The sequence below is a fragment of the Streptomyces sp. NPDC001381 genome (assembly GCF_042895685.1).
In the GTDB taxonomy this organism is placed as follows: Bacteria; Actinomycetota; Actinomycetes; order Streptomycetales; family Streptomycetaceae; genus Streptomyces.
On record NZ_JBIAWO010000004.1, the window covers coordinates 167980 to 283322 of the forward strand.

Annotated in this window: 96 protein-coding genes, 2 tRNA genes, 2 pseudogenes and 1 riboswitch; of the genes and pseudogenes, 52 read left to right on the plus strand and 48 right to left on the minus strand. The window is 70.4% G+C overall.

From position 1 onward, the window contains the following. From ACFY2L_RS19390 to ACFY2L_RS19400, 3 genes are all read right to left on the minus strand, one after another. On the minus strand, positions 1-840 hold the full coding sequence (locus ACFY2L_RS19390; protein ID WP_390659864.1) for a triphosphoribosyl-dephospho-CoA synthase: 840 nt from the start codon (positions 838-840) through the stop codon (positions 1-3). A gap of 8 nt (positions 841-848) precedes the next feature. Continuing rightward, on the minus strand, positions 849-1778 hold the full coding sequence (locus tag ACFY2L_RS19395) for an intradiol ring-cleavage dioxygenase (RefSeq protein WP_390822904.1): 930 nt from the start codon (positions 1776-1778) through the stop codon (positions 849-851). Between the two features lie 111 nt (positions 1779-1889). Continuing rightward, positions 1890-2345, minus strand: a complete 456-nt coding sequence (locus ACFY2L_RS19400) for an ATP-binding protein (protein ID WP_390659862.1) — start codon at positions 2343-2345, stop codon at positions 1890-1892. A 253-nt stretch (positions 2346-2598) separates the two neighbouring features. Between ACFY2L_RS19400 and ACFY2L_RS19405 the strand changes: the two genes are divergently transcribed. From ACFY2L_RS19405 to ACFY2L_RS19445, 9 genes are all read left to right on the plus strand, one after another. After that, complete coding sequence (locus tag ACFY2L_RS19405) at positions 2599-3471, plus strand: hypothetical protein (RefSeq protein ID WP_390822905.1); 873 nt, start codon at positions 2599-2601, stop codon at positions 3469-3471. A 163-nt stretch (positions 3472-3634) separates the two neighbouring features. Beyond that, entirely contained in the window at positions 3635-4378 is a 744-nt protein-coding gene (locus ACFY2L_RS19410; protein WP_390659860.1) for a YcnI family protein, read from the plus strand. A gap of 101 nt (positions 4379-4479) precedes the next feature. Next, positions 4480-5133 (plus strand): SCO family protein, encoded by a 654-nt coding sequence (locus ACFY2L_RS19415; protein WP_390659859.1) that lies wholly within the window; start codon positions 4480-4482, stop codon positions 5131-5133. 23 nt (positions 5134-5156) lie between these two features. Then, positions 5157-5633 (plus strand): copper chaperone PCu(A)C, encoded by a 477-nt coding sequence (locus tag ACFY2L_RS19420; protein ID WP_390822906.1) that lies wholly within the window; start codon positions 5157-5159, stop codon positions 5631-5633. 13 nt (positions 5634-5646) lie between these two features. After that, positions 5647-7548, plus strand: coding sequence for a copper resistance CopC/CopD family protein (locus ACFY2L_RS19425; protein ID WP_390822907.1), 1902 nt, complete (start codon positions 5647-5649; stop codon positions 7546-7548). A gap of 8 nt (positions 7549-7556) precedes the next feature. Further along, positions 7557-8849 carry an iron uptake transporter deferrochelatase/peroxidase subunit gene (gene efeB, locus ACFY2L_RS19430; protein ID WP_390659856.1) on the plus strand — a complete coding sequence of 431 codons (1293 nt, stop codon included), beginning with the start codon at positions 7557-7559 and terminating at the stop codon, positions 8847-8849. A gap of 213 nt (positions 8850-9062) precedes the next feature. Continuing rightward, on the plus strand, positions 9063-9995 hold the full coding sequence (pheA, locus tag ACFY2L_RS19435; protein WP_390659855.1) for a prephenate dehydratase: 933 nt from the start codon (positions 9063-9065) through the stop codon (positions 9993-9995). Between the two features lie 563 nt (positions 9996-10558). Then, on the plus strand, positions 10559-11836 hold the full coding sequence (serS, locus tag ACFY2L_RS19440; protein WP_390659854.1) for a serine--tRNA ligase: 1278 nt from the start codon (positions 10559-10561) through the stop codon (positions 11834-11836). Beyond that, complete coding sequence (locus ACFY2L_RS19445; protein ID WP_390659853.1) at positions 11833-12636, plus strand: HAD family hydrolase; 804 nt, start codon at positions 11833-11835, stop codon at positions 12634-12636. Before serS ends, ACFY2L_RS19445 begins: the two co-directional genes overlap by 4 nt. Positions 12637-12748: 112 nt before the next feature. Here ACFY2L_RS19445 and ACFY2L_RS19450 read toward each other — a convergent pair. The 6 genes from ACFY2L_RS19450 to ACFY2L_RS19475 all read right to left on the minus strand — a co-directional run bounded on the left by ACFY2L_RS19450 (position 12749) and on the right by ACFY2L_RS19475 (position 16912). Further along, positions 12749-12835: transfer RNA gene (locus tag ACFY2L_RS19450), tRNA-Ser, on the minus strand. A gap of 239 nt (positions 12836-13074) precedes the next feature. Beyond that, the gene (locus ACFY2L_RS19455; protein ID WP_390659852.1) at positions 13075-13317 is read right to left on the minus strand and encodes a hypothetical protein; all 243 of its coding nucleotides are present in this window, start codon (positions 13315-13317) and stop codon (positions 13075-13077) included. Positions 13318-13410: 93 nt separating this feature from the next. Further along, positions 13411-14130 carry an ABC transporter permease subunit gene (locus ACFY2L_RS19460; RefSeq protein WP_390822908.1) on the minus strand — a complete coding sequence of 240 codons (720 nt, stop codon included), beginning with the start codon at positions 14128-14130 and terminating at the stop codon, positions 13411-13413. A gap of 10 nt (positions 14131-14140) precedes the next feature. Beyond that, entirely contained in the window at positions 14141-15052 is a 912-nt protein-coding gene (locus ACFY2L_RS19465) for an ABC transporter ATP-binding protein (RefSeq protein ID WP_390659851.1), read from the minus strand. After that, complete coding sequence (locus tag ACFY2L_RS19470; RefSeq protein ID WP_390822909.1) at positions 15049-15957, minus strand: ABC transporter permease; 909 nt, start codon at positions 15955-15957, stop codon at positions 15049-15051. The genes ACFY2L_RS19465 and ACFY2L_RS19470 overlap by 4 nt, the downstream gene beginning before the upstream one ends. After that, positions 15947-16912 carry an ABC transporter ATP-binding protein gene (locus tag ACFY2L_RS19475; protein WP_390823195.1) on the minus strand — a complete coding sequence of 322 codons (966 nt, stop codon included), beginning with the start codon at positions 16910-16912 and terminating at the stop codon, positions 15947-15949. The genes ACFY2L_RS19470 and ACFY2L_RS19475 overlap by 11 nt, the downstream gene beginning before the upstream one ends. Before the next feature lie 262 nt (positions 16913-17174). Here ACFY2L_RS19475 and ACFY2L_RS19480 point away from each other — a divergent pair, with 262 nt between their 5' ends. The 5 genes from ACFY2L_RS19480 (at position 17175) to ACFY2L_RS19500 (ending at position 22085) form a co-directional block, all read left to right on the plus strand. Further along, on the plus strand, positions 17175-18935 hold the full coding sequence (locus ACFY2L_RS19480) for an SDR family oxidoreductase (RefSeq protein ID WP_390659849.1): 1761 nt from the start codon (positions 17175-17177) through the stop codon (positions 18933-18935). Between the two features lie 215 nt (positions 18936-19150). After that, a complete protein-coding gene (locus ACFY2L_RS19485; protein WP_390823196.1) occupies positions 19151-19699 on the plus strand; it encodes an RNA 2'-phosphotransferase in 549 nt (182 codons plus the stop codon). An 18-nt stretch (positions 19700-19717) separates the two neighbouring features. Next, complete coding sequence (locus ACFY2L_RS19490; RefSeq protein WP_390659848.1) at positions 19718-20161, plus strand: hypothetical protein; 444 nt, start codon at positions 19718-19720, stop codon at positions 20159-20161. A gap of 42 nt (positions 20162-20203) precedes the next feature. After that, entirely contained in the window at positions 20204-21106 is a 903-nt protein-coding gene (locus ACFY2L_RS19495) for an LLM class flavin-dependent oxidoreductase (RefSeq protein WP_390822910.1), read from the plus strand. Positions 21107-21197: 91 nt separating this feature from the next. Next, a complete protein-coding gene (locus tag ACFY2L_RS19500; RefSeq protein WP_390822911.1) occupies positions 21198-22085 on the plus strand; it encodes a Cof-type HAD-IIB family hydrolase in 888 nt (295 codons plus the stop codon). An 82-nt stretch (positions 22086-22167) separates the two neighbouring features. Here the strand turns inward: ACFY2L_RS19500 and ACFY2L_RS19505 are convergent, their stop codons facing one another. The 5 genes from ACFY2L_RS19505 to hisC form a co-directional block, all read right to left on the minus strand. Beyond that, positions 22168-23223, minus strand: a complete 1056-nt coding sequence (locus ACFY2L_RS19505) for a peptidoglycan DD-metalloendopeptidase family protein (RefSeq protein WP_390659845.1) — start codon at positions 23221-23223, stop codon at positions 22168-22170. A gap of 129 nt (positions 23224-23352) precedes the next feature. Then, positions 23353-26877 carry a thiol reductant ABC exporter subunit CydD gene (gene cydD / locus ACFY2L_RS19510; RefSeq protein WP_390822912.1) on the minus strand — a complete coding sequence of 1175 codons (3525 nt, stop codon included), beginning with the start codon at positions 26875-26877 and terminating at the stop codon, positions 23353-23355. A 12-nt stretch (positions 26878-26889) separates the two neighbouring features. After that, positions 26890-27897, minus strand: a complete 1008-nt coding sequence (cydB, locus tag ACFY2L_RS19515) for a cytochrome d ubiquinol oxidase subunit II (protein ID WP_390659843.1) — start codon at positions 27895-27897, stop codon at positions 26890-26892. Positions 27898-27917: 20 nt separating this feature from the next. Beyond that, positions 27918-29426 carry a cytochrome ubiquinol oxidase subunit I gene (locus tag ACFY2L_RS19520; protein ID WP_390659842.1) on the minus strand — a complete coding sequence of 503 codons (1509 nt, stop codon included), beginning with the start codon at positions 29424-29426 and terminating at the stop codon, positions 27918-27920. Between the two features lie 286 nt (positions 29427-29712). Continuing rightward, positions 29713-30792 carry a histidinol-phosphate transaminase gene (gene hisC, locus ACFY2L_RS19525; protein ID WP_390659841.1) on the minus strand — a complete coding sequence of 360 codons (1080 nt, stop codon included), beginning with the start codon at positions 30790-30792 and terminating at the stop codon, positions 29713-29715. A 420-nt stretch (positions 30793-31212) separates the two neighbouring features. Between hisC and ACFY2L_RS19530 the strand changes: the two genes are divergently transcribed. The 3 genes from ACFY2L_RS19530 to ACFY2L_RS19540 all read left to right on the plus strand — a co-directional run bounded on the left by ACFY2L_RS19530 (position 31213) and on the right by ACFY2L_RS19540 (position 35406). Continuing rightward, on the plus strand, positions 31213-32325 hold the full coding sequence (locus ACFY2L_RS19530; protein ID WP_390659840.1) for a LacI family DNA-binding transcriptional regulator: 1113 nt from the start codon (positions 31213-31215) through the stop codon (positions 32323-32325). A gap of 902 nt (positions 32326-33227) precedes the next feature. After that, a complete protein-coding gene (locus ACFY2L_RS19535) occupies positions 33228-34310 on the plus strand; it encodes a metallophosphoesterase (RefSeq protein WP_390659839.1) in 1083 nt (360 codons plus the stop codon). Positions 34311-34524: 214 nt separating this feature from the next. Continuing rightward, a complete protein-coding gene (locus ACFY2L_RS19540; RefSeq protein WP_390822913.1) occupies positions 34525-35406 on the plus strand; it encodes a hypothetical protein in 882 nt (293 codons plus the stop codon). Between the two features lie 181 nt (positions 35407-35587). On the opposite strand, the gene ACFY2L_RS19545 is transcribed toward ACFY2L_RS19540, so the two are convergent. Both ACFY2L_RS19545 and ACFY2L_RS19550 read right to left on the minus strand, forming a co-directional pair. After that, entirely contained in the window at positions 35588-37087 is a 1500-nt protein-coding gene (locus ACFY2L_RS19545; RefSeq protein WP_390822914.1) for a VWA domain-containing protein, read from the minus strand. A gap of 46 nt (positions 37088-37133) precedes the next feature. Next, positions 37134-38030: a LysR family transcriptional regulator gene (locus tag ACFY2L_RS19550; RefSeq protein WP_390822915.1), complete on the minus strand. Its 897-nt coding sequence runs from the start codon at positions 38028-38030 to the stop codon at positions 37134-37136. A 128-nt stretch (positions 38031-38158) separates the two neighbouring features. On the opposite strand from ACFY2L_RS19550, the gene ACFY2L_RS19555 reads away from it, so the two are divergent. Beyond that, on the plus strand, positions 38159-38563 hold the full coding sequence (locus ACFY2L_RS19555; RefSeq protein ID WP_390659835.1) for a VOC family protein: 405 nt from the start codon (positions 38159-38161) through the stop codon (positions 38561-38563). Positions 38564-38642: 79 nt separating this feature from the next. Here the strand turns inward: ACFY2L_RS19555 and thiC are convergent, their stop codons facing one another. Further along, positions 38643-40451 (minus strand): phosphomethylpyrimidine synthase ThiC, encoded by a 1809-nt coding sequence (thiC, locus tag ACFY2L_RS19560; RefSeq protein WP_390659834.1) that lies wholly within the window; start codon positions 40449-40451, stop codon positions 38643-38645. Continuing rightward, positions 40444-40632, minus strand: a riboswitch (TPP riboswitch). (Overlaps the previous gene by 8 nt.) 596 nt (positions 40633-41228) lie before the next feature. Between thiC and ACFY2L_RS19565 the strand changes: the two are divergent. Beyond that, positions 41229-42698 (plus strand): annotated as a pseudogene (locus tag ACFY2L_RS19565) (YibE/F family protein); the annotation flags it as partial. 147 nt (positions 42699-42845) lie between these two features. Here ACFY2L_RS19565 and ACFY2L_RS19570 read toward each other — a convergent pair. From ACFY2L_RS19570 to ACFY2L_RS19585, 4 genes are all read right to left on the minus strand, one after another. Next, on the minus strand, positions 42846-43292 hold the full coding sequence (locus tag ACFY2L_RS19570; RefSeq protein WP_390822916.1) for an SsgA family sporulation/cell division regulator: 447 nt from the start codon (positions 43290-43292) through the stop codon (positions 42846-42848). 100 nt (positions 43293-43392) lie between these two features. Next, complete coding sequence (locus tag ACFY2L_RS19575) at positions 43393-44268, minus strand: IclR family transcriptional regulator (RefSeq protein WP_390659831.1); 876 nt, start codon at positions 44266-44268, stop codon at positions 43393-43395. Between the two features lie 206 nt (positions 44269-44474). Further along, the gene (locus ACFY2L_RS19580; protein WP_390659830.1) at positions 44475-44687 is read right to left on the minus strand and encodes a DUF5326 family protein; all 213 of its coding nucleotides are present in this window, start codon (positions 44685-44687) and stop codon (positions 44475-44477) included. Positions 44688-44843: 156 nt separating this feature from the next. Beyond that, complete coding sequence (locus ACFY2L_RS19585) at positions 44844-45161, minus strand: cupin domain-containing protein (protein WP_390659829.1); 318 nt, start codon at positions 45159-45161, stop codon at positions 44844-44846. Between the two features lie 58 nt (positions 45162-45219). Here ACFY2L_RS19585 and ACFY2L_RS19590 point away from each other — a divergent pair, with 58 nt between their 5' ends. The 5 genes from ACFY2L_RS19590 to ACFY2L_RS19610 all read left to right on the plus strand — a co-directional run bounded on the left by ACFY2L_RS19590 (position 45220) and on the right by ACFY2L_RS19610 (position 48971). Further along, entirely contained in the window at positions 45220-45597 is a 378-nt protein-coding gene (locus ACFY2L_RS19590) for a phage holin family protein (protein WP_390659828.1), read from the plus strand. Between the two features lie 7 nt (positions 45598-45604). Continuing rightward, a complete protein-coding gene (locus tag ACFY2L_RS19595; protein WP_390659827.1) occupies positions 45605-46096 on the plus strand; it encodes a low molecular weight protein-tyrosine-phosphatase in 492 nt (163 codons plus the stop codon). Continuing rightward, positions 46093-47250 carry a cystathionine gamma-lyase gene (locus ACFY2L_RS19600; RefSeq protein WP_390822917.1) on the plus strand — a complete coding sequence of 386 codons (1158 nt, stop codon included), beginning with the start codon at positions 46093-46095 and terminating at the stop codon, positions 47248-47250. Before ACFY2L_RS19595 ends, ACFY2L_RS19600 begins: the two co-directional genes overlap by 4 nt. Positions 47251-47482: 232 nt before the next feature. After that, the gene (locus ACFY2L_RS19605) at positions 47483-48388 is read left to right on the plus strand and encodes a LysR family transcriptional regulator (RefSeq protein WP_390659825.1); all 906 of its coding nucleotides are present in this window, start codon (positions 47483-47485) and stop codon (positions 48386-48388) included. Between the two features lie 100 nt (positions 48389-48488). Further along, positions 48489-48971, plus strand: coding sequence for an NUDIX domain-containing protein (locus ACFY2L_RS19610; RefSeq protein ID WP_390659824.1), 483 nt, complete (start codon positions 48489-48491; stop codon positions 48969-48971). Positions 48972-48996: 25 nt separating this feature from the next. On the opposite strand, the gene ACFY2L_RS19615 is transcribed toward ACFY2L_RS19610, so the two are convergent. Continuing rightward, on the minus strand, positions 48997-50646 hold the full coding sequence (locus ACFY2L_RS19615) for a globin domain-containing protein (RefSeq protein ID WP_390822918.1): 1650 nt from the start codon (positions 50644-50646) through the stop codon (positions 48997-48999). Positions 50647-51049: 403 nt separating this feature from the next. Continuing rightward, positions 51050-51682, minus strand: coding sequence for an HAD family hydrolase (locus tag ACFY2L_RS19620; protein ID WP_390659822.1), 633 nt, complete (start codon positions 51680-51682; stop codon positions 51050-51052). 180 nt (positions 51683-51862) lie between these two features. Between ACFY2L_RS19620 and ACFY2L_RS19625 the strand changes: the two genes are divergently transcribed. After that, complete coding sequence (locus ACFY2L_RS19625; protein WP_390659821.1) at positions 51863-52729, plus strand: GNAT family N-acetyltransferase; 867 nt, start codon at positions 51863-51865, stop codon at positions 52727-52729. Between the two features lie 87 nt (positions 52730-52816). On the opposite strand, the gene ACFY2L_RS19630 is transcribed toward ACFY2L_RS19625, so the two are convergent. After that, positions 52817-53236 carry a heme-binding protein gene (locus ACFY2L_RS19630; RefSeq protein WP_390659820.1) on the minus strand — a complete coding sequence of 140 codons (420 nt, stop codon included), beginning with the start codon at positions 53234-53236 and terminating at the stop codon, positions 52817-52819. A 96-nt stretch (positions 53237-53332) separates the two neighbouring features. Continuing rightward, positions 53333-54541 (minus strand): MFS transporter, encoded by a 1209-nt coding sequence (locus ACFY2L_RS19635; RefSeq protein ID WP_390659819.1) that lies wholly within the window; start codon positions 54539-54541, stop codon positions 53333-53335. 142 nt (positions 54542-54683) lie between these two features. Here ACFY2L_RS19635 and ACFY2L_RS19640 point away from each other — a divergent pair, with 142 nt between their 5' ends. Both ACFY2L_RS19640 and ACFY2L_RS19645 read left to right on the plus strand, forming a co-directional pair. Then, positions 54684-55148: a MarR family winged helix-turn-helix transcriptional regulator gene (locus ACFY2L_RS19640; protein WP_390822919.1), complete on the plus strand. Its 465-nt coding sequence runs from the start codon at positions 54684-54686 to the stop codon at positions 55146-55148. Between the two features lie 32 nt (positions 55149-55180). Beyond that, positions 55181-55633 (plus strand): GNAT family N-acetyltransferase, encoded by a 453-nt coding sequence (locus ACFY2L_RS19645; protein ID WP_390659817.1) that lies wholly within the window; start codon positions 55181-55183, stop codon positions 55631-55633. 92 nt (positions 55634-55725) lie between these two features. Here ACFY2L_RS19645 and ACFY2L_RS19650 read toward each other — a convergent pair. Then, positions 55726-57111 (minus strand): annotated as a pseudogene (locus ACFY2L_RS19650) (serine hydrolase domain-containing protein). A 51-nt stretch (positions 57112-57162) separates the two neighbouring features. Continuing rightward, positions 57163-57843, minus strand: coding sequence for a TetR/AcrR family transcriptional regulator (locus ACFY2L_RS19655; protein ID WP_390823197.1), 681 nt, complete (start codon positions 57841-57843; stop codon positions 57163-57165). A 70-nt stretch (positions 57844-57913) separates the two neighbouring features. Here ACFY2L_RS19655 and ACFY2L_RS19660 point away from each other — a divergent pair, with 70 nt between their 5' ends. Further along, positions 57914-59023: an FAD-dependent oxidoreductase gene (locus ACFY2L_RS19660; protein WP_390822920.1), complete on the plus strand. Its 1110-nt coding sequence runs from the start codon at positions 57914-57916 to the stop codon at positions 59021-59023. 50 nt (positions 59024-59073) lie between these two features. On the opposite strand, the gene dnaB is transcribed toward ACFY2L_RS19660, so the two are convergent. Continuing rightward, positions 59074-60546 carry a replicative DNA helicase gene (gene dnaB / locus ACFY2L_RS19665; protein ID WP_390659814.1) on the minus strand — a complete coding sequence of 491 codons (1473 nt, stop codon included), beginning with the start codon at positions 60544-60546 and terminating at the stop codon, positions 59074-59076. 459 nt (positions 60547-61005) lie between these two features. Between dnaB and ACFY2L_RS19670 the strand changes: the two genes are divergently transcribed. Beyond that, positions 61006-62343, plus strand: a complete 1338-nt coding sequence (locus tag ACFY2L_RS19670; protein WP_390822921.1) for an MATE family efflux transporter — start codon at positions 61006-61008, stop codon at positions 62341-62343. Positions 62344-62550: 207 nt separating this feature from the next. On the opposite strand, the gene rplI is transcribed toward ACFY2L_RS19670, so the two are convergent. The 4 genes from rplI to rpsF form a co-directional block, all read right to left on the minus strand. Further along, entirely contained in the window at positions 62551-62997 is a 447-nt protein-coding gene (gene rplI / locus ACFY2L_RS19675; RefSeq protein ID WP_390659812.1) for a 50S ribosomal protein L9, read from the minus strand. A gap of 18 nt (positions 62998-63015) precedes the next feature. After that, the gene (gene rpsR, locus ACFY2L_RS19680; RefSeq protein WP_003949403.1) at positions 63016-63252 is read right to left on the minus strand and encodes a 30S ribosomal protein S18; all 237 of its coding nucleotides are present in this window, start codon (positions 63250-63252) and stop codon (positions 63016-63018) included. An 81-nt stretch (positions 63253-63333) separates the two neighbouring features. Beyond that, positions 63334-63927 (minus strand): single-stranded DNA-binding protein, encoded by a 594-nt coding sequence (locus ACFY2L_RS19685; protein WP_390659811.1) that lies wholly within the window; start codon positions 63925-63927, stop codon positions 63334-63336. Between the two features lie 81 nt (positions 63928-64008). Continuing rightward, a complete protein-coding gene (rpsF, locus tag ACFY2L_RS19690; protein ID WP_004950685.1) occupies positions 64009-64299 on the minus strand; it encodes a 30S ribosomal protein S6 in 291 nt (96 codons plus the stop codon). A 286-nt stretch (positions 64300-64585) separates the two neighbouring features. On the opposite strand from rpsF, the gene ACFY2L_RS19695 reads away from it, so the two are divergent. From ACFY2L_RS19695 to ACFY2L_RS19705, 3 genes are all read left to right on the plus strand, one after another. Continuing rightward, entirely contained in the window at positions 64586-64900 is a 315-nt protein-coding gene (locus ACFY2L_RS19695; protein WP_390659810.1) for a hypothetical protein, read from the plus strand. A 213-nt stretch (positions 64901-65113) separates the two neighbouring features. Continuing rightward, positions 65114-66235, plus strand: coding sequence for a peptidoglycan bridge formation glycyltransferase FemX (gene femX / locus ACFY2L_RS19700; protein WP_390659809.1), 1122 nt, complete (start codon positions 65114-65116; stop codon positions 66233-66235). A gap of 49 nt (positions 66236-66284) precedes the next feature. Further along, positions 66285-67316: an alanine racemase gene (locus ACFY2L_RS19705; RefSeq protein ID WP_390659808.1), complete on the plus strand. Its 1032-nt coding sequence runs from the start codon at positions 66285-66287 to the stop codon at positions 67314-67316. Between the two features lie 163 nt (positions 67317-67479). Here ACFY2L_RS19705 and ACFY2L_RS19710 read toward each other — a convergent pair whose 3' ends face one another. After that, complete coding sequence (locus ACFY2L_RS19710; protein WP_390822922.1) at positions 67480-69009, minus strand: glycosyltransferase family 87 protein; 1530 nt, start codon at positions 69007-69009, stop codon at positions 67480-67482. Between the two features lie 130 nt (positions 69010-69139). Continuing rightward, complete coding sequence (locus ACFY2L_RS19715) at positions 69140-71800, minus strand: transglycosylase domain-containing protein (protein WP_390822923.1); 2661 nt, start codon at positions 71798-71800, stop codon at positions 69140-69142. Between the two features lie 362 nt (positions 71801-72162). On the opposite strand from ACFY2L_RS19715, the gene ACFY2L_RS19720 reads away from it, so the two are divergent. From ACFY2L_RS19720 to ACFY2L_RS19735, 4 genes are all read left to right on the plus strand, one after another. Next, positions 72163-72843 (plus strand): PadR family transcriptional regulator, encoded by a 681-nt coding sequence (locus tag ACFY2L_RS19720; protein WP_390659805.1) that lies wholly within the window; start codon positions 72163-72165, stop codon positions 72841-72843. A gap of 44 nt (positions 72844-72887) precedes the next feature. Beyond that, positions 72888-73970, plus strand: a complete 1083-nt coding sequence (locus tag ACFY2L_RS19725) for an inositol-3-phosphate synthase (protein WP_390659804.1) — start codon at positions 72888-72890, stop codon at positions 73968-73970. Positions 73971-74067: 97 nt separating this feature from the next. Then, positions 74068-75330: an MFS transporter gene (locus ACFY2L_RS19730; RefSeq protein ID WP_390659803.1), complete on the plus strand. Its 1263-nt coding sequence runs from the start codon at positions 74068-74070 to the stop codon at positions 75328-75330. 129 nt (positions 75331-75459) lie between these two features. Beyond that, on the plus strand, positions 75460-75945 hold the full coding sequence (locus tag ACFY2L_RS19735) for a hypothetical protein (RefSeq protein ID WP_390659802.1): 486 nt from the start codon (positions 75460-75462) through the stop codon (positions 75943-75945). 104 nt (positions 75946-76049) lie between these two features. On the opposite strand, the gene ACFY2L_RS19740 is transcribed toward ACFY2L_RS19735, so the two are convergent. Then, on the minus strand, positions 76050-77516 hold the full coding sequence (locus ACFY2L_RS19740) for a CCA tRNA nucleotidyltransferase (protein ID WP_390822924.1): 1467 nt from the start codon (positions 77514-77516) through the stop codon (positions 76050-76052). Between the two features lie 258 nt (positions 77517-77774). On the opposite strand from ACFY2L_RS19740, the gene ACFY2L_RS19745 reads away from it, so the two are divergent. The 7 genes from ACFY2L_RS19745 to trxA all read left to right on the plus strand — a co-directional run bounded on the left by ACFY2L_RS19745 (position 77775) and on the right by trxA (position 87501). Then, positions 77775-80171 carry a DUF6049 family protein gene (locus tag ACFY2L_RS19745; protein ID WP_390822925.1) on the plus strand — a complete coding sequence of 799 codons (2397 nt, stop codon included), beginning with the start codon at positions 77775-77777 and terminating at the stop codon, positions 80169-80171. 44 nt (positions 80172-80215) lie between these two features. Continuing rightward, complete coding sequence (gene murJ, locus ACFY2L_RS19750) at positions 80216-82489, plus strand: murein biosynthesis integral membrane protein MurJ (RefSeq protein WP_390659799.1); 2274 nt, start codon at positions 80216-80218, stop codon at positions 82487-82489. A gap of 137 nt (positions 82490-82626) precedes the next feature. Beyond that, positions 82627-84321 carry a protein kinase family protein gene (locus ACFY2L_RS19755; protein ID WP_390822926.1) on the plus strand — a complete coding sequence of 565 codons (1695 nt, stop codon included), beginning with the start codon at positions 82627-82629 and terminating at the stop codon, positions 84319-84321. 20 nt (positions 84322-84341) lie between these two features. After that, complete coding sequence (sigM, locus tag ACFY2L_RS19760) at positions 84342-85067, plus strand: RNA polymerase sigma factor SigM (RefSeq protein WP_390659797.1); 726 nt, start codon at positions 84342-84344, stop codon at positions 85065-85067. Then, on the plus strand, positions 85064-85990 hold the full coding sequence (locus tag ACFY2L_RS19765) for a hypothetical protein (RefSeq protein ID WP_390822927.1): 927 nt from the start codon (positions 85064-85066) through the stop codon (positions 85988-85990). Before sigM ends, ACFY2L_RS19765 begins: the two co-directional genes overlap by 4 nt. A gap of 165 nt (positions 85991-86155) precedes the next feature. Next, positions 86156-87124, plus strand: a complete 969-nt coding sequence (trxB, locus tag ACFY2L_RS19770) for a thioredoxin-disulfide reductase (RefSeq protein ID WP_390659795.1) — start codon at positions 86156-86158, stop codon at positions 87122-87124. 44 nt (positions 87125-87168) lie between these two features. Then, positions 87169-87501, plus strand: coding sequence for a thioredoxin (gene trxA, locus ACFY2L_RS19775; protein ID WP_390659794.1), 333 nt, complete (start codon positions 87169-87171; stop codon positions 87499-87501). Positions 87502-87591: 90 nt separating this feature from the next. On the opposite strand, the gene ACFY2L_RS19780 is transcribed toward trxA, so the two are convergent. From ACFY2L_RS19780 to rpmH, 9 genes are all read right to left on the minus strand, one after another. Continuing rightward, positions 87592-88209 (minus strand): GNAT family N-acetyltransferase, encoded by a 618-nt coding sequence (locus ACFY2L_RS19780; protein WP_390659793.1) that lies wholly within the window; start codon positions 88207-88209, stop codon positions 87592-87594. A gap of 313 nt (positions 88210-88522) precedes the next feature. Beyond that, on the minus strand, positions 88523-89617 hold the full coding sequence (locus ACFY2L_RS19785) for a ParB/RepB/Spo0J family partition protein (RefSeq protein WP_390659792.1): 1095 nt from the start codon (positions 89615-89617) through the stop codon (positions 88523-88525). Beyond that, positions 89614-90687 (minus strand): AAA family ATPase, encoded by a 1074-nt coding sequence (locus ACFY2L_RS19790; RefSeq protein ID WP_390659914.1) that lies wholly within the window; start codon positions 90685-90687, stop codon positions 89614-89616. Before ACFY2L_RS19790 ends, ACFY2L_RS19785 begins: the two co-directional genes overlap by 4 nt. A 257-nt stretch (positions 90688-90944) precedes the next feature. Next, positions 90945-91661, minus strand: coding sequence for a 16S rRNA (guanine(527)-N(7))-methyltransferase RsmG (gene rsmG / locus ACFY2L_RS19795; RefSeq protein ID WP_390659791.1), 717 nt, complete (start codon positions 91659-91661; stop codon positions 90945-90947). A gap of 118 nt (positions 91662-91779) precedes the next feature. After that, the gene (locus tag ACFY2L_RS19800; protein ID WP_390659790.1) at positions 91780-92292 is read right to left on the minus strand and encodes a protein jag; all 513 of its coding nucleotides are present in this window, start codon (positions 92290-92292) and stop codon (positions 91780-91782) included. 15 nt (positions 92293-92307) lie between these two features. Continuing rightward, on the minus strand, positions 92308-93582 hold the full coding sequence (yidC, locus tag ACFY2L_RS19805; RefSeq protein ID WP_390659789.1) for a membrane protein insertase YidC: 1275 nt from the start codon (positions 93580-93582) through the stop codon (positions 92308-92310). A 3-nt stretch (positions 93583-93585) separates the two neighbouring features. Next, the gene (gene yidD, locus ACFY2L_RS19810; protein WP_390659788.1) at positions 93586-93939 is read right to left on the minus strand and encodes a membrane protein insertion efficiency factor YidD; all 354 of its coding nucleotides are present in this window, start codon (positions 93937-93939) and stop codon (positions 93586-93588) included. After that, positions 93936-94307 (minus strand): ribonuclease P protein component, encoded by a 372-nt coding sequence (gene rnpA, locus ACFY2L_RS19815; RefSeq protein WP_390822928.1) that lies wholly within the window; start codon positions 94305-94307, stop codon positions 93936-93938. Before rnpA ends, yidD begins: the two co-directional genes overlap by 4 nt. 21 nt (positions 94308-94328) lie before the next feature. Next, positions 94329-94466: a 50S ribosomal protein L34 gene (rpmH, locus tag ACFY2L_RS19820; RefSeq protein ID WP_003956500.1), complete on the minus strand. Its 138-nt coding sequence runs from the start codon at positions 94464-94466 to the stop codon at positions 94329-94331. 382 nt (positions 94467-94848) lie between these two features. Between rpmH and dnaA the strand changes: the two genes are divergently transcribed. The 9 genes from dnaA to ACFY2L_RS19865 all read left to right on the plus strand — a co-directional run bounded on the left by dnaA (position 94849) and on the right by ACFY2L_RS19865 (position 107828). Then, the gene (gene dnaA, locus ACFY2L_RS19825; RefSeq protein ID WP_390659786.1) at positions 94849-96807 is read left to right on the plus strand and encodes a chromosomal replication initiator protein DnaA; all 1959 of its coding nucleotides are present in this window, start codon (positions 94849-94851) and stop codon (positions 96805-96807) included. Between the two features lie 988 nt (positions 96808-97795). Continuing rightward, complete coding sequence (gene dnaN, locus ACFY2L_RS19830; RefSeq protein ID WP_390659785.1) at positions 97796-98926, plus strand: DNA polymerase III subunit beta; 1131 nt, start codon at positions 97796-97798, stop codon at positions 98924-98926. 201 nt (positions 98927-99127) lie between these two features. Then, entirely contained in the window at positions 99128-100003 is an 876-nt protein-coding gene (gnd, locus tag ACFY2L_RS19835; RefSeq protein ID WP_390659784.1) for a phosphogluconate dehydrogenase (NAD(+)-dependent, decarboxylating), read from the plus strand. Between the two features lie 76 nt (positions 100004-100079). Beyond that, positions 100080-101201: a DNA replication/repair protein RecF gene (gene recF / locus ACFY2L_RS19840; RefSeq protein ID WP_390822929.1), complete on the plus strand. Its 1122-nt coding sequence runs from the start codon at positions 100080-100082 to the stop codon at positions 101199-101201. After that, positions 101198-101728 (plus strand): DUF721 domain-containing protein, encoded by a 531-nt coding sequence (locus tag ACFY2L_RS19845; RefSeq protein WP_390659782.1) that lies wholly within the window; start codon positions 101198-101200, stop codon positions 101726-101728. The genes recF and ACFY2L_RS19845 overlap by 4 nt, the downstream gene beginning before the upstream one ends. 428 nt (positions 101729-102156) lie before the next feature. Continuing rightward, positions 102157-104220 (plus strand): DNA topoisomerase (ATP-hydrolyzing) subunit B, encoded by a 2064-nt coding sequence (gene gyrB, locus ACFY2L_RS19850; protein WP_390659781.1) that lies wholly within the window; start codon positions 102157-102159, stop codon positions 104218-104220. A 42-nt stretch (positions 104221-104262) separates the two neighbouring features. Further along, positions 104263-106857, plus strand: coding sequence for a DNA gyrase subunit A (gene gyrA / locus ACFY2L_RS19855; RefSeq protein WP_390659780.1), 2595 nt, complete (start codon positions 104263-104265; stop codon positions 106855-106857). 18 nt (positions 106858-106875) lie between these two features. Continuing rightward, positions 106876-107643 carry a DUF3566 domain-containing protein gene (locus tag ACFY2L_RS19860; RefSeq protein WP_390659779.1) on the plus strand — a complete coding sequence of 256 codons (768 nt, stop codon included), beginning with the start codon at positions 106876-106878 and terminating at the stop codon, positions 107641-107643. Positions 107644-107754: 111 nt separating this feature from the next. Further along, positions 107755-107828, plus strand: a tRNA-Ile gene (locus ACFY2L_RS19865). 81 nt (positions 107829-107909) lie between these two features. On the opposite strand, the gene ACFY2L_RS19870 is transcribed toward ACFY2L_RS19865, so the two are convergent. From ACFY2L_RS19870 to ACFY2L_RS19885, 4 genes are all read right to left on the minus strand, one after another. Further along, on the minus strand, positions 107910-108242 hold the full coding sequence (locus ACFY2L_RS19870; RefSeq protein WP_390822930.1) for a hypothetical protein: 333 nt from the start codon (positions 108240-108242) through the stop codon (positions 107910-107912). Then, positions 108239-109453, minus strand: coding sequence for a PP2C family protein-serine/threonine phosphatase (locus ACFY2L_RS19875; RefSeq protein WP_390659777.1), 1215 nt, complete (start codon positions 109451-109453; stop codon positions 108239-108241). Before ACFY2L_RS19875 ends, ACFY2L_RS19870 begins: the two co-directional genes overlap by 4 nt. Before the next feature lie 578 nt (positions 109454-110031). Next, entirely contained in the window at positions 110032-110442 is a 411-nt protein-coding gene (locus ACFY2L_RS19880) for a VOC family protein (protein WP_390822931.1), read from the minus strand. A gap of 480 nt (positions 110443-110922) precedes the next feature. Then, entirely contained in the window at positions 110923-115167 is a 4245-nt protein-coding gene (locus ACFY2L_RS19885) for a hypothetical protein (RefSeq protein ID WP_390822932.1), read from the minus strand. Positions 115168-115343 lie beyond the last annotated feature (176 nt).

Below are 115343 nucleotides of genomic sequence, written 5' to 3' on the forward strand. Positions count from 1 at the left end.
TCACGCCACCCGCGCGGCTCCCGCGCCGACGACCGGCAGGGAGTCCACGAACAGCGCCCCCGCCAGCAACCCCGCACTCCCCCGCGGACTCCACGCCCGCTCGTGCAGATCCGCGTCGAGGGCGGCGAGCGCCTCGCGGCCGGCCGCCGTGGCGGTGCCGCCCGCCTCCAGGACGCCGCGGGCGCCCGCCTGCACGTGCCGCAGGCCCAAGGGCCCGGCCGTGTAGAGGAGTTCGGAGTCCTGGAGGGTGGACATCACGGTGAGCAGGGCGTCCAGCCTCGCCTCCGCCTCGCCCGCCCCGGCCGAGCGCGCCCTGGCCAGGGCGTCCAGGGCCCGCCGTACGTGCGGGAACCCGGCGCGGGCCTCGCCCCGGGCGCCCGCGGCGCCGTACTTGGCGGAGACCGTCGAGCCGCGGGACGGCCGCCGCGGGGCGCCCCGGTCGGGGTGCGCGGCGATCCGCTTGGCGGCCTGGGCGACCTCGGCGCCCCGCGCGCGCGGGTTGAGCGCGGCCGCCGCGACCAGCAGGCCGAGTGTCCACAGCGCGCCCCGGTGTCCGCCGCCGGCCAGGCCCACCGAGTGCTCGGTGCACCGTCCGATCGCGCCGAGTTCGGCGCGCAGCCGGGGCGTGGGTTCGCCGGTGCGGCGGGCGGCGGCGGCCATCGCCGCAAGGCCCGGTGCGAGCGCCTTGGCCGACCAGCGCAGCCCGCAGTGGTCTCTGCGGGTGACGCGGGCGTCCAGGTCACGGGGGTCGGGCAGGCCCGGCTTGGGAGCCAGGGCCAGCTGACCGGTCAGCGCGGTCACGGCGGCCTGCGCGAGCACGTCGTCCTCACGGCGCGTCATGAACGCGCCTACGAGGACGCGGAAGCCGTGGGCGCGTCGCTCGGCGGGGTGCCCGTCGGCGCGTCGCCCGGGGGAGTGCCGCCGTCGCCGCCCCCGCTGCCGCCGCCCGCGCCGGTGTTCTCGGCGTCCGGGTCGATGCCGAGGGTGAGGGAACCCTTGTAGCCCTGGGACGGGTCGGCCTTGTGGACGGCCTTGAGGGTCAGCAGACCGCTGGAGGCGCCGCCGCCGTCGTAGACCATGTCGTTGTCGAGGGTGGTGTAGCTGCCGGAGTGCCGGGAGTAGGGCTCCAGGGCGAAGATCTCCTCGGCGACGGCGTCGTCGAAGAAGAGCTGGCCGGTGTAGTTGACCTTGCCGCCCTCGTAGGTGCCGTCCTCCTTCTCGCCGCCGGTGTGCACCTTGACGTGGATGTGGCAGGTGCGGGGCGTGTACCAGCCGGGGAAGATCGTCTCGAACTTGACGACCCCGTTGGCGTTGGCGATCTGGTAGCCGCGCAGGTAGGTGCTGTCGTCGGCGGTGGAGCCGTCCTCGCTCTCGGCGGGGGCCGAGCCGCCGGGGTTGGCGGTGGTGTAGCCGGAGTAGTAGCCCCAGGCGTCGCAGTGCCAGATCTCGACGGCGGCGCCCTTGACCGGGGTGCAGCCGTCGGTGGCGTCGACGACGGTGAGGCGCAGGGTCAGCGGTACGCCGCTCTTGCCCTCGGTGATGTCCTTGCGCACCAAGGCACCGTCGAGGTAGTAGGGCCCTTCCGTGACACTGCTCATCAGCGTCATGCACGCGCTGGCGGTCGAGGTGGCGTCCGCGGTCGCCCCGGCCTCCGCGCTGGTGTCGGCGAACGCCGACTGGTAGCCCGCCACGGCGAGTCCGCCGGCCGCGACCGTCCCGCCCGTCACCGCGAGGGCGCGGCGCCGGGTGATCCTGGTGTCCTTGTGGTTTCCCGTCATGACCAGGAAGTTAGGAACGCCGCCCATCAACGGGCTGGAAGAACGCTGAGAGGAAGCTGTGAGTGCTGAGGAACCTGAAGTTCCTTGCCGCTCAGTGTTCCTGACTGAGCGTCATACCGCCATCAGCGGGGCGTCCTTGCGCCACTTCAGGATCTTGTCGAAGCTGACCACCGCTCCGGCGCGCCCCGGCTTGTTGCCGATGTGGACGTGGTCGGCGAGCTCCTGGATGAGGAAGAGGCCCCGGCCCTGCTCGGCGTCGGTGCTCGTGCGCACCGGTACGGGGGCGGGTCGTTCGCCGGTGAAGCCGGGCCCCGAGTCGGCGACCTCGATACGGCACTTCTCGCCGTCGAGGTAGGCGGTGACCCGGTACGCCTCCGAGGAGCCGCCGTGCGCGGTGTCCCCGCCGTGCTCGACGGCGTTGGCACAGGCCTCGCTCAGGGCGACGGACAGGTCGTAGCTGACGTCGGGATCGACCCCGGCCGTCTCCATGGTGCCGAGCAGCAGACGGCGGGCGAGCGGAACGCTCGCGGCTTCGCGCCGCAGATGGAGTGACCACCAGATGCTCATGCTCCAGCCTCCTGGCCGCGGCTCGACATACCGATACGTATTGCCGCCCCGGCGGGTATGTAAGCGCGAATTCGACGTGATGCCGCCCATATGGGGGATGCACGGATGACCGGAATCGGTGTATGTGGGGCGCAGGAGGCATCAGCCGCACCAGTCTTACCAGAAGGGGATCTTCCGCATCGTAGGGAGGCGGACCGCATCTTGTGGACCTGCCGTACGGCGGCCGTCGGGCCAGTGCGATGATGAGCCCGCCATGACTGCCCCCCACCAGCGTGCGGCGCGCCCCCGAAGCGAGCGCTGCGGCGCGCGCTCCGGACGCGAGGTCCGACTGCTGCGGGCCGCGGTGTTCACCGCGGTCTGCGTCGTGCTGGCCGCGGCGGGGCACACCCTGGCCTCCTGCGCCACGGTTCCGCTGTGGACGCTCGGAGCCGGCTTCCTGGGCGCTCTGGCGGTCGTGCTGCCGCTCGCCGGGCGCGAGCGTTCGCTGCCGGGCGTCGTGGCGCTGCTCGCCGTCGGACAGACCGTGCTGCACACGCTGTTCGGGCTCGGACAGCACACCGCCGCCGCCTCCACCGCGGCCGCCCCGATGCCCGCGTCCGACGCCGCGCTCGTCGCGCGGGCGGCCCGGCTGGCCTGCGGGGCGACGGCGGCGGCGATCAGTCCCGCCCAGGCCCGGAAGATCCTGACCGACGCGCGGCTCCTCGACGACACCGGCGGTACGGACATGAGCGGGATGGGCGGCATGGGCTCCATGCACCATCCCGCGGACGCGCTGACCACCACCGGCTCGTCGATGTCCCTGCTGCCGTCCCTGCCCATGCTGCTCGGCCATCTCCTCGCGGCCCTCGCCGCGGGCTGGCTGCTGCGGCGCGGCGACTCGGCCCTGCGGCGGCTGATCGAGCTGTCGACGCACGGCGTCGCCGAGGGGGCGCTCGTACGGTCCCTGCGCGGGGCGCTCGGGCTGGTGCGTGCCCTGCTCGCGGGGCTGCCGGCCGCGCCGGAAGCGGGCCCGCACGCCCCGCGCACCGCCCTTCTCCCGCTCCCGTGTCCCCGGACCACCGCACTCCAGCACACGGTGATCAGACGCGGCCCGCCGGCCGTGGCCGTCCTCGTCCTCGCTGCCTGACACGACCCGACCAGCACTCCGCGCTCCGTACTCCGTACGTCACGTGGGAGGCGTGGCCGCCGTCGTGCGGCACGCGCGCGTGCGCCCGGCCCGCCGGTCTCCTCCGGCCCGCCGCGCACGCCTCCCACCGTCAGACCTCACTCGGAGTGGAGTGCTCCCTGCCATGAAGGCCTCTCGTATCGCCGCCGCCGTCGCCGTCGCCGGTTCCGCCGTCCTCGCGCTGTCCTCGCCCGCCCTGGCGCACGTCAGCGTGCAGCCGGACGGCACGGCCGCCAAGGGCGGGTACGCCCTCGTCAACTTCCGCGTCCCCAACGAGCGCGACGACGCCTCGACCACCAAGCTCGAGGTCACCTTCCCGACCGACCACCCGCTGGCCTCGGTGATGCCGGAGAAGATCGACGGCTGGAAGGCCACCGTCACCAAGAGCAAGCTCGACAAGCCGCTCGAGGTGCACGGCCGGAAGATCTCCGAAGCCGTCACCAAGGTCACCTGGACCGCCGACGGCAAGGGCATCGAGCCCGGCTACATCCAGCGGTTCCCGGTCTCCATGGGCGCGCTGCCCGAGGACGCCGACGAACTCGTCTTCAAGGCGGTCCAGACGTACTCCAACAAGGAGGTCGTGCGCTGGATCGAGGTGCAGGAGGACGGCGCGGAGGAGCCGGAGAACCCGGCGCCCGTGCTCGCCCTGGCCGACGCCTCCGAGGACGACCACCACGGCGGCGCGGCCGCCGAGGACGCCTCCGACGACGCCGAGGCCGCCGCCTCGACGACCGAGGCGGCCTCCGACTCCTCCGGCGGCACCGACACCACCGCCCGTGTCCTCGGCGTGGCCGGCATCGTCGTCGGCGCCGCGGGCGTGGCCTACGGCGTGCTCGCCGGCCGCCGCCGGACGACGTCCGACGCCTGACCCACCCCGCTCCGCCACCGCACGCACCGGGGCTCGTGCACCCGCACGGGCGCGCACGACCCCGGTGCGTGCCGGAGTTCACACATCTGGGACATTTCTCTATGCGCAAGAAGACGTTCGCCGCGGCCGCGCTGCTCGCCGCCGCCACCCTCACTCTCTCCGCGTGCGGCAGCGGGGACGGCGGCGACAGCTCCGTCGCCGCCGTCTCCGAGGAGAACGGCAAGAAGCAGGCCGCGACCGTGCTCGACCAGCCCTTCACCAAGCCGGACCTGGTCCTCACCGACACCCGCGGCGCCTCGTACGACCTCCGCAAGGAGACCAAGGGCCACCCCACGCTGGTCTACTTCGGCTACACCAACTGCCCGGACGTCTGCCCGCTGACGATGAACAACATCGCCGTCGCCAAGAAGCAGCTGTCCAAGGCGGACCAGGACGAGCTGCGCGTGGTGTTCGTCACCACCGACCCCGACCGGGACACCCCGGCCGCGCTCGGCAAGTGGCTCAAGGGCATCGACCCCCAGGTCGTCGGCCTCACCGGCGAGTTCGCCACCATCCAGGCCGCCGCCCGCACCCTCGGCATCTCGGTCGAGGCGCCGCACAAGGACAAGAACGGCAAGACCGTCTCGACCCACGGCACCCAGGTCATCGCCTTCTCCCCGAAGACCGACGGCGGCTACCTGCTGTACGGCGAGGGCGCCACGGTCGACGACTACACCAAGGACCTGCCGAAGATCATCAAGGGGCAGACCCCGTGACGTGCCGAGCAACGCACCACCCCGTGAAACCGGCGACCCGCGGCAGGCACCTCGCCGTGCCCGCCGCCGTGGCCACCGGGGCGCTGCTGCTGGCGGGCTGCGGTTCGGGCTCGGGCTCGGACGGCGAGGCGGAGCTGTCCGTCCGGTCCGCCTACATGCCGCAGCCGGTCTCGGACACCATGGCCGCGGGCTTCCTCACCGTCGTCAACAAGGGCGGCGCCAAGGACGAGCTCACCTCCGTCACCAGTGCCGCCGCGGGCAGCGTCACCCTCCACGAGACCGTCGGGTCCTCGATGGAGGAGGTCACCTCCCTCGACGTCCCCGCGCACGGTCAACTCGTGTTCAAGAGCGGTGGGAACCACCTGATGTTCGAGAAGCTGAAGAGCAGGCCGGTGCAGGGCGAGAAGGTGACCGTCGAACTGCACTTCGCCGAGTCCGGCCCAATCACGGTCGAGATCCCGGTGAAGTCCGCCACGTACACCCCGAAGACCGGCCACTGAGGGAGGGACCACCTTGACGCAGACCATCGCCCCCCGCGTCCGGATGCTCGTGCTGCTGATCCTGGCGGTCACCGCGGCGCTGCTCGCCGGTGCCGGACCGGCCTCCGCGCACGCCGCGCTGACCGGCAGCGACCCCGCGCAGGGGGTGGTGGTCGACAAGGCGCCCACCCAGGTGACGCTGACCTTCTCCGAGAGCGTCTCGCTGAACGACGACTCGCTGCGCGTCCTCGACCCCAAGGGCGCCCGCGTCGACAGCGGCAAGGCGTCCCACACGAGCGGCGCCTCGTACGCGGTGCGGCTGCGCTCGGGGCTGCCGGACGGCACGTACACCGTGACCTATCAGGTGGTGTCCGCCGACAGCCACCCCGTCGCCGGCGCCTACACCTTCTCCATCGGCTCCCCCTCCGAAACCAGCGTCTCGGTGTCCGACCAGGAGGCGGGCGGCGGCGTCGTCGGCGGGCTGTACGGCTTCGGCCGTTACGTGTCGTACGCCGGTTTCCTCGTGATGACGGGCGGGGCCGCCTTCGTGCTGGCCTGCTGGCAGCGCGGCACCGGGGTACGGGCGCTGCAGCGGCTGGTGGTCTCCGGCTGGCTCGCGATGACCGCGGCCACCCTGTTCCTGCTGCTCCTGCGCGGCTCCTACACCGGCTCCGGCACGTTCGGCGACGTCTTCGACCTGGGGCTGCTCGGGCAGGTGCTGCAGACCAAGACGGGCGCGGCCCTCGTCTCCCGGCTGCTGCTGCTCGCCGCGGCCGCCCTGTTCATCGCCGTCCTCTTCGGTGCCTACGACAAGCGGGAGGACGAGGAGAAGCGCGACCTGAGGTTCGGCCTCGCGGTCGGCGGAACCGTCGTGGCCGCCGGGCTCGCCGCGAGCTGGGCCATGGCCGAGCACGCCTCGACGGGGTTGCAGCCCGGCATCGCGATGCCTGTCGACGTCCTCCATCTGCTGGCGGTCGCCACCTGGCTGGGCGGCCTCACCGCGCTCCTCGTGGCCCTCTACCGGGCGCCCGCGGAGCGGCCCGTCGAGATCACCGCGGTCCACCGCTTCTCCCAGGTCGCCTTCGGCAGCGTCATCGTCCTGATCGCGACCGGCGTCTACCAGTCCTGGCGCCAGCTCGGCTCCTGGTCCGCCTTCACCGAGACCCGCTACGGGCAGCTGCTCCTCGTGAAGATCGGCCTGGTGGCCCTGCTCGTCGGCATCGCCTGGATCTCCCGGCGGTGGACGGCACGGCTGGCGGACACCGCGGTCGCCACGGAGGAGGCCGGGACGGAGCAGCCCGCCAAGGAGCATGTGGCCGCGGCCACGGGCGCCGGTGACGCGCACCGTGCCGCCCAGCTCGCCCGGCAGCGGGCCGCCGTCGACGCGGCCCGCGAGAAGCGGCTGCGGGACGGCGACCCGAACCGCTTCGGTCTGCGCCGCTCGGTGCTCGCCGAGGCCGGCGTCGCCGTCGTGCTCCTCGCCGTCACCACCTCCCTCACCTCGACCGAGCCCGGCCGTACGGAGCTGGAGGCCGCCAAGGCCGCCTCGGCGTCGTCCGCCTCCTCCCCGTCCTCCTCGTCGGACTCCGCCTCGGGCGCCCTGACCCTGGACATGTCCTTCGACACCGGCGGTGCCGACGGCAAGGGCGTCGTCAGCGTCGACCTCGACCCGGCCCGCACCGGCGCCAACGAGATGCACGTCTATGTGACCCGGCCCAACGGACGCGCCTTCGACGTCCCCGAGGTCAAGGTCGCCTTCACCCTCGACACCAAGGACATCGGGCCGTTGCCCGTCGTCCCCGACCACATCACCACCGGCCACTGGGCGGCGACCGGAGTGCAGATCCCCATGGCCGGCGAATGGAAGATCGCCGTGACCGTGCGGACCTCCGACATCGACCAGGTGACCGTCTCCAAGAACGCGCAGATCGGCTGAACCGCACCATGCCCGACCAGACCCTCCCCGAGGCCCCCACCCCCCGGTCCGCCTCTGCCGAGTCCCCTTCCGCCGAGGGCCCGACGCGTCTCACGCGACGCAAGCTGCTCGGCACCGCAGGTGCCACCGGGCTGGTGCTCGGGGCGGCGGGAGCGGCCGCCGGCTATGCGGCGGCGCCCGCGCAGGCGACCCCGCTGTCCTCGATCGGGGCGGGGCAGGTGCCGTTTCACGTGAAACATCAGCCCGGCATCACCCAGGGTCTCCAGGCCCGCGGGCACCTGGTGGCCTTCGACCTCGCGGCCGGCGCGGGCCGCAAGGAGGCCGCCGCGCTGCTGCGCCGCTGGTCGGAGACGGCCCGTCGGCTGATGGCGGGCGAGGCGGCCCCGAACGACGACACGGACGTCGCCCGGGACGCCGGGCCGTCCTCGCTGACGATCACCTTCGGCTTCGGCAACAGCTTCTTCGCCCGCACCGGCCTGGAGAAGCAGCGCCCGGTCGCCCTGGATCCGCTGCCGGACTTCTCCTCCGACCACCTCGACAGGGCCCGCAGCGACGGCGACCTGTGGGTGCAGATCGGTGCGGACGACGCCCTGGTCGCCTTCCATGCCCTGCGCGCGATCCAGAAGGACGCGGGCAGCGCGGCGAAGGTCCGCTGGCAGATGAACGGCTTCAACCGCACGCCGGGCGCCACCGCCCACCCCATGACGGCCCGCAATCTGATGGGTCAGATGGACGGCACCCGCAACCCCAAGCCGGCGGACTCCGACTTCGACGAGCGCATCTTCGTCCCGGCGAAGAGCACGAAGGACCCCGCCTGGATGGCGAACGGCTCCTACGCCGTCGTCCGCCGGATCCGCATGCTCCTCGACGACTGGGAGAAACTGTCGCTCACCGCGCAGGAGCAGGTGATCGGGCGCCGCAAGTCCAACGGGGCACCGCTGTCCGGAGGCGGTGAGACGACCGAGATGGACCTGGAGAAGACGGACGCGAACGGCGATCTGGTCGTCCCGATCAACGCGCACGCCCGCATCACCCGGCCCGACCAGAACGGCGGCGCGGCCATGCTGCGGCGGCCCTTCTCCTACCACGACGGCATCGACGCGGACGGCACTCCCGACGCGGGCCTGCTCTTCATCTGCTGGCAGGCGGATCCGCTGCGCGGCTTCGTCACCGTGCAGCGCAAGCTGGACCGCGGGGACGCCCTGTCGAAGTACATCCGCCACGAGTCCAGCGGCCTCTTCGCGGTGCCGGGCGGGGCGGCGGAGGGCGAGTACGTGGGGCAGGCGTTGCTGGAGGGATGAGCGGGAGGCCGCAGGGATGCGTGGGGAGAGTGCGGCGGGTGGGGCGCGCGGACGTGGCGCGGCAGGCAGGGTGCGCGGGCAGGAGCGTGTGATCGGGCCCTGCTCCTGCGGTCTGGTCCATCGCTTCCTTCCGGGGTTACGCGGATTCATTCCTGCGAGGGGCGCTCGTGAGACGCGGGGGCCCGGTCGCACAAGGGCCATTAGGGTGAGGTCATGCCAGCGAGCTATGCGTACCTCGGCCCCGAGGGCACCTTCACGGAGGTCGCCCTGCGCACGCTTCCGGAGACCGCCACCCGGCAGCTGATCCCCTATGTGTCCGTGCAGTCCGCGCTCGACGCGGTGCGCGGCGGCGAGGCCGAGGCCGCGTTCGTGCCGATCGAGAACTCCGTCGAGGGCGGCATCACCACCACCCTGGACGAACTGGTCGCCGGCCGGCCGCTGATGATCTACCGCGAGGTGCTGCTGTCGATCACCTTCGCGCTGCTGGTCCGGCCCGGCACGACCCTGTCGGACATCAAGACGGTCTCCGCGCATCCGGCCGCCCAGCCGCAGGTCCGCAACTGGCTGAAGGCCCATCTCCCCGACGCCGTCTGGGAGTCCGCCGCCTCGAACGCGGACGCCGCCCGCCTGGTCCAGGAGGGCCGCTACGACGCCGCCTTCGCGGGCGAGTTCGCCGCGGCCCGGTACGGCCTGGAGGCCCTGGAGACCGGGATCCACGACGCCGAGAACGCCCAGACCCGGTTCGTGCTGGTGGGCCGTCCCGCCCGGCCCGCGGCGCCGACCGGCGCGGACAAGACCTCGGTGGTGCTGTGGCAGCGCGACGACCACCCCGGCGGGCTGCGCGACCTGCTGGGCGAGTTCGCCACCCGGGGCATCAACCTCATGGTGCTGCAGTCCCGGCCGACCGGCGCCGGCATCGGCAACTACTGCTTCTGCATCGACGCCGAGGGCCACATCTCCGACCGAAGGGTGGCGGACGCGCTGATGGGGCTGAAGCGGATCTGCCGCGATGTGCGCTTCCTCGGCTCGTACCCGCGCGCCGACGCGACGGTGGCGGACGTCCCGGCTCCGCTGGCCGGGACCTCGGACGGGGAGTTCGTCGCGGCGGCGGACTGGGTGGCGCGCTGCCAGGACGGCCGGTTCTAGACCGCCTCCGGGTCCGGTCCGGACCTGTCCTACCTGCATATCTTCGTTATCCACAGGAGTTATCCACAGGTAGGCTTCTCGACCTGGGGACAAGTCGACAACAAAGGGTCGTCCGGTCGACAAATCGCCCTGGGGGACCCAGGCGCGCCCACAGCCGCGCTCCTCACCCTTCGTCCACCCGTTTCCTTCGATCAACCCTTTGGGGCGACCCATTTCCACTCGAAAGTGGAGGTGGAGCGGGTTTGAATCAGGAATTCCTCGCTCCGCGACCCGCCCTTGGAATGATCCATTCCGATGTCCACAGATCTTTCGCACACCCTGTGGATAACTCACTCGGGGTGTGGATCCCTGTGGACAACCGAGTTCCCAAGTCCCGCGCGACGCAAGGAAATCGAGTCAATGCGACGCCCGTCACATGCCCCGTCCCAGGGAGTGAGACACTTTTCCTTGACACGCTCGGCAATTCCCTCATAACGGAACGTAAGCCGCGATTCGGAGTGATCGGCGCGCGGTTCGGAATAGTGAGTCGTGAGCCGCAAGCGCGCACCGGTAGCCTTGACCGCGTGATTGACCTTCGCCTGCTCCGTGAGGACCCCGACCGTGTGCGCGCGTCCCAGCGCGCCCGTGGAGAGGACGTCGCGCTCGTCGACGCTCTCCTGTCTGCCGACGAGCGGCGCAGGTCGTCCGGCGTCCGCTTCGACGAGCTGCGCGCCGAGCAGAAGGCGCTCGGCAAGCTGATCCCCAAGGCCTCCGCCGACGAGAAGGCCGAGCTGCTCAAGCGAGCCGAGCAGCTCAAGGCCGACGTCAAGGCGGCCGACGCCGAAAGCAACGCGGCCGACGCCGAGACCCAGGAACTCCTCCTCCAACTCGGCAACCTCGTGCACCCGGACGTGCCCGTGGGCGGCGAGGAGGACTTCGTCACCCGCGAGACGCACGGCACCATCCGCGACTTCGCCGCCGAGGGCTTCGAGCCCAAGGACCACCTGGAGCTCGGCCAACTGCTCGGCGCGATCGACGTCGAGCGCGGGGCCAAGGTCTCCGGCTCCCGCTTCTACTTCCTGACCGGTGTCGGCGCCCTGCTGGAGCTGGCCCTGGTCAACGCGGCGATCGCCCAGGCCACGGCGGCCGGCTTCACCCCGATGCTCACCCCGGCCCTGGTCCGCCCCCAGTCGATGGCGGGCACCGGCTTCCTCGGCCAGGCGGCCCAGGACGTCTACCACCTCGACAAGGACGACCTCTACCTGGTCGGCACCTCCGAGGTCCCCCTCGCCGCGTACCACATGGACGAGATCATCGACGCGGACCGTCTGCCGCTGCGCTACGCCGGTTTCTCCCCGTGCTTCCGCCGCGAGGCCGGCTCGCACGGCAAGGACACCAAGGGCATCTTCCGCGTCCACCAGTTCGACAAGGTCGAGATGTTCTCCTACGTCTCCCCCGAGGACTCGGAGGCCGAGCACCAGCGCCTGCTGGAGTGGGAGAAGCAGTGGCTGACCTCCCTGGAGCTGCCGTTCCGCGTGATCGACGTCGCCACCGGTGACCTCGGCGCCTCGGCCGCCCGCAAGTTCGACTGCGAGGCGTGGATCCCGACGCAGGGCAAGTACCGCGAGCTGACCTCGACCTCGGACTGCACGGAGTTCCAGTCCCGCCGGCTGTCGATCCGCGTCCGCGAGGGCAAGCAGGTCCGCCCGCTGGCCACGCTCAACGGCACGCTCTGCGCCGTCCCGCGCACGATCGTGGCGATCCTCGAGAACCACCAGCAGGCCGACGGTTCCGTGCGCGTGCCCGAGGTGCTGCGCCCGTACCTCGGCGGCCGGGAGGTCCTGGAGCCCGTCGCCAAGTGAGTACCGGCTTTCCGTACAAGCTGATCGCGACCGACCTCGACGGGACGCTGTTGCGTTCCGACGAGTCGGTCTCGCAGCGCACCCGTGACGCGCTCGCCGCCGCCACCGCGGCGGGCGCGGCGCACATCGTCGTCACGGGCCGCGGGGTCCCCTGGACCCGCCACATCCTCGACGACCTCGGCTACGACGGCCTCGCCGTCTGCGGCCAGGGCGCCCAGGTCTACGACGCCGGCGCGCACCGCCTGCTGACGTCGGTGACCCTGGACCGGCAGCTGGCCGGGGTGGCCCTCGCGAAGATCGAGGCGGAGGTCGGCCCGCTGTACCTGGCGGCGAGCCGGGACGGCCTGGACGGCGACGTGCTGGTCGGCCCCGGCTACGCGGTCACCGGCAGACTGCCCTCGACCCCCTTCACGGACGCGTCCGACCTGTGGGCGGCACCGCTGAGCAAGATCTACATACAGCATCCGACGCTGACGGACGACGAGCTCGCGGAAGCCTCCCACCGGACCGCGGGCGGCTTCGTCACCGTCGCGATGGCCGGCGAGGGCATCGTGGAGCTCCTCCCGCTGGGCCTCTCCAAGGCCACGGGACTCTCCCTGGCGGCCCGCCGCCTGGGGGTGAAGGCCGCGGAGACGATCGCCTTCGGCGACATGCCCAACGACATCCCGATGTTCGCCTGGGCGTCCCGGGGCGTGGCCATGGCCAACGCCCACGAGCAGCTGAAGGCGGTCGCGGACGAGGTGACGTCCTCCAACGAGGAGGACGGGATCGCGGTGGTGGTGGAGCGACTGCTGGGCTAGGGATCGCCGCAGGCGATCCCGGGGCGCGGGGAACCGCATGACCGGCCAGGACGTTCCCGCATCCCTGCGGCTGCCTGGTCGGTCACGTCCCAGTCCCAGTGACAACGTCTCGCGGAGGATGCACGGATCGAACGTGCGCGAGGTGTGACCCCCGACCACGGTTTAGCAAACCGGTGCCTTACCACTCGGCCAATCCTCCGGGTGGGCGGCCCACGCGAGAGCGACATCGCGTGCTCGAAGCGGCCGCCCCGGGCAGCTCCCCGTGCGACACAGGCTCCACGGAGGGGTAACTACTCCGAAGCCCGCCGCCGGCTGCCCTGTCGGGAGCTGGACGTACTGCCGTGCATGGACATCGCCCCGCTCCTCTCCCCGTTCGTGGTGGACGACAACCACTCTGCCCGGCGCACGAGTTGGGCGCCACCGAATAAAACAGCCGTGCTAACGGCGGCGCCATCTGCGGCGGCGGGCCTTGCTGAAGAACCATCCGGCGGGCGGCTCGTCGGAGCGCCAGGGCTGGGGCTCGGGCTCCTCCGCCCGCCAGCGTGCGGCGAGCATCCGGGCCCGGGCGGACGGCTCCGACGCCTCGGCGGCCCGGATGAACTCCTCGTCCAGGACGAGGTCTTCCCAGACCTCGTCCCCGGGGCGTCCGGTGCCGTCGCTGACCGGTATGTCGTCCGCCATCCCCGTCCTCCCTGGCCGTATCCGCTTCGCCCAGTGTGCCCGGAGGGGGATGAAGTCCCCGTCAAGAACGGTCCGCCCTCCGGGAAGGCCTGCCTACTCCTCGCCCGCCAGCGTCAGCGACCGCAGCTTCTGTCCCGCGTACCAGGTGGCGAGGACGGTCACCGCGACCAGGAACACCGTCGCCGTCGTCAGTCCGACGTCCGAGGTGACCAGATCCCCGCCGGCCACCTTGTGGGCGACGGCCAGCGACCACTGCTGGACGCTGAGGGTGCGCGCGCCCGGCACCAGGGAACCGAACAGGGCCTCCCAGACGAGGGCGTAGACGAGGCCGAAGACCACCGCGTGCCGCGACACCGTGCCCAGCAGCAGGAACAGCGCCGCGTAGGCGATGGAGGAGACCAGCGCCGCGACCGTGTAGGCCACCGCGATCTGCTGGCCGTTGCCGTTGAGGATGAACCCGGCGATCAGGGTCGGCAGGGCCGAGAACACCATCGTCACCGCTATCGCGACGATCAGCTTGGTGAAGATGATCGTCGGCCGCTTCAACGGCTTGGACAGCAGATAGACCACGGAGCCGTCGTCGATCTCCGGGCCGATCGCGCCGGTGCCGGCGATGACGCCGATGATCGGCACCATCGTGGCCAGGGCGAGCCCGCCCAGCAGGTCGGACGCGGTCTGGTCGTCGGCGCCGGCCAGGGCGCGCACGACCAGGGAGATCACGATCAGCAGCAGGGGCAGGGCGCCCAGAATGAGGGCCCGCCGCCGGCCGAGCAGGGCCCGGTAGGTGAGCCGGGCGACTGTGGGGTCGTACATCATGGGCCTCCTACGCCGCGACCAGGTACGAGAACACGGACTCGAGGGACTCGTCGGACGGCGAGACCGTCAGCAGCCGGATGCCGTGGTCCTTGGCGACCCTCGGCAGCAGCGTCGTGAAGCGGCCGAAGTCGACGGCCTGGATGCGCAACGCGCCCTCGGCCAGGTCGACTTCGATGCCGGCGGTGGACGGGTCGGCGATCAGCGCTGCCGCGAGGGCGCGGTCGTCGCTGGAGCGCACCAGATAGCGGTGCGGACGGTCGGTCATCAGCCGGCGGATCTTGCGGAAGTCACCGCTGGCCGCGTGCCGTCCGGCGACCACGACCTCGATGTGCCAGGCGAGCTGTTCGACCTCTTCGAGGATGTGGGAGGAGAACAGCACGGTGCGGCCCTCGTCGCCCATACGCCGCAGCAGGTCCATGAGCTGCATGCGCTGGCGCGGGTCCATGCCGTTGAAGGGCTCGTCCAGCAGGAGCAGCGACGGCTCGTGCACGAGGGCGCTGGCCATCTTCACGCGCTGGCGCATGCCCTTGGAGTAGGTCGCGATCTTGCGGTCCTGCGCGTACTCCATCTCGACCGTGGCCAGCGCGCGTTGGGCGGCCTTGTCGCCCAGGCCGTGCAACTCGGCGTTGGCGACGACGAACTCGCGGCCGGTGAGGAAGTCGTACATCGCCTCGCGCTCGGGGACGATGCCGATGTGCCGGTAGATCGCCTCGTTGCGCCAGACGGGCTGTCCGTCGAGCGTGACCGTGCCGGTGGAGGGGGCCAGGAAGCCGCCCATCATGTTGATGAGGGTCGACTTCCCGGCGCCGTTGGGGCCGAGCAGGCCGGTGACCCCGGGGCCGATGGTCATGGTGATGTCGTTGACGGCGACCACGTTGCCGAACCAGCGGGAGACGTGGTCGATGCTGAGCGTGGTCACAGGCCCACCTTCCGGTAGCGGCGCGTCAGGAGGCCGTAGCAGGCCGCGATCAGACCGAGGGCGACGAGGACGTAGACGACGCCCTCACTGGTGGACGGGCCTATGGCCCCCGGGAAGGCGGAGCTCGCGCCGAGGAACGCGGACTGCACGCCGTCGATGAGCGTGACCGGTGAGAACAGGCCGATCCAGGGGATCGCGCCGGTGCTGTCCTGCGCCTCGGCGATGGCCTGGAGCGTGGAGACGGCGCCGTAGGAGATGGTCAGGACGGCGATGACGGCCGCGATGCCGAAGCCCCGGCGGGGGGTGACCGAGGCAATGACCAGGCCGATGCCGGCGAAGAGCAGCGAGAGCAGTGCCACGGAGACGAGTCCCTGCGCGAATCCCTTGGTCTGGTCGGCGAAGTCGAGCTTGGCCAGCAGCGCGCCGATGTAGAGCACCAGCAGGGGGGCGGCGGTGAGGATGAACAGCGCCGAGGCCAGCGCCGCGTACTTGGCGCGTACGTAGTCCGCGGTCTCGATGGGCCGCGAGAAGTACAGCGGGACCGTCTTGAAGCGCAGGTCGCGGGAGACGGACTGGGGCGCCTGCGAGGCGACGTAGAGGCTGATGACGGCCTGCATGACGATCGCGTAGCGCGTGTAGTCCAGGGGGAGTTCCTTGGCCTTCGTGGCGACCGCGACGGCGACCATGATGGCCGCGGGCACGCACATCACCACGAACAGCAGCATGGGCAGCACCTTGGACTTCACCGAGCGGCCGAGGCCGTAGGCGCCGCGCAGGGACTGCGAGTACAGGGAGCGGCGGGCGTAGGAGCGGCCCAGGCGGGGGCCGTCGTAGCTGCGGTAGCCGATGTTGTGGATGCGGGTCTGGTCCCCCGAGGGGGTGGTGACGGGGTGCTCAACCGCCATGGCCGACGGCCTCCTTCCTTGTCGTGTCGCTGTCCTTGAAGACCTCGGAGATGTGGTGTCTGCGCTGTTCCATGCGGACCAGGCCGAGGCCGAGGTCGGCGACCACGTCCCGGACGACGTCGTAGGTGTCCTCGCCCTGGGCGGTCAGCAGCAGGATGTGGCCGGCGCCCGGCAGGCCGCCGCCGGAGTCCAGGACCTCCACACCGCGCGCGTGGAGCGCCTCGCGGACCGCGAGGGTGCCGTCCGGGTGGTCGTCGGTGTCGGTGACCTCGATCGCCAGGGTGGTCGTGGTCTGGGTGAAGTCGGTGGTGGAGCTGGAGCGCAGGAGCTTGCCGCCGTCGACCACCACGACGTGGTCGCAGGTGCGCTCCAGTTCGCCCAGGAGATGGGAGGTGACCAGGACCGAGATGCCGAAGTCGGTGTGGATGCGGCGGATCAGGCCGAGCATCTCGTCACGGCCGACCGGGTCGAGGCCGTTGGTCGGCTCGTCGAGGAAGACCAGTTGCGGGTCGTGCACCAGCGCCTGGGCGAGCTTGACGCGCTGCTTCATGCCGGTGGAGTAGCCGCCCATGGGGCGGTAGCGCTCCTCGTACAGCCCGACATGGCGCAGGGTGTCCGCGGTGCGCTCGCGCGCGGCGGTGGGCGGCAGGCCGGACATGCGGGCCATGTGCACGACGAACTCGGTGGCCGAGACGTCGGGCGGCAGGCAGTCGTGTTCCGGCATGTAGCCCACCCGCTCGCGGATGGCGGCGCCCTTGGTGGCCACGTCGAGGCCGAGCACCTCGGCGCGGCCCTCGGTGGCGGGCGAGAGACCCAGCAGGATCTTGATGAGCGTGGACTTGCCGGCGCCGTTGGCACCGACGAGTCCTGTCACACCGGGTCCGATGTCCACGGACAGCCGGTCGAGAGCGGTCACCCGGGGGAACCGCTTGCTCAGGCTTTCGGTCGCGATCACAGTCACAGCGTCGAATGTAGTGACGCACGCCACGGAATGCGTCAGACCTCAGAGCCGTCTTCGCGTCAGACCTCAGATGTACGGGTCCGGAGGGGATCCCCTGCCTGAGAGCTACCTGAGAGCCCCGCCCCGGGGACACCCGCCCTATTGACGCTTCCTCTAACAAGTGCCAGATTCTGCGGGGTCACGTTACGGACACGTACCGGAGTCGGCTCGTGCCGCTTCGGATGGACGCCGGAGTGCGGCGCTGGGCGGAGGGGAAGTGACGGTGCTGAAGGGCGCGCGCGAGCGGCGGGTGCGGACCGGCGGGATCGAGCTGTGCGTGGCCGAGCTGGGGGACCCCGGGCGGCCGACGGTCGTGCTGGTGCACGGCTACCCGGACAGCAAGGAGGTGTGGTCCGAGGTCGCGGCCCGGCTGGCCGACCGGTTCCACGTGGTGTTGTACGACGTCCGCGGCCACGGCTGTTCCACGGCGCCGAAGCCGCTGCGCGGCGGGTTCACCCTGGAGAAGCTCACGGACGACTTCCTGGCGGTCGTGGACGCGGTCAGCCCGGACCGGCCGGTGCACCTGGTGGGGCACGACTGGGGTTCGGTGCAGTCCTGGGAGTTCGTGACCGTCGAGCGGACCAGGGGGCGGATCGCGTCCTTCACGTCGATGTCCGGGCCGTCCCTCGACCACTTCGGCCACTGGATCGACAAGCGTCTGGCCAGGCCCACTCCGCGCGGGGTCGGTCAACTCCTCGGCCAGGGAGCCAAGTCCTGGTACGTGTACTTGCTGCACACACCCGCGCTGCCCGAACTCGCCTGGCGCGGACCGCTCGGCAAGCGCTGGGCCGGACTTCTGCGGCGGGTCGAGAAGGTGCCGGGCGACGACTACCCGACGCCGTCGCTGCCGTCGGACGCGGCCAACGGCGCCTGGCTGTACCGGGACAACGTACGGACCCGGCTGCGCCACCCGCGCCCCGACGCGCACGCGCACGTTCCCGTGCAGCTCGTCACGCCTCTGGGCGACATGTTCCTGTCGGAGCGGCTCTACGACGAACTGGAGCGGTGGGCACCACGGTTGACCCGGCGCACGCTTCGCGCGAAGCACTGGGTCCCGCGTACACGTCCCGACCTGATCGCCACCTGGATCACCGAGTTCGTCACGTCGGTCGAGTCCGGCGGGGAGCCGCACCGGCAGGCCACCGGACGGCACTCCGACCGTTTCGGCGGGCAGTTGGTACTGGTCACGGGTGCGGGCAGCGGCATCGGGCGGGCCACGGCGCTCGCGTTCGCCGAGGCGGGGGCGCGGATCGTCGCCGTCGACCGGGACGCGGAGAGCGCCGCCCGCACGGCCGAGCGGGCCCTGCTGCTCGGCGCCCCGGAGGCCTGGGCGGAGACCGTCGACGTCTCCGTGGAACGGGAGATGGAGGAACTGGCGGCCAAGGTCCATGCCGAGTACGGGGTGTTGGACGTCCTGGTGAACAACGCCGGTATCGGGCTGTCGGGTTCGTTCTTCGACACCACGGCCGACGACTGGCGCAGGGTCCTGGACGTCAACCTGTGGGGAGTCATCCACGGGTGCCGCCTCTTCGGCCGGCGGATGGCCGAGCGAGGGCAGGGCGGCCATATCGTCAACACCGCCTCCGCTGCGGCGTTTCAGCCGTCCCGGGTGCTGCCCGCCTACAGCACGTCCAAGGCAGCCGTGCTGATGCTGAGCGAGTGCCTGCGCGCCGAACTGGCCGGACAGGACATCGGAGTCACGGCGGTCTGCCCCGGACTGGTGAACACGAACATCACCGCCACGGCGTCCTTCGTGGGCGTCGACGCGGCGGAGGAGGAGCGTCGGCAGAAGCGCTCCGCTCGCGCGTACCGGCTGCGCAACTACCCACCGGAGAAGGTCGCGGACGCGATTCTGCGTGCCGTGGTCCGCAACGAGGCGGTGGTCCCGGTGACACCGGAGGCGCGGGGAGCCCATGCTCTGTCTCGTTTCGCGCCCGGGGTGTTGAGGGGTGTCGCACGGTTGAAGCCGCCGTTGTAGAGGAACTTGGACCGCGCCCTCTGAAGTGAGCTGCCATCAGGTGCCGTTGCGGAAAGAGCTCCAGCAGAGGCCCAGTTGTCCACAGAACCTCCAACTCCCCTGTGGATAACTTTGGTTGCTTGTGGATCAAACCTCGGGGGCAAAAGAACATGCGTGATCCACGTCTCTCCCGCCATCCTGAAGGGATGAGCAAGAAGGACACGCATGACATGAGCATGGACGAGAGACGGACCGTGAAGGTGTCGAAGTACCTCTCGAAGCACCTGCGCCATCAGCCCGAGCGCATCGGCCTCACCCTCGACGAGGCCGGCTGGGTCGAGATCGACGAGCTGATGGCTGCGTGCGCCGCGCACGGCTTCCCCTTCACCCGCGACGAGCTCGACCACGTCGTCGCCGCCAACGACAAGAAGCGCTTCGCGATCGAGGGCACCCGGATCCGCGCCAGCCAGGGCCACAGCATCGAGGTCGACCTCGGGCTGCCCCCGGCCACGCCTCCGCCGTACCTCTACCACGGGACCGTGGCCCGCTACCTGGACGCGATCCGCGACGAGGGGCTACGGCCCATGAACCGGCACGACGTGCACCTCTCGCCCGACCGCGAGACCGCGACCCGGGTCGGAGCCCGACGGGGCCGGCCCGTCGTCCTCTCCGTGGACGCCGGCGCCATGCACCGGGACGGCCATGTCTTCCACGTCAGCGCCAACGGGGTGTGGCTGACGAAGGCCGTACCGCCGCAGTACGTGCGGTTCCCCGAGCAGCACTGACCCTGCATGATCAGTGGTATGGACCATTTCCCCACCACCGAGGCCGCCGTCGCCGCCCTCCGCTCGATCGCCGGCACCTACGCCCTCGAGATCGAGGTCACTCACGACATCGGCGCCGACCAGACCTCCCGCCGCACCACCGCGGGCGTCGGCGTCACCACCGACCCGGACGGCTCGCTGCCCCACGAGGCCCATGTCGAGCTGGGCGGTCGTCCCGACGTGAGCGTGCGGCTCTACCCGGACGGCGACGCCCTGATCACCGTCGACGGCGTCGCATGCCCCGACGTGGACCGGGACGACGTCCCCGCCTTCCTCCGCGCCCTCTACGAGGGCCACGCCTGGGTCAAGACGCGCCGCTTCCCGCCGAGCGCCATCCTGCTGGTGCCACTGCCGGGTGACCGGGTGCACAAGGAGTTCATCCCGGTCGGCCTCAGTCCGTGGCTGGCCGGCCGCGTACGGTGACGGTTTCACGTGAAACACGGTCGGCCGCATACGCTCGATGACATGAGTCTGCGCCTGAGCACCGTGATCCTCCCGTACCGACGCTGGAACGAGGGGGGCCGTTCGGCGTGGACGCGAGCCGAGCAGCTCGGGTTCCACACCGGTTACACCTACGACCACCTGTCCTGGCGCACCTTCCGCGACGGGCCCTGGTTCGGCGCGATCCCCACGCTCACCGCCGCCGCGGCCGTCACCGACCGACTGCGCCTGGGCACGCTGGTGACCTCGCCGAACTTCCGGCACCCGGTGACCCTCGCCAAGGACCTGATCTCCCTGGACGACGTGTCCGGCGGCCGGGTGACTCTCGGCATCGGCGCGGGCGGCACCGGCTTCGACGCCACCGCCCTCGGCCAGGAGCCGTGGACCCCGCGCGAGCGGGCCGACCGGTTCGCCGAGTTCGTGCCGCTGCTCGACCGGCTGCTCACGGAGGACTCCGTTTCCTACGAGGGCGACTACTACTCGGCGCACGAGGCGCGCAACATCCCCGGCTGCGTCCAGCGCCCCCGGCTGCCCTTCGCCGTCGCGGCAACCGGACCGCGCGGGCTGCGCCTCGCGGCCCGCCACGGCCAGGCGTGGGTGACCACCGGAGACCCCAAGCTGTACGAGAACGGCACCCCGGAGCAGTCGGTTCAGGCCATTCGCGGTCAGATCGAGAAGCTCGCCGACGCCTGCGCGGCCCAGGACCGGGACGTGAAGGAGCTGGACAAGATCCTGCTCACCGGATTCACCCCGGACCGAGGCCGCCCCCTGGAGTCCCTGGCCGCCTTCGTCGACTTCGCGGGCCGGCACCAGGAGCTCGGCTTCACGGAGCTGGTGCTCCACTGGCCCATCCCCGACTCCGACTTCGCGGCGGACCAGAAGGTCTTCGAGCAGATCGCCATGGAGGCGCCGGCCCAACTCGGCTGAAGCCGACGGCCGTGCGCGGGACTCCGGGACCGGCCGTCCCAGCCGCACCGGTGACTCATGTGTGCGGACACCCGCACGGCCGTGCGGGCATATGCGCGAGAATGGCCGGGTGACCTCAGCGACTAGACAGCCCGAGACCCCGGCCCCCGCTCTCCCGCCGCGGCTGATCGCCACCGACCTCGACGGCACTCTGCTGCGCGACGACAAGTCGGTGTCCCCGCGCACGGTCGCCGCCCTGGCGGCCGCCGAGGAGGCGGGCATCGAGGTCTTCTTCGTCACCGGCCGCCCGGCCCGCTGGATGGACGTGGTGAGCGAACACGTCCACGGGCACGGGCTGGCGATCTGCGGCAACGGCGCCGCCGTCGTGGACCTCCACGGCGGCCCCGGCACCCACCGTTTCGTGAAGGTGCGCGAACTGGAGCGGGACAACGCGCTGGACGCCGTACGGCTGCTGCGCGGCGCGGCGCCCGGCACGATGTACGCGATCGAGCAGACGTACGGCTTCTACCAGGAGCCGGCGTACCCGAAGATGCACATGGAGGTCCCCGACGACCTCGCGCCCGCCGAGGACCTGCTGGCACCGGAGGGCCCCGGTTCCACCGAGCCCGTGCTGAAGATCCTCGCGTTCCACCCGACGCTCGACCCCGACGCCTTCCTCACCCTGGCGCGCCTCGCCATCGGCGACCGCGCCAACGTCACCCGGTCCAGCCCCAGCGCCCTGCTGGAGATCAGCGGCCCGGACGTCTCCAAGGCCAGCACCCTCGCCCTGTGCTGCGCCGAGCGCGGCATCTCGCACGAGGAGGTCGTCGCGTTCGGCGACATGCCCAACGACGTCGAGATGCTGACCTGGGCGGGCCGGTCGTACGCCATGGGCAACGCCCACCCGGACGTGATCGCGGCGGCCTCGGGGCAGACGGTCGCCAACAACGAGGACGGGGTCGCCGTCGTCATCGAGCAACTGATCGCCGAACGGCGGTAGTCGCCCAGGGCGTGTCCCGAGCGGCGGCAGTCACCCGGGGGAGGTCCCGCGGGGCAGGTCCCCCGTTTCCCGCGAGCGGACGCTAGGCAACGGGCACCCCGCGAGCCGCCAGCCAGGGCACCGGATCGACCCCCGAGCCCAGCTGAGGGGTGACCCGCGCCTCGAAGTGCAGGTGGGGGCCGGTGGAGTTGCCGGACGTGCCCGACTGTCCGATCCACTGACCGGCCGTCACGCTCTCGCCCTGGTCGACCATGACGGCGGCGAGATGGGCGTACTGGGTGTAGTAGCCGTCGGCGTGCCGGAGCACGATCTCGATGCCGAACGCGCCCCCGCACGACACCCGCACCACACGCCCCGCCCCGACCGCCCGCACGGGCGTCCCGATCGGCACCGCGAAGTCCTGCCCGGTGTGCCGGTTCGCCCAGCGCTCACCGCCGCTGCCGAAGCCCGCGGACAGGGTGTACGTCTCGACGGGGGCGACCCACTCGCCGGCGCCCTGCGGGGGCGGCTGGTCGAGCCGCACGGCGCCACGGCAGGCGCCCGCCGCCACCGAGGCGTCCGCCCGGCCCTGCAACTGCCACCGCGCCTGTTCGAGCTTGTCCTCGATGCCCTTCTTCAGGGCGGCGAGCTCGGCGGTGCGCCGCTCGACCGCCCGCCAGGCCTCGACAGCCTTCGCCTCGTCGCCGGCCAGCCGTTCCTCGGCCCGGCGGCTCTTGTCCATGGCGTTGTCGACGGCCAGATTCGCCTGGGAGAACATGTGCTGACCGCGCATCAGCCGGTCCGGATCACCCGCCAGCAGCATCTGCGCGGCGACCGGCAGCCCACCCCCGCCGCGGTACTGGGCCCGGGCGATACGCCCGAGTTCCTCGCGCAGCACGGCGATCTCCCGCCGTTCCCGGACCAGCAGTCCCTCCAGCCGCCGGACCTCGCCCTGCTTCGCCTCCGCCTCGCGCCGCCCCGCCTCGTACCGCTGGGTGGCCGCGGCCGCGTCGTCGTAGAGCCGCGCCACCTGCGTGCTGAGCCCGGAGTCGGAGCCGTCGCCGGGGTCTCCGTCGGCGGCCGTGGGGCGGGCCACGAGCACGGCGGCCCCGCACAGCAGAACCGCGACGAGCCTGGGGCGACGCAGAAGTGAGCGCATGTCAGCGATCGTGACCCGTCGAAGCGGTTCCGGTCCTGTTGTGGTCGTACGCCCGGGGGACGCCTCGCCCCTGATGGCTCAACGCACGCGGCCGCCCTTCGGGCGACGAAGCCACTTTCGCAACAGGCCCTAGCGCGCCCCCACCAGCAGCTCCGCCGCCTCCTCCCGTGCGACCATCCTCCGCAACGGCCCCTCCACGGACGCCAGTTCCTGGTACGGCCCGCGCTGTACGACCCGGCCCGCGTCCAGGACGACCACCTCGTCCACCGCCGCGAGCCCGGCCAGCCGATGGGTGATGAGCAGGGTGGTACGGCCCTCGGTGGCGGCCAGCAGGTCCGCGGTGAGCGCGTCGGCGGTCGGCAGGTCGAGGTGCTCGGCGGGCTCGTCGAGCACCAGCACGGGGAAGCCGGCGAGGAGCGCGCGGGCCAGCGCGAGCCGCTGCCGCTGACCGCCGGAGAGCCGGGCCCCGTGCTCGCCGACGAGTGTGTCGAGCCCGTCGGGCAGCCCGTCCGCCCACTCCAGCAGCCGGGCCCGCGCCAGCGCGTCCCGCAGTTCGTCCTCGCTCGCGCCCTTCCGCGCCAGCAGCAGGTTCTCGCGCACCGAACTGTCGAAGAGGTGCGCGTCCTGCGCGCACAGTCCGACGAGCCGCCGTACGTCGTCGCCGTCCAGGGCGCCGGCGTCCACCCCGCCGAGCGTGTACGAGCCCGCGTCCGCGTCCAGGAAGCGCAGCAGTACCTGGGCGAGCGTCGTCTTGCCGGAGCCCGAGGGCCCGACGACGGCGATCCTGCGCCCCTGCGCGAGCGTGAGGTCGACCCCGGCGAGCGCGTCCCGGTCCTGTCCGGCGTGCCGGGCGGACAGCCCCCTGACGACGAGCGGGAACGGCGAGGCGGGCGCCTGCCGGGGCCGCTCCGGCTCACGCACCGGCTCGGGGGAGTCCAGGACCTCGTACACCCGCTCCGCGCTCCTGCGCACCCGCTGGCGGTACTGCACGGCCAGCGGGAGCCCCAGGACGGCCTCGAAGGCGGCCAGCGGGGTGAGGACCACCACCGCCATGGTGACGCCGTCGAGTCGCCCCGCGGCGACCGCCTGGGCGCCCACGAGGGCGGCGGCCGCGACGGTCAGCCCGGAGACGAGCGCGGTCAGCCCGTCGCCGAGCGCGGTGGCCGTGGCGGCCCGGGAGGCGATCCGGGTCAGCACGCCGTCGGCCGCGCGCACCTCGGCGGTACGCGCGGGCAGGGCGCCCGCGACGGTCAGCTCGGCGGTACCGGTCAACAGGTCGGCCGTGCGGGTGGCGAGCACGCCCCGGGCGGGGGCGAGCCGGCGCTCGGCCCGGCGCGCCACCGCGCCGGTGACCAGCGGGACACCCACGCCGGCGGCGAGCAGCCCGGCGGCCAGCACCGCGCCCGCCTCGGGCAGCAGCCACGCGGTGAACGCCACCGATCCGGCCGACACGACGGCGGCGGCACCGGCGGGCAGCAGCCAGCGCAGCCAGTAGTCCTGCAAAGCGTCCACGTCGGCGACCAGCCGCGTCAGCAGATCGCCCCGGCGGGTCGTCCGCAGTCCCGCGGGCGCCAGCCGCTCCAGGCGCCGGAACACCGCGACCCGGGTGTCGGCCAGCATCCGCAGCACGGCGTCGTGCGACACGAGCCGCTCCGCGTACCGGAACACCGCGCGCCCGATGCCGAAGGCACGGGTCGCCGTGACCGCCACCATCAGGTAGAGCACCGGCGGCTGCTGCGAGGCCCGCGAGATGAGCCATCCGGAGGTGGCCATGAGCCCCACGGCACTGCCGAGGGCCAGGCTGCCGAGCAGCAGCGCGAGGGCGAGCCGGCCGCGGCGGGCGCCCGCCATGCCACGGACCCGGGCGAGCACGCTGCCGCCGGTCCCGGTGCCGCCGGTCCCGGAGTCGCTCGCGGCGGAGACGGCCGCCTCCGCCGCGGGAGCGGGTGCGGGAGCAGGCGGGGCCGCGGATACGGCCGCCCCAGGCCGGTCCGCCCCGGCCTGGGCCGCTGCCGCCTCCTGGTCCGCCAGGTCCAGCCGCACCACGCGGTCGGCCACCCCCAGCAGCGCCGGCCGGTGCACCACCAGCAGCACGGTCCGGCCGGCCGCCAGCCGTCGCACGGCGGCCACGACCTCCGCCTCGGTCTCCCCGTCGAGCGCCGCGGTCGGCTCGTCCAGCAGCAGTACGGGACGGTCCGCGAGGAACGCCCGGGCCAGCGCGATCCGCTGCCGCTGCCCTGCCGACAATCCGGCCCCGTCCTCGCCGAGAACCGTGTCCGGTCCGTCGGGCAGCGCGGCCACGAAGTCCAGCGCCCCCGCGTCCGCCAGCGCCTGCCGCACGGCGGCCTCGTCGGCCTCGGGACGCGCCAGCCGTACGTTCTCGGTGATCGTCCCGGCGTACAGATGCGGGCGCTGCGGCACCCACGCGATCCGTGACCGCCACTGCTCCAGGTCGGCGTCGGCGAGGTCGACTCCCCCGGCCCGCACCCGGCCTCCGGTGGGCTTCACGAAGCCCAGCAGAACGTGCAGCAGGGTCGACTTGCCCGCGCCGCTGGGGCCCACCAGCGCGACGGTCTCCCCCGGTTCGACGGTGAAGGACGCGTCGGAGACGGCGTCGGCCGAGCGTCCTGGGTAGCGGACCGTCACGCCCTCGAAGGCCAGACCGCCCGTCGGAACCGCCGTCGTGCCCGCTGCCGGGACCGGCGTCTCCAGCACGGCGAAGATCTCCTCGGCGGCCGCGAGCCCCTCGGCGGCCGCGTGGTACTGCGCCCCGACCTGCCGCAGCGGCAGATACGCCTCGGGTGCGAGCACCAGGATGACCAGTCCGATGTACAGGTCCATCTCACCGTGCACCAGTCGCATGCCGATCGTCACGGCGACCAGGGCCACCGACAGCGTCGACAGCAGCTCCAGCGCGAACGACGAGATGAAGGCGATCCGCAGCGTCCGCATCGTCGCCCGGCGGTACTCACCGGTGATGCGCCGGATCGACTCGGCCTGCGCCTTGGCCCGCCCGAACACCTTCAGCGTGGGCAGCCCGGCGACCACGTCCAGGAAGTGCCCGGAGAGCCGGGACAGCAGGCGCCACTGACGGTCCATCCGCGCCTGGGTGGCCCAGCCGATCAGCATCATGAACACCGGGATCAGGGGCAGGGTGGCGACGATGATGGCCGCCGAGACCCAGTCCTCGGTGACGATCCGCGCCAGCACCGCGACCGGCACCACCACGGCGAGCCCCAGCTGCGGGAGGTAGCGGGAGAAGTAGTCGTCCAATGCGTCCACGCCCCGTGTGGCGAGCGCGACCAGCGAACCGGTGCGCTGCCCGCCGAGCCAGCCGGGCCCCAGCGCGGTGGCCCGCTCCAGGAGCCGCCCCCGGAGCTCGGACTTCACGGCCGCGCTCGCGCGGTGTGCGGCGAGTTCGGTGAGCCAGGAGACCAGAGCCCGGCCGAGGGCCACGGCCGCCAGGAGCACCAGGGGGGTGCGGAGTCCGGCGACCGGGAGACCCTGCTGGAACGCGCCGACCACCACGTCGGCGATGAGCATCGCCTGGGCGATGACCAGGAGAGCCCCGACGGCGCCCAGGCCGACCACGGCCATCAGGAAGAACCGGGTGGCCCGGGCGTATCGGAGCAGGCGTGGATCGATCGGTTTCACGTGAAACACACCTCAGTGGGCGGCGTCGACAGCGAGGTGCTGCGTACCGATCCGCTTGCGGAACACCCAGTAGGTCCATCCCTGGTAGAGCAGCACGATCGGCGTGGCGATCCCCGCGCACCAGGTCATGATCTTCAGGGTGTACGGGCTCGACGAGGCGTTGGTCACCGTGAGGCTCCAGTCCGCGTCGAGCGTGGACGGCATGACGTTCGGGAAGAGCGTCAGGAAGAGCATGGCCACGGCGGCCACGATGGTGACCCCGGACAGGGCGAACGACCAGCCCTCCCGCCCCGCCTGGTTGGCCACGAGCGCCGCGACCAGGGCGGCGACCGCCACGGCCAGCGCGACCAGACTCTTCGCGTCACCGCTGTCGATCTGCGTCCACACCAGGAAGACCAGGGCGAGGACGGCGGTGACCAGGCCGACCTGGAGGGCCAGCTTCCGTGCGCGCTCCCGGATCTCACCGACGGTCTTGAGCGCCGTGAACACCGCGCCGTGGAAGGTGAACAGCGTCAGGGTGACCAGGCCGCCGAGCAGCGCGTACGGGTTGAGCAGGTCCCAGAAGGTGCCCACGTACTCGAAGTTCCGGTCGATCCGCACGCCCCGCACGATGTTGCCGAAGGCCACACCCCACAGGAACGCGGGCAGGAGCGAGGTCCAGAAGATCGCGGTCTCCCAGTTGCTCTGCCACTTCTCCTCGGGCCGCTTCGCCCGGTACTCGAAGGCGACGCCCCGCACGATGAGGCAGATGAGGATGAGCAGCAGGGGGAGGTAGAACCCGGAGAAGAGCGTGGCGTACCACTCCGGGAAGGCGGCGAAGGTCGCGCCGCCCGCCGTGAGCAGCCACACCTCGTTGCCGTCCCAGACGGGTCCGATGGTGTTGATCAGCACCCGCCGCTCGGGCCGGTCGCGGGCGAGCAGCCTGGTGAGGATGCCGACTCCGAAGTCGAAGCCCTCCAGGAAGAAGTAGCCGATCCACAGGACGGCGATCAGGACGAACCAGACGTCGTGCAGTTCCATGACTGTGCAGCTCCCTCGGCCTAGTAGGAGAAGGCCATCGGCTTGTCGGCGTCACGGGAGTCGCCGCCGATCTTCGTGGGCGGGTTGAGGTCGGCCTCGGTCAGCTCGGGCGGGCCGGCCTTGACGTACTTGGCCAGCAGCTTGACCTCGACGACGGCGAGGACGGCGTACAGGGCGGTGAAGACGATCATCGAGGTGAGGACCTCGGCCTGGGAGACACCGGGGGAGACCGCGGCACGGGTCTGCAGGACGCCGTAGACGGCCCAGGGCTGGCGGCCCATCTCGGTGAAGATCCAGCCCCACGAGTTGGCGATCAGGGGGAAGCCCAGGGTCCAGATCGCGGTCAGCCAGTACAGCCGGGAGAGCTTGGGGCTGAGGGCCTTGTTCCTGAAGAGGACCAGGTGCGGCACCTCGTCGTCGCCGACCCGCAGGTGCTGCGGCAGCATGAACTTCTTGCGGGTGAGCCAGAGTCCGGCGAGGCCGATGGCGAAGGACGCCATGCCGAAGCCGATCATCCAGCGGAAGCCCCAGAAGGTGACGGGGATGTTCGGCCGGTAGTCGCCGGCGCCGTACTTCTCCTGCTCGGCCTTGTTGACGTCGTTGATGCCGGGGACGTACGAGGTGAAGTCGTCGTTGGCGAGGAACGACAGCAGGCCGGGGATCTCGATGGCCACGGAGTTGTGGCCCTTCTCCACGTCGCCGTAGGCGAAGATCGAGAACGGTGCGGAGTCCTGGCCGTCCCACAGGGCCTCGGCGGCGGCCATCTTCATCGGCTGCTGCTTGAACATCACCTTGCCGAGGACGTCACCGCTGATCGCGGTGAGCAGGCCGGCGATGACCACCGTGACCAGACCCAGCCGCAGTGAGGTCTTCATCACGCTGACGTGCTTCTTGCGGAACAGGTGGAAGGCGGCGATGCCCACCATGAAGGCGCCACCGGTCAGGAAGGCCGCCGACAGCGTGTGGAAGACCTGGCTGAGCGCGGTGTTCTGGGTCAGCACGGCCCAGAAGTCGGTGAGCTCGGCCCGGCCCTTCTCCTCGTTGATCCGGTAGCCGACCGGGTGCTGCATCCACGAGTTGGCCGCGAGGATGAAGTAGGCCGACAGGATCGTGCCGATGGAGACCATCCATATGCACGCCAGGTGGATCTTCTTCGGCAGCTTGTCCCAGCCGAAGATCCACAGGCCGATGAAGGTGGACTCGAAGAAGAAGGCGATGAGGGCCTCGAAGGCCAGCGGGGCGCCGAAGACGTCCCCGACGAAGCGCGAGTAGTCGGACCAGTTCATGCCGAACTGGAACTCCTGCACGATGCCGGTGACGACACCCATCGCAATGTTGATCAGGAAGAGCTTGCCCCAGAACTTGGTCGCTCTGAGGTACTTCTCGTTCTCCGTGCGCACCCAGGCCGTCTGCAGTCCTGCGGTGAGGGCCGCGAGGGAGATCGTCAGGGGGACGAACAGGAAGTGGTAGACGGTGGTGATGCCGAACTGCCAGCGCGCCAGGGTTTCCGGCGCCAAAGCCAGGTCCACGTCGCCGCTCCTTACCTCACAGGATCGCGGAACACGCTTGTGAAAGCGTTCACATTCACAAGCAATTATGACGCATACCCGTTCGAGGTCGGAGAGGCGGGGGGTCCCTAATCCGGACCACCCGGCCCCAGCGGGGTGGTACCGACCGGCCCCTGGCATGCGTGAGGGCGTCCTGGTTCCACGTGAAACCAGGACGCCCCATGGCACGCGGCGGGCCGGGAGTGGCCTGCCGAGGGCCTACCCGAGGCGGCCTCGTGCCGGCCGATCCCCGCGAAGGAACCGCCGGCTACAGCTCCTTGCGGAAGTCCTCCGCCGCCTTCAGGAAGATGTCGTTCGCCTCGGCCTCGCCGACCGTCACCCGGACCCCCTCGCCCGGGAACGGCCGGATCACCACGCCGTGCTGCTCGCACGCCGCCGCGAACGCCGCCGTCCGCTCCCCCAGCCGCAGCCACACGAAGTTGGCCTGGGTCTCGGGGACCGTCCACCCCTGGGCACGCAGCCCGTCGACCACCCGGGCGCGCTCGCACACCAGGGAGCCGACCCGGCCGAACAGCTCGTCCTCGGCGCGCAGCGAAGCGATCGCCGCCTCCTGTGCGAGCTGGCTCACACCGAACGGCACAGCCGTCTTGCGCAGTGCCTCCGCCACGGGCTCGTGGGCGATCGCGAAGCCGACCCGCAGGCCCGCGAGACCGTACGCCTTCGAGAACGTCCGCAGGACGCAGACGTTCGGCCGGTTCCGGTACAGCTCGACGCCGTCCGGGACCTCGGGGTCGCGGATGAACTCCCGGTAGGCCTCGTCCAGCACGACCAGCACATCGCTCGGCACCCGGTCGAGGAACCGCTCCAGCTCGGCCCGCCGCACGACGGTGCCGGTGGGGTTGTTGGGGTTGCAGACGAAGATCAGCCGGGTCCGGTCGGTGATCGCGTCGGCCATCGCGTCCAGATCGTGCACGTCGCCCGGCGTCAGCGGGACCTGCACCGGGGTGGCGCCACTGATCCGCGTGATGATCGGGTACGCCTCGAAGGAGCGCCAGGCGTAGATCACTTCGTCGCCGGGACCCGCGGTCGACTGGACCAGCTGCTGGGCGACACCGACCGAACCGGTGCCCGTGGCCAGGTGCGAGGCGGGCACGCCGAAGCACTGGGAGAGCTCGTCCACCAGGGCCGTGCACGCCAGGTCCGGGTAGCGGTTGAAGTTGGCGGCGGCGGCCGTCACGGCCTCCATGACCCCGGGGAGCGGCGGGTAGGGGTTCTCGTTGGAGGACAGCTTGTAGGCCACGGGACCGCCGGCGGCCGCGGGCTTGCCCGGCTTGTAGGTGGGAATCCCCTCCAGCTCTGCACGCAGCTTGGGGCTCGTCTCGCTCACCGCAGTCCTCCTCGTGACCACCACCGGCTCCCGGCTTCAATACTGCTCACCTTATGAGGATTCGGTGCGGGAGCGTACAGGTGAGGGACCGTCTCTCTCGGGTGCGGGCGCATTTCCGTGATCTCTGCGGACGAAGACGTACGAAGGCGTACACGTCAGGGGGCGCGCCATACATATATCTACGCGCCGGTGGCTCGCGCCGTGGCGCGCATCCCTCGTGCAGGTGAGTTGAGACCTCTTCGAAACATCGGTGCCTTGGCAGGCTCATGCGCGCCAACACGTCACGTCCTGACATACGAACGCTCAACTACCTTGGTTTCAAAGGGATTTGACACCGTTTACCCTTGCAGAAACGTGCCTGTCAACGCGTGCATATGCGTCCGCCCTACCCCACCGGATGAGCCCTACTATCGGCTCGCCATGACAGCAGCAGGGAAGCACCAGGTGAGCCGCGCGGAAACCTCACGTCGAGGCAACCGGCCGGGCCGGGCGGGCATCAGGGACGTGGCCGCCGCCGCCGGAGTCTCCATCACAACCGTCTCCGACGCCCTCAACGGCAAGGGCAGGCTCCCCGACGCCACCCGACGCCATGTCCGCGAGGTCGCCGACCGACTGGGCTACCGCCCCTCGGCCGCAGCCCGAACACTCCGTACCGGCAAGTCGGGCCTCATCGGTCTGACCGTGACGACATACGGGGATGAACCTTTCACCTTCACCGAGTTCGCGTACTTCGCGGAGATGGCGCGCGCCGCCACCTCCGCCGCGCTCGCCCGCGGCTACGCGCTCGTCATCCTCCCCGCGACCTCGCGCCACGACGTGTGGTCGAACGTCGCCCTGGACGGCACGGTCGTCATCGACCCTTCCGACCAGGATCCGGTGGTGAGCGAGCTCGTCCGGCAGGGGTTACCGGTCGTCTCCGACGGCCGCCCGGCCGGCCCGCTGCCGGTCACCGCATGGGTCGACAACGACCACGAGGCCGCTGTCCTCGACATCCTCGACCACCTGGCCGACGCCGGCGCCCGCCGGATCGGCCTGCTGACGGGGACCACGACGGACACGTACACCCATCTGTCGACCACCGCGTACCTGCGCTGGTGCGAGCGTGTCGGCCAGGACCCGGTCTACGAGGCGTACCCCGCCCACGACCCGTGCGCGGGCGCCGTCGCCGCCGACCGGCTGCTGGCCCGCCCGGACCGGCCCGACGCGGTCTACGGTCTGTTCGACCCCAACGGCACCGATCTGCTCGCCGCCGCCCGCCGCTACGGGCTGCGGGTGCCGGAGGACCTGCTGCTGGTGTGCTGCAGCGAGTCGACGGTGTACGCGAGCACCGAGCCGCCCATCACCACGCTCTCCCTGAAGCCGCGCCGCATCGGCACGGCGGTGGTCCAGCTCCTCATCGACGCGATCGAGGGCGTGGAGTCCGACCGGCCCGTCGAACAGGTGATACCGACCGAGCTGATCGTCCGTACCTCTTCTCAGCGACGTCCACCCCGGACGACGGTCAGCCCGCCCCGGGCGCCGGAGAACGGGTAACGGGTCGGGGGCGGGGCGCTCGCTGGTACGGCGGCGGGTTGGCGCGGCGGGTTGGCGCGGCGGGTTGGTGCGGCTGGTTGGTGCGCCTTGTCGCTCGGGTCTTGGCGCGCGGTGTCGTTCTCGGGGCGGGGGCGGGGACCCCGGTCCCGGCACGCGTTGCCAAGGCCACGGCCCCGCCGCTCGGACGCGCCCCGGGAGCACGCCGCGGAAGCCCGTGCGCACGCGCGGAGCATGCCCAGCAAGCCGGAACGCGGGAGCTTGGAGCGGGCGGGCGGGCGGGCCGCCGGTCGGCTTGGTCTTGGGGTGCGTACGGGCAGAGGGGGCCTGTGCCATAAGGCGCGGGCGGACACGCGGGGGCAGGCCGGACGGCGCGTGCGGGCTCACGGGGCAGGCCGGACGGGGCGTACGGGCTCGCGAGATGTGGGCCGGACGGCGCGCACGGGCTCGCGGGGGCTGTGCCGGACAGCGTGTACGGGCACTGCGGGCATGTGGTCGTAGGGCGTGGGCGGACACGCCGGGCGCGGGGTGGGAGGCGCGTGCGACGCACGGGGTGCGGCGGGGCGCGCGACGCCCTCGCACGGCTTCGGCGCGCATCCGCCGTAGGCGCCCCCTGCCACCGCCCCCGTCCCTTCGCCACCTTCCGCTACCTGGCGAGAAGGCGAACTGCGCCCCGCCGGAAGGTCCGGGCGCGTATGAGTGGGGTGTGCGCCGGGTGCGTGTCGACTGCCGAAGCCCGGCCCAATCGGGGCGAAAGCCGCGAGGAACTGGAGCCTTGCTCCGATTCACCACCCCTGGGTCATCACACGGCCCGATCCGCATTCCTATGATGGGCGCACGGCACCGCGGGCAGCTGCGACCAGGCAGCCCGAAGGGTGCATGCGGCGCGATGGTGGAGGGGTCTGATGACTCAGGGGGCCGGTCAGGGACCCGAGGCGGAGCGGACGGCGACGTTGCGCGACTTCCGGGTACCCGCGTACGTGCACGAGACCGGTCCGTACGACCAGGACGCGCATCCGGGCAATGTCGCCCCGCCCCTCGAGGAGCCCCTGGAGCACCCGGACGGCTACACGCCCACGCAGCGCGACCTGCCGGTCATCAACCGCGGTGACACGCTCCAGGTGGCCGTGGACCCGGCGGCCGCCCCGGCCCCGCTGCCCGCGACCGGTCCCGGACCGCTGTTCGTCGTCGGGGACGTGCACGGCTACCTCGACGAACTGGTGGCCGCGCTGCAGGAGAAGGGCCTGATCGACACGGCCGGCCACTGGTGCGCGGGCACCGCCCGGCTGTGGTTCCTCGGCGACTTCACCGACCGCGGCCCGGACGGCATCGGCGTCATCGACCTGGTCATGCGGCTGTCCGCCGAGGCCGCCGCGGCCGGCGGCTACTGCAAGGCCCTGATGGGCAACCACGAGCTGCTTCTGCTCGGCGCCAAACGGTTCGGCGACACGCCCGTCAACTCCGGTGCGGGCACCGCCACCTTCCAGGCGGCCTGGCTGCTCAACGGCGGCCAGAAGTACGACATGGACCGCCTCCAGGACCACCACCTCCAGTGGATGGCCCGGCTGGACGCCGTCGAGGAGGTCGACGGTCATCTGCTCGTCCACTCCGACACCACCGCCTACCTCGACTACGGCGACTCGATCGAGGCGGTGAACGACACCATCCGCGAGACGATCACGCGCAACGACGCGGACGAGGTGTGGGATCTGTTCCGCAAGTTCACCAAGCGCTTCTCCTTCCGCGACGAGGGTGGCGCCGACGCCGTCCGCTCCCTGCTCGATACGTACGGCGGCGCCCGCATCGTTCACGGACACAGCCCGATCCCGTACCTGCTGGGCGAGGTCGGCTCCGAGGACGGCGAGGACGACGGCGGCCCGCACGTCGAGGGACCGCACGTCTACGCCGACGGGCTGGCCATCGCGATGGACGGCGGAGTGACGATGGCCGGAAAGCTGCTGGTCCAGCAACTGCCGCTGGACGTCTGAGCGTTCACGATCGGTCGGCCGGGCGCTCACGAGGCGGGCGCGGCCCGCGTCGGGGCGGCCCGCGGCGTCGCAGGCCAGAGGCCAATTTCGGCAAACCCCCTGTCACCGTGGGCCGTCGCCGCTCTACCATCGGCTTATCCGTAGCAGGCTCCCCTCCGTTTCTGCCCGACGGCTCGTTGGCATGCGAGCCCCAAGCCCTACGGAGCATCGGGGGATGCACATGAACAGCGTTCCGCAGCACCTGCACAGTGAGGACCGCCAGGAGTACGAGCGGGTCCTCGACGAGGCGCTGCGCTCCGCACCACACCACCCGGAACTGGCCGCGGTCGGACAGCGGCTCAACCCCGAACAACTGCGCACCATGGCGCTCAACGCCACCGCGCTGATCACGGCCGCCGCGGCGGCCGAGTACCACCACTATGTGAAGGTCCGCGAGGAACTGCGCCACCCGGCGCCGTCCACCCCGTCGTCCCCGCGCGAGTCCGGCTCGGGCGAGCCGGGCGCGGCCGCGATGGGGCTCGCCACCACCATGGGGGAGGCGGCGCAGGCCGCCGAGGCCGCCGGGGCGGGCGCCGTCGCCGTCGCCGCCGTCCTCACCCCCGTCCTCGCCGGAACCGCCGCGGTGATCTTCCTGCTCGTGGGCTACCTCCTCAGGGCGGTCGAACCCGATCAGACGGTCGCCCAGGCCATGCTCAACGTCGGATGGGCGTTCGGGGCCATCGCCGCCGCGGCGATCCTCGTCGCCACCGTCGGGCTGCTGCTCACCGCACTGCGCAACCGCCCCTCGCTGGAAGCCGGACCGTACGGCGAACTGAGCGACGAGGTCGACCGCGCCAGGGAAGCCTGGCGGGACGCCCTGCTGGAGCGCGGGATCCTGCCGTTCCTGCGGGAAGCCCTCGCCGACCCCGGCACGACGGCCGCGCTGCGCCCGGAACCCTCACCGCCGGCCCCCACCGGTCGCCTCCCGAAGATCGGGTACGACCGTCCGGGCTTCACCAGCCCCGACGGCGGCCCGGGGACCGGCCCGCGCCCGAGCTTCACCAGCCCGGACTACACGAGCCCGGACTTCGGAGGCCCGGAGCACCAGCCGGAATAGGCCCTCGGCTTGCGCCCCCGTACGCATGTGGACCTGGGGAGCGTGGGGGAGCGCAAGCCGTTCGGTCGGTGCCGGCGTGGGTCCGCCCGTGTCTGCGCTGATCGACCGAGGCCGGCGCGGATCAGCCGAGGCCGGCGCGGATCAGCCGAGGCCGGCGCGGATCAGCCGAGGCCGGCGCGGATCAGAGGATGCCCGCCCGGCCGGCCGCCGTGATCCAGGACGGGAACTCCGACAGCAGCCGGTCGTAGAGCTCCTGGTCCGGGACGGTGCTGATGTCGTCCACGGCGAAGAAGCCGACGTTGTCGACGCGACGGCCGGGGAGCGTGTCGAACCGTTCCAGGACGCCGTAGTTGGACCGGCCGAGCCCCACGAACTGCCAGAAGACCGGTTCCTCGACCGCCGCGCGCAGCTCCTGCTCGATCGCCGCGTCGCGGTAGACCCCTCCGTCGGAGAAGAAGAGGACCAGGGTGGGCGCGGTCGCGGGATTGTCCCGCACATAGGCCCTGACCTCGGCGATCGCCTTCTGCTCCTCGTTCTGGATGCCGACCGCCCGCATGTCCACCTGCCCCTCCTCCAGCCCCTTGCGCGGCTTCTTGCCCCGCCGGAACAGACTGATCTCGCCCACGCGCACATGCAGCCGCAGCCACTCGGGGAGCTCGCCCAGGCGCAGGTCGGGGAGGCGTGCGGGGTTGCTGGCGAACGTCCAGGCCTGCATCTCACCGTCGTCGTCGAGCTGGGCCGCCACCGCGGCCATGCGTTCCACGACGTCCGCCACCACACCGCGCGAGTACAGGAACGCCATCGAGCCGGAGGCGTCCAGGACGAGGATGACCCGGGCGCGGATCCCCGCGGCGCCGCGCTTGCTCAGGCTGACGGCCACCTGTTCCTTGCGTAGGGACAGCCGTTTGCGCATGTCCACGGGCAGCCGCTCCTCGCCTTTGGTCAGGCGGGGGCCGGGAGGCGGCGTGGTCGCGGCGGGCGACGAGGGGGGCGGGGCGGGAGGCGCCGGGGCGGCCGCCGCGGGGAAGGGCGGGGCGACCGCCCCAGGGGGTGGCGGGGCGGCTGCGGCGTGAGGCGCCGGGGCGGCTGCGGCAGGAGGTGCCGGGGCGGCCGCCGCGGGCGACGGCGGGGCGGCGGCGCCGGACGGTTCCTCGTCGACCGTGATCCCGAAGTCCGTGGCCAGACCGGCGAGTCCGGAGGCATACCCCTGACCGACCGCGCGGAACTTCCAGCGTCCCTCGCGCTGGTACAGCTCGCCGCCGATGAACGCCGTCTCCGTCTCCGCCCGCATCTCGAAGCGCGCCAGTTCGGACCGCCCGTCCGGGCCGAGCAACCGCAGCGTCAGGCCGGACACCTGTCCGAACGTGCCACCGTCGGCCGACGCGCACAGCACCACACGCGCGATGGCGCTCTCCAGCGCACCGAGGTCCACCTGAACCGTGTCGGTCACGACTCCGCCGCCCCGCTGCTTGCCGAGGTGCGTCACGGCGCCGGACGTATGACGCGGCTGGTTGTAGAAGACGAAGTCACCGTCGTCCCGCACCCGGCCGGCGGTGGTCAGCAACAGGGCCGAGGCGTCGACGTCCGGCCCTCCGGTCCCCTCGGACCAGCTCAGTTCCACACGAACTGCGGGCGAGTCGACCGGCAGGTTCGCGCCCTTGCTCATGGATCGCGCAGTCATGGGCTCAGTCAAGCACCGACGCCCCGCCTTTCCGAGCCGTGCACGCTCAGGCGAACGCGGGGTTCTCCGCGGCGTCGGCCGCTGCCCGGACGAACGCGCGGACCCGCTGCGTGGTGTTCGCCTCCCTCCAGACCGGCCCCCGTTCGATCAGCGGCGCGTCGTGGAGGGGTACGTAGGACACGTCCGGCCGGGGGTAGTAGCGCCGGGCGTGTTCGCCGACCGGCAGGACGCCTCTGCCCATCGCCACCAGCGTGAGCATCTCGGAGAAGGACCCTCCGGTCGGGCCCTTGGGAACCGGTCGGCCCGAGGGGGTGCGGTCCGGTGTGCGGTCCCGCTTGAACCCCGCCGAGGTCACCTCCGGGTACTGCACCACGGGATGGTCCGCGAGCACTTCGACCGACACCGACTCCTCGCCGGCGAGCGGATGCCCGGCGGGGACCGCGAGGACCCGTCTCTCCGTGAGCATGACCGGGCCGCAGGCCATGCCGTCGAACGGGTACGAGGCGATCAGGACGTCTACCGAGCCGTCGAGCAGGCTGGCACGGGAGTTGGACAGCTGAACCTCCCGTACGTCGACTCTGCAGTCGGGGTGCCGCTCGCCGAACAGGGCGACCGCCTTCAGGAGGACGGGTGCCGTCCCCTCGCCGAGGAAGGCGACCCGTAGTTCTCCCGTGACACCGCGACTGGCGTCAGCCGCCCGCCGGAGCGCCTCCTCCATTCCCGCGACCAGGGGAACCAGGTCATCGGCCAGCTGCCGTCCGATCGGCGTGAGTCGCACGGTTCTGCTGGTCCGCTCGAACAGCGAGCCTCCGATCCGCCGCTCGATCTTCTTGATCACCTGGCTGACCCGCCCCGTCGTGACACGCAGACGCTCGGCGGTACGGCCGAAGTGCAGCTCCTCGGCCAGCGTCAGAAAGGTCTCGATCTCCACCCGTTCCAGCACGGTCCCCCCGGCGTTTAGCCATGCTCAACGATCTTATGCCGATCCCGCCTTGATGACGGATGCCCTCCAGCGGATCGTGAGAGGTGTCCACCCGCTGTCCACCCGCACCCCCACCCGAGGAGCCAACCATGACCGCTTCGGCCGCTCTGCGCGTGAAGGCATTCGACCACCTGGTCCTCAACGTCGGAGACGTCGAGCGGGCCCTGGACTTCTACACCGGACACCTCGGCCTGCAACCGGTACGCGTCGCCGAATGGCGGGCCGGCAAGGTCCCCTTCCCCTCGGTCAGGATCACCCCAGACACCATCCTCGACCTGGTGGACCGGCCCCGCGGAGAGTCCAACGTCGACCACATATGTCTCACCGTGGACCCCTTGGACTGGGACGAGTTCATCAAGACGGGAACCTTCACGGTCCTCGAAGGCCCCGTGGAGCGCTACGGCGCACGCGGCACCGCCATGTCGGTCTACGTCCAGGACCCGGACGGCAACACCGTGGAACTCCGCTGGTACCCACAGGACCTCCCGGCCTGACCGGCCGGGCTCCCGGTCCGGGTCGGCCACTCCCCGGACCGGGACCCTCGGGACGACCTCGGTCCCCCGCCGGGCCGCCTCAGTCGGCGAGGGGGAGATACACCCGGTTCCCGCTCGCCGCGAACTCCTTCGACTTCTGGGCCATGCCCTCCTCGATCTCCTCCTGGCTCCCGCCATGTGCCCTGCGGATGTCCTGAGAGATCTTCATGGAACAGAACTTCGGCCCGCACATCGAGCAGAAGTGAGCCGTCTTGGCCGGCTCCGCGGGCAGCGTCTCGTCGTGGAACTCCCGGGCCGTGTCCGGATCGAGGGCCAGGTTGAACTGGTCCTCCCAGCGGAACTCGAAACGGGCGTCCGACAGCGCGTCGTCCCATTCCTGCGCACCGGGGTGCCCCTTGGCGAGATCGGCCGCGTGGGCGGCGATCTTGTAGGTGATGACGCCGGTCTTGACGTCGTCGCGGTTGGGCAGGCCCAGGTGTTCCTTGGGCGTGACGTAGCAGAGCATGGCCGTGCCCCACCAGGCGATCATCGCGGCACCGATGCCGGAGGTGATGTGGTCGTACGCCGGCGCGACGTCCGTGGTCAGCGGGCCGAGGGTATAGAACGGAGCTTCATCGCAGATCTCCTGCTGAAGGTCGATGTTCTCCTTGATCTTGTGCATCGGGACGTGGCCCGGGCCCTCGATCATGGTCTGTACGTGGAAACGCTTGGCGATCGCGTTGAGTTCCCCGAGCGTGCGCAACTCCGCGAACTGCGCCTCGTCGTTGGCGTCCGCGATCGAGCCGGGCCGGAGGCCGTCACCCAGCGAGTAGGTGACGTCGTAGGCGGCGAGGATCTCGCAGAGTTCCTCGAAGTTCTCGTACAGGAACGATTCCTTGTGGTGGGCCAGGCACCAGGCCGCCATGATCGAGCCGCCGCGCGAGACGATGCCGGTCTTGCGGTTCGCGGTGAGGGGGACGTACGGGAGGCGGACACCCGCGTGAACCGTCATGTAGTCCACGCCCTGCTCGGCCTGCTCGATGACGGTGTCCTTGTAGATCTCCCAGGTCAGTTCCTCGGCCCTGCCGTCGACCTTCTCCAGCGCCTGGTAGAGCGGCACCGTGCCGATCGGGACGGGGGAGTTGCGCAGCACCCACTCGCGGGTGGTGTGGATGTTGCGGCCGGTGGAGAGGTCCATGACCGTGTCGGCGCCCCAGCGGGTCGCCCAGGTCATCTTCTCCACCTCCTCCTCGATGGAGGACGTCACCGCCGAGTTGCCGATGTTGGCGTTGACCTTCACCAGGAACCGCTTGCCGATGATCATCGGCTCGATCTCCGGGTGGTTGACGTTGGCCGGCAGCACCGCCCGGCCCGCCGCGATCTCCTCGCGGACCACCTCGGGAGAAACGTTCTCCCTCAGAGCCACGAACTCCATCTCGGGCGTGATCTCCCCCCGGCGCGCATACGCGAGCTGGGTGACGGCCTTGCCGTCCCGGCCTCGGCGCGGCAGCCGCGGGCGTCCCGGGAACACCGCGTCGAGATTGCGCAGTCCGCCGCGCGGCGCGGTGTGCTTGATGCCGTCGTCCTCGGGACGGACGGGACGGCCCGCGTACTCCTCGGTGTCGCCGCGAGCGATGATCCAGTTCTCACGCAGCGGCGCCAGGCCCCTGCGGACGTCGGTGTCGACGAGCGGATCGGTGTACGGGCCGGAGGTGTCGTACAGCGTGACCGACCGCCCGTTGGTGAGATGCACCTGGCGAACCGGCACACGCAGGTCGGGGCGGCTGCCCTCGACATACCCCTTGTGCCAGCCGATGGACTTCCCGGCCTTCTCACCGGTCGCGTCGGCGGCGTTTCCGCCGGCCGCGTTCTGCGTGAAGGCAGGCGTGCGTGCGTCCTTGTTGGTCATGAGACCTACTCCCTACGCCGGCATTACCCGGTAACAGGTTCGGCGGTCGACGCAGCGGCTACCGTCTGCCGACGTTCATGTGACACATCACTCGGCTCGAGTGACGTTCCACGTGAAACATCGCGAAGACGGAGGTCAGCGCCCTCTCAGCCCGGTGCTCCGAGCTCCCGCGTGTGCAAAGGTGGCTCCACGCTAGCGTCCTTTGTGGCGCGGTGAACAGTGGGCCTCTTTCGTTCTTGCGATGATCGGGCGGTGACCACGACACACCAGCCCCCGTATCCGCCGCCCGAGCCACCCCGCAGGCCCGGCACCGGCGGCGGCCCCGGAAACGGTCCTGGCGGCGGCCCGGGGAACGGCCCCGGGGGCGGCCACGGGAGCAGCCCTGGCGGTGGCCCCGGGAACGGTCCTCTCGGCGGTCCTCGGAGCGCGCCCGCCCAGGGCCGCGGAGACGACCGCGACTTCAGCAACGGACCCGGGCGGGCACCCGACACCGGCCGCGGCCACGACATCACGCGTGGTCCCGGTCAAGGCAACGGCCAGGGCCGCGAGGCCGGTCCCGGGCATGGCCGTGATCCGCTTTGGCAAGAACAGGGCAGAGGTCCCGGGCACGGCGGCGGCGAGGGATACGGCGGAGAACATGGCCACCGCCCCGGGCAGGAATACGGCGGTCGCCAGCACCGTGACGGTGCGGGACACCGCGCGGACCGGGGGCAGGACGCCGGTGAGGCGTACGGCGGCGGGCATGAGTCCCGCGACGGTGCGGGACACGGCCGAGACCCTTCACACGGACCCGGGCACGGTGCCGGCGACGGTCACACCGGCGGCCACGGCCCGGGGGACGGCCGGCATGGCGGGCACGGCCCGGGGGACGGCCGGCATGGCGGGCACGGCGCCGGCTCGGGCGGCGGCCACGGGCATACGCACGGGCACAGCCACAGTCATGGCCCGGCCGCCCCGGTCTCCAAGCATCTGCGCAAGGTCATCGCGGCCGTCCTCATCCCGTTCGCGGCGGCGGTGCTGGTCGGGCTCGTGGTGCTCTGGCCGGGTGGTGCCCCGGCGCACGAGCGCACCGGGGTCGGCTTCGACCGGCAGACCCAGCAGGCCACGGTCACCAAGGTGGTGAGCGTGAGCTGCCAGTCGGTGAACGCCTCCGGCAGTACGCCGACCGGCGACACCTCGACCGCCGAGGGCTCCTCCGCCGAGCAGCAGGCGAACGGCACCTGCAAGAAGGCCACGATCCGTGTGGACACCGGCGACGACAAGGGCCGTACGTTCACCGAGATCGTCCAGCCGGACCAGTCACGGCAGTTGCACGAGGGCGAGAAGGTCGTGGTCGCCTACGAACCCTCGGCGCCGAAGGACCTGCAGTACTCGGTCACCGATGTGAACCGCCGGGTCCCGATGACGGTGCTGGCGATCATCTTCGCGGTCGCCGTCGTGATCGTCGGGCGGCTGCGGGGCGTCATGGCGCTGGTGGCGCTCGCCGCCAGCTTCCTGATCCTGAACTTCTTCATCCTGCCCGCGATCCTGCAGGGCTCGAACCCGCTGTTGGTGGCCGTGGTGGGATCGAGCGCCATCATGCTGATCGCCCTGTACCTGTGCCACGGCCTCTCGGCCCGTACGTCCGTGGCCGTGCTCGGCACACTCATCTCGCTGATGCTGATCGGCTTCCTCGGCTCCTGGTTCATCGACTGGGCCGCGCTCACCGGCAACACGGACGACAACACCGGCCTGATCCACGGCCTGTACCCGTCGATCGACATGAGCGGTCTGCTGCTCGCCGGCATCATCATCGGCTCGCTCGGTGTCCTCGACGACGTGACGGTCACCCAGACCTCCGCGGTCTGGGAGCTGCACGAGGCCAACCCGGCGATGGGCTGGCGCGGGCTGTACCGGGCCGGCATCCGTATCGGCCGCGACCACATCGCGTCCGTGGTGAACACGCTCGTCCTCGCCTACGCCGGTGCCGCGCTGCCGCTGCTGCTGCTCTTCTCGATCGCGCAGAGCAGCGTGGGCGCGGTCGCCAACAGCGAGCTGGTCGCCGAGGAGATCGTGCGCACGCTGGTGGGCTCGATCGGCCTGGTGGCGTCGGTTCCGGTCACGACGGCTCTCGCGGCCCTCGTGGTCGCGGCCGACCGTCCTGAACCGGGAACGGCGGCCGCTTCGGCGGCGGAGTCGATTCCGGCGGGAGCGGCGGCAGGCCCCGCCCAGCCCCGGAGCGGCCGGGGCAGGCGACGCAAGCGTTGACACGGCGCAAGCGTTGAGACGGGGGGTGCCCGAGAGGCGCCCCCCCGCCCCTGCGGAGGACGAGACACCGGCAGGTCAGAGAAGAAGCGTTACTGCGGGCCCCCACCCCCGTGGCGAAGCGTTCCGCCACGGCTTGCCGTCGGCGGGTCAGCCGGTGCTCCGCTCCTCCGCCAGGATCCGGTCCAGCGCCTCGTCGAGATGGGTGTCGAAATCGGCGAGCGCACCCTCCTGGCCCAGCGGCACCAGCTTGTCGGTGCGGTCCAGGAAGGCCACCAAAGGGGCGGCCGACGACCGGAACAGCGCCTGGTCGCCGCCCACCTGAAGCCGGATCAGAACCTCGCCGAGCACATCGGGGTCCACGGGCGAGACCCGTACGTCCCCCTCCCCGCACGGCCGGCCCACCCCGTCGATGAGCAACTCGCGCCCGAAGGCCCAGGTCACCGGGGCGTCACCAGGCAGATGGAAGGTGAGCCGCACGGCATAGGGATCGCACGCCTCATAGCCCAGTTCCACCGGAATGCGGAACGAGAGCTCCTCGGACACGAGGAAGCTCATCATCACTTCTGCCTGAACTGCCTGTACGGACTCGCGCATCGCGTTACCCCGTCATTTGCCGTCGAATGGCCGGTAATCAACCCATGACACTGCATCGCATCTTGCTGAACGTGCACAACACATCACAAGGAGTGAGTTTTCAGATGCTGATAGAGATCGCAATTGACCCCAGCGTGCGCCCGACCTCGCTCTGCAACCGCCGTGCCGCGGGGAGCAGCCGTTCGGCCTGATGTGCGGGCAGGGAGATGGCCATCGTCGCCGCCGTGGTGCCCACGGTGATCGGGATCGCGGCGCACACCGTGCCCAGTGCGTATTCCTGCCGCTCCACGACCGGTTCCATGCGTCGCATGCGCTCCAGACGCCGCAGCAGGGTGTGGTCGTCACGGACGGTGTAGGGAGTGATCGACCGGACCGGGTAGCGGTTCAGGTGGTCGCGGCGGGCGTCCTCGTCCAACTGGGACAGCAGGCACTGCCCCACGGCGTGCGCGTGCCCGGTCTCACGGAAGTCGGCCCACTCCTCCACCGCCGGGTTGGCGGGGGTGTCGGAGACGCACATGACCTCGATCTCGCCGTCGCGGTACCGGGCGTAGTACACGGGGACACCGATCGAATCGCGCCACTGGGCGAGGATCTCGGCAACCGTGCTGCGACGTTTCTGCGCCGCTCCGCTGCTGCCCAGCCGCTCGGCCGCCTCGCCGAGGAAGAACAGCCCTTTGTCCCGGCGCAGATAGCCCTCGTACACGAGGGTGCGCAGCAGGTGGTAGGCCGTGGGAAGCGCGAGTCCGGTCTCGCGGGCCAGTTGCTTGGCCGGGGCTCCGCACTCGTGCGCGGCGACGGACTCCAGCAGACGCATCGCCCGCTGGACGGAGCCGATGAGCGTCGAGGTGGGGTGAGGCGATCGCGTGGCGGCACCGGGCTGCTCGGGGAGGGCCGTGCTCGGCGGGCGCTGCAGCGGGGGCGCGGAGGACCGCGGGGCGGGAGGCGCGTGCGATTCCACGGATGCGGTGTCGACCATGGCCAAGGGGTCACTCCCGAAGCGCGAGGGGGCGGCCCGTGCGGGGAAACACGGGAGGGGGGTGTACGCCGCTCGCGGGGCTCTTCCCCGCGACGAGTTCCGGACTTTAACCGTCCGCCACCGCCCACAGCCGGGCCCTGCGCCAAACTTCCCCCGGGCGAGGGAACAGGCGATTCCTGTTACCGCTCAGGCGCCGCCCGTACCGCTCACCAGTCGCCGCGTGACGAGGAACCCGCCATGAACTTCCGTACGACATAGATCAGTCCGCCGACCAGGGCCACGAAGATCAGCACCTTGAACAGCAGCCAGACCACGAAGCCGACGACGCTGGCTATCAGCCCGCCGAACACGACCAGGGCGATGACCGGCACCGCCACCCACTTCACCCACCACGGCAGTCCCGCGAAGATCTCTCGCATCGCCTTAGTCCTTGTCCTCGTCCGGCCGGAACTCCCTCTGAGTCCGGATGATTCCGGTGTCCTGGCGTCGATGCTAGGTCCGCGAGGGGTGCCGGCGGGGGCCTCGCGCCCCTTGTCCTCCCCTGATCGATCCCCTAGGGAACCGGGGGCACCGGGTCACGCCTCGGGCGGAGAGAACACCACCAGGACCCGCAGGTCCTCGCTGATGTGATGGAACTTGTGGGCGACCCCGGCCGGGACGTACACCACGCTGCCGCGCGCGACCTGAGTGGTCTCCAGACCGACGGTGATGGAGGCGCGGCCGCTCACGACGAAGTACACCTCGTCCTGGTTGTGCGGATTCTGCGGATCATGCTCTCCGGCATCGAGCGCGTACAGGCCCACGGACATGTTCCGCTCCCGCAGGAACTGCAGGTAGGCGCCGTCGTTGGCGGCTCGTTCCGCCTCCAGTTCGTCCAGCCGGAATGCCTTCATCGTGTTCGTCCGCCCTCGCCCGGTGCCCATTGCCGATCTCTCTGCCACGATCAGACACATGAAGAATTTCGTAGTCAAGACGATCGCCAACGCGGGTGCCCTGGCGGTCGCCGTCTGGCTGCTCGACGACATCACTCTGACCGGTGACAGCACGGGCAAGAAGATCGGCACCCTGATAGTCGTCGCGCTGCTCTTCGGCCTGGTCAACTTCCTGGTCAAGCCGATCGTGAAGGTGCTGACCTTCCCGCTGTTCATCCTGACGCTCGGTCTGATCACCCTGGTGGTCAACGCCCTGATGCTGCTCCTGACCTCGTGGCTGGCCGACAAGCTCGACCTGAGCTTCCACGTCGAGGGCTTCTGGACGGCGGTCCTGGGCGGGCTGATCATCTCCGTCGTCTCCTGGGCGCTCAACGCCTTCCTGCCCGACGGGGACTGAGCCCGTAATGACCTACCGTGTCTGTTTCGTCTGCACCGGCAACATCTGCCGCTCACCGATGGCCGAATCGGTCTTCCGCGCGCGTGTGGCGGAGGCCGGACTCGACGGGCTGGTCGAGGTCGACAGCGCCGGCACGGGCGACTGGCACGAGGGCGAGGGCGCCGACCCGCGCACCCTCTCCGTCCTGGAGGGGAACGGCTACGCCCTCGATCACACGGCCCGGATGTTCGAACCGTCCTGGTTCGCCCGCCTCGACCTCGTGATCGCCCTGGACGCCGGGCACCTCAGGGCCCTGCGCCGCCTGGCGCCCACGGCGGAGGACGCCGAGAAGGTGCGCCTGCTGCGTTCCTACGACCCCGCCGCAGGGGACGACCTCGACGTCCCTGACCCCTACTACGGGGGCCGGGACGGCTTCGCGGCGTGCCTTGAGATGGTGGAGGCGGCGGCCGACGGACTGCTGGCCGCCGTGAGCGAGGACCTGGAAGGACGGGTGTCATGAACGACTCCACCATGCCCGGCGGCGTACCCGGGGACGCGGGTGAGGGCACGCGCGCGGTACGGGCCGGGCTGCCCGAGCCGGTGAAGCACGAACCGACCCTCCCGGGACCGGTGTTCGCCGCCCACTACCACCTGCCGGGTGAGCCGACGGGACCGTACACCTACGGCCGCGACGAGAACCCCACCTGGACCCTTCTGGAGCGCGCCGTCGGCGAGCTGGAGGCGCCCGGGCAGGACGACGTCGAGACGCTCGTCTTCGCCTCCGGCATGGCGGCCGTCTCGGCCCTGCTCTTCTCCCAGGTGCGCTCCGGTGACACCGTCGTCCTGCCCAGCGACGGCTACCAGGCGCTGCCGCTGGTCCGCGCCCAGTTGGAGGCGTTCGGCGTCGAGGTGCGGACCGCGCCCACCGGCGGCGACGCCCAGCTCGACGCCCTCGACGGGGCCCGGTTGCTGTGGATCGAGTCGCCGTCGAACCCCGGGCTCGACGTGTGCGACATCCGGCGGCTCGTCGAGGCGGCACACGCGCGTGGCGCCCTCGTCGCCGTCGACAACACGCTCGCCACTCCGCTCGGGCAGCGCCCGCTGGAGCTCGGCGCCGACTTCTCGGTGGCCAGCGGGACGAAGCAGCTCACCGGACACGGCGACATCCTTCTCGGTTACGTCTCCGGGCGGGCCGGCGAACCGATGACCGCCGTCCGGCGCTGGCGGAAGATCGTCGGGGCGGTTCCCGGCCCCATGGAGGCCTGGCTGGCGCACCGGTCGATCGCCACTCTGGGCCTGCGCGTCGAGCGGCAGGCCGCGAACGCCCTGGCCGTCGCGGAGGCCCTGCGGGGCAGACCGGAGGTGACCGGGCTGCGCTATCCCGGGCTGTCCGACGACCCCGCCCACAAGGTGGCCGCCCAGCAGATGCGGCGCTTCGGGTGCGTGGTGTCGTTCACGCTGCCCACGCGCGCGCGTGCCGAGCGGTTCCTGGAGGCGCTGCGGCTCGTGGACGACGCGACCAGCTTCGGCGGGGTGCGCTCCACCGCCGAGCGGCGTGGACGCTGGGGCGGCGACGCGGTGCCGGAAGGCTTCATCCGGCTGTCGGTCGGTGCCGAGGACCCCGAGGACCTGGTGGCGGATGTGCTGCGTGCGCTGGAGGAGTCGGCGTCGTGATCCGGTTCACGGAGGCCGGGGAGGAGTACCGCGCCGCACGTCGGACGGTCCGAGCCTCCCCCCTCGTGGCTCGGACCGCCCTCGGTTCCCCCCACGAAGAACCGCGCGACCAAGGCTAGTTGACTCTGTGTCAGTGTCCAATCACCGTAGCGACAGAGACCTATCGACATATTTATAGTTAAGGCCTGCCCCTGAGCCGGGAGAAAGACAGGGGAAGGCAGGAGGACGCTCCATGGATCTGGCCTTGCTGCGCACCTTCGTGACCGTGCACCGGGCCGGCTCCTTCACCCGCGCCGCCGCCCTGCTGGGCCTGTCCCAGCCGGCCGTCACCTCCCAGATCCGCACACTGGAGCGGCAGGTGGGCCGCCCCCTGTTCCTGCGCCAGGCCCGCGGCGTGACACCGACGACCATCGGGGACGAACTCGCGCACAAAGCCGCCCCGCACCTCGACGCCCTGGTGGAGATCACCGAGACCGGCCTCGACGACGAGTCCTCCCTGCGGTCCCTGCATCTCGCCGGGCCCCCCGAGTTCACCGCCGAGCGCGCTCTCCCGGCCCTCACCGAGCTGAGCGGCGCCGACGGCCAGGGACTCGCCCTGCGGGTCTCCTTCGGCACCGCCGAGGAGGTCCTGGAGGGACTGGCGGCCGGCCACCACGACCTGGCGATCAGCACCGCCCGGCCGCGCGGCGCCCTGCTCACGGCCACCCCGCTGTGCGACGAGGAGCACGTCCTGGTCGCCGCCCCGCAGTGGGCGGAGCGGATCGACGCCGGGAAACTGCGCCGCAAGGACGCCTCCGCGCTGGAGAACCTCCCCGTCGTGGAGGTGCACGAGTCGCTGCCCCTCGTCTCCCGCTACTGGGCCTCCGTCTTCGACTCACGCCCCGCCGCCTCCGGCACCGTCATCGTCCCCGACCTGCGCGCGGTGCTCGCCTGCGCCGTCGCGGGCGCCGGGCTCGCGGTGCTGCCCCGCTATCTGTGCGCGGACGCCCTGGAGGGCGGTGAGGTCGTCGCGCCGCACGAGCCGGCGGTGCCGCCACTGCGGACGTACGTCCTGGTGACACGGACCGGCACCCTGGCGATACCGCACATCGCCCGCGCCCATGAGTGGCTGCTGGGAGCAGCGGCCCGGTGGTGCTGAGCGGGCTCTCCGGGGGACCGCGCAGCCCTGTCACACCGTGCGCTCGGTTGGTGACGTTTCGCGATGTTTCACGTGGAACATGCGGGGCCACATTTCTCCCATGACCGTCCGACCTGTGGTCAAGCGCACCGCCCGTGCCGTTCTGCTGGACGGCGACGACCTGATCCTGATCAAGCGCACCAAGCCCGGTGTCGATCCCTACTGGGTCACGCCCGGTGGCGGCGTCGAGCCGGATGACGCGACCGTCGTCGACGCCCTGCACCGCGAGGTGCACGAGGAACTCGGCGCGAAGATCACCGACGTGGTTCCCTGCTTCGTCGACACCGTCGAGCACATCGGCGAGGACGGCGGCGCGACCGGAGTGAAGGTCCAGCACTTCTTCGTCTGCCGTCTGGAGTCCATGGATCCCGCCCAGCGGCACGGCCCCGAGATCGACGAGCCCGCCGGCGAGTACGAGATCGTCTGGGTGCCGTTCACCCGGGTGGGTATCGCTTCCGTCCATCTCGTACCGCTGTCGCTGCGCCACTACCTCGACGGCAACATCGAGGGCGTACGGGCCATGCACGCACCCGATCTGGGGTGAGGGCCCACGGCATCCGGATCCGGCGTCAGCCGCCCGTGGCGACGAGTTCCTCGACCGAGTCGTGCCGTATGCGCTCGACGGGGAAACCGACGCCGCGCAGGGCGTCCACCCCGCTGCGGATCATGCCGGGCGGACCGGAGACATAGGCGTCGTACCCGGTCCAGGGGCCGAAGGTACGGATGGCGTCCGGCAGCTGGAGCAGGCCGTGCCGGTCCACCACGGGGTGGACCTCCAGCCACGAGTGCGACAGCTGGAGCCTGCGCATCGTGTCGATGTCGTACAGGTCGTGATCGCTGCGGGCGCCGTAGAACACCTCGACGGGGCGGCGCGCGCCGTGTTCGGCGACATCCTCGATCAGTGCCTTGATCGGGGCTATGCCGGTGCCGCCGCCCAGACAGAGCAGGCCGCTGTCCCGGCCGTGGTCGACGGTCATGGATCCGGCCGGCGGACCGAGCCGTACGACGTCGCCGGGGTGGGCGCGGTGCACCAGGGCGTTGGAGACCCACCCGGCCGGAACGGCCTTCACATGGAAGGTGAGGAGCCCGTCGGAGCGGGGGGCCGACGCGAACGAATAGTGCCGCCAGATGCGCGGCCACCACGGGGTCTCGAGGCTCGCGTACTGCCCGGCGAGAAAGGGATAGGGCTGGTCGGGGCGGAGGGTGAGGACAGCGACGTCGGGCGTTCTGCGCTCATGGGAGACGACCTCGGCGTGCCACCAGGCCGGAGCGCGCAGTTCGTCCGCGGCCGCCGCGTCGATCATGACCTGGGAGATCGTCGTGTATGCCCGGACCCAGGCGGCTTCCGTCTCGGCGCCCCAGACGGTGTCGGCGTACTTGCTCAGCGCGCCGATGAGGCACTCACCGACGGCCGGATAGTGCTCGGCGCGGGTGCCGTACTTGCGGTGCCCGCGGCCGAGGTTCTGCAGGTAGTCGACGAGGACCGGGGTGTTGTCGATGTGCTCGGCGGCGGTCAGCAGGGCCTTGAGCAACCGGTCGCGCTGGGCGTCCATCGCCGGTGGGAAGAGGGGGCGCAGTTCGGGGTGGCGGACGAAGAGCAGGGCGTAGAAGTACGAGGTGACCTTGTCGGCCACCGGGGCCACCTCGACCATGGTCCGGCGGATGAGCACGGCGTCCGGCGAGGCCTCCCGGACGGGGGCGGGACGCTTGGCGGGAACCAGCGGATCGGTCAGCGGGGGCATCTGGACCGCCGGGGGAGGAAGCGGTTCGGCGAGCCCGGGCCGGGAAGGAACGGCCTCTGCGGGCCGCGGCGGGGGTGAGTCGGCCCAGGAGGTCGCCCGCTCCGGAGCGGGCGGGCTGAGCGGGCTCTGCGGCCCCGGCTCCGGCCCCCGCGCCGCATCGGTGTCCGGCCCCGGCGCCGAGTCGGCGTCCGGTCGGTGCGTCGGCCCTGTCTCCTTCCGTCGGCCCGCGTCCTCCCTCCGCTGCTCCGCGTGGGCGGGAGCGCCCTGGGGCGGGTCGCCGTCGCCGACGGTGGTGCCGCGGCCGCGGCCCACCGGCCGCAGCGCGGCCAGGCGGTGGCCGCCCGGCGCGCCCTGCTCGCCTGCGGCAGCCGGCTCCGGCTGTTTGCGCGGGGTGAACCATCCGTCCCCGCCGCCGGACGTGCCGTTGTCGGCCGACTTGGTGGTCGGAGCGTCCATGGTGTGCCTCGCCTCGAACATCTTTCGGTCGGTCTGCGCACTTCCTGGCTCGGAAGAGGCCTGCTTCCCCCGCAGACGGCTTGGTATTCCGTGCGGTCCGCGACCGGCAAGGCCGCGGTCCCCGTTTTCCGCTCCGCATGAACGCACAAGGCGAGAGTGCGACCTGGTCCGCAGCACTCTCACCGCAGCGTCCCATCCCGTGGAGACGCTCCGGCCGCACAACCGGAAATGCGGGTCTTCGATCTCTCCGTCCCGTTAGGCTGCATTGCCCTGCTCTCGGCCCGCCCGGAATGTGTGCGCCAGGTCCGGCGAACACCGCTCCCGAAGCGAACCGGAGTCGACCATACCGGCCGCGGTCGACCGCACAAGTCCCCCCTTGCCTCCCCGGGGCACGGCTCGGGGAGTGAACCGTCGATTCCCTCAACTACCGGGCGGGACACACCAATTCATAGGCTTCCCACAGATCCCTACCCGAGTAGGAATGGGTCGCGAGGCTCGCCAGATGATGGTCCGCATTCACCGCCACGGACACGGGTACGGCGCCGAACAGGTCCTTGTCGGAGAGCGAGTCGCCGTAGGCGACACAGTCGTCCCGCGTCACTCCGAACTCGGCGCACAAGCGATCGGCGATCACCACCTTCGCCGCGGCATTGAGCACCCCCGCCGGATCCACCGGCGCCGTGAAAGGAAGCGCGGGAAAACGGGATCCATAGGCTGCGTGGGCGCCCCAGCCCGTGAGTCTTTCCACGAAGAAGGAGGGCGAGAGCGACACGACGGCGCAGTACTCCCCTCTGCTGCTGATCTCCGCCCAGACCTCACGAATGCGGGCCAGCCACGGCGCTCCCTCGAACGCCGCCGTCACATGGTCCTCGGTGAGGCTCGTCCACAGGGCGTGCACCTGGGTCGCGTACTCGGGCGGCCCGATCCGACCTGCGGAGATCGCCTGTTCCAGCGCCACCGTCTCGGCCACCAGGCCGAGTTGGCGGGAGATCTCCAGGGGCGCGGACGTCCCGTGCAGCAAAGTGCCGTCGAGGTCGAAGAGATGAAGTCTCGCCATGGGCCGGGGCTAACCATGGGTGCTGTCAGCCGCGGAGATCCCGCCCTTCGCCGGGCACCGCGGTTTCACGTGAAACGGTCTCCTGCCGTCCTGTGCCGTTTCCGCGACATGGCCAAAAGCGCGTACGTCACCCGGGAATCCGGTGGACGCCAGGGGTGCCCGTCGGACAGCCTGACCCGCGTGCCGACTCCTTCCCTCGCCGCTCTGCCCGTTCGCCGCCTGACGCACCGCGACCTCACCGCCTGCGCCGACCTGTCCGAGGACCGGGGGTGGCCGCGCGAGGAGCACAAGTGGGGTCTCCTCCTCTCCGCCGGGCAGGGGTACGGCATCGACGACCCCACCGGGGGGCTGGTCACCGCCTGCGTCGTCACCGCGTACGGTCCGTCCGACCGTCCTGCCCTCGGGGCCGTCGGGATGGTGCTGGTCGCCGAGCGGCACGCCCGGCAGGGCGTCGGCCGCCGGCTGATGCGACACATCGTCTCCACGATGGGCTCCACCCCGCTGACCCTGCACGCGACCCCGAACGGCCGTCCGCTGTACGAGGAGCTCGGCTTCAACGTCACGGGGCGGGCGGAGATGGTGTGCGGGCACTTCAGCCCGGACGCACCGCCGTCGGACATCGTCACCCGCCCGGCCACGGCCGAGGATCTGCCCTCGATCCTCAGGCTCGACGAAGAGGTGTTCGGCGCCGATCGCACGCACATGATCACTCGGCTGCCCGCCTTCGCCGACCAGTTGCGGATCGCCGAGGACAACGGCCGGATCATCGGCTACGCCGCCGCCTGGCCCAACATGGCCACCCATGTCGTGGGTCCGCTGATCGCCCGGGACACCGAGACCGCGAAGGCCCTGCTGGCCTCCCTCGCCGCCCGCACCGACCGGCCGCTGCGGACCGACATCGACGTACGGCACGAGGAACTGCTGGCGTGGGTGAAGGAACGGGGCCTGGAGTCCGTGGCCTTCAACGCCGTCATGAACCTTGGCATCGCGGACCTCCCGGGCGACTGGAGCCGGCGGTTCGCGCCGCTGACGGTGGCGGCCGGCTGAGGCACCCGCACACGACGACGCCGGTTCCCCGGGGCTGTGGGAAACCGGCGTTCTGTCTGCGATCCGGCGCTCAGCGGGCCGCCGCGGTCAGCCCAGCGTCCGCACGGCGGCCGCGGCGAAGGCGTGGTCCTGCTCCGGGGCGGCGCCGCCGACTCCGATCGCGCCGATCAGCCGGCCGTCGCGGTGGACCGGTATGCCACCCGCGATGAACAGCAGCGGCCGGTCGAGCGCGGTGGGGAGGGTGTGGAAGGGCCCTCCCGGCTGCACGGCGTCGACGAGGCCGGCGGTGGGGGCGTCGAGCTGCAGCGCGGTGTACGCCTTGCGGGTGCTCGTCTCGCCCGACACGAGCACGGCCCGGTCGTCCCGCCGGAAGGCGAGCAGATGGCCGCCCGCGTCCAGGACGGTGACGCTGACCGTGGCCCCGGCCGCCTCGGCGGCCCGGCGGGCGGCCGTGACCAGGACCTCGGCGTCGTCGGTGGTGAGGGGCGCGACGGCGGTGGTGCTCATGTGGGGGTCTCTCCTTGCGGTGCTGCTGAGGCTGTGGGTGCGGTGAGGGGGTAGGGGCCCGACGGGGCGGCTCCGGCCCGTCGGGGCGGGCGAGGGTCAGTGGTGGACGGCCGTTCGCTGCGCGGCGGGCGCGGCGCCGGCGACGACCGTGCCGGAAGCGCCGTCACGGCGTTCCAGCGCGGACGAGACGAGGGCGAGGAGCAGGGCGGCCGCGGCGAGGACGGCGCCGACCCAGTTCGGGGCGGTGTAGCCGAGGCCGGCGGCGATGACGAGACCGCCGAGCCAGGCGGACAGCGCGTTGCCGAGGTTGAAGGCGCCGATGTTCACGGCCGAGGCGAGTGTCGGGGCGCCGTGGGCCTGGTCGAGGACCCGCTTCTGCAGCGGCGGGACGGTGGCGAAGCCCAGGGCACCGATCAGGGCGATCGTGAGGGCCGCGAGGACCTTGTTGTGGGCGGTGAGCGTGAAGAGGGCCAGAACGACCGCCAGAGCGCCCAGAGAGACGTACAGCATGGGCATCAGGGCGCGGTCGGCGAACCTGCCGCCGACGAGGTTGCCGCCGACCATGCCGAGCCCGAAGAGGACCAGCAGCCAGGTGACGGAGCCGTCGGCGAAGCCGGTCACGTGGGTCATCATCGGCGCGATGTAGGTGATGGCCGCGAAGACGCCGCCGAAGCCGAGCACGGTCATCGCCATGGCGAGCAGGACCTGGGCGTTCTTGAAGGCGGCCAGCTCGTGACGCAGGTGCACGCCCTCGGCCCGGGGCATCTCGGGGACCAGCCGGGCGATGCCGGCCAGGCCGACGACGCCGAGGACGGCGACGATGCCGAAGGTGACCCTCCAGCCGACGTTCTGCCCGACGAGGGTGCCCAGCGGGACTCCGACCACGTTGGCGACGGTCAGACCGGTGAACATCATGGCGATGGCGCCGGCCTTCTTGTCCGGGGCGACCAGATCGGCCGCGACGACCGAGCCGATGCCGAAGAAGGCGCCGTGGGCGAGCGAGGCGACGACGCGGCCGACGAGCATCACGGTGAAGACGGGCGCGACGGCGGAGAGCAGGTTGCCGACGATGAACAGGCCCATCAGGAGCATCAGCATCCGCTTGCGGGAGACCCGGGTGCCGAGGACGGTCATCAGCGGGGCGCCGAACATGACGCCGAGCGCGTAGCCGGTCACCAGGAAGCCGGCCGTGGGGATGGAGACCCCGAAGTCGCCGGCGACCTCGGGCAGCAGGCCCATGATCACGAACTCGGTGGTTCCGATGCCGAAGGCCCCGATCGCGAGGGCCAGAAGCGCGAGAGGCATGGAGGGTGGACCTTCCCAGAAGATTGCAGGTGCGCTTTACGTGCGCACACAATAGTTGCAGACGCGGCATACATGCAAGCGCCGACTATTGCACTGCTGCTCTATCCTGGTGTCAGCCGCTCCGGGACGGAGGAGAACGCCCATGACCGCGACGGACCCCGCGCTCACCGCCCTTGCTCAGGGCTGGTGCGCCCTCTCCCTGCTGCACGGGAGGATCGAGGCCCACATCGAGCGGGCGCTGCAGGCCGGGCACGACCTGAGCGTGCGCGAGTACTCCCTGCTCGACGTGCTGAGCCGGCAGCACGACGGCGAAGGGGGCCATCTGCAGATGAAGCAGGTCGCCGACGCGGTCGTCCTCAGCCAGAGCGCCACCACCCGGCTGGTCAGCCGGCTCGAGGACCGTGGCCTTCTGGAGCGCTATCTCTGCCCCACCGACCGCCGGGGCATCTACACCGACGTCACCGAGGCCGGCCTGGCGCTGCTCGCCGCGGCACGGCCGACCAATGACGCCGCTCTGCGCGAGGCCCTCGACGAAGCCGCGAGGAATCCCGAACTGGCACCCCTGGTACGGGTCGTGGAGTCACTGAAGGCACCCGCCGCCGCGTAGGGCGCGGCGGGGAAGGCGCTTAGGGTGCGGCCATGGGAGATCTTGAAATCCGGCCCGCGGTCGCCGAGGACATCCCCGCGATCGTGGACATGCTCGCGGACGACCCGCTGGGCGCCCAGCGTGAATCCCCGGACGACCTCACGCCCTACCGCGTGGCGCTGGAGCGGCTCAGCACCGATCCGAACCAGCGCCTGGTCGTCGCCGTGCGCGAGGGGCGCGTGGTCGGCACCCTCCAGCTGACGATCATCCCCGGTCTGTCCCGCCGGGGCGCCACCAGGTCGATCATCGAGGGTGTGCGGGTGCACGCCGACGAGCGCGGCAGCGGTCTGGGCACCCGGTTCATCGAGTGGGCGGTCGAGGAATCCCGGCGGGAGAACTGCCAGTTGGTGCAGCTCACCTCCGACACCACGCGCACCGACGCCCATCGCTTCTACGAACGGCTGGGGTTCGTGGCCTCGCACGTGGGCTTCAAGCTGCAGCTCTGAGAGCCCGGCTCGCTGCCGTGCGGGAGCCGGGTTCGACGACAGAGGTGCTGTGTTTCACGTGAAACGCAGCACCTCCTTCTCCGCCGGAGCGGTCAGCCGATCCCTCGCCAGCCCTCCGGGTGCACCCCACCGGGCACGTCGGCGCCCTCCTCGTACGGCTGACGCGTGAACACGAACGATCCGAGGTCCAGGTGGTCCAGGGTGCCGTCCGGCCGCCGTACGGCCCGTAGGACCTCCCCGGCGAAATAGCCCTCGATACCGGTCCAGCTGCCGTCCGCGTTCGGCCGGAACCGCGAGCGTCGGCCACCACCGGACAGCGGCCCCAGCGAGACGAGCCCGTCGGCCGTCACCCGCAGGACGGAGGGGCTGGTCCCCCAGTACCACTGGCCCGCCAACTCCAGCACGGAACGGTCTGCTTCCCGCAACGGCCGCCACGGCTCCGGGATCCGTGGCTCCGCCTCCGCGACGAGGCGTACGAGATCGGTGGCCACCTGCGCCACGAAGGGGCCCGAGGTGCAGTTGGCGAGCACCACCGCGGCGACGTCGTCCTCCACCCCGATGAAGAGAGACGCGAGGAAGCCCGGCACCGAGCCGGAATGCCCCACGAGCAGCCGCCCGTCACGGTGCAGAAGCTGCAGTCCGAGCCCGTACGTGGAGCCGTCCGCCAGTTCCGCAGCCTCGGCCGGCGCCGCCGGTGTCCGCATCTCCCGCAGGGTCTCCGCGCTCAGCACCCGGTCGTCGCCCCGCAGCAGGAAGGCGGCGAACCGCGCGAGGTCCGCGGTCGTGGACCAGAGCTGGCCCGCCGGGGCCATCGGCCCGTAGTCCTCGACGGGTTCCGGCTGCATCACATCCGCCCAGGGATGCACCGCCCAGCCGCCTGCTGACGGGGCCTGCGGTCGGACACCCGTGCGATCCAGCCCCAGAGGTTCGAGCACTTCTCGCCGGAGCACCTCCTCCCACTGGGCGCCGCGCAGCTTCTCGACCAGGGCGCCCAGGACGGCATAGCCCGGATTCGAGTAGTGGAACCGGCGGCCGGCCGGATGCGGGGCCGTCCGGTCGCCGAGGACGTCGGCGAGCTCGGGCCGCAGGGAACCCGGCGTCCGCTCCCATTAGGGGCCGGGCGTCTCGGCCGCCAGCCCTCCCGTATGGGCGAGCAGTTGGGCGATCGTGAGCTCCCCCGCCCCGGTGCCGGGCAGGTGTTTGTCCAGCGGGTCCTCGAGGTCGAGCGCTCCCTCGTCGCGCAGCCGCAGCACCAGAACGGCGGTGAAGGTCTTGGTGATCGAGCCGATCCGGTACTGCACGTTCTCGTCGGGTCCGTGCCCGTCGACCGAGGTCCGCGCCCCGTGCCACACGGCCCGCCCGTCCCGTACGACCGCGGCGACGAGTGAGGGGGCACGGCCCTCGGCCTGGGCCACGGCGATCCGGTGCAGCAGCGCCCGCCGGGTACCGGGCAGCAGCTCTTCCTGAGGTGTCGTCATGGGCTCAGTCCACCCGCTCACGCGGCCCGCGTCGAGTGCGTTGCGCCCAGGTCACCGTGAGATGCGGGCTTCGATGCCGTCGAGCAGGCAGTCGAGGCCGATCCGGAAGGTGTGGTCGGCGTCCAGGTGGGCGGCATCGCGCACCACCGTGGCCAGCGCGGGGAATCGGCCGGTGGCGAAGGTGCGCTCCAGATAGGGCCCGAGTGAGGCCTGCCAACGCTTCTCGTCCAGCCCGGTGGCCCGCTCGGCACGCCGCTCGGCGATCTCCCGACGCACCGCGCCGATCACGTACGCGTTGACCGCGGCGACCACCGGCATGACGGCGTCCACGTCGACCTCGCCCAGCGCGGCCACCACGGTCTCCCCACTGGCCAGCGCGTGCGGCCCGAGCTGGGGTCGGCCACCCAGCAGATCGGCGAGCCATTCGTGCTCGTGAGCGGCGTGCCGAGTGGATTCGGCAAGAGACCGGAGCACCTCCCGCCAGCCGTCTCCGACCGGCCGGATCCCGGCGTAAGCGGCGTCGACCATCAGGTCGAGCAATTCCTCCTTGCCGGCGATGTAGCCGTACAGCCGCATCGGACGGACGTCCAGCGCGGCGGCGACCTTGCGCAGCGACACCGCTTCCAGGCCGTCCGCGTCGGCCAGCTGGATCGCCGCTCGCACGATCCGGTCCCGGCTCAACGGGGCCGGCACGGGTCGATTCGGTGGCTCCGGTCTCTCCCACACCAACATTCCGCCAACAATACTGTGCATCGCGCCATACAGTGTATCGACCAGTACGGCGTATCGGAGGGAAGTGACCATGACCATCGCCATCGTCGGAGCCGGCCTCGGCGGCCTCGCTCTCGCCCGCGTTCTGCACGTGAACGGCATGGATTCCGTCGTGTACGAGCGTGACTCGTCACGCGGTGCACGTGGTCAGGGCGGCATGCTCGACATCCACTCCGGCCAGCGGGCGCTGCGCGAGGCCGGTCTGATCGACCGGTTCCACGCGATTGCCCGTGGTGAAGGCCAGGACATGCGTCTTCTCGAGCCGGACGGCACCCTGCTGCTCCAGGAGGACACACCCGACGACGCCCCGCTCGAGCGACCCGAGGTCGACCGCGCCGATCTGCGCGCCCTGCTGCTGGACTCCCTCCCGGAAGACGTGGTGCGCTGGGGCCACGCGTTCGAATCCGCCGAGGACGGCCTGCTGCACTTCGCCGACGGCAGCAGTGCGCCCCACGACCTGCTGGTCGGCGCGGACGGCGCGCAGTCCCGGGTCCGCACGCTGCTCACCGACGCCCGCCCGACGCACATCGGCCAGAACGTCGTCGAGCTCGGCATCCCCGACATCGACCGCACGCACCCCGACCTCGCGGCCATGGTCGGGCGCGGCAACTACTGGGTGCTCGGCAACGGAGTGTCCCTGGCGGCGCAGCGCAACGGCGACGGCCGCGTTCGCATCGGCCTCAGCTTCTACAACACCGCCGAGGACTGGTTCGCCACCAGCGGGATCCGGTTCGACGACCCGGCCGCAGCCCGGGCGCGGCTGATCGACCTGCTCCCCGGCTGGGACTCACGCTTCACCGCGCTGATCGCGGCCTGCGACGACATGATCGTGCCGCGGTCGATCACCACGCTCCCGGTCGGCCTGACCTGGCCGTCGACGCCGGGCGTCACGCTGCTCGGCGATGCCGCGCACCTGATGCCGCCGGTGGGAGAGGGGGCCAACATGGCGCTGCTCGACGGCGCCCTGCTCGGTCTCGCGCTGGCCGCGCACCCCGCCGACTTTCCCGCCGCCGTCAGAGAATACGAACGCGAGATGTTCGAACGCACCAGCGCTGCCGCCCGGATGTCGGCGGACATGCAGGAACTGCTGATGTCGCCGGACGCCGCCCAGAGATTGCTCGCGTTCTTCCAGCCCGGCTGAAAGCGACCGAAGGCGACCAGGACCGGTCACCAGGGGGTTTCCGGCCGGGATCAGGTCTGCGCCATGTCCACGAAGCGCGAGTAGTGGCCCTGGAAGGCGACGGTGATCGTGGCCGTGGGACCGTTACGGTGCTTGCCCACGATGATGTCCGCCTCGCCCGCGCGCGGTGACTCCTTCTCGTAGGCGTCCTCGCGGTGCAGCAGGATCACCATGTCGGCGTCCTGCTCGATGGAGCCGGACTCACGCAGGTCGGAGACCATCGGCTTCTTGTCCGTGCGCTGCTCGGGACCGCGGTTGAGCTGGGAGAGCGCGATCACCGGGACCTCCAGCTCCTTCGCCAGGAGCTTGAGGTTACGGGACATGTCCGAGACCTCCTGCTGCCGGCTCTCGGAGCGTTTGCCACCGGACTGCATCAGCTGCAGATAGTCGATGATGACGAGCCTGATGTCGTTGCGCTGCTTCAGCCGGCGGCACTTGGCGCGGATCTCCATCATCGACAGGTTCGGGGAGTCGTCGATGAAGAGCGGCGCGGACGAGACCTCGGGCATCCGGCGCGCCAGGCGCGTCCAGTCCTCGTCCGTCATGGTGCCGGAGCGCATGTGGTGCAGGGCGACGCGGGCCTCGGCGGACAGCAGCCGCATCGCGATCTCGTTGCGGCCCATTTCGAGGGAGAAGATGACGCTGGGCAGGTTGTGCTTGATCGACGCGGCCCGGGCGAAGTCCAGCGCGAGCGTGGACTTGCCCATGGCGGGACGGGCGGCGATGACGATCATCTGACCGGGGTGCAGCCCGTTGGTGAGCGAGTCGAGGTCCGTGAAGCCGGTGGGCACACCGGTCATCTCACCGCTGCGCGAGCCGATCGCCTCGATCTCGTCGAGGGCGCCCTCCATGATGTCGCCGAGCGGGAGGTAGTCCTCGCTGGTGCGCTGCTCGGTGACCGCGTAGATCTCGGCCTGCGCGCGGTTGACGATCTCGTCGACGTCGTCGTCCGCCGCGTATCCCATCTGCGTGATGCGGGTGCCGGCCTCGACCAGGCGGCGCAGCACCGCACGCTCGTGCACGATCTCGGCGTAGTACTCGGCGTTGGCCGCCGTCGGCACGGTCTGGACGAGGGTGTGCAGGTACGACGCCCCGCCGACCTTGTTGATCTCACCGCGCTTGGTGAGCTCCGCGGCGATGGTGATGGGGTCGGCGGGCTCGCCCTTGGCGTAGACGTCCAGGATCGCCTGGAAGATCGTCTCGTGGGCGGGCTTGTAGAAGTCGTGGCCCTTCAGGACCTCTACGACGTCGGCGATGGCGTCCTTGGACAGGAGCATGCCGCCGAGGACGGACTGCTCGGCGTCCAGGTCCTGCGGCGGTACGCGCTCGAAGGCGCTGCCGCCCTCCCACTCACCGCTGTCCCGGCCGCGCTCGTGCTGTTCGTCCCGGCCGCGGCCGCCGTCACCGCGCCGACGGGCGGAGGGCAGACGATCACTGGGTCCACTGTCGGCCCACGGGTCGTCCAAGGGCTCGGAAATGCTCACCGAGCCACCTCCTCCCGTCCGCCGAGCGGACCTCGCCGTGCCCTCAGTTCTACGGCACGACACTGACAATTGAGAGGCCCAACTCCGGTTCAGGCGCGACTGTTTTGTGAGGGTTTCACGGGCCGTCGGACGCAGCGGGCGCCGGACCACGGTAGGCCCGCGGGCACCGTCAGCCAATCTGGTTATCCACAGGGCATGTGGACGACGGCCCGGATGCTGTGGACAACTCCGCGAAACCTGTGCACGAGCCGGTGGACAGCCCTGTGAACAAGCCCTCGTCTTTTCTTACCGACCGTCGCTGACCTGCTGCTTTACGATCCACCGGCTGTGCAGAAGAAAAACTTTCCCGGTCAGCGCAAGATCGCTTCGAACGAGGGGCGGGACGACACGCAGCGCAACGAGAGGTAAGGGTCACAACTGCTTTGCATCTCTTACCTGTGGACGATTAGATTGGTGGCCATGACACAGGCTCCCGCGACCCCCCGGGCCACCCGCCGCCAGCACGATCGGGAGATCGTCGCGCTGGCCGTCCCCGCCTTCGGTGCTCTCGTCGCCGAGCCCCTCTTCGTCCTGGCCGACAGCGCGATCGTCGGCCATCTCGGCACCGCCCAGCTCGCCGGGCTCGGCATCGCCTCCGCTCTCCTGACAACGGCCGTCAGCGTCTTCGTCTTCCTCGCCTACGCCACGACCGCGGCCGTCGCCCGCCGCGTGGGGGCCGGTGACCTCCCCGCCGCCATCCGCCAGGGCATGGACGGCATCTGGCTGGCCCTGCTGCTCGGCGCCGTCGTCATCACCGCCGTCCTGCCCACGGCCCCGGCACTGGTGGAACTCTTCGGAGCCTCGGACACCGCCGCGCCGTACGCCACCACCTATCTGCGGATCTCGGTGATCGGCATCCCGGCCATGCTCGTCGTGCTCGCCGCGACCGGGGTACTGCGGGGCCTCCAGGACACGAAGACGCCTCTGTACGTCGCCGTCGCGGGCTTCGTCGCCAACGCCGCCCTGAACGCCGTGCTGGTGTACGGCGTCGGACTGGGCATAGCCGGCTCCGCCTGGGGAACGGTCGTCGCCCAGTGCGGCATGGCCGCCGTCTACCTCGCCGTGGTCATCCGGGGCGCCCGCCGCCACGGGGCTTCCCTGCGTCCCGACGCCGCCGGCATCAGGGCGTCCGCCCAGGCCGGGGTGCCCCTGCTGGTTCGTACGCTGTCCCTGCGGGCGATCCTGATGATCGCCACGGCCGTCGCAGCCCGCCTCGGAGACACCGACATCGCCGCGCACCAGATCGCGCTGTCCCTGTGGAGCCTGCTCGCCTTCGCCCTCGATGCCATCGCCATCGCCGGACAGGCCATCATCGGCCGGTACCTCGGCGCGGGTGACGCCCAGGGCGCCCGCGAAGCATGCCGCCGCATGGTGCAGTGGGGCATCGCCGTCGGACTGGTACTCGGCCTCCTGGTCATCGTCGCCCGGCCCGCCTTCCTGCCGTTGTTCACCAGCGACTCGGGCGTGACGGACGCCGCGCTGCCCGCCCTGCTCGTGGTGGCACTGTCCCAGCCGGTCTGCGGCATCGTCTTCGTCCTGGACGGCGTACTGATGGGAGCGGGAGACGGACCGTATCTGGCCTGGGCGATGGTGCTCACCCTCGCCGTCTTCACTCCCGTGGCGCTGCTGGTCCCGCTCCTCGGAGGCGGCCTCACCGCACTCTGGGGAGCGATGACGCTGATGATGACCGTGCGCATGCTGACGCTCTGGCTGCGGGCCCGCTCCGGCCGGTGGATCGTCACCGGCGCGACGCGCTGACCCCGTCACGTGCGGCCCGTGCTCCCTGTTTCACGTGAAACAGTGACCGTCGCCGCCCCGTTTCACGTGAAACACGGCGCGTTCCACCGCACGCGCCCTGACGACTCCCACGTCGAGGCAGGAAAGCCACGACATGCAAGAGGGGCCGCACCCCGCGGGGTGCGGCCCCTCTCACTGACTCGAGCGAGCCCAGCGATCACGCGGCGATCAGGCCGCGACGACCTCGATGCTGACCTTGGCGGCAACCTCGGGGTGCAGACGCACGGACGTCTCGTGGGCGCCCAGGGTCTTGATCGGCGTACCGAGCTCGATGCGGCGCTTGTCGACCTCGGGGCCACCGGCAGCCTTGATCGCGGAAGCGATGTCGGCCGGGGTGACGGAACCGAAGAGACGACCGGCGTCGCCGGAGCGAACGGCCAGGCGGACCTTGACACCCTCGAGCTGGGCCTTCACAGAGTTGGCCTGCTCGATGGTCTGGATCTCGTGGATCTTGCGAGCACGACGGATCTGCTCAACATCCTTCTCGCCACCCTTGGTCCAGCGGATAGCGAACTTCCGCGGGATCAGGTAGTTGCGAGCGTAGCCGTCCTTGACGTCGACGACGTCGCCGGCGGCGCCGAGGCCGGAGACCTCGTGGGTGAGGATGATCTTCATGTTTCGGTCACCCTTCCCTTAGCGCGCGGTGGACGTGTAGGGCAGCAGCGCCATCTCACGGCTGTTCTTGACGGCCGTGGCGACGTCACGCTGGTGCTGCGTGCAGTTGCCGGTCACGCGGCGGGCACGGATCTTGCCGCGGTCGGAAATGAACTTCCGCAGCATGTTCGTGTCCTTGTAGTCCACGTACGTGACCTTGTCCTTGCAGAAAGCGCAGACCTTCTTCTTCGGCTTGCGCACAGGCGGCTTCGCCATGGTGATTCTCCTGTGTGATCAAGAAGTGGGGATACGACCCGCCCTCGACCTGCTCGGACCCGGACGACCGGGCCCGAAGGTCTAGAAGGGGGGCTCGTCCGAGTAGCCGCCGCCGCTGCCGCTGCCGCCGGAGTTTCCACCCCAGCCGCCACCGCCGCCCTGGTTGCCACCGGCGGGAGCGCCGGTCGCCCAGGGGTCGTCGGCGGGAGCGCCGCCGCCCTGCTGACCGCCGCCGGGGCCGCCGCCCCAGCCGCCGCCGGCCTGGCCGCCACCGCCGCCGTAACCGCCCTGGCCACCGCGTCCGCCGCCACCGCTGGTCTTGGTGACCTTGGCCGTGGCGTTGCGCAGGCTGGGGCCGACTTCCTCGACGTCCAGCTCGAAGACCGTGCGCTTGACACCCTCACGGTCCTCGTAGGACCGCTGCTTCAGCCGGCCCTGCACGACGACGCGCATGCCTCGCTGGAGCGACTCCGCGACGTTCTCCGCCGCCTGGCGCCAGACCGAGCAGGTCAGGAACAGGCTTTCGCCGTCCTTCCACTCGTTCGTCTGACGGTCGAAGGTGCGGGGGGTGGACGCGACACGGAACTTCGCGACCGCCGCACCCGAGGGGGTGAAGCGCAGCTCGGGGTCGTCGACAAGATTGCCGACGACCGTGATGACGGTCTCGCCTGCCATGGGGGAACCTCTCGGCGGGTTTGCTGCTGCTGGCTGCTTGTGCTGCTACTCAGAGTCCCGAGATCGGCTGAGCGGGAGAGCTCAGTGGGTCTCGGGGCGGAGGACCTTGGTCCGGAGGACCGACTCGTTCAGGTTCATCTGGCGGTCGAGCTCCTTGACGACCGCAGGCTCGGCCTGCAGGTCGATGACCGAGTAGATGCCCTCGGGCTTCTTCTTGATCTCGTACGCGAGACGACGACGGCCCCAGGTGTCGACCTTCTCCACCTTTCCGTTGCCCTCACGGACGACGGAGAGGAAGTTCTCGATCAGCGGGGAGACAGCGCGCTCCTCGAGATCGGGGTCGAGGATGACCATCACCTCGTAGTGACGCATGTGGAACCCACCTCCTTTGGACTCAACGGCCACGGTCGTTCCGTGGCAGGAGGGTTGTGATGCGTAAGCAACGGTATCGGCCGCCACTGACAATCGGGGGTCGGCTGGCGACCACCCGCACTGACCTGGGCGGAGTTCCTGGCTGTGCCTGGGCAGACACCGGTGCAGAGGGTACAGACTACCCGCACACACGCTTCCGGTTGAAATCAGGCCGCGGGGACCGCCAATCTGTACACGTCGGGTGTGTATGGCGCTACGATGCGCCGCCTTCCGCAGGAGGTGCCCCATGGCACAGGCATTGCGACCCAACACCGGAGTCGGTTCCCTCTTCGCCACCGACGGCAGGGCCCATCCGGTCCAGGACGCCCTCATGGCGGTGACCCTGGTCCTCGGACTGGTGTCGTTCGTCACGGCGATGTTCGACAACCTGCATCTGATCAGCTCCTGGACCGGTCTGGTGGGGATCGGGACCGGCGCCTACGGACAGTGGATCTCCGAGACCACCCGTGAGCGCTTCTTCCTGATCCTGGGCCTCGGGGCCTCTGGCGTCGGCTTCTTCCTCGGCATGGCGCACGGCGGTCTGTTCGGCGGACTGTGGTGACCCCACCGTCCCCCGTCCGGCCCCACGCGCACCGCCGGCCGCCGAGGGACACGTAGGACATCTACGAACCCTGACGTAACGCCCCGGCCGCCAACTGGCCGGGGCGAAGGTGCCGTACGCCCAGTCAGGCCGCGCGCCGGGCGCAGTAGGCTTCGGCGCTAGAGCCGGAGCCCCTGTACCCATGGGGACACACCAGCCCGAGGAGCGCCCCGAATGAGCCTGACCCTGAGGACGATCAGTCGCGAGCAGCATCTGGCGTACATCCAGAGCCTGCCGTCGGCGAGCCACATGCAGGTTCCGGCCTGGGCTGACGTCAAGGCGGAGTGGCGTTCGGAGAACCTCGGCTGGTTCGACGAGCGCACCGGCGAACTGGTCGGCGTGGGTCTGGTCCTCTACCGCCAGCTGCCCAAGATCAAGCGCTACCTGGCCTATCTGCCCGAGGGCCCGGTCATCAACTGGTACGCGCCGAACCTGACGGAGTGGCTGGAGCCGATGCTCGCCCACCTCAAGCAGCAGGGCGCGTTCTCGGTGAAGATGGGCCCGCCGGTGATCATCCGGCGCTGGGAGGCCGCCTCCATCAAGGCGGGCATCCAGAACCCGGACGTGAAGCGGCTGCGCGACATCGAGGCCGACTTCATCGAGCCGCGCGCCTTCGAGGTGGCCGACAAGCTGCGCCGTATGGGCTGGCAGCAGGGTGAGGACGGCGGCGCCGGCTTCGGTGACGTCCAGCCGCGCTACGTCTACCAGGTGCCGCTGGCGAACCGTTCCCTTGAAGAGGTCCACAAGAACTTCAACCAGTTGTGGCGCCGCAACATCAAGAAGGCCGAGAAGGCCGGTGTCGAGGTCGTCCAGGGCGGCTACCACGACCTCGAGGAATGGCAGCGGCTGTACGAGATCACGGCCGTGCGCGATCACTTCCGGCCGCGCCCGCTGTCGTACTTCCAGCGCATGTGGACGGCCCTCAACACCGAGGACCCCAACCGCATGCGGCTGTACTTCGCCCGGCACAACGGCGTGAACCTGTCGGCGGCGACCATGCTGATCGTCGGCGGGCACGTCTGGTACTCCTACGGAGCCTCCGACAACATCGGCCGTGAGTTCCGCCCGTCGAACGCCATGCAGTGGCGGATGCTGCGCGACGCCTACGCGCTCGGCGCCACCGTGTACGACCTGCGCGGCATCTCGGACTCGCTGGACGAGACCGACCACCTCTTCGGCCTGATCCAGTTCAAGGTCGGCACGGGCGGTCAGGCCGCCGAGTACCTCGGCGAGTGGGACTTCCCGCTGAACAAGCTGCTCCACAAGGCTCTCGACATCTACATGTCGCGCCGCTGACGTCACACCTCCCCACTTCCCAGCCACGAGAAAGGTCCCAGGTCCGGCCATGGCGCTCACGCTCTACGTCGACACCGCGCGCTGGCGGGCGCACCACAAGCACGTGCAGGAGCAGTTCCCGGGGCTCGTCCCGGTCTGCAAGGGCAACGGCTACGGCTTCGGGCACGAGCGGCTGGCGGAGGAGGCCACCCGGCTGGGCTCGGACATCCTCGCCGTCGGCACGACGTACGAGGCCGCGCGCATCAAGGACTTCTTCGGCGGCGACCTGCTGGTGCTGACGCCGTACCGGCGCGGTGAGGAGCCCGTGCCGCTGCCCGACCGGGTGGTGCGTTCGGTGTCGTCGGTGGACGGCGTGTACGGGCTCGTGGGCGCCCGGGTGGTCATCGAGGTGATGTCGTCGATGAAGCGGCACGGCATCAGCGAGCAGGATCTGCCGCAGCTGCACGCCGCCATCGAGAACGTGCGGCTGGAGGGCTTCGCCATCCACCTGCCGCTGGACCGCACCGACGGCTCCGACGCCGTCGAGGAGGTCATCGGCTGGATGGACCGGCTGCGCGCGGCCCGGCTGCCGCTGCACACCATGTTCGTCAGCCACCTCAAGGCGGACGAGCTCGCCCGGCTGCAGCAGCAGTTCCCGCAGACCCGGTTCCGGGCCCGCATCGGCACACGGCTGTGGCTGGGGGACCACGAGGCCACCGAGTACCGCGGCGCCGTCCTGGACGTCACGCGCGTCGCCAAGGGCGACCGTTTCGGCTACCGGCAGCAGAAGGCGGCCTCGGACGGCTTCCTGGTGGTCGTGGCGGGCGGTACGTCGCACGGGGTGGGTCTGGAGGCCCCCAAGGCGCTGCACGGCGTCATGCCGCGCGCCAAGGGCGTCGCCCGCGCCGGCCTCGCCACGGTGAACCGGAACCTCTCGCCGTTCGTCTGGGGCGGCAAGCAGCGCTGGTTCGCCGAGCCGCCGCACATGCAGGTCTCCATCCTGTTCGTGCCCTCGGACGCGCCGGAGCCCTCCGTCGGCGACGAGCTGGTGGCCCATCTGCGGCACACCACGACCCAGTTCGACCGGCTCGTGGACCGCTGAGACGCGTGGACCACTGAGACCGTGGACCGCTGACCGAGGCGGCGGGCAAGCCGAGAGACGCAGCAGGCAACAGGAAAGGCCGCACCCGAGAATCGCCGGGTACGGCCTTTTCCACGTGCGCGTCCGGTCCGGCTCCGCTACGGCCGGAGGGCGCGTCGTTCGCTCACGGCGAACCGTCGACGGCGTCCGGCCTGCCCCATTCCAGCTGCGGTCCTTCCTGCCTGCCCCACTCCACCTGAGCGCCCTCGTAGGGAGAGGCGTGGCGGGGCGGATGGGCCGCGGCACCGAGGACGAAGACGTCCTCCGCCTCGTCGAGGACACCCCCCGAGGGGTCGTCCTCGCCGCCTTGGCGCACCACGTCCCGCTCCGGCATCAGGATGTCGCGCACGACCACGGCACACAGGTAGAGCGTGCCCAGCAGGTGCACCCCGATGACCCAGTGGTAGCCGTCGGTCGGCAGCCCCTTGTGGGCGTCTCCGCTGGTCGTGTAGGCGAGGTACATCCAGATGCCGAGGAAGTACGCGACCTCGCACGCCTGCCAGATCAGGAAGTCCCGCCACTTGGGCCGGGCCAGCACGGCCAGCGGCACCAGCCACAGGACGTACTGCGGCGAGTAGACCTTGTTGGTGACGATGAAGGCCGCCACCACCAGGAAGGCGAGCTGGGCGAACCGCGGGCGGCGCGGTGCGGTCAGCGTCAGCCAGGCGATACCGGCGAAGCACACCACCACCAGGAGCGTGGCGAGCGTGTTGACGCTGTCGGTGGTGAGGGGATCGCTGGAGTTCTGGGCCAGGATCAGCCAGAAGGATCCGAAGTCGACGCCCCGCTCCTGACTGAACCGGTAGAACTTCGACCAGCCCTCGAAGGCGAAGAGCATCACCGGCAGGTTCACCACCAGCCAGGCGACGGCCGCGCCTCCCAGAGCCTTGCCGTAGTCCCGCCACTTCCCCGCGCGCCAGCAGAGCAGGAGGAGCGGTCCGAGGAGGAAGACGGGGTAGAGCTTGGCGGCCGTGGCGAGCCCCAGCAGCACGCCGAAGGCGAGGGAGCGGCCCCGCGCCCACATCATCATCGCCGCGGCCGTCAGGGCGACGGCCAGCAGGTCCCAGTTGATGGTGGCGGTCAGCGCGAAGGCGGGCGCCAGAGCCACCAGCAGACCGTCCCAGGGACGCCGGGCGTGCGTCCGTGACACACAGACCGCGATGACGGCCGCGCAAACCATCAGCATCCCGGCGTTGACCATCCAGTACCACTGCTCCTGGTGCTGGATGCTGCCGCTGCCCGGCGTCAGCCAGGCGGCGACCTCCATGAACACTCCGGTCAGCACCGGGTATTCGAGGTAGTCCATGTCGCCGCTGAGCTTGTCGAAGTACGGCACGAGCCCGTCGGCGAAGCCACGCCCCTGGTAGAGGTGCGGGATGTCCGAATAGCAGGCGTGGGTGTACTGGGTGCTGGCACCGAAGAACCAGCCCCGGTTGTAGCAGGGCGCCTTCTGGACCAGGCCGAGGGCGAACATCCCGATCGCCACGAGCGCGACGACCCGCACGGGCGTCCACCAGGACGTCCCGAGCAGGGCCCGCGGTCCGAGGGGGCCGCCGATCAGCTCGCTGCCGGCCTCGGCCACCTTGTCGTCCCTGGTCGGCCGCACCGGCTCCGGCTCGTGCACGCGCGCTGGCGTCGATTCTGCACTGGGCATGGGCCACATCCTGCCGTACCGAGCTAGGAAAAAGCCGAGAGCCGCCCCACCTGGTGCGATGGGGCGGCTCTCGTTTCACGTGGAACATCTCCCTGTTTCACGTGAAACGCCCGTGGTGGGCGGAATGCGATTAACCGGAGCCTCCGAAGAGGCCTCCGTTCTGATTGCCTCGGGTGCTGTCGGTCTCGGTCGTCGTCGGTGTCGGTGAGGTGTCCCCGCCCGTGCCGCCGTTCGTGGTGCCGGCGTCCGTGCCGCCGTTGTTGTTGCACTGGAAGAAGTTGTTGCAGGTCTCCGTCGCCGTGGGCGAGGGCTGCGTCTCCGTCTCCGTGGCACTCGGCGTCGGGGACGGCTCCGTCTCCTCGGTCTCGGTGGCCGTCGGGGTCGGCGTGGGCGACGGTTCCGCGTTGACGACCTCACCGATGGGCTCGGGCTCCGGGAAGCCCTCCTTCGGCATGCCCTCCAGGGCCTCGGCCATGTAGTCGTGCCAGATCTGCGCCGGGAACGAGGCGCCGTGGATCTTCTCCTCGCCACCCGTGCCGAACATCTCCAGGAACGTCCGGTTCTTGTTCTTCTCGTTGTCGTCCAGCCGGAACATGCTGACCGCGGTCGACAGCTGAGGGGTGTACCCCACGAACCAGGCCGACTTGTTGCCGTCGGTCGTACCGGTCTTGCCGGCCACCTCACGGCCGGGCAGCTGGGCGTTGGTACCGGTGCCCTTCTCCACCACGGTCTTCAGGACGTCCGTGACGTTGTCGGCGACCTTCGAGGTGAAGGCCTGGTTCGTCTCGGTCTTGTGCGTGAAGATCTGGCCTTCCTCGCTCGTGACCTTCTCGACCGAGTACGGGTCCCGCTGCTTGCCGCTGGCGGCGAAGGTCGCGTAGGCGCCCGCCATGCGGATCGCGCTCGGGTCGGAGATGCCGATCGAGAACGACGGGAAGGTGGTACCGGTGAGGCTGCCCTCCCGCAGGCCGGCGCTGGTGGCGGCCTCCTTCACCTTGTCCAGGCCGACATCCATGCCGAGCTGCACGAAGGCGGAGTTCACCGACTCGCGCATCGCCTCACGCAGGTCGATCTTGTAGTCCGGCGGAGAGCCGTACGAGGCGTTGCCGTCATTGGTCTGCAGCCACTCCTCGCCCTTCTCGTTCTTCCAGACCGTCCTGTTGTAGTCCTGGATCTTGAGCTTGTTCTTGCCGCTGAACAGGCTCTCCGGGGAGACGATGGTGCGCTCGTCCTGCGCCTGGGAGGACCCCAGGTCGGGATCGCGCACGCCCCAGGTCATCGCGGCCGCCAGCACGAACGGCTTGAACGTCGAACCGACCTGGGCACCGGTTTCGTCGGCGTTGTCGGTGAAGTGCTTGGTCGCGTCCTCGCCGCCGTAGATGGCCCGGATGGCACCGGTGTCCGGTTCCACGGACGCCCCGCCGAACTGGACGTGCGTGTCCGTCTCCGGGCGCTCCTTCGGCTTGATCTTGGCCTTCTGGACCTTCTGCACGGCTTCCTCGAGCTGCTCGACCTTCTTCCTGTCGAAGGTCGTGTAGATCGAGTAACCGCCCTGCTGCAGCAGGTTCTGGGTGATCCCGGTCTCCTTGCTGTGGGTGACCAGGTAACCGTTGGCGAGGTCGACGAGGTAGCCGATCTGCCCCTTCAGGTCGGTGTTCGACCGGGGGTTCTTCACCACGGGGAGCTTCGTGTACTTGGCCCGGGTCTGGGCGTCGAGATGGCCGTACTCGACCATCTTGGTGAGGGTGTCCTGCATCTGGAGCAGGGCCCGCTTGCTGTTCTTGGCGGGCGTGGCGCCGGTCGGGTCGATGGAGGTCGCGCCCGCGGGGTCGTAGTACGTGGCGCCCTTCAGCATGGCGGCCAGGAACGCGCACTCACCCGGGTTGAGCTTGATCGCGTCCTTGTCGAAGTAGGCGCGGGCGGCGGCCTGGATCCCGTACGCGTTACGGCCGTAGTACGCGGAGTTCAGGTAGCCGGCCATGATCTTGTTCTTGTCGACCTCGGCGCCGACCTTTATCGACACGAAGATCTCCTTGAACTTACGGGAGATCGTCTGCGACTGGTCGTTGAGCATCGCGTTCTTGACGTACTGCTGGGTGATGGTCGAACCACCCTGAGTCTGTCCGCCCCGGGCCATGTTGAACAGGGCGCGGGCGATGCCCTTGGGGTCGATGCCGCTGTCCTCGTAGAACGTCTTGTTCTCCTGCGAGATCACCGCCCATCGCATCTCCTCCGGGATCTGCGACAGGTCGATGTTCTGCCGGTTCGTCTCCCCACCGGTGGCCACCATCTGGGTGCCGTCTTTCCAGTAGTAGACGTTGTTCTGGGCGGTCGCCGTCTTGGCGACGTCCGGCACGCCCACCATGGCGTAGCCGATGCCCGCCACCGCCACCAGACTGCCGACGAAGCCGACGAACAGGCCCGCGACGAGTTTCCAGGACGGCATCCAGCGCTGCCAGCCGTACCTGTCGGCGCGCGGATAGTCGATCAGGCGCTTCCTGCCGGGCGCGGAGCGCCCTCTGGGGTCGGCCGGGCCGCCTCGGCGGCCGCTCGCGGGCTCGGGACCTCTACGCCGACCACCCGAGCCTCTCTGGGCCGCGCGTCGGGCCTCGGCGCGGCCGCCGTACGACTGCTCCTCGCTTCCCGACCCGTGGCCCAACCCATAGTCGGCAGGAGATCCGGTGGCGCCTCGCGGTGCGCGGCGGCCCGGGGGCGGCCCGGACTGGCCGCGTCGGGCCGCGGCACGTCCGCCTCCCTGCGGCTGCGGCGGTTTGCGACGGTGCTCGCTCATCGAACGATTACTCCTAGGGCAGGCGCATCCGTGCGCGCCTGGAAAGGGCGGCTGGTTTCCTGTCCCCCCGAAGTACGGATGCGGTCGGTCGCGCATTCACCCGTACGGCACCGGGGACCTCGACGCCCCCCGGCGTCCCATGGGTTCCGGTGGTGTGCATGGCGCACAGACTACGCACCGTCAAAACCTGCCCAGCCCCGAGGTTCACCCCAAATCAGGCAAGTTGCCTGTAACTAATCGGTGATGTGATCCCGTTCACCGTCTTCCCTCTTGTCCCATCCGGAAGGCCGTTCTATCGTCATGATGTATCGAGTCGATACATCAGAGCGAGATAAGCGGACCAGGGACGAGAGGAGGCGACGGTGAGCCGACGCTCCGGCATCCTCGAGTTCGCCGTACTCGGCCTGCTCCGCGAATCCCCGATGCACGGCTACGAGCTGCGCAAACGGCTCAACACATCGCTGGGGGTGTTCCGTGCGTTCAGCTACGGGACGCTGTACCCCTGCCTGAAGACGCTGGTCGCCAACGGCTGGTTGATCGAGGAGCCGGGAACCACGTCCGAGGACGCCCTCGCCGCGCCCCTCGCGGGGCGGCGCGCAAAGATCGTCTACCGTTTGACGGCGGAAGGTAAGGAACACTTCGAGGACCTGCTCTCGCAGACGGGCCCCGACGCCTACGAGGACGAGCACTTCGCCGCCCGTTTCGCCTTCTTCGGGCAGACGTCGCGCGATGTGCGGATGCGCGTCCTGGAGGGCCGCCGCAGCCGGCTGGAGGAGCGGCTGGAGAAGATGCGCGCCTCGCTGGCGCGCACCCGGGAGCGCCTCGACGACTACACGCTTGAGCTCCAGCGCCATGGGATGGAGTCCGTGGAGCGCGAAGTGCGCTGGCTGAACGAGCTCATCGAGAGCGAGCGGGCCGGACGGGACCTGAAGGGTTCCGCTTCCGGGGGGACCGCTCAGCAGAACACCAATGGAGCGCCGGGCGTCCTGCCCCGTCCCGGGGACACCCCCGGGACGGATACGCCCGGCGACACCACCACGTGAGCGCCCATCCAGGGCCTCACTCGTACACACAGGGAGCAACCGGAATGGGTTCGGTTCGCGTAGCCATCGTCGGTGTGGGCAACTGCGCCGCATCGCTGGTGCAGGGCGTCGAGTACTACAAGGACGCCGACCCGGCGTCCAAGGTCCCGGGCCTGATGCACGTCCAGTTCGGCGAGTACCACGTCCGTGACGTCGAGTTCGTCGCCGCGTTCGACGTGGACGCCAAGAAGGTCGGGCTCGACCTGGCGGACGCCATCGGCGCGTCCGAGAACAACACCATCAAGATCTGCGACGTGCCCAACACCGGTGTCACCGTGCAGCGCGGCCACACCCTCGACGGTCTCGGCAAGTACTACCGCCAGACCATCGAGGAGTCCGCCGAGGAGCCGGTCGACGTCGTCCAGATCCTCAAGGACAAGCAGGTCGACGTCCTCGTCTGCTACCTGCCCGTCGGCTCCGAGGACGCGGCGAAGTTCTACGCCCAGGCGGCCATCGACGCCAAGGTCGCCTTCGTCAACGCCCTCCCGGTCTTCATCGCCGGCACCAAGGAGTGGGCGGACAAGTTCACCGAGGCGGGCGTCCCGATCGTCGGCGACGACATCAAGTCCCAGGTCGGCGCCACCATCACGCACCGCGTCATGGCGAAGCTGTTCGAGGACCGCGGTGTCATCCTGGACCGCACCATGCAGCTGAACGTCGGCGGCAACATGGACTTCAAGAACATGCTCGAGCGCGAGCGCCTGGAGTCCAAGAAGATCTCCAAGACGCAGGCCGTCACCTCGCAGATCCCCGACCGGGAGCTTGGCGAGAAGAACGTCCACATCGGCCCGTCCGACTACGTCGCCTGGCTCGACGACCGCAAGTGGGCGTACGTCCGCCTCGAGGGCCGCGCCTTCGGTGACGTTCCGCTGAACCTGGAGTACAAGCTCGAGGTCTGGGACTCCCCGAACTCCGCGGGTGTCATCATCGACGCCCTGCGTGCCGCGAAGATCGCCAAGGACCGCGGCATCGGCGGCCCGATCCTGTCGGCGTCGAGCTACTTCATGAAGTCCCCGCCGGTCCAGTACTTCGACGACGAGGCCCGCGAGAACGTGGAGAAGTTCATCCGCGGCGAGGTCGAGCGCTAACTCGTCCGAGCGCGCTGAAAATTCGCTCCTGCCAGGGCTGAGGAGGGTCCCCGGGTCGCACGACCCGGGGACCCTCCCGTATGTGAGGCTGGGCCCCATGGCCGTCGTCCGTGATCTGCGCGTCCTCCTGCGCCTCGGCAACTTCCGGCGCCTTCTCGCCGTGCGGCTGCTGTCCCAGTGCGCCGACGGCGTCTACCAGGTCGCGCTCGCCACGTACGTCGTCTTCTCCCCCGAGAAACAGACCTCGGCCGCGGCCATCGCCTCCGCGATGGCCGTCCTGCTCCTCCCGTACTCCCTGGTCGGCCCCTTCGCCGGAGTCCTGCTGGACCGCTGGCGCCGCCGCCAGGTCTTCCTCCACGGCAATGTGCTGCGCGCCCTGCTGGCGTCCGCGACGGCCGTCCTGATGGTCAGCCAGGTACCCGACTGGCTCTTCTACGTCTCGGCGCTGTGCGTCACCGCCGTCAACCGCTTCGTCCTCGCGGGCCTGTCGGCGGCCCTGCCGCGGGTGGTCGACGCCGAGCGTCTGGTGCTGGCCAACTCCCTCTCCCCGACCGCCGGAACGCTGGCCGCGGTCGCGGGCGGCGGCCTCGCCTTCGTCGTACGGCTGGCGATCGCGGACACCGACGCCGCGGTGGTCCTGCTCGGCAGCGCGCTGTACCTGTGCGCCGCGCTCATGTCCCTGACCATGGCCCCGGACCTGCTCGGGCCCGAACGGGACCGCGTCCCGGCCCGGTTGACGGCCGCCCTCAGCGGCACCGCCCGCGGGCTGGCCGCCGGCGTACGCCATCTGGCCGAGCCGGAGCGCAGACCGGCAGCCCGGGCGCTCGGCTCGATCGCGCTGATGCGGTTCTGCTACGGCGCCCTGACCGTCATGGTGCTGATGCTGTGCCGGTACGCCTGGTCGTCGGACACCGACGAGGGACTGGCCCTGCTGGGCCTGGCCGTGGGGATCTCCGGCGTCGGTTTCTTCGTCGCGGCCGTGGTGACCCCGTGGGCCGCGGTACGGCTGGGGCCGGGCCGCTGGATCGTCGTCTGCTCCGCGGCCGCCGCCGTCCTGGAGCCGGCCCTGATGCTCCCGTTCACCCGGGTGACCACGTTCGTCGCGGCCTTCGTCCTCGGACTGGTCACCCAGGGCGCCAAGATCGCGACCGACACCATCGTCCAGTTCGCCGTGGAGGACGGATTCCGCGGCCGGATCTTCTCCCTCTACGACGTCCTCTTCAACGTCGCCTTCGTCGGCGCCGCCGGTGTGGCCGCCCTGATGCTGCCCCCTGACGGCCGCTCAGCGGCACTGGTGGTCACGGTCGCCGTTATCTACGGAGCGATTGCGGGAACTATGGCCCGCTTTGAACGCCCGTAAGTGTCACATCAAAGACACAGAGTTCCCCTGGAGGCGGGGACTGTCAGTGGCGGCCGGTACTTTACGTGGGTCTTATTTCGCGCCACGCGCAGATGTTCTCGCGCACCCATGTTCTAGGGGGACCCCAGCATGACCACTCCGCCGCCTCCGCAGGGCCAGAACCCGTACGCCCAGCCCACCGTGCCCTCGGGGCAGCAGCCCGGTCAGCCGGGAGTCCCGCAGCAGCCCTACGCCCCGTTCCCGAACCAGGGCGCTCCGGTCACCCCGCCGCCCCCGCCGGCCCGGAACGGCGGCAAGAAGGTCCTGCGGATCGTCGGCGCCATCGTGGTCGGCATACTCGTGCTCGGCGTGAAGTTCGGTATCGGCTGGTGGGCCGACCGCACCGACGCGGAGACCACGTCGGTGGGCGCCTGCATGCACAACGACGGCAACAACACCGAGCCCGACCTCCAGGAGGTCGACTGCTCGTCAAGCGACGCGCAGTACAAGGTCGTCGAGAAGTTCGACGACACCAGCGACGACAGCAAGTGTGAGGCCGTCACCGCGGCGGAGATCTCCTACATCCAGTACGGCAGCGGCCACGACGTGGTGCTCTGCCTGAAAGAAGTCAAGTAGCAGCACGGCTGTCATGAGCGAGGGCCGGTGTTTCACGTGAAACACCGGCCCTCGCCATGTTCCGGGGTGATGTTTCACGTGAAACACAGCCCCCTTGCACGGCCTCAGTTCTGCTCGGCCCACCACTCCTTGAGGGCGGCGACCGCCGCGTCGTACTCCATCGGACCGTTCTCCAGGCGCAGTTCCAGCAGGTGCTTGTACGCCTTGCCGATGACCGGGCCGGGGCCGACGCCCAGGATCTCCATGATCTGGTTGCCGTCGAGATCGGGGCGGATCGAGTCGAGCTCCTCCTGCTCCTTGAGCTGGGCGATGCGCTCCTCCAGACCGTCGTACGCCCGCGAGAGGGCGGCGGCCTTGCGCTTGTTGCGGGTCGTGCAGTCCGAGCGGGTCAGCTTGTGGAGGCGCTCGAGAAGCGGTCCCGCGTCGCGCACGTAACGGCGGACGGCGGAGTCGGTCCACTCGCCCGTGCCATAGCCGTGGAAGCGCAGGTGGAGCTCGACGAGGCGGGAGACGTCCTTCACCAGGTCGTTGGGGTACTTCAGCGCCGTCATGCGCTTCTTGGTCATCTTCGCCCCGACCACCTCGTGGTGGTGGAACGAGACCCTGCCGTCCTTCTCGAACCGCCGGGTGCGCGGCTTGCCGATGTCATGGAGCAGCGCGGCGAGCCGCAGCGTCAGGTCGGGGCCGTTCTCCTCCAGCGCGATCGCCTGTTCCAGCACGATCAGCGTGTGGTCGTAGACGTCCTTGTGCCGGTGGTGCTCGTCGCTCTCCAGCCGCAGGGCGGGCAGCTCCGGCAGCACATGGCCGGCGAGGCCGGTGTCCACCAGGAGGGCCAGGCCCTTGCGAGGGTGCGCGGAGAGGATCAGCTTGTTCAGCTCGTCCCGTACCCGTTCCGCGGAGACGATCGTGAGGCGCTCGGACATCTCCTTCATCGCCGTGACGACCTCGGGGGCGACCTCGAAGTCGAGCTGGGCGGCGAACCGGGCGGCGCGCATCATGCGCAGCGGGTCGTCCGAGAAGGACTCCTCGGGCGTACCCGGGGTGCGCAGCACCCGGGCCGCGAGGTCGTCGAGGCCGCCGTGCGGGTCGATGAACTCCTTCTGCGGAAGCGCCACGGCCATCGCGTTCACGGTGAAGTCACGCCGGACGAGGTCCTGCTCGATGGAGTCGCCGTACGACACCTCGGGCTTGCGCGAGGTGCGGTCGTACGCCTCGGAGCGGTAGGTCGTCACCTCGATCTGGAAGCTTCGGACCGCGTCCCCGACACGGGCCTCCTTCTGGGCGCCGACCGTGCCGAAGGCGATGCCGACCTCCCAGACCGCGTCCGCCCACGGCCGCACGATCTTCAGGACGTCCTCGGGACGGGCGTCGGTCGTGAAGTCCAGGTCGTTGCCGAGCCGGCCGAGCAGCGCGTCCCGCACCGAGCCGCCGACCAGGGCGAGTGAGAACCCGGCCTCCTGGAAGCGGCGGGCGAGGTCGTCGGCGACAGGCGCGATCCGCAGCAGTTCACTCACCGCGCGGTGCTGCACCTGGCTCAGGGCACTGGGGGTGTCTTCGTTGGCGTTCGGCACAACAGAAAAGGGTACGTGGCCCGGCGGGCCCCGGGCTCCCGGATTACGACCGGCGGACACCTGCGTCGATAGCCGTCGAAGATCAGCGTTTGAGCTTTTTCACACCTACTTCTCCTTATACGCGAACATAGAGGACAGGAGGAAGGCCTCACCTGATCTTGCAGGGCCCTCCGCGGCACTTCACCTCAGCGCACCTCGTTACCATGCGTGGACGCACTTTCCGACGACCACTGACGACGACGAGAGACGGGCGAACGCGTGGCCGAGGCGGCAGACTTCCCGGGGATGAGTCCCTCACCTGCCCGCCGGTGGCTGCGGCGCACCGGAGCACTGCTCGCCGGGGCGCCTCTGCTGGCCGGTCTGCTCCAGCTGTCCGCATTCCCGGCGCACGCCGACACCCCGGCGGCCGCCAAGGAAGCCGCCGACACCGGCTCGGTCGCCGTCGCCGTCGACTCCCTCAGTCCCGCCGTCCCCACCGACGGCGACACCGTGACCGTCTCCGGCACGGTGACCAACAACGGCAAGCAGGCCGTCACCGACGCGCACGTCGGCCTGCGGGTGGGATCCGCGCTGACCACGCGCTCGGCGATCGACGACGCCGCGAAGGGCACAAGGGCCCTCACCGGCGCCTACGGCTCCGAAGTGGGCGGCAAGTACGTCGCCGAGTTCTCCGAACTCACCCCGGGCGTGGCCGAGCACTTCAGCATCTCCGTACCCGTGGACGAGCTGGACCTCGGCCGTGAGGGCGTCTACCCGCTCGGCGTCTCCCTCTCGGGTGAGGCCTCCGCGCAGCAGTGGGAGCAGGTGCTGGGCATCCAGCGGACCTTCCTGCCCTGGCAGCCCGACGGGGCGGACAAGGCGACGAAGACCACGGTGCTGTGGCCGCTGATCTCCACCGTCCACATGACGGCGGAGACGGGTTCGAACGCGCAGCAGACGCCCGTCTTCCGCAACGAGGACCTGGCCGAGGAGATCGCCCCCGGCGGCCGCCTCGACCAGCTGCTGAGTCTCGGCAAGGACCTCGACGTCACCTGGGTGATCGACCCGGACCTGCTGGCGTCCGTCGACGCCATGACCGGCAGCTACCGGGTCCGCACCGACGGCGACACCACCAGGGCCGGCACCCACCAGGCGGTCGCCAAGCAGTGGCTCGCCGAGCTGCAGCAGGCGGTGGCCGAGAAGGAGGTCGTCGCACTGCCCTTCGCCGACCCGGACCTGGCCTCCCTCGCCCACAACGGCACCGGTGTGGCCGGCTCGCTGAGCCAGCTGAAGGCGGCCACCGACGTCGCCGCGACCACGGTGGAGACGGTGCTCCACGTGACCCCGAGCACCGACTTCGCCTGGCCGGTGGACGGGGCCGTCGACCCGTCGATCGTGAAGGTCGCCACCTCCGCCGGCGCGGACAGGGTGATCGCCCGCAGCGACAGCCTGGCGGAGACCGGCGGCCTGACCTACACCCCCTCCGCGGCGCGGCCCATCGGCGGCGGCACCACGGCGGTGGTCGCGGACGCGCGCCTGTCCAAGACCTTCCAGGGGGACCTGACGAAGGCGTCCGCGTCCACGCTCGCGGTGCAGGAGTTCCTCGCCCAGAGCCTGACGCTGAACCTGCAGACGAACAAGCAGCGCAGCATCGTCGTGGCCCCGCAGCGCACGCCCACCGCGAGCCAGGCCCAGGCGATGGCGGCAGCGGTCACGGCCCTCCAGGGCAGCGGCTGGTCGCAGGCGGAGGACCTCACGGCGGCCGCCGCGGCCAAGCCCGACGGCGGTGCCACCACGAAGGTGCCGTCGCGGTCCGCCTACCCCTCCTCGCTGCGCAAGCAGGAGCTGCCGAAGTCGGCCTTCGAGCAGATCGCGGCCACGCAGGACAAGCTCGACAACTTCAAGGTGATCCTCGCCGACAAGTCCCGGGTGGTGACCCCCTTCGGGCGGGCCATGAACCGGGAGATGTCCGCTTCGTGGCGGGGCCGGTCCACGGCGGCCGGCACCTTCCGCGAGGGCGTGCTGTCCTACCTCGACACCCTCACCGACCAGGTCAAGCTGATCGACAAGTCGGAGACCAAGCTCTCCGGGCGCAGCGCCACGATCCCCGTGACCGTGCAGAACAACCTGGTACAGGGCGTCGACCATCTGATCCTCCGGCTCAGCTCGACCAACGACACCCGCCTGGAGATCGGCGGCCACGTCTACGCGGAGCAGCGCATCGAGGTCTCCGGCGGACACAGCACGACGGTGAAGTTCACCACGTCCGCCAACGTGAACGGCCAGACCACGGTGGTCGCCCAGCTGTACACCGAGGACGGCCAGGAGTACGGCGACCCGGTCGTCTTCGACGTGAAGGTCACCGAGATCACGGCCACCGTCATGCTGGTCATCGGCGGCGGTGTCCTGCTGCTCGTGCTGGCCGGCTTCCGCATGTACACCCAGCGCAAGCGGGCCGCGGCCCGCGAGGCGGAGGAAGCGGAGGAGGCCGGCGCCGAGGAGACCGACGAGGCCGACGGCGGCCCGGGTGAGCACCAGGGATCCGAGGACCGTACGGAGGAAGAGTCGGCTGCCCGCTCCGGGGCAGACGACCCGGAGCAGCCGAGTGACGGGAGCCCGGACACCGCAGCGGAAAGCACGGCCCCCTCGGGCACGGGTGAGAGAGTGGACCGTTGAGGATGTCGTGGCCGGTGGGCCCGGGACGATGAGGTGGGGTAGCCATGAACGCGCCGTACGAGGGTGACCGCGGCCAGGCCGCGGGCAGCTCGGGTCACCCCGAGGGCCCGCCGCCCGAGCACGGCCAGGTGCCGCCGCAGCACCCCGCGGACATGTACCTCCAGGACGCCTACGACCAGGACCCCTACCGGTCCCAGGACCTCAGCGCGCAGGACCCGGTCGCCGAGGCGCTCTACGACCGTGCCGCGCACCCCCCGCCGCCCCCGGGCACGTACCAGCCGCAGCAGCCGCTCTACGGCAGCCCCGCGCAGTCGCCGTACGCGCCCGACCCGCGCGTGTGGGCCCAGCCGCCGGCGCCCGAGCCCGAGGGCCCCAGCCAGTACCTGCCCTACGGCGACGACCCGCGCACCACCCAGTTCGTGGGCGTGGACGACCTGGTGTCGCACTCCGGCGAGCAGCACCAGCCCGACGCCTTCGCGCATCTCTTCAAGGACCAGCAGCAGGGCGGCGTGCGCCCGCAGGCCGACTCTCCGGCCGTGCCGGGGCCGGCCCACGCCCCGGGCGGGCCCGCCGCGGCGCAGAACCACGCTCCGGCGGCCCCGTCGCCGGCGGCCGACCGGACCATGAACCTCACCGCCACGCCGGCCGAGGCCCCCGAGCCCCCCGCGGCCCCCGCCGCGAAGAAGGGCGGTCGCGCGGCCGGACTGCTGAAGTCCAGCGCCGTGATGGCCGCGGGCACGATGGTCTCCCGCCTCACCGGCTTCGTCCGCTCCGCGCTGATCGTCTCCGCGCTCGGCGTCGGCCTTCTCGGCGACACCTTCCAGGTCGCCTACCAGCTGCCGACGATGATCTACATCCTGACCGTCGGAGGCGGCCTCAACTCCGTCTTCGTGCCGCAGCTCGTGCGCGCCATGAAGGAGGACGAGGACGGCGGCGAGTCCTACGCCAACCGGCTGCTGACCCTGGTCATGGTGGCGCTGGGCGTGCTCACGGTCGCCGCGATCGCCGCCGCCCCCCTCCTGATCCGGGCCCTGTCCGACCCGGTCGCCAGCGACCCGGCGGCCAACGAGGTCGGCATCACGTTCGTCCGCTACTTCCTGCCCTCGATCTTCTTCATGGGCGTCCACGTCGTGATGGGTCAGATCCTCAACGCGCGCGGCAAGTTCGGCGCGATGATGTGGACCCCGGTCCTGAACAACATCGTCATCATCGTGACGCTGGGCATGTTCATCTGGGTCTACGGCACCGCCGCCGACTCCGGCATGAAGGTCACGTCCATCCCGCCGGAGGGCCAGCGGCTGCTCGGCATCGGCGTCCTGCTCGGCCTGGTCGTGCAGGCCCTGGCGATGATCCCCTACCTGCGGGAGACCGGCTTCCGGCTGCGGCCGCGCTTCGACTGGCGGGGCCACGGCCTCGGCAAGGCCGTGACGCTCGCCAAGTGGACCTTCCTGTTCGTCCTCGCCAACCAGGCCGGCGCGATCGTCGTGTCCCAGCTGTCGACCGCCGCGGGCAAGGAGTCCCCCGTCGACGGCACCGGCTTCGCCGCCTACGCCAACGCCCAGCTGATCTGGGGCCTGCCGCAGGCCATCATCACCGTCTCGCTGATGGCCGCCCTGCTGCCGCGCATCTCCCGCTCGGCGGCCGAGGGCGACGGCGGCGCGGTCCGCGAGGACATCTCCCAGGGCCTGCGCACCACCGCCGTCGCGATCGTGCCGATCGCCTTCGGCTTCCTCGCCCTCGGCATCCCGATGTGCACCCTGATCTTCGGATCCTCCGGCACCAGCGAGGCCACCAACATGGGCTTCATGCTGATGGCCTTCGGCCTCGGCCTGATCCCCTACTCGGTGCAGTACGTCGTCCTGCGCGCCTTCTACGCCTACGAGGACACCCGCACCCCCTTCTACAACACGGTCATCGTGGCCGCGGTCAACGCGAGCGCCTCGGCGGTCTGTTACTTCGTCCTCCCGGCCCGCTGGGCGGTGGTGGGCATGGCGGCCGCCTACGGCCTGGCCTACGCGATCGGCGTCGGCGTCGCCTGGAACCGGCTGCGCAAGCGGCTCGGCGGCGACCTCGACGGCTCCCACGTCCTGCGCACCTACGCCCGGCTGTGCATCGCCTCCGTACCGGCGGCGCTGATCAGCGGCGCGGCCTGCTACGGCATCGCGCACAGCGTGGGCCAGGGCGTCCTGGGCTCCTTCGCCGCGCTGCTGGCCGGAGGCGCCCTGCTGCTCGGCATCTTCTTCGTCGCCGCCCGCCGCATGCGCATCGAGGAGCTCAACTCCCTCGTCGGCATGGTCCGCGGGCGCCTGGGCCGCTGAACGAGGGGGTACGCGCACAACCATCGTCAGCCGCCGCGTGTCGTGCATAGCGGCGGACTGTGGGCACAATTGGATCCGGCGTCGGACGGCGCGCACGAGGTCGGCGGCGCGCATGGGATGGGGAGGCAGGAACGACGGTGGCGGAACGGAGCACAGCTGCCGTCGACGTGGCAGACAACAGCGGCGACGAGCCGCTGACCGCACAGGCGGACCAGTCCACGGCCGACGGGGTGGCCAAGAACCGGGAGCGGGACACGGACAGCGACGAGGCACAGGGGAGTAGCGGGACCGAGCATCCCGGCAAGGCCTCGACGCCTGAACTGCACAGCGGCCACAAGCTCGCCAGACGCTATCGTCTCGAGGACTGCGTCACCCGTCTGGACGGTTTCAGCAGTTGGCGGGCCGTCGACGAGAAACTCCGCCGGGCCGTGGGCGTCCACGTGCTGCCCGCGGACCACGCACGCGCCCGTTCGGTGCTGGCCGCGGCCCGCTCCTCGGCGCTGCTCGGCGACCCCCGCTTCGTCCAGGTGCTGGACGCGGTCGAGGAGAACGACCTCGTCTACGTCGTCCACGAATGGCTGCCCGACGCCACCGAACTGACCACGCTGCTGGCGGCCGGGCCGCTGGAACCGCACGACGCGTACCAGATGGTCAGTCAGATCGCCTCGGCGATGGCCGCCGCGCACCGCGAGGGCCTGTCGCATCTGCGCCTCAACCCCAACGCGGTCCTGCGCACCTCCACCGGCCAGTGGCGCATCCGCGGCCTCGCGGTCAACGCCGCCCTGCGCGGCATCACCTCCGACACCCCGCAGCGCACCGACACGGAGGCCATCGGCGCGCTGCTGTACGCCGCGCTCACCCAGCGCTGGCCCTACGAGAACGACGCCTACGGCCTGTCCGGGCTGCCCAAGGACGTCGGGCTGATCGCCCCCGACCAGGTCCGCGCCGGCGTCCACCGGGGTCTGTCCGAGCTCACCATGCGCGCGCTCGCCAACGACGGGGCGACCGCGTCCCGGCACGAGGCCGCGTGCACGACGCCTGAGGAGCTGGTGAAGGCGATCGGCGAGATGCCCCGCATCCGCCCGCCGGAGCCCGCGTTCACCGCGCCGCCTGAGTACCAGCGAACGACGTACCAGCAGGGCACCTACGGCCGTCCCGCATCCCACCCGGGTGCCACCCAGCCGGTGCCCACCCCGCCGCCCCCGCTGCAGAGCCGCACCGGCCGCGCCCTGAAGTGGGCGGTCTCCGCCCTGCTCATCGCCGCGCTCGGCCTCGGCAGCTGGCAGCTCGCGGACGCCCTGATGGACCGAAGCAAGTCCGACGAGACGAACAAGACGCAGACGACGGACGGGGACGGCGACAAGAACAGTCCCACGAAGCCCGCGAGCCAGCCGATCACCATCACGGGTGCCCAGGACTTCGACCCCTTCGGAGACGGATCCGAGAAGCCCTCCGACATACAGAAGGCCTACGACAACAGCAGCGCAACGTACTGGCAGACGGACTTCTACAACGGCGCCAACTTCGGGAACCTGAAGCCGGGCCTCGGCATAATCCTCGATCTCGGCAAGGTCCAGCAGGTCGGTAAGGTGACCATCACGTTCCTGGGGAAGACGTCCGTCGAGTTGCGTGCCGCCTCAGGCAATTCGGGCTCGGCACCCACGTCCTTCACGTCCTACTCGAAGGTCGCAGCGGGCTCTGGTACGAGTGTGACTCTCACGCCGTCCCAGTCTGCCAAGACGCGCTACCTCCTGGTCTGGCTGACCGAGCTGCCATTGACCGAAGAGGGCACCTACCGTGGCCGCGTGGCGGACATCAAAGTAGCGAGCTGAGGCCGAGGGGAGGGGACCCGATGGCGGAAGGCGGCGGCTACGACGCGGTAGGCGATCAGGATCTCCTCGCCCGGCACGTGGAAGGCGATCCGGAGGCCTTCGGTGAGCTTGTGCGGCGTCACCGGGACCGGCTCTGGGCAGTCGCCCTGCGGACGCTCGGGGACCGGGAGGAGGCCGCTGACGCCGTCCAGGACGCCCTCGTGTCGGCCTACCGCGCCGCCCACACCTTCCGCGGCCAGTCCGCCGTCACGACCTGGCTGCACCGCATCACCGTGAACGCCTGCCTGGACCGCGCCCGGAAGGCGGCCTCCCGCAAGACATCGCCGGTCGACGACCCCGAGCGCCTGGAACAGCTGCTGGAGCCGCACGAGTCCGCCTCGGCCCCCGCCGAGCGCAACGACCTGCATCGCCAGCTCCTCGAAGCGCTCGGCACCCTCCCGCCCGATCAGCGGTCCGCCCTCGTCCTCGTCGACATGCAGGGCTACCCCGTCGCCGAGGCCGCCCGCATCCTCGACGTGCCGACCGGGACGGTGAAGAGCCGCTGCGCCCGGGGCAGAGCCAGACTCCTGCCGCTGCTCACCCATCTGCGGCCGGGAAGGACCGGCGACGAGCAGAAAAGCGGTGAGGGACGGAACCGGGCGCAGGGGACATCCGTCCCACCGGCAGCGGAGCCTCGGGACGAGGGGCCGGACCGCGCCGGGAGAGGCGATTCAGCTGCTGTGAAGGGCGGAGGTGGGCGAGCGTGACATCGATGACGGACACGACCGGGCACCCGGACGTCACGGAGATCTCCGACCTCACCGAAGGTCTGCTCACGGCTTCCCGCAGCGCCGATCTGCGCCGGCATCTCGACGGCTGCGCACTCTGCGCCGACGTCCACGCGTCGCTGGAGGAGATCCGCGGACTTCTGGGCACGGTTCCCGGTCCGCCGCGGATGCCGGACGACGTCGCCCAGCGCATCGATGCCGCCCTCGCCGCCGAAGCACTCCTCACCGCCACGGCACCGGAACCCAAGACCACCCCGGAGACCCCGCAGACGGCCTCCGCCGTCACGGCCGACGCCGAGGCACCCCACGTTTCACGTGAAACACCGGCGGGGGACCGGCCCTCGGGCCGCGCCCGTACCGCCTCCACCGGCCCGGGGCGCAAGGGCGGCAAGGACAGCACCGGCCCGCGTCGGGGCGGGCGCCGCAGGGGCGCGGTCCTGGGCGCCCTCCTGGGCGTCGCGGCCCTGGGGCTCGGTGGCGTCCTGGTGTCCTCGCTGACCGGAGACGAAGGCTCGGACGTCTCCTCGCCCGGGCAGTCCACCGCCGCGGACACCTTCGCCCAGGGCACGCTGGAGCGGAAGGTCGCGAACCTCCTCGACACGGCACAGGGATCCAAGGACCCGGACAGTCTGGCTGTCGAGAGTGCTCCCAGCAGCCCGCGGCCCAAAATCCTCCAGCAGCCCACCGTCCCTCCCTGTGTCCAGAAGGGCATCGGTCGCAGCGACGCGGCCCTCGCCACCGAGGAGGGCAGGTACCGGGGAACGGACGCCCTGCTCGTCGTGCTCCCCGATGTCTCCGACAGCACCAAGGTCGACGCGTACATCGTGGACAGGACCTGCGTCACGCACCCGTCGTCGGACCCCGCGAAGATCCTTCTGAAGAACTCCTACACCCGTCGCTGACGGCCCACCTGCGACTCCGTCCCCGGCGGCTCTCCCTACGGGGTGGTCCCTCCGTGTGCCCGGACACACCGGGAATGCGCGCCCCTTAGGATCCGTTGGGTGGGGTGAGAGTGCAGAGCAGCTCCCCCGGTCGAACGACGCAGACCAGAGACGAGGAACAAAGCCGTGAGCGACGTCCGTAACGTGATCATCATCGGCTCCGGGCCCGCCGGCTACACCGCCGCGCTCTACACCGCGCGCGCGTCGCTGAAGCCGCTGGTGTTCGAAGGTGCCGTCACCGCTGGTGGTGCGCTGATGAACACGACCGAGGTGGAGAACTTCCCCGGCTTCCAGGACGGCATCATGGGTCCCGAGCTCATGGACAACATGCGCGCGCAGGCCGAACGCTTCGGCGCCGAGCTCATCGCGGACGACATCGTCTCCGTCGACCTCACCGGGGACATCAAGACCGTCACGGACACGGCCGGCACGGTCCACCGCGCCAAGGCCGTCATCGTGGCCACCGGCTCCCAGCACCGCAAGCTCGGTCTGCCGAACGAGGACGCCCTCTCCGGCCGCGGCGTCTCCTGGTGTGCCACGTGTGACGGGTTCTTCTTCAAGGACCAGGACATCGCCGTGATCGGCGGCGGCGACACCGCGATGGAGGAGGCCACCTTCCTCTCCCGCTTCGCCAAGTCCGTCACGATCGTCCACCGTCGGGACACCCTGCGCGCCTCCAAGGCGATGCAGGAGCGCGCCTTCGCCGACCCGAAGATCAAGTTCATCTGGGACAGCGAGGTCGCCGAGATCCAGGGCGACCCGAAGCTGGCCGGCCTGAAGCTGCGCAACCTCAAGACCGGCGAACTCTCCGACCTGGCGGTCACCGGCCTGTTCATCGCGATCGGCCACGACCCGCGCACGGAGCTCTTCAAGGGCCAGCTCGACCTGGACGAGGAGGGCTACCTGAAGGTCGCCGCGCCCTCCACCCGGACGAACCTGACCGGTGTCTTCGCCGCCGGCGACGTGGTCGACCACACCTACCGCCAGGCGATCACCGCCGCCGGTACCGGCTGCTCCTCCGCTCTCGACGCCGAGCGCTACCTCGCCGCCCTCGCGGACGAGGAGCAGGCCGAGCCCGAGAAGACCGCTGTCTGATCCCCTCCTCCCGCCCCACCGCACAAGGAATTAAGGAGCCCCCTGTGGCCGGCACCCTGAAGAATGTGACCGACGCCGACTTCGATGAGGTCGTCCTCAAGAGCGACAAGCCCGTTCTGGTGGACTTCTGGGCCGAGTGGTGCGGCCCGTGCCGCCAGATCGCTCCCTCGCTCGAGGCCATCGCCGCCGAGCACGGCGACAAGATCGAGATCGTCAAGCTCAACATCGACGAGAACCCGAACACGGCCGCGAAGTACGGCGTCATGTCGATCCCGACGCTGAACGTCTACCAGGACGGCGAGGTCGCCAAGACCATCGTCGGTGCCAAGCCGAAGGCCGCGCTCGTCCGCGACCTGGAGACCTTCATCGCCGAGTGACGCGCTGTTTCACGTGAAACATGAGAAGGGGGCCGGCCCGAAAGGACCGGCCCCCTTCTCATGCCGGAACCCACCCTGGTCCCGCCACGCCTACAGCGGCCGCAGCACCGGCTCCTTCTGCACGGCCCCCAGCAGCCGGTCCAGTGCCATCTCCACGTCTTCCTTCCAGGAGAGCGTGGTCCGCAGCTCCAGCCGCAGCCGAGGGTGGGTGGGATGCGGACGCACCGTCTTGAAGCCCACCGCCAGCAGATGATCGGCAGGGAGCATGCAGCCCGGTTCCTTCCAGCGGGCGTCACCGAAGGCCTCGATCGCCTTGAAGCCCCGACGCAGCAGATCCTTGGCCACCGTCTGCACCATCACCCGGCCGAGTCCCTGCCCCTGATACCCCGGCATGATGAACGAGGTCATCAGCTGCACGGCGTCCGGTGCCACGGGGCTCGTGGGAAAAGCCGTCGAGCGGGGCACATAGGCGGGCGGAGCGTAGAGGACGAACCCGACGGGGACGTCGTCGACGTACACCACGCGCCCGCACGACCCCCAGTCCAGCAGGACGGCGGAGATCCAGGACTCCTTCTCCAGGGCTGCCCTGCCCGCCTTTACCGCGGCCTCGCCGCTGACGGGGTCCAGTTCCCAGAAGACGCACGAGCGGCAGCGCTTGGGAAGGTCCTGGAGGTTGTCCAGCGTGAGCGGTACGAGCCGACGCCCCATGAAGGCTGTTCCTCGCTTCCTTCGCCCGCGGCATCGCGAGCGGCTGTCAGAGCGCTGCGTTCCCTGAGCAGACTGCCGACGAAGCCGCCGACCACGCCCAGCCCCAGCCCCGCGCTCACCAGTCCGGTCCGGCTCATCGTTCGCATGGCCCCCGCCTCCCACTCCGAGGTGCTGCCTCGTGGATGCGCCATACCCCACCGCATCGTATCCACGACGAGATTCCCGTCGATACCGACTGAACGCAAAGAGCGAGCCGTGTTCCGGACACACCGGACACGGCTCGCTCAGCGGTCGCGCGCGACTGAGGCGCGGCTCAGTCCTCCGTCTGCTCCGACTCGTCGTCGGCCTTCTGCAGGGCGAATCCCTCACCGGGAGCCAGCGTGCCGAGGATCCGCTCCAGGTCCTCCACGGAGGCGAACTCGACGGTGATCTTGCCCTTCTTCTGCCCCAGGTCGACCTTCACCCGGGTCTCGAAGCGGTCCGAGAGCCGGGTGGCGAGCTCGGACAGCGCCGGGGAGACCAGGGCACCGGCCCGCGGCTTCCTGGCGCGCTGCGCCGTCTGCGGGCGCGAGCCCATGAGGGTCACGATCTCCTCGACACTCCGCACCGACAGCCCCTCGGCCACGATCCGGTGGGCCAGCCGCTCCTGCTCCTCCGAGTCCTCCACGGAGAGCAGCGCCCGGGCATGCCCGGCGGAGAGCACCCCTGCCGCCACCCGGTTCTGGACCGCCGGCGAGAGCTTCAGCAGTCGCAGGGTGTTGGAGACCTGTGGACGGGACCTGCCGATGCGGTCAGCGAGCTGGTCGTGCGTGCAGTTGAAGTCCTTGAGCAGCTGGTCGTAGGCCATCGCCTCTTCCAGCGGGTTCAGCTGGGCCCGGTGGAGGTTCTCCAGGAGGGCGTCCAGGAGAAGCTTCTCGTCGTCCGTGGCGCGGACAATGGCCGGAATCGCCTCCAGACCCGCCTCACGGCAGGCCCGCCAGCGACGCTCACCCATGATGAGCTCATAGCTCCCCGCGGCCACCTCACGCACCACGACCGGCTGGAGGAGGCCGACCTCCTTGATGGAGGTGACCAGTTCTTCCAGCGCGTACTCGTCGAAGACCTCGCGCGGCTGGCGCGGGTTCGGCGTGATCGCGTCGAGGGAGATCTCCGCGAAGTACGCCCCGATGGGCGGGGCGGGCGTCTCCGTGACGCCAAAGACCGACGGCTCCTCTGTTTCACGTGAAACAGCCGGCAGCGTGGCCACCTTCGCCGCGGCCACCCCGCGGTCGGAACTCGGGCTCGGGATGGCCGCCGAGGACGGGGTTCCGGCGCTTCCCACTGCGCTCTGTGCCGGCGTCTTCTCCGTCGGGGCAGCAGGGATCAGTGCGGCGAGACCACGGCCCAACCCCCTCCGTCGCTCATTCACTGGATCCCCTCCACCATGCTCGGATTGTTCTGGGCGCCGATATGGGCGTGGGTCGCGTCGTAGCTGACACCGACACCCCTCAGCGCGATCTCTCGTGCCGCCTCAAGATAGGAGAGGGCACCGCTCGATCCTGGATCGTAGGTCAGCACCGTCTGCCCATAGCTCGGCGCCTCGGAGATACGGACCGAGCGCGGAATGCTCGTCCGCAACACCTCGTCACCGAAGTGGGTGCGCACCTCCTCGGCGACCTGCGACGCCAGGCGCGTGCGGCCGTCGTACATGGTGAGCAGGATGGTCGACACATGCAGGGCGGGGTTGAGGTGCCCCCGCACCAGGTCGACGTTGCGCAACAGCTGGCCCAGCCCCTCCAGCGCGTAGTACTCGCACTGGATCGGGATGAGGACCTCTGCGCCGGCCACCAGCGCGTTGACCGTCAGCAGACCGAGCGAGGGCGGGCAGTCGATGAGGACGTAGTCCAGCGGCTGCTCATAGGCCTGGATGGCCCGCTGTAGCCGGCTCTCGCGGGCCACCAGGGACACCAGCTCGATCTCCGCACCGGCGAGATCGATCGTGGCGGGAGCGCAGAAGAGGCCTTCGACATCGGGGACCGGCTGGACGACCTCCGCGAGCGGGCGGCTCTCGACCAGTACGTCGTAGATGGACGGAACCTCGGCGTGATGGTCGATCCCCAGGGCAGTGGACGCATTGCCCTGCGGGTCGAGGTCGACCACCAGGACGCGGCCGCCGTGGAGGGCCAGGGACGCGGCAAGGTTGACGGTCGTCGTCGTCTTGCCGACCCCGCCCTTCTGGTTGGCCACCACGATGATCCGGGTCCGCTCAGGGCGTGGCAGACCCTCGCCGGCGCGGCCCAGTGCCTCCACCGCCAGTTGGGCAGCACGACCGATCGGGGTGTCGTCCATCGGGGGCGGTGTTTCACGTGAAACATCCTCCCCGAGGGACTCGGTACGGGGACCGGGGACCGGATCGGCCATCGGTCCCGCGATGTTGGCGTCGGACCGCAAGGATTCACTCTCCTCGACTTCAAGCTCGCAATGAACAGAGCCTGCCATGTCTTCGGGGTCGCGAACCAGTGAGGCCTGGGGTTCTGTGGAGAAATCCACCTCTGTGGACAACTCGCGTCCCGCATCGAGTGAACCGAGAGGCTTACGGTCGCGGGGTTCGGCCGCGGCGCGACCGCGGCTGATGATGCCATGCAGCAGGGAGCGACGTTTCACGTGAAACACGATGCACAGCGCCCGCGGCCGAACTGTCGCGACACTCCGTCATGCTCAGGTTTGGCAGCTTGTGTGGAGTACGCCTCACCACGTCAACGACGGCGACGCGTCCGCCCCGTCCGAGCCGCCTTCGCCCGCTTGGCCGCGAACCGCACACCGCCGGGGCTCTCCCCGACCTCGACCCGCACCACCGTGGAGAGCGGATCGACGACGCCCTCACCGACCTGGAGGATCGAGGTGGCGACCGCGCCGAGCTTGCTCAGGGCGGTGGCCGCACTCTTCAGTTCCTCCTCGGCGGTGTCGCCCTTGAGGGCGAGCATCTCGCCGTAGGGGCGCAGCAGCGGGATGCCCCAGGTGGCCAGGCGGTCCAAGGGGGCCACGGCTCGGGCGGTCACCACATGGACGGGCGGGAGCTTGCCCATGACCTCCTCGGCACGGCCACGGACCACGGTCACATGGTCCAGCCCGAGGAGCTCGACGACCTCGGTCAGGAAGTTCGTCCGCCGCAGCAGAGGCTCCAGCAGGGTGATCTTCAGGTCCTCACGCACGAGCGCCAGGGGGATGCCGGGCAGACCGGCGCCCGAGCCGACATCGCACACGGTCACCCCCTCGGGTACGACCTCGGAGAGCACCGCGCAGTTGAGGATGTGCCTCTCCCACAGGCGGGGCACCTCTCGCGGGCCGATGAGGCCGCGCTGCACGCCTGCCTCGGCGAGGAGCTCGGCGTACCGGACCGCATCCGCGAAGCGATCACCGAATACCTCGCGTGCCACCTCGGGCGCAGGGGGGAGCTCCGCTGCCTCCGTCACGGGGACCGTCCTTCCGTACCGCATCGGCGCGTCCAGCACCGACCACCAGAACTACCAGGCTGACAAAGACCGGCCCCGCCTGCGCAACAGACGGGGCCGGAGAGACGTATGTACCGAATCAGTCGGGGAGCACGACGACGAACCGCTGCGGCTCCTCGCCCTCGGACTCGCTGCGCAGGCCCGCGGCCTTGACCGCGTCGTGGACGACCTTGCGCTCGAAGGGCGTCATCGGCTTCAGCTTCACGGGCTCGCCGCTGTTCTTGGCGTCGGCCGCGGCCTTGGCGCCCAGTTCGGAGAGCTCGGCGCGCTTCTGGGCCCGGTAGCCCGCGATGTCCAGCATCAGCCGGCTGCGGTCCCCGGTCTCCCGGTGCACGGCCAGGCGCGTCAGCTCCTGCAGCGCCTCCAGTACCTCGCCGTCCCGGCCGACCAGCTTCTGCAGGTCACGGGTGCCCGTGTCGCTGATGATCGACACAGAGGCACGGTCGGCTTCGACGTCCATGTCGATGTCGCCGTCGAGATCAGCGATGTCCAGCAGACCCTCGAGGTAGTCCGCCGCGATCTCGCCCTCCTGCTCCAGGCGGGTCAGGGTGTCTGCACCCTCGGCGGCGGCGGAGGTGGTGCCTTCCGTCACGGGATGGGCTCCTTCTTACTTCTTGGACGGGGACTTGGGGCGCTGCGGGCCGCCCTTGCGCTGCCCGGACTGGGCCTTGCTGCGGCCACTGGCTCCAGGCTTGGCGGCGGCCTGCCGGTCGGCGCCGGAGGGCTTGGTGTCCTCGGGCTCGTCGGACTTGCTGAGCGACGTGGTCTCGCCGGCCGCCTTGGGGCCGCCGGTCTGGCGCTGGGACTTCGTCTGCCGCTTCGGCTGCTGACGCCTGGCGGCGGCCCCCGTGGTGGTGGGCGTGCCGTCCTCGGTCTGGGTGACGGTCTGGGCATCGCTCTTGACCACGCTGCCGTCGGCCTGGGCCGCGAGACCCGCCTTGGTCAGACCGTTGATGAACTTGCGCTCGGCCTCGTTGCGGTCCCGGCCCTTGGCGACGATGGCCTTGATGATGGTCCGCTCGCTGCGGCGGCGCGTCTTGCCGTGGTGCGTGACGTGCTTGTGCAGACGCTCCAGGTACGCGGCCTGAGCCTTGGAACCCGGGGTCGGGTTGTTGTGGATGACGTACATCTGCTGGCCCATGGTCCACACGTTGGTGGTCAGCCAGTAGACGAGGACACCGACCGGGAAGTTGATGCCGAAGACGGCGAACATGACCGGGAAGACGTACATCAGCATCTTCTGCTGCTGCATGAACGGCGTCTTCACCGTGGTGTCGACGTTCTTCGTCATCAGCTGGCGCTGGGTGAAGAACTGCGAGGCCGACATCAGGACGATCATGATGGCGGTGACGACCCGCACATCGGTGAGCGAGGCGCCGAGGGCCTCCACCTCCGAGGCGCTGTCGGTGAACTTCGCGGCCAGCGGAGCGCCGAAGATGTGCGCCTTCTGCGCGCTCTCCAGCAGGCTCTGGTTGATCACGCCGATGGTGTCACCGGACGCGATGCCGTTGAGCACGTGGTACAGGGCGAAGAAGAACGGGGACTGCGCCAGGATGGGAAGGCACGAGGAGAGCGGGTTGGTGCCCGTCTCCTTGTACAGCTTCATCATCTCTTCGGACTGGCGCTGCTTGTCGTTCTTGTAGCGCTCCTGGATCTTCTTCATCTCGGGCTGCAGCGTCTGCATGGCCCGGGTCGCCTTGATCTGCTTCACGAAGAGCGGGATCAGGCAGATGCGGATCAGGATCACCAGGGACACGATCGACAGGCCCCAGGCCCATCCGGTGTCGGGGCCGAAGATCTTGCCGTACACCGTGTGGAACTGGACGATGACCCAGGAAACGGGTGTCGTGATGAAGCTGAAGAGGCTGGCAATCGTGTCCACTAATCATGCTCCTTGGGCATGGGACGAGGTCTCTGCGGCCGGGCTCGGAGAAGAATTCTCCCCGATGGCCGTTGAGGCGGCGGAGGTCCCGCCCCTGCGTGCACGCCAGGCGTCGCGCAGCATTTCGTGCCACCGCGGGCGCTTCCGCGGCGGGACATGATCCACACCCCCCAGCGACCACGGGTTGCACCGCAGGATGCGCCAGGCGGTGAGTGCCGTTCCCTTGATCGCGCCGTGCCGGTCGATGGCCGTATAGCCGTAGTGGGAACACGAAGGGTAGTACTTGCACACAGGCCCGAGCAGCGGACTGATCGTCCACTGGTAGAGCTTGATCAGGGCCAGCAGCGGGTACTTCATCGCGCGCCCCCTCCCAGCAGCCGTTGAAGGGCGGCATCAAGGTCTTGGGCCAGCTGTGCGTGGTCGGCGTCACCCGCACCGGGCAGCGCCCGTACGACTACCAGGCTACCGGGGGGCAGCAGGACCACTCGCTCGCGCATCAGATGGCGAAGCCTGCGCTTCACCTTGTTGCGCACGACGGCTCCGCCCACGGCCTTGCTCACGACGAAACCCGCACGCGTCGGGGGAGCGCTCTCCCCAGGCGCGTGCGGGTCCGTTGCACCGCTTCGAAGGTGGACGACGAGCGTCGGGCGTCCGGCCCGGCGCCCTCGTCGTACCGCGGTCGCGAAGTCCTCGCGCCGCCTCAGCCGGTTCTCGGTGGGCAGCACGACGGCATGACCTGACCGGGATCAGGCGGACAGGCGGGCGCGACCCTTGCTACGGCGGGACGCGAGAATCGCGCGGCCGGCACGGGTACGCATACGCAGCCGGAAGCCGTGGGTCTTGGCGCGACGACGGTTGTTCGGCTGGAAGGTGCGCTTGCTCACTCGGGGGCTCCAGAAATCAAATCGGTGTGGCGGGTGCCGTCCTGGCTGTCACCGTGCGCCCACGAGTAGCTCTCGTTACGCCCGAGTGCACCGCTTCCCGATCACCTGACGCGATCTGTGCCCATCGGAGGCAGGCGGCAGCAGCCATCGACAACTCGACCTGGTTACGGTACGCGCGGCTACGCCATCCGGTCAAACCAGGGGCCAGTGGGAGACACTGTCCACAGGCTGGGGACAACAACTTGAACCGCACCGGTCGCCCTGACTACCGTGACTGGACTCCGATTCGTTCCTTTGTCCCCTGTTCTCGGCTCCCCGCCGATGCGAATCCCGACCCGTCCCGCAACCACACGTTCGTGGGACCCACGAGAGAGCGTGCCCTGTGGCTGACGTACCTGCCGATCTTGCCGCAGTGTGGCCACGAGTACTGGAGCAGCTCCTCGGTGAGGGCCGTGGCCAGGGTGTCGAGGTGAAGGACGAGCACTGGATCCGGCGCTGCCAGCCGCTCGCGCTGGTCGCCGACACCGCCCTGCTCGCGGTCCCCAACGAATTCGCGAAGGGCGTACTGGAGGGCCGGCTCGCCCCGGTCGTGAGCGAGACGCTGAGCCGCGAGTGCGGCCGCCCGATCCGTATCGCGATCACCGTGGACGACACCGCCGGCGAGCCCCCGGCCCCTCCGGCACCCCCCGTCCAGCAGCCTCCGCAGTCCCGCTACGAGGAGCCCGAGCTTCCGTCGGGTCCGTACGACGAGCCCAAGGGCCGCTACGACAGCACGTACGACAACGCGTACGACAGCCCGTACGAGGGCTACGGCCGGCACCGCGCCGAGCAGCGCCCGGGCCCCTCCGGCGACGGCTCGCGCGCGGACCAGCTGCCGACCGCGCGGCCCGCGTACCCGTCGGAGTACCAGCGTCCCGAGCCCGGCGCCTGGCCGCGGCCCCAGCAGGACGAGTACAGCTGGCAGCAGCAGCGGCTCGGTTTCCCGGAGCGCGATCCGTACGCCTCGCCCTCGCAGGACTCCTACGGCGCTCCGCCGCAGGACCCGTACGGCTCGCCGTCCCAGGACGCCTACTCCCAGGACTCCTACGGCCAGCCGAAGCAGGACTACCGCCCGCAGTCGATGGAGCGTCCGTCGTACGACTCCGCTCCCTACGAGCAGAAGCGGCCGGACTACGACCAGCGGGACGCGGTCCGGCGGGAGATGCCCGAGCCGCCGGCCGGTTCCGGCCCGCCGCAGCGGCCGGGCGCACCGGGTGTGCCCGGGTCGTCGGCCGCGCCGTCGCCGTCGGCCGGCGGACCCGGCGAGCCGACCGCCCGGCTGAACCCGAAGTACCTGTTCGACACCTTCGTCATCGGCGCGTCCAACCGCTTCGCGCACGCGGCCGCGGTGGCCGTCGCCGAGGCGCCCGCGAAGGCGTACAACCCGCTCTTCATCTACGGCGAGTCGGGGCTCGGCAAGACGCACCTGCTGCACGCGATCGGACACTACGCGCGGAGCCTCTACCCCGGCACGCGCGTGCGGTACGTGAGCTCGGAGGAGTTCACCAACGAGTTCATCAACTCCATCCGCGACGGCAAGGGCGACAGCTTCCGCAAGCGGTACCGGGAGATGGACATCCTGCTCGTCGACGACATCCAGTTCCTGGCGGACAAGGAGTCGACGCAGGAGGAGTTCTTCCACACCTTCAACACGCTCCACAACGCCAACAAGCAGATCGTGCTCTCCAGTGACCGGCCGCCCAAACAGCTGGTGACGCTGGAGGACCGGCTGCGGAACCGTTTCGAGTGGGGTCTGATCACCGACGTCCAGCCGCCCGAGCTGGAGACGCGGATCGCGATCCTGCGCAAGAAGGCGGTCCAGGAGCAGCTCAACGCCCCGCCGGAGGTGCTGGAGTTCATCGCCTCGCGGATCTCGCGCAACATCCGTGAGCTGGAGGGCGCGCTGATCCGGGTGACGGCGTTCGCGTCGCTCAACCGGCAGCCGGTGGACCTCGGACTGACGGAGATCGTCCTGAAGGACCTGATCCCCGGCGGCGAGGACTCGGCACCGGAGATCACCTCCACGGCCATCATGAGCGCGACCGCCGACTACTTCGGCCTCACGGTCGAAGACCTGTGCGGAACCTCGCGCGGGCGCGCGCTGGTGACGGCCCGGCAGATCGCCATGTACCTGTGCCGGGAGCTGACGGACCTCTCGCTGCCGAAGATCGGCGCGCTGTTCGGCGGCCGCGACCACACCACGGTGATGCACGCCGACCGCAAGATCCGCAATCTGATGGCGGAGCGGCGCTCCATCTACAACCAGGTGACCGAGCTGACCAACCGCATCAAGGCCGGCTGACGGCCGTACGACCCCGTCGAGGGCGTTCCGGGAACTGATCCCGGGACGCCCTTTCCCGTGGGGAGAGCCGTTCGTGGACGCCGGGCGGGGCCGTCGGGGTCCCGTGGGGGGCCGTCGAGCACCCCACGCGGAGCCGTCGGGCGCGCCGGGCGGGGGTCTCAGGGGCGGTGGGTCAGGAGGCCGGGCCGGTGCTCCCGGTCCGGCCCTGTTCGATTAGCCGCCGGGTTACGGCCTCTCTCCACAGATTCGGTGACTTTTTCCCGTCCACACCCTGGGGACCGGGAAGTTGTCCAGACTGTATCCACAGGCGACCCTGTGGGAGGCGCATCGATCCAGGTCACCTGGTTGTGGATTCGTGGACGAAGGATCTCCACAGGCTGTGGACAAAAAGTCGGTCCACAGGCTGTGCACGAAGTTGTCCACCGGCAACCCACAGGCCGGGGCCGGTTGTCCCCAGCGATCAGCGGTTTCTCCACATCTCTGTCCACTGTTCGGCAAGGCGACGCGCCTCCTCACCGCGTCGAGTGAAAGGCGTCACATGAAGTTGCCGGGCGGGCCTGTGGGAAAGACCGGCAAACCTGGGGACGACGCTGGGGAGAACTCGCCCCTCCCTGTGCACGGAGTGTGCAGAACTTTCTGTTCTCCACAGAAGGCCCCGGTTGTCCACCGCCTCCGCCCACAGGGCCCGTGGACAAAATCTCGCCTCTGAGCTGGGAAAACGTAGTTATCCACGGTTTCCACAGGCCCTACTACTACTGACAACTAGAGAGAGCCAGGAATCCGTTTCGAAGGGGGCCCTGTGCACAACTCGCTCTTCGGTGCCCGACCGCCCCTCGTCACGACTTGACCCCGAGAGGCACCTACTGTCAGTGCGGTGCGTCAGACTGGTCCCCGGTGGTCCTTCCCGTCACAGGGGCCGATCACACAGAGACCAGACGACGAAGCCAGGCAGGCCGAGAAGCGCCGGCAACAGCAGGAGGCGGCAAGAGTGAAGATCCGGGTGGAACGCGACGTACTCGCGGAGGCAGTGGCCTGGGCGGCGCGCAGCCTTCCGGCCCGTCCGCCGGCGCCTGTCCTCGCCGGCCTGCTGCTGAAGGCCGAGGACGGCGCCCTCAGTCTCTCCAGCTTCGACTACGAGGTCTCCGCGCGTGTGTCCGTGGAGGCCGAGGTCGAGGAGGAGGGCACGGTCCTCGTCTCCGGCCGTCTGCTGGCCGACATCTGCCGCGCCCTCCCCAACCGGCCGGTGGAGATTTCCACAGACGGTGTACGGGCGACCGTGGTCTGCGGCTCCTCCCGGTTCACCCTCCACACCCTGCCGGTGGAGGAGTACCCGTCCCTGCCCCAGATGCCGAACGCGACGGGTACGGTCCCCGGCGAGGTCTTCGCCTCCGCCGCCGCCCAGGTCGCCATCGCCGCGGGGCGTGACGACACGCTGCCCGTCCTCACCGGTGTGCGCATCGAGATCGAGGGCGACACGGTGACGCTGGCCTCCACCGACCGCTACCGCTTCGCGGTCCGCGAGTTCCTGTGGAAGCCGGAGAACCCGGACGCCTCCGCGGTCGCCCTGGTGCCCGCCAAGACCCTCCTGGACACCGCCAAGGCGCTCACCAGCGGCGACAGCGTCATCCTGGCGCTGTCCGGCTCGGGCGCGGGCGAGGGCCTGATCGGCTTCGAGGGCGCCGGGCGGCGGACGACCACCCGTCTCCTGGAAGGCGACCTGCCGAAGTACCGCACGCTGTTCCCGACCGAGTTCAACTCCGTCGCCGTGATCGAGACCGCCCCCTTCGTGGAGGCCGTCAAGCGTGTGGCCCTGGTCGCCGAGCGCAACACCCCGGTGCGGCTCAGCTTCGAGCAGGGCGTGCTCATCCTGGAGGCCGGCTCCAGCGACGACGCACAGGCTGTGGAAAGGGTCGACGCGCAGCTGGAGGGCGACGACATCTCGATCGCCTTCAACCCGACCTTCCTGCTGGACGGCCTGAGCGCCATCGACTCCCCGGTCGCCCAGCTGTCCTTCACCACGTCCACCAAGCCCGCCCTGCTCAGCGGCAAGCCGGCGCTGGACGCCGAGGCGGACGACGCCTACAAGTACCTGATCATGCCGGTGCGCCTGAGCGGCTGATCGCGGTCCCGTGGTGTCCCCGGTTGTCCACAGGCGGTGGAGAACCGGGCCGCCGCCCGGGGCGAGGCCGACGGCGAATCCGCAGGTGGGGCCGTACGTATGAGCGCGTATGCCCACAGGTGTGCGTGACCGTCCGGGTTTAGGCTCGGACATGGGTACGAAGGTGCCCTTCACGCCACACAGCGACCTAAGGAACAACTGATGGAGCTCGGTCTCGTCGGCCTCGGCAAGATGGGCGGCAACATGCGCGAGCGGATACGCCGCGCAGGCCACACCGTCGTCGGATACGACCGCAACCCGGACCTCGCCGACGTCCACAGCCTCGAAGAACTTGTGGGCAAGCTCGAGGGCCCGCGCGTGGTGTGGGTGATGGTCCCGGCCGGGGCCGCCACCCAGTCGACGATCGACGAGCTGGGCGAGCTGCTGGAGCCGGGCGACGTCGTCGTGGACGGCGGCAACTCGCGCTGGACGGACGACGAGAAGCACGCCGAGGAGCTGGCCGCCAAGGGCATCGGCTTCGTCGACTGCGGCGTCTCCGGCGGCGTCTGGGGCCTGGAGAACGGCTACGCGCTGATGTACGGCGGCGACGCGGAGAACGTCGCCAAGGTGCAGCCGGTCTTCGACGCGCTCAAGCCCGAGGGCGACTTCGGCGCGGTGCACGCCGGCAAGGTCGGCGCCGGCCACTTCGCCAAGATGGTCCACAACGGCATCGAGTACGCCATGATGCAGGCCTACGCCGAGGGCTGGGAGCTGCTGGAGAAGGTCGACTCGGTCACGGACGTGCGCGAGGTCTTCCGCTCCTGGCAGGAGGGCACGGTCATCCGGTCCTGGCTGCTCGACCTGGCGGTCAACGCCCTCGACGAGGACGAGCACCTCGACAAGCTGAAGGGCTTCGCGCAGGACTCCGGCGAGGGCCGGTGGACGGTCGAGGCCGCCATCGACAACGCGGTGCCGCTGCCCGCGATCACGGCCTCGCTGTTCGCGCGGTTCTCCTCCCGGCAGGAGGACTCGCCGCAGATGAAGATGATCGCGGCGCTGCGCAACCAGTTCGGCGGCCACGCGGTCGAGAAGAAGTAGTCCACAGGGTCGCCCCGCGATCCACAAGAGGGGTCGCCCCGCGATCCACGAGCCTCGGGGAGGTCGGCGAACGACCATGCACGTCACGCATCTGTCGCTGGCCGACTTCCGCTCGTACGCCCGGGTCGAAGTTCCGCTCGACCCGGGCGTCACCGCCTTCGTCGGCCCCAACGGGCAGGGCAAGACGAACCTCGTCGAAGCCGTCGGCTATCTCGCCACCCTCGGCAGCCACCGGGTCGCCTCCGACGCGCCCCTGGTCCGCATGGGCGCCGAGCGCGCGATCGTCCGGGCCCAGGTGCGGCAGGGCGAGCGGCAGCAGCTGGTCGAGCTGGAACTCAACCCCGGCAAGGCCAACCGCGCCCGCATCAACCGGTCCTCGCAGGCCAGACCCCGGGACGTGCTGGGCATCGTACGGACCGTGCTGTTCGCGCCCGAGGACCTCGCGCTCGTCAAGGGGGATCCAGGGGAGCGGCGGCGGTTCCTGGACGAGCTGATCACCGCGCGCTCCCCGCGCATGGCCGGGGTGCGGTCCGACTACGAGCGGGTGCTCAAGCAGCGCAACACCCTGCTGAAGTCGGCGGCCCTCGCGCGGCGGCACGGCGGGCGGTCCATGGACCTGTCCACGCTCGACGTCTGGGACCAGCACCTCGCGCACGCCGGTGCCGAGCTGCTCGCGCAGCGGCTGGACCTGGTCGCCGCGGTGCAGCCGCTCGCCGACAAGGCGTACGAACAGCTGGCGCCGGGCGGCGGACCGGTCGCGCTGGAGTACAAACCGTCCGCGCCCGGCGAGGCCCACACGCGCGAGGATCTCTACGCGCAGCTGATGGCCGCGCTCGCGGACGCCCGCAAGCAGGAGATCGAGCGGGGCGTCACGCTCGTCGGCCCGCACCGGGACGACGTGGTGCTCAAGCTCGGTCAGCTGCCCGCCAAGGGGTACGCCTCGCACGGGGAGTCCTGGTCCTACGCGCTGGCGCTGCGGCTGGCCTCCTACGACCTGCTGCGGGCCGAGGGCAACGAGCCGGTGCTGGTGCTCGACGACGTGTTCGCCGAGCTGGACGCGCGCCGGCGGGAGCGGCTGGCCGAGCTCGTCGCGCCCGGCGAGCAGGTGCTGGTCACGGCGGCGGTCGACGACGACGTACCGCATGTGCTCAGCGGAGCGCGGTACACCGTGGCGAACGGGACGGTGGAACGCGTATGAGCGAGCAGGAGCCGAGGAAGACGCCCGAGCCCTCCGGCGTCGACCTCGCGCGCGTGGCGCTCAGGGCGGCGCGCGAGCAGGCACGCGCGCGCGGTGACGCGGCGCGGCAGAAGAAGCAGGCGCGGCGCGGCGGCGGCCTGCGCTCCGGCGCGCGGGCGGACGGGCGCGACCCCATGGCGCTCGGTGCCGCGATCAACCGGCTGCTGACCGAGCGCGGCTGGGAGGCACCGGCCGCGGTGGGCGGAGTGATGGGCCGCTGGCCGCAGATCGTCGGCGAGGACGTCGCCAAGCACTGTGTGCCGGAGCGGTACGACGAGGACGAGCGGGTGCTGGTGGTGCGCTGCGACTCCACGGCGTGGGCGACGAACCTGCGGCTGCTCGCCCCGACCCTGGTCGCCCGGCTCAACGAGGACCTCGGGCACGGCCGGGTCCAGCAGATCAGGGTGCAGGGTCCGGGCGGCCCGGCCCGCCGCTACGGCCCGCTGCGGGCCCCGGGGAGCACCGGTCCCGGCGACACGTACGGGTGATCTGTGTCACGTAGTGGGACGGCCGGGGCGGTGTCGGGTACCGCGCCGGCCGTCTTCTCGTATGCCCGCGGCCGATCCGGGGGCCGCCCGCGGACGGCCCGCGAGGGGCTGTGAACAGCCCGCACGAGGTTGCGAATTCCGACGTGACTCCCCGGTAGCCAAGGGTTGACACCCGGAAGCGCTGAGTGCCGCTGTGAGCCTCTTGGAGCCCCCTTCCGTATATCGGGACCCGTCGGAGACCGGTTGAGGGCGGCACATCCGGACTCAGGTACCGGCAAACCCCCATCACTGTCAGTGCTACCGGTAGACTGGAAGACAATCCCGCCCCGAACGTGGGGACCGCCCGGGACAAGCTGAGCAACGCTGATCAAGGCTTACCAACGCAACATGCCGCAGCCGCTCCGGCAACCCGCCGACGAGCATGGCTAGTGCTGTGCCAGAAAGGGCGCTTCGTGGCCGATTCCGGCAACCCCAACGAGAACATCCCGTCCACCGACGCCGGCGCGAACGGCGAGGTCACCGCCTCGTACGACGCCAGCGCCATCACCGTCCTCGAGGGCCTGGACGCGGTCCGCAAGCGCCCCGGTATGTACATCGGATCCACGGGCGAGCGTGGTCTGCACCACCTCGTGTACGAGGTCGTCGACAACTCGGTCGACGAGGCGCTGGCCGGCCACGCGGACACGATCGACGTGACGATCCTGGCCGACGGCGGCGTCCGCGTCGTCGACAACGGCCGTGGCATCCCGGTCGGCATCGTCCCCTCCGAGGGCAAGCCGGCCGTCGAGGTCGTGCTGACCGTGCTGCACGCGGGCGGCAAGTTCGGCGGCGGCGGCTACGCGGTCTCCGGCGGTCTGCACGGCGTGGGCGTGTCCGTCGTGAACGCGCTGTCGTCGAAGGTCGCCGTCGAGGTCAGGACCGACGGCCACCGGTGGACGCAGGACTACAAGATGGGCGTCCCCACCGCCCCGCTCGCCAAGCACGAGGCCATCGAGGCGACCGGCACCTCGGTCACCTTCTGGGCCGACGCGGACATCTTCGAGACGACCGAGTACTCCTTCGAGACGCTCTCCCGGCGTTTCCAGGAGATGGCGTTCCTCAACAAGGGTCTGACGATCAAGCTCACGGACGAGCGCGAGTCGGCGAAGGCCACCACCGGGGCGGACGAGGCGGGTGCCGACGTCAAGGACGAGGTCAAGACCGTCACGTACCACTACGAGGGCGGCATCGTCGACTTCGTGAAGTACCTCAACTCCCGCAAGGGCGACGTGGTGCACCCGACGGTGATCGACCTCGAGGCCGAGGACAAGGAGCGCAGCCTCTCCCTCGAAGTCGCGATGCAGTGGAACAGCGGTTACAGCGAGGGCGTGTACTCCTTCGCCAACATCATCCACACGCACGAGGGCGGTACGCACGAGGAGGGCTTCCGCGCGGCTCTGACCAACCTGGTCAACAAGTACGCGCGCGACAAGAAGCTGCTGCGCGAGAAGGACGACAACCTCACGGGCGACGACATCCGCGAGGGTCTGACCGCGATCATCTCGGTCAAGCTGAGCGAGCCGCAGTTCGAGGGCCAGACCAAGACCAAGCTGGGCAACACGGAGGCGAAGACCTTCGTCCAGAAGGCGGTCTACGAGCACCTCAACGACTGGCTGGACCGCAACCCGGTCGAGGCAGCGGACATCGTCCGCAAGGGCATCCAGGCGGCCACCGCGCGCGTGGCGGCCCGCAAGGCCCGGGACCTGACGCGCCGTAAGGGCCTGCTCGAGTCGGCGTCCCTGCCCGGCAAGCTCTCCGACTGCCAGTCGAACGACCCCACCAAGTGCGAGATCTTCATCGTCGAGGGTGACTCCGCCGGCGGCTCGGCCAAGTCCGGCCGCAACCCGCAGTACCAGGCGATCCTCCCGATCCGCGGCAAGATCCTCAACGTGGAGAAGGCGCGGATCGACAAGATCCTGCAGAACCAGGAGATCCAGGCGCTGATCTCGGCCTTCGGCACCGGGGTGCACGAGGACTTCGACATCGAGAAGCTCCGGTATCACAAGATCATCCTGATGGCGGACGCCGACGTCGACGGCCAGCACATCAGCACCCTGCTGCTGACCTTCCTGTTCCGCTTCATGCGGCCGCTGGTCGAGGCCGGGCACGTGTACCTCTCCCGCCCCCCGCTCTACAAGATCAAGTGGGGTCGGGACGACGTCGAGTACGCGTACTCCGACCGCGAGCGTGACGCGCTGATCGAGCTGGGCCGGCAGCGCGGCAAGCGGGTGCGCGAGGACTCGATCCAGCGCTTCAAGGGTCTCGGTGAGATGAACGCCGAGGAACTGCGCGTCACGACGATGGACCAGGAGCACCGCGTCCTCGGCCAGGTCACCCTCGACGACGCCGCCCAGGCCGACGACCTGTTCTCGGTCCTCATGGGCGAGGACGTCGAGGCGCGCCGTGCCTTCATCCAGCGCAACGCCAAGGACGTCCGCTTCCTCGACATCTGAGTCGGTCTCAGCTGACCGGACAGGGAAGGATCACCACCAGCAATGACCGACGAGAACACTCCCGTCACCCCTGAAGAGGGCGGCGACATCGCCATGCGCATCGAGCCCGTCGGGCTCGAGACGGAGATGCAGCGCTCGTACCTCGACTACGCGATGTCCGTCATCGTCTCGCGTGCGCTGCCGGACGTCCGGGACGGCCTCAAGCCCGTCCACCGCCGGGTGCTGTACGCGATGTACGACGGCGGCTACCGCCCCGAGCGCGGCTTCTACAAGTGCGCCCGCGTGGTCGGCGACGTCATGGGCAACTACCACCCGCACGGCGACAGTTCCATCTACGACGCGCTCGTGCGCCTCGCGCAGCCCTGGTCGATGCGCATGCCGCTGGTCGACTCCAACGGCAACTTCGGCTCCCCGGGCAACGACCCGGCGGCGGCCATGCGGTACACCGAGTGCAAGATGGCGCCGCTGTCGATGGAGATGGTCCGCGACATCGACGAGGAGACCGTCGACTTCACGGACAACTACGACGGCCGCTCCCAGGAGCCGACCGTCCTGCCCGCTCGTTTCCCGAACCTGCTGATCAACGGCTCGGCCGGGATCGCGGTCGGCATGGCGACCAACATCCCGTCGCACAACCTGCGCGAGGTCGCGGCCGGCGCCCAGTGGTACCTGGAGAACCCGGAGGCCTCGCACGAGGAGCTCCTGGACGCCCTCATCGAGCGCATCAAGGGCCCCGACTTCCCGACCGGCGCGCTCGTCGTGGGCCGCAAGGGCATCGAGGAGGCGTACCGCACGGGCCGCGGCTCGATCACCATGCGCGCGGTCGTCGAGGTCGAGGAGATCCAGAACCGCCAGTGCCTGGTGGTGACCGAGCTGCCGTACCAGGTGAACCCCGACAACCTCGCGCAGAAGATCGCCGACCTGGTCAAGGACGGCAAGATCGGCGGCATCGCGGACGTCCGCGACGAGACCAGCTCCCGCACCGGGCAGCGGCTCGTGATCGTGCTGAAGAGGGACGCGGTCGCCAAGGTCGTCCTGAACAACCTCTACAAGCACACGGACCTGCAGACGAACTTCGGCGCCAACATGCTGGCGCTGGTCGACGGCGTCCCGCGCACCCTCTCGCTGGACGCGTTCATCCGCCACTGGGTGACGCACCAGATCGAGGTCATCGTCCGCCGTACGCGTTTCCGGCTGCGCAAGGCCGAGGAGCGGGCGCACATCCTGCGCGGTCTGCTGAAGGCCCTGGACGCCATCGACGAGGTCATCGCGCTCATCCGGGGCAGCGAGACCGTCGAGGTCGCGCGCACGGGCCTGATGGAGCTCCTGGAGATCGACGAGATCCAGGCCAACGCGATCCTCGAGATGCAGCTGCGCCGGCTCGCCGCCCTGGAGCGCCGGAAGATCGTCCAGGAGCACGACGAGCTCCAGGCGAAGATCAACGAGTACAACGAGATCCTCGCCTCGCCGGTCCGCCAGCGCGGCATCGTCAGCGCGGAACTCGCGGCGATCGTCGAGAAGTACGGCGACGACCGCAAGACCATGCTGGTGCCCTACGACGGTGACATGTCCATCGAGGACCTGATCGCCGAGGAGGACATCGTCGTCACCGTCACGCGCGGCGGCTACGTCAAGCGCACCAAGACGGACGACTACCGCGCCCAGAAGCGCGGCGGCAAGGGCGTGCGCGGCGCGAAGCTGAAGGAAGACGACATCGTCGACCACTTCTTCGTCTCCACCACGCACCACTGGCTGCTGTTCTTCACCAACAAGGGCCGGGTGTACCGGGCCAAGGCGTACGAGCTGCCCGACGCCGGGCGTGACGCGCGTGGACAGCACGTCGCCAACCTGCTCGCCTTCCAGCCGGACGAGGCGATCGCCGAGATCCTCGCCATCCGCGACTACGAGGCGGCGCCCTACCTGGTGCTCGCCACCAAGGGCGGCTTGGTCAAGAAGACGCCGCTGAAGGATTACGATTCGCCCCGCTCCGGCGGTGTGATCGCCATCAACCTCCGTGAGACGGAGGACGGTTCCGACGACGAACTGATCGGCGCCGAACTCGTGTCGGCCGATGACGATCTGCTGCTGATCAGCAAGAAGGCCCAGTCGATCCGTTTCACCGCCACGGACGAAACACTGCGTCCCATGGGCCGTGCGACCTCGGGTGTCAAGGGCATGAGCTTCCGTGAGGGAGACCAGCTCCTCTCGATGAATGTTGTTCGACCCGGTACGTTCGTGTTCACTGCCACAGACGGCGGGTACGCGAAGCGGACCGCTGTCGACGAGTACCGCGTCCAGGGCCGCGGCGGCCTCGGTATCAAGGCCGCCAAGATCGTGGAGGACCGCGGTTCGCTCGTCGGCGCGCTGGTGGTCGAGGAGACCGACGAGATCCTCGCCATCACGCTGTCGGGCGGTGTGATTCGTACGCGAGTCAATGAGGTCAGGGAGACGGGCCGTGACACCATGGGCGTCCAACTGATCAACCTGGGCAAGCGCGATGCCGTCGTGGGTATCGCACGTAACGCCGAGGCGGGGCGCGAGGCGGAGGAGGTCGACGGCGACGAGGCCGTGGACGAGACCGCCGAGGGCGCCGCGACCACCGGCACGGACGAGGGTGAGGCGCCCTCGGCCGAGTAGCACGAGGAGTGAGTCATCGTGAGCGGAGCCACGGGCGCCGGTACGTCTTCCGGTACGGAGAAGGGCGGCGGCCGTGGCTCCGCCGCGCCGGAGGGGAACGCGCGCAAGACCGGCGCGCGGGGCGCGGAAGGGCCGGTGGCGGACACCCACACGACCCAGCTGAAGGCGATCAAGCCGACCGCGGCCGACTCTCCCTCCTCCTCGCCCGACACGCAAGGATCCAGAGGATCCCAGGGGGGAACCGTGACGGACACCCGAGGCGGCCAGCCGGCCCAGCAGCCGGCCTCTCCGCTGCCCGGTGAGCGGCAGCCGCAGCAGCCCACAGGGCCGTACCACCCGCCGCAGGCCTACCCGTCGCAGACGGCGGCGACCGGCGCCGTACGGCGCCCGCGCACCGGTGCCCGCACCGTCCCGCGGGTGCGCAAGGCGCGGCTGCGGGTGGCGAAGGCCGACCCGTGGTCGGTGATGAAGGTCAGCTTCCTGCTGTCGATCGCGCTCGGCATCTGCACGATCGTCGCGGCGGCGGTGCTGTGGATGGTCATGGACGCGATGGGCGTCTTCTCGACGGTCGGCGGCACGATCTCCGAGGCCACGGGCTCCAACGAGTCCAACGGCTTCGACCTGCAGTCCTTCCTCTCCCTCCCCCACGTCCTGATGTTCACGTCGATCATCGCGGTCATCGACGTCGTCCTCGCGACGGCCCTGGCGACGCTCGGCGCGTTCATCTACAACCTCTCCGCGGGCTTCGTGGGCGGCATCGAGCTGACCCTCGCCGAGGACGAGTGAGGCGCTTCGAACCTCCCGTGGGCGGTCCTACGACTATCGATTTTGGGACTGCCCACGTCGTGCGCTAATCTTCAGGAGTCAGCGCGCGGGACACACACCGCAGAGCGCGGCGGGGCTATAGCTCAGTTGGTTAGAGCGCATCCCTGATAAGGATGAGGCCACAGGTTCAAATCCTGTTAGCCCCACATGCGAAAAGACCCCCGGACCATCGGTCCGGGGGTCTTTTGACACCCATGGTTGACACCAACGGCGGTGAACGGCCTCGCTCACCCGATCAGCGGGTCCTCCAGCAGCTCCGCGAGCAGCGTCACAGCCTCCCGCTCACTGTCCCCCGCCAGGGCATGGCCGTCCTGCTGGGCCCAGTCGGCACCGGCGATCTTCTGCTCCAGTTCCTGGAGCTCCCGCCGCTCCTCGAGGACGCGGGCGCAGAAAGGCAGAGCCGAGCAGACGCGGCCCCTGGCGTCCAGGTCGTTCGTACAGTGGCGCGCTCCACCTGGACGCCAGGAACCACGCCCGCTCCACGGTGTGTGGGTCGACGGCGTACGGGATGGGAGCTGGAGAGAGTGGTGGGTTGAGGTGCGAGCTCTGAGGCGCCTCACAGGCTGACGACGACCAGGGCGGTGTCGTCTGTGACGCCTTGGGCGGGGATGAGGCCGTTGATCACGGCGTCGGCGAGTGCTTCGGGGGTGGTGAGTTCCTTGTGGCGGATCAGGGCGTCGGTGAGTTGGCTGAGTCCGGTGTCGATGTCCTGGTGGCGGCGTTCGATGAGGCCGTCGGTGTAGAGCAGGACGGTGTCTCCGTCCGTGAAGGCGGTGGTGGCTTCCGGCCTGGGGCTGGACTCGAAGACGGCATCCAGCGGCGGATCGGTCGCCTGGTCCAGCAACTCCACAGTGCCGTCGCCGCGAAGAAGGACCGGAGGGGGGTGGCCGGCGCTGGAGTAAGTGATGAGGCGGCGGCTGAAGTCGATGAAGGCGGTCACCGCAGTGGTGGACTCGGCGCCGGTGACGCAGTGCGCGTACCGGTCGAGGACATCGAGGGCCTGCGCAGGGCCGGTGGCGACCAGGGAGGTGGCGGACAGGGCGCTGCGGAGCTGGCCCATGATGCCTGCGGCCTCGAGGCCGTGGCCGACGACATCGCCGACGGCCACGGCGATCTTGTCACCGTCGTGGAGTTGGACCAGGTCGTACCAGTCGCCGCAGACGTTGAGGGAGCCGACCGCGGGCCGGTAGCGCACGGCGAAGCGGTGAGGGCCGATCGGCGGCGGAACCGGGAGCATGGCGCGCTGCAGGGCGAGGGCGACCTCACGCTCGCGGGCGTGGGCGCGACGCAGTCGCTCGTTGACTTCGTGCAGCTGCCGCATCCGGCTGAAGAGCTCGGCCTCGAGCCGGCGTGAGCCGTCCGGCCGGCTGGTGGCGCGCAGGAGTTCGGTGACTTCCTCGACGCGGTGGATCACCAGTGTGATGTGGCCGTCGGGCGCGAAGACGGGCGCGTTGACCGAGCTCCAGTAGCGTTCCTCCCAATGGCCGGGGCGCTGCGCGGATTCCACGTCGTAGCGCTGCAGGTCCATGTCGATCTCGCGGTTGGCCAGGACCGAGCGCAGGGATGCCTCCAGGTGGCGGGCGCCGGAGGCTGCCGGGTCTCGCGGGCTGCTGGGGAAGGCGTCGAAGAGGTAGCGGCCGACCACCTGGTCGCGGCTGCGTCCGGCCTGGCGCAGCCACGCGAGGTTGGCGTCGGCGAAAACCAGATCGGGAGTCAGCAGAGCCACCGCGCCCGGCAGCGCTTGGAACACTGCCGCGTAGTCGATAGTCATGGATGCAGGATATGGAGAAATGGTGCGATCCACGCTTACCGGCATCCTTGATGAGTGGCCGGCAGCCGACGAGTGATCTCCGCTGGGCCGTCTCTGGGCCGTCCGAGGCCGCTCAGCGGCGGTCACCGGCTGAAGCTGACACCAACGCATGACACCAACAGCCGCGAACGGCGGCGGTCAGCCAGGGATGCTCGCGGACTCCGAATCGAGGAACGCAGCGGGTGGACCGGCCCCAGAGACGCTGCATGATCGACCTGATAAGGGTGAGGCCACAGGTTCAAATCCTGTTAGCCCCACCAGCCAGAAGACCCCCGGACCATCGGTCCGGGGGTCTTTTGACACCCCGGGTCTTCGAGCAGCTCTGCGAGCATCGTCACGGCCTCCCGCTATGCGGGTGTGGCGGGCGAGCCGGACGGTGATGCGGCGGACGCCGGCGCGCTTCACGAGGCGGTCGAGGGTCCGGGAGAAAGCCCGTGGGGTCGACGGGTGCGGCCGACCTTGGGCCGGGTCATCGTCGACCTCTGCGGCTGACAGTTACGGGCTTGAACCGCTGTGGCGATCGTTCAAGGGGTGGCTGATCAGTCGCGCTTGGGCCAGATCGGGCCCTGGTCGGTCCAGATGACGCCCTTGTTGCGGCACAGGCAGAAGGGGTGGCCGAACGGGTCGGTGTAGACCTGCCAGCCGTAGCCGTCGGGGCCGATGAAGTCCTGCCTCAGCGTCGCGCCGAGGTCGAGGACGCGGCGCTGCTCGGACTCGATCTCGTCCACTTCGAAGTCGAGGTGGAACTGCTTGGGGTGCTCGCTGTCGGGCCACTGCGGAGCGCGGTAGTCGTCCACCCGGATGAACGCCAGCTCGATCTCGCCGAACTGGATGCCGGCCCAGTCCTCGGAGCTGCCTTCCTTGATCGGACGGCCCGTCACCTCGGAGTAGAAAGCCGCCAGCTTCATCGTGTCCGGGCTGTCGATGATGAAATCGGTGAGTCGCAGCATCCCGCGATCTTGTCACAGGCTCACGCCCGACTTCGAGGCAGGTTTTGTAGGGATCGGGGGTCCTTTTTGAGCCTGTGACTGACGCCAACGGGGGCGGGACGGCTGGGACATGATGATCCAATGAACACGGACACGGACACGGACAGTGTGGCTGAGGCGATCGCGCGCGATGTGCAGCTGATGAGTCCCCGCATCCGGGCATCGAGGGCACTGACAGATCAACTTCTCGATCCGGAATTCGTCCACTCCTGTTCCAGGGGAGTAGAAGCGGCCGGGGCTGTGCCGCGCAGGCGTCGCTCGCGTCTCGCCGTCGTCGGTGGCGATGCGCCTTCCCGCGGGTCCGGGCGTGAAAAGGCCCGGTCGCTGGCGACGGGGGATGCACCAGCGACCGGGCTTGGGCCAAGGCTAACAAGGGTGGTTGATCAACGGGAGGCGACTGGTCGGGCGGAGGGGGGACTTGTGACCGGGATCACTCTGGGGTCAGGGGTCGCACGGAGGGTCGTACGAGAGGCGGGGGAGGTATTCGTTCCACTTCTGGGGGGTCAGGACGTTCCGGGTGGTGGAGCAGATGTGGGCGATCGCCTGGTCGACGTCGAGGTTCCACAGACGGACCGTGTCGGCGCCGCTGGAGACACCCAGCATGTGGCTCTCGGGGCTGAAGGAGAGGAAGTTGCCGGTCTTGGCGTTGGGGCTCATCGCCTGGCCGATGGGGGAGGCGTCGGAGGGGACGCGGACGTTCCACAGGCGGACCGTGTTGTCGTTGCCGCCGCTGGCCAGCGTGCCGCCGTCCTGGCTGAAGGTGAGGGAGACGACCGCCTCCGTGTGCCCGGTGAGGGGGGAGCCGAGGCGGGTGGCCCTCGCGGGGTCGGCGATGTTCCACAGGCGGACCGTGTCGTCGTCGCTGCCGGACGCCAGGGTCCTTCCGTCGGGGCTGTAGACCAGGGCGTTGACCGGACCGAGGTGGCCCTTGAGGGGGGAGCCAAGGCGGACCGTACGGCTCGGGCCGGTCACGTTCCACAGGCGGACGGTGCCGTCCGCGCTGCCGGACGCCAGCGTTCTCCCGTCGGGGCTGAACGCCAGGGCGTTGACGTATCCCTTGTGGCCCGTGAGCGGTGAGCCGAGCCGGGTGACGTGGGAGGGGTCGGCGACGTTCCACAGCTGGACGGTGCGGTCGTCGTAGCCGGTCGCCAGGGTGCGGCCGTCCGGGCTGTAGGCGAGCGCGTCGGGGCCCGTGAAACGGGTGCGCAGGGTGATCGGCGATCCGTAGGCCACCGGGTGGGCCGGGTCGGTGACGTTCCAGAGGTGCACCGCCCGGTTGCCCGTCAGCACCGCGAGGGTGCGGCCGTCGGGGGAGAAGACCAGCGAACGGTAGCCGCCGTCCCCGGGCATGAAGGGTTCGCCGAGCGGCTCGGGCCGGTCCGGGCGCCGCACGTTCCACAGGCGGACGCGTCCGTCGCGGGCGGCGGTGCCGAGCACCTTGCCGTCCGGCCGGAACGCTCCGGTGCGGCCGACCATGTCCGACGTGGGGACCGACCACAGGCGGATCTTGTTGTCCCCGCTGCCGGTGGCGAGGGTGGTCCCGTCGGGGCTGAAGCCCAGGGCGTACATCTCGCCGCTGCTGCCCGCGAGGGGCTCGCCGACCTGGGAGGGGTACGCCGGATCGCCGACGTTCCACAGGATGGCCGTGCTGTCCGCGCTGGCGGCGGCGAGCATCGAACCATTCGGGCTGAACGCCACGGACCACACCGGGCCGGTGTGGCCGGTGAGCGGCACGCCAAGAGCCCCCGCGTGCCCGGGGTCCGCCACGTTCCACAGCCGTACGGTGTCGTCCGCGCTGCCGCTGGCGAGCGTACGGCCGTCCGGGCTGAACGCCACCGAGTGGACCGTGCCGTCGTGCCCGGTGAGCGGCCTGCCCAGCGGTCGCGGGTGACGGGGGTCGGCCGTGTTCCACAGCCGTACGGTGTTGTCGTCGCCGCCGGTCGCGAGGGTGCGGCCGTCCGGGGCGAACGCCACGGAGCGGACGGCGGCGGTGTGGCCGCCGAGCGGAGCGAGGGCCTTCGGGGCGGACGGGTCGGCGACGTTCCAGAGGCGGACCTTGCCGTCCTCGTGCGCGGAGGCCAGGGTGCGGCCGTCCGGGCTGAAGGCGACCAGGTAGACCGTGCCGCCCCGGGCCTTCAGCACGTCCCCCAGGAGGCGGGGTGCGGCCGGGTTGCGCACGTCCCACAGGCGGACCGTGCCGTCGTCGCCGGCGCCGGCGAGCGTGTGGCCGTCCGGGCTGAAGACCGCGCTGCTCACCCAGCTGGTGTGACCGGTGAGGGGCTTGCCCAGCGGCTCGGGGCGGGACGGGTCGGCCACGTTCCACAGGCGGATGGTCCGGTCGTAGCTGGCGGTGGCCAGGGTCTTGCCGTCCGGGCTGAACGAGGTGAGGTAGACGGCACCGGTGTGGCCGAGGAGCGGCGTGGCCAGCGGGGCGTTGACGATCGAGATCAGCCGGTTGCGCGCGCCCTCGTCGCCCGGCCGCAGCCGGTGGGCGACCAGGTCGAGCTGGGCGGACAGCGACGGGTCCGTGTACTGCACACGGTCGGCCTCCGCGACCACCTGCTCGAACACGGCGTCGTTGCGCTGCTGCCACGCGACCACCGCCGCGCCGACCGCCAGCATCGCCAGCACCACCAACGCCGACACCGCGCCGCGGCTGATCCAGACGGTGCGCCGGCGCAGCCGGACCGACGCGGCCAGGAAGTCCACCGCGCTGCGGGTCAGGAAGGTGTCGCCGGCCGACTTCGCCCAGGTGTGCGCCTGTTCCAGGCGCGATCCCCGGTACAGCAGCGAGGAGTCGCGGTGGGAGTTCTCCCAGGCCCGGCCGTCCTCCTCGAGGCGCTGACGCAGCAGATGGTCGCTGCGGTCCTCGTCGATCCACTCGCGCAGCCGCGGCCACGCGGTCAGCAGGGCCTCATGGGTGATCTCCACCGACTCCGCGTCCAGTGTCACCAGCCGGGCGCGCACCAGCGCCTCCAGGGACTCCTCCGTCGCGCCGGGGTCCGTCGACTCCTGCGCCAGCTGACGGCGGGTGCCGCGGCGGCGGGTGGCCTGGGTGTCCTCGCCGAGCCGGACCAGCCTCAGCAGCAGCAGCCGGGCGGCCGTCCGGGCGGCCGGGTCCAGACCGGACCAGGCCCGCTCGGCGGTCGCGGCGACGGCGCCCTGGATGCCGCCGGCCGCCCGGTAGCCGGCCAGGGTCAGCCGGCCGGCCTTGCGGCGCTGCCAGGTGGCGAGCAGGGCGTGGGACAGCAGCGGCAGGACGCCGGCGTCGTGGGCGCCGCGCGGGCCGTCGGCGCTGACCTCCCGGACGATCAGCTCGGCGAGTCCGGGTTCGAGTTCGAGACCGACGGCCTTGGCCGGGCCGGTCACCGCCTCGCGCAGCTCCGCCGTGGTCAGCGGGCCGAGGACCATGTGCCGGTGCTGGAGGGCGTCGGCCAGTTCCGGATGGGCGAGGCACTGTTCGTAGAAGTCGGCGCGGATGCCGAGGACGACCAGCACCGGGGCCCGCTCCCCCGGCCGGGCGGGCGTGGCGGCGGCGTGCAGCAGCTGGACGAAGGCGCGCCTGACGGCCTCGTCGGAGCAGAGGGTGAAGGCCTCCTCGAACTGGTCCACGATGACCACCGGCCGCGCGGCCTCGGGCGACTCCCGGAGCGCCCAGGCCGTGACGGCCTCCCGCACGGCCCGCGCGAACTCACGGGTGCCGGGTTCGGGGGTGCGGGGTTCGGGGGTGCCGGGTTCGGGGCGGGTGAGGGGGGCGTGGGAGAGGGGGGCACGGGAGGTGGAGCTGCGGGAGAGCGGCATACGCGTGTCCGGCACGCCTGCTCCCGACGTCGCCTCCGCCTCGGCCGCCCTCTCCGCCTCGGCAGTCGCCTTGGCCGTCGTCTCCGCCTTGGCCGTCGCCTCGGGCGCCGTCTTCGCATCCGCCTCCGGAACGTCGGGTTCCCGTGTACCCCGTACCCGTCGCACGAGCGCCGTGAGCTCGGGGATCCGGTCGGCCAGTTCCGCGAGCGGGTCGGCTCCCGGGACGAGCTGCAGTACGTCCCGTGCCGCGCCGTTCTCGTCGCCGAGCGCGCCCTCGCGCAGCGCGGGCACCAGGCCGGCGCTCAGCAGCGAGGACTTGCCCGCGCCCGAGGCGCCCACCAGCATCACCAGGCCGCCCGCGCGTCCCGCGGCGCGCAACTGGGTGACCAGGGCGTCGGTGCTGCGCTCCCGGCCGAAGAACCAGCGGGCGTCCTGCTGGCGGTAGGAGGCCAGGCCCCGGTAGGGACACACGCCACCGGGGACGGCGGCGGCCTCGGCCGGAGCCTGCTCCTTCTCCGTCTCCTCGGTGGAGACGGCGCCCTCACCGGCCGCGACCGGGTCGGCCAGCGCGCGCTCCCAGAGGCGCTGCCACTGGGGCATGTCGTACAGGCCGGGGGAGACCGGGGCGGGCCGGGCGCGCCGGGCCTCGGGGATCAGGACGTGGAGGACGGCGGCGAGCGCGGCGAACTGGGCGGGTACGTTCCTGGCCCGGCGCCAGTCGCTGATCCGCTGGGCGGACACCCGCACCTGGCGCCCGCGCTCGTCGACCCGCTGCAGCCGGGCGACCGCCTCGGACACACGCTTGAGGGGAGGGTTGCCGGCCTCCTTGTACAGCAGCGCGAGGCGCTCGGCGAAGGCTGTGCGTGCCCCTGAGTCGAGACTCAAGGTCTCCACCCCTTTACTTCCCCCGCACCTGGAATCCGGACCGGAAAACTCACTTTATACGTCTGACCTGCGGCAATGGTGAGGACCGGATGTCGGTACCCTCCTCGCCGTGCGCCGCAGCTGGCAGGATCCAGGCCACAGCCCGACGTCACCCGCACCGTTCGGCAGCGGTCCGC

What these genes read in the sequence shown, in the direction of transcription:
- ACFY2L_RS19390 (WP_390659864.1), bottom strand. Translation starts at nt 840, where the DNA reads ATGACGCGCCGTGAGGACGACGTGCTCGCGCAGGCCGCCGTGACCGCG.
- ACFY2L_RS19395 (WP_390822904.1), bottom strand. Translation starts at nt 1,778, where the DNA reads ATGACGGGAAACCACAAGGACACCAGGATCACCCGGCGCCGCGCCCTC.
- ACFY2L_RS19400 (WP_390659862.1), bottom strand. Translation starts at nt 2,345, where the DNA reads ATGAGCATCTGGTGGTCACTCCATCTGCGGCGCGAAGCCGCGAGCGTT.
- ACFY2L_RS19405 (WP_390822905.1), top strand. Translation starts at nt 2,599, where the DNA reads ATGACTGCCCCCCACCAGCGTGCGGCGCGCCCCCGAAGCGAGCGCTGC.
- ACFY2L_RS19410 (WP_390659860.1), top strand. Translation starts at nt 3,635, where the DNA reads ATGAAGGCCTCTCGTATCGCCGCCGCCGTCGCCGTCGCCGGTTCCGCC.
- ACFY2L_RS19415 (WP_390659859.1), top strand. Translation starts at nt 4,480, where the DNA reads ATGCGCAAGAAGACGTTCGCCGCGGCCGCGCTGCTCGCCGCCGCCACC.
- efeB (WP_390659856.1), top strand. Translation starts at nt 7,557, where the DNA reads ATGCCCGACCAGACCCTCCCCGAGGCCCCCACCCCCCGGTCCGCCTCT.
- pheA (WP_390659855.1), top strand. Translation starts at nt 9,063, where the DNA reads ATGCCAGCGAGCTATGCGTACCTCGGCCCCGAGGGCACCTTCACGGAG.
- ACFY2L_RS19455 (WP_390659852.1), bottom strand. Translation starts at nt 13,317, where the DNA reads ATGGCGGACGACATACCGGTCAGCGACGGCACCGGACGCCCCGGGGAC.
- ACFY2L_RS19460 (WP_390822908.1), bottom strand. Translation starts at nt 14,130, where the DNA reads ATGTACGACCCCACAGTCGCCCGGCTCACCTACCGGGCCCTGCTCGGC.
- ACFY2L_RS19470 (WP_390822909.1), bottom strand. Translation starts at nt 15,957, where the DNA reads ATGGCGGTTGAGCACCCCGTCACCACCCCCTCGGGGGACCAGACCCGC.
- ACFY2L_RS19485 (WP_390823196.1), top strand. Translation starts at nt 19,151, where the DNA reads ATGGACGAGAGACGGACCGTGAAGGTGTCGAAGTACCTCTCGAAGCAC.
- ACFY2L_RS19490 (WP_390659848.1), top strand. Translation starts at nt 19,718, where the DNA reads ATGGACCATTTCCCCACCACCGAGGCCGCCGTCGCCGCCCTCCGCTCG.
- ACFY2L_RS19495 (WP_390822910.1), top strand. Translation starts at nt 20,204, where the DNA reads ATGAGTCTGCGCCTGAGCACCGTGATCCTCCCGTACCGACGCTGGAAC.
- ACFY2L_RS19500 (WP_390822911.1), top strand. Translation starts at nt 21,198, where the DNA reads ATGCGCGAGAATGGCCGGGTGACCTCAGCGACTAGACAGCCCGAGACC.
- ACFY2L_RS19505 (WP_390659845.1), bottom strand. Translation starts at nt 23,223, where the DNA reads ATGCGCTCACTTCTGCGTCGCCCCAGGCTCGTCGCGGTTCTGCTGTGC.
- cydB (WP_390659843.1), bottom strand. Translation starts at nt 27,897, where the DNA reads ATGGAACTGCACGACGTCTGGTTCGTCCTGATCGCCGTCCTGTGGATC.
- ACFY2L_RS19530 (WP_390659840.1), top strand. Translation starts at nt 31,213, where the DNA reads ATGACAGCAGCAGGGAAGCACCAGGTGAGCCGCGCGGAAACCTCACGT.
- ACFY2L_RS19535 (WP_390659839.1), top strand. Translation starts at nt 33,228, where the DNA reads ATGACTCAGGGGGCCGGTCAGGGACCCGAGGCGGAGCGGACGGCGACG.
- ACFY2L_RS19540 (WP_390822913.1), top strand. Translation starts at nt 34,525, where the DNA reads ATGCACATGAACAGCGTTCCGCAGCACCTGCACAGTGAGGACCGCCAG.
- ACFY2L_RS19545 (WP_390822914.1), bottom strand. Translation starts at nt 37,087, where the DNA reads ATGACTGCGCGATCCATGAGCAAGGGCGCGAACCTGCCGGTCGACTCG.
- ACFY2L_RS19555 (WP_390659835.1), top strand. Translation starts at nt 38,159, where the DNA reads ATGACCGCTTCGGCCGCTCTGCGCGTGAAGGCATTCGACCACCTGGTC.
- thiC (WP_390659834.1), bottom strand. Translation starts at nt 40,451, where the DNA reads ATGACCAACAAGGACGCACGCACGCCTGCCTTCACGCAGAACGCGGCC.
- ACFY2L_RS19570 (WP_390822916.1), bottom strand. Translation starts at nt 43,292, where the DNA reads ATGCGCGAGTCCGTACAGGCAGTTCAGGCAGAAGTGATGATGAGCTTC.
- ACFY2L_RS19575 (WP_390659831.1), bottom strand. Translation starts at nt 44,268, where the DNA reads ATGGTCGACACCGCATCCGTGGAATCGCACGCGCCTCCCGCCCCGCGG.
- ACFY2L_RS19580 (WP_390659830.1), bottom strand. Translation starts at nt 44,687, where the DNA reads ATGCGAGAGATCTTCGCGGGACTGCCGTGGTGGGTGAAGTGGGTGGCG.
- ACFY2L_RS19585 (WP_390659829.1), bottom strand. Translation starts at nt 45,161, where the DNA reads ATGAAGGCATTCCGGCTGGACGAACTGGAGGCGGAACGAGCCGCCAAC.
- ACFY2L_RS19590 (WP_390659828.1), top strand. Translation starts at nt 45,220, where the DNA reads ATGAAGAATTTCGTAGTCAAGACGATCGCCAACGCGGGTGCCCTGGCG.
- ACFY2L_RS19595 (WP_390659827.1), top strand. Translation starts at nt 45,605, where the DNA reads ATGACCTACCGTGTCTGTTTCGTCTGCACCGGCAACATCTGCCGCTCA.
- ACFY2L_RS19600 (WP_390822917.1), top strand. Translation starts at nt 46,093, where the DNA reads ATGAACGACTCCACCATGCCCGGCGGCGTACCCGGGGACGCGGGTGAG.
- ACFY2L_RS19605 (WP_390659825.1), top strand. Translation starts at nt 47,483, where the DNA reads ATGGATCTGGCCTTGCTGCGCACCTTCGTGACCGTGCACCGGGCCGGC.
- ACFY2L_RS19610 (WP_390659824.1), top strand. Translation starts at nt 48,489, where the DNA reads ATGACCGTCCGACCTGTGGTCAAGCGCACCGCCCGTGCCGTTCTGCTG.
- ACFY2L_RS19615 (WP_390822918.1), bottom strand. Translation starts at nt 50,646, where the DNA reads ATGTTCGAGGCGAGGCACACCATGGACGCTCCGACCACCAAGTCGGCC.
- ACFY2L_RS19620 (WP_390659822.1), bottom strand. Translation starts at nt 51,682, where the DNA reads ATGGCGAGACTTCATCTCTTCGACCTCGACGGCACTTTGCTGCACGGG.
- ACFY2L_RS19630 (WP_390659820.1), bottom strand. Translation starts at nt 53,236, where the DNA reads ATGAGCACCACCGCCGTCGCGCCCCTCACCACCGACGACGCCGAGGTC.
- ACFY2L_RS19635 (WP_390659819.1), bottom strand. Translation starts at nt 54,541, where the DNA reads ATGCCTCTCGCGCTTCTGGCCCTCGCGATCGGGGCCTTCGGCATCGGA.
- ACFY2L_RS19640 (WP_390822919.1), top strand. Translation starts at nt 54,684, where the DNA reads ATGACCGCGACGGACCCCGCGCTCACCGCCCTTGCTCAGGGCTGGTGC.
- ACFY2L_RS19645 (WP_390659817.1), top strand. Translation starts at nt 55,181, where the DNA reads ATGGGAGATCTTGAAATCCGGCCCGCGGTCGCCGAGGACATCCCCGCG.
- ACFY2L_RS19655 (WP_390823197.1), bottom strand. Translation starts at nt 57,843, where the DNA reads ATGTTGGTGTGGGAGAGACCGGAGCCACCGAATCGACCCGTGCCGGCC.
- ACFY2L_RS19660 (WP_390822920.1), top strand. Translation starts at nt 57,914, where the DNA reads ATGACCATCGCCATCGTCGGAGCCGGCCTCGGCGGCCTCGCTCTCGCC.
- ACFY2L_RS19670 (WP_390822921.1), top strand. Translation starts at nt 61,006, where the DNA reads ATGACACAGGCTCCCGCGACCCCCCGGGCCACCCGCCGCCAGCACGAT.
- rplI (WP_390659812.1), bottom strand. Translation starts at nt 62,997, where the DNA reads ATGAAGATCATCCTCACCCACGAGGTCTCCGGCCTCGGCGCCGCCGGC.
- rpsR (WP_003949403.1), bottom strand. Translation starts at nt 63,252, where the DNA reads ATGGCGAAGCCGCCTGTGCGCAAGCCGAAGAAGAAGGTCTGCGCTTTC.
- ACFY2L_RS19685 (WP_390659811.1), bottom strand. Translation starts at nt 63,927, where the DNA reads ATGGCAGGCGAGACCGTCATCACGGTCGTCGGCAATCTTGTCGACGAC.
- rpsF (WP_004950685.1), bottom strand. Translation starts at nt 64,299, where the DNA reads ATGCGTCACTACGAGGTGATGGTCATCCTCGACCCCGATCTCGAGGAG.
- ACFY2L_RS19695 (WP_390659810.1), top strand. Translation starts at nt 64,586, where the DNA reads ATGGCACAGGCATTGCGACCCAACACCGGAGTCGGTTCCCTCTTCGCC.
- femX (WP_390659809.1), top strand. Translation starts at nt 65,114, where the DNA reads ATGAGCCTGACCCTGAGGACGATCAGTCGCGAGCAGCATCTGGCGTAC.
- ACFY2L_RS19705 (WP_390659808.1), top strand. Translation starts at nt 66,285, where the DNA reads ATGGCGCTCACGCTCTACGTCGACACCGCGCGCTGGCGGGCGCACCAC.
- ACFY2L_RS19710 (WP_390822922.1), bottom strand. Translation starts at nt 69,009, where the DNA reads ATGCCCAGTGCAGAATCGACGCCAGCGCGCGTGCACGAGCCGGAGCCG.
- ACFY2L_RS19715 (WP_390822923.1), bottom strand. Translation starts at nt 71,800, where the DNA reads ATGAGCGAGCACCGTCGCAAACCGCCGCAGCCGCAGGGAGGCGGACGT.
- ACFY2L_RS19725 (WP_390659804.1), top strand. Translation starts at nt 72,888, where the DNA reads ATGGGTTCGGTTCGCGTAGCCATCGTCGGTGTGGGCAACTGCGCCGCA.
- ACFY2L_RS19730 (WP_390659803.1), top strand. Translation starts at nt 74,068, where the DNA reads ATGGCCGTCGTCCGTGATCTGCGCGTCCTCCTGCGCCTCGGCAACTTC.
- ACFY2L_RS19735 (WP_390659802.1), top strand. Translation starts at nt 75,460, where the DNA reads ATGACCACTCCGCCGCCTCCGCAGGGCCAGAACCCGTACGCCCAGCCC.
- murJ (WP_390659799.1), top strand. Translation starts at nt 80,216, where the DNA reads ATGAACGCGCCGTACGAGGGTGACCGCGGCCAGGCCGCGGGCAGCTCG.
- sigM (WP_390659797.1), top strand. Translation starts at nt 84,342, where the DNA reads ATGGCGGAAGGCGGCGGCTACGACGCGGTAGGCGATCAGGATCTCCTC.
- ACFY2L_RS19780 (WP_390659793.1), bottom strand. Translation starts at nt 88,209, where the DNA reads ATGGGGCGTCGGCTCGTACCGCTCACGCTGGACAACCTCCAGGACCTT.
- ACFY2L_RS19790 (WP_390659914.1), bottom strand. Translation starts at nt 90,687, where the DNA reads ATGGCAGGCTCTGTTCATTGCGAGCTTGAAGTCGAGGAGAGTGAATCC.
- yidD (WP_390659788.1), bottom strand. Translation starts at nt 93,939, where the DNA reads ATGAAGTACCCGCTGCTGGCCCTGATCAAGCTCTACCAGTGGACGATC.
- gnd (WP_390659784.1), top strand. Translation starts at nt 99,128, where the DNA reads ATGGAGCTCGGTCTCGTCGGCCTCGGCAAGATGGGCGGCAACATGCGC.
- recF (WP_390822929.1), top strand. Translation starts at nt 100,080, where the DNA reads ATGCACGTCACGCATCTGTCGCTGGCCGACTTCCGCTCGTACGCCCGG.
- ACFY2L_RS19845 (WP_390659782.1), top strand. Translation starts at nt 101,198, where the DNA reads ATGAGCGAGCAGGAGCCGAGGAAGACGCCCGAGCCCTCCGGCGTCGAC.
- gyrA (WP_390659780.1), top strand. Translation starts at nt 104,263, where the DNA reads ATGACCGACGAGAACACTCCCGTCACCCCTGAAGAGGGCGGCGACATC.
- ACFY2L_RS19875 (WP_390659777.1), bottom strand. Translation starts at nt 109,453, where the DNA reads ATGACTATCGACTACGCGGCAGTGTTCCAAGCGCTGCCGGGCGCGGTG.
- ACFY2L_RS19880 (WP_390822931.1), bottom strand. Translation starts at nt 110,442, where the DNA reads ATGCTGCGACTCACCGATTTCATCATCGACAGCCCGGACACGATGAAG.